This window comes from Pusillimonas noertemannii, from assembly GCF_003096595.1.
In the GTDB taxonomy this organism is placed as follows: Bacteria; Pseudomonadota; Gammaproteobacteria; order Burkholderiales; family Burkholderiaceae_B; genus Pusillimonas; species Pusillimonas noertemannii.
In genome coordinates this window covers 236,078-348,866 of the sequence record NZ_QEKO01000002.1, presented here as the reverse complement: position 1 = coordinate 348,866, position 112,789 = coordinate 236,078, and the positions used below count along the sequence as shown (strand labels likewise).

At 59.5% G+C, this 112,789-nt stretch carries 122 protein-coding genes, 1 tRNA gene and 2 pseudogenes (2 of these 125 cut by a window edge); 76 read left to right on the top strand and 49 right to left on the bottom strand.

Annotated elements, in window-relative coordinates; all coding sequences use genetic code 11:
- On the bottom strand, positions 1-716 hold the 5' portion of the coding sequence (locus tag C7440_RS08750) for a metal ABC transporter substrate-binding protein (protein WP_116518239.1). It extends 289 nt beyond the left edge of the window; the window shows 716 of its 1,005 coding nt (coding positions 1-716); it begins with the start codon at positions 714-716; the stop codon falls past the left edge of the window.
- A 270-nt stretch (positions 717-986) separates the two neighbouring features.
- Here C7440_RS08750 and C7440_RS08745 point away from each other — a divergent pair, with 270 nt between their 5' ends.
- From C7440_RS08745 to C7440_RS08730, 4 genes are all read left to right on the top strand, one after another.
- The gene (locus C7440_RS08745) at positions 987-2,945 is read left to right on the top strand and encodes a TonB-dependent receptor (RefSeq protein WP_207775397.1); all 1,959 of its coding nucleotides are present in this window, start codon (positions 987-989) and stop codon (positions 2,943-2,945) included.
- Positions 2,946-2,947: 2 nt separating this feature from the next.
- The gene (locus C7440_RS08740) at positions 2,948-3,583 is read left to right on the top strand and encodes a MotA/TolQ/ExbB proton channel family protein (protein ID WP_116518238.1); all 636 of its coding nucleotides are present in this window, start codon (positions 2,948-2,950) and stop codon (positions 3,581-3,583) included.
- A complete protein-coding gene (locus C7440_RS08735) occupies positions 3,580-3,936 on the top strand; it encodes a DUF2149 domain-containing protein (RefSeq protein WP_116518237.1) in 357 nt (118 codons plus the stop codon). Before C7440_RS08740 ends, C7440_RS08735 begins: the two co-directional genes overlap by 4 nt.
- Before the next feature lie 118 nt (positions 3,937-4,054).
- The gene (locus C7440_RS08730; protein ID WP_165832507.1) at positions 4,055-7,891 is read left to right on the top strand and encodes a cobaltochelatase subunit CobN; all 3,837 of its coding nucleotides are present in this window, start codon (positions 4,055-4,057) and stop codon (positions 7,889-7,891) included.
- Between the two features lie 60 nt (positions 7,892-7,951).
- Here C7440_RS08730 and C7440_RS08725 read toward each other — a convergent pair whose 3' ends face one another.
- A complete protein-coding gene (locus tag C7440_RS08725) occupies positions 7,952-8,683 on the bottom strand; it encodes a spermine/spermidine synthase domain-containing protein (RefSeq protein ID WP_116518235.1) in 732 nt (243 codons plus the stop codon).
- A gap of 64 nt (positions 8,684-8,747) precedes the next feature.
- Here C7440_RS08725 and C7440_RS08720 point away from each other — a divergent pair, with 64 nt between their 5' ends.
- Positions 8,748-9,680: a TIGR03571 family LLM class oxidoreductase gene (locus C7440_RS08720; protein WP_116518234.1), complete on the top strand. Its 933-nt coding sequence runs from the start codon at positions 8,748-8,750 to the stop codon at positions 9,678-9,680.
- A gap of 45 nt (positions 9,681-9,725) precedes the next feature.
- On the opposite strand, the gene C7440_RS08715 is transcribed toward C7440_RS08720, so the two are convergent.
- A complete protein-coding gene (locus C7440_RS08715) occupies positions 9,726-11,132 on the bottom strand; it encodes a DUF2130 domain-containing protein (protein WP_116518233.1) in 1,407 nt (468 codons plus the stop codon).
- A gap of 263 nt (positions 11,133-11,395) precedes the next feature.
- On the opposite strand from C7440_RS08715, the gene C7440_RS08710 reads away from it, so the two are divergent.
- From C7440_RS08710 to C7440_RS08700, 3 genes are all read left to right on the top strand, one after another.
- A complete protein-coding gene (locus C7440_RS08710) occupies positions 11,396-12,406 on the top strand; it encodes an META domain-containing protein (protein WP_165832506.1) in 1,011 nt (336 codons plus the stop codon).
- A 75-nt stretch (positions 12,407-12,481) separates the two neighbouring features.
- On the top strand, positions 12,482-13,915 hold the full coding sequence (gene cls, locus C7440_RS08705; RefSeq protein WP_116518231.1) for a cardiolipin synthase: 1,434 nt from the start codon (positions 12,482-12,484) through the stop codon (positions 13,913-13,915).
- Positions 13,916-14,051: 136 nt separating this feature from the next.
- Positions 14,052-15,200, top strand: coding sequence for a Fic family protein (locus C7440_RS08700; RefSeq protein WP_116518230.1), 1,149 nt, complete (start codon positions 14,052-14,054; stop codon positions 15,198-15,200).
- Positions 15,201-15,310: 110 nt separating this feature from the next.
- Here C7440_RS08700 and C7440_RS08695 read toward each other — a convergent pair whose 3' ends face one another.
- Together C7440_RS08695 and C7440_RS08690 are read right to left on the bottom strand one after the other, a co-directional pair.
- On the bottom strand, positions 15,311-16,177 hold the full coding sequence (locus C7440_RS08695; protein WP_116518229.1) for an SDR family oxidoreductase: 867 nt from the start codon (positions 16,175-16,177) through the stop codon (positions 15,311-15,313).
- Positions 16,178-16,204: 27 nt separating this feature from the next.
- The gene (locus C7440_RS08690) at positions 16,205-16,864 is read right to left on the bottom strand and encodes an O-methyltransferase (protein WP_116518228.1); all 660 of its coding nucleotides are present in this window, start codon (positions 16,862-16,864) and stop codon (positions 16,205-16,207) included.
- A 418-nt stretch (positions 16,865-17,282) separates the two neighbouring features.
- On the opposite strand from C7440_RS08690, the gene C7440_RS08685 reads away from it, so the two are divergent.
- Complete coding sequence (locus tag C7440_RS08685; protein ID WP_371743469.1) at positions 17,283-17,987, top strand: TetR/AcrR family transcriptional regulator; 705 nt, start codon at positions 17,283-17,285, stop codon at positions 17,985-17,987.
- A 168-nt stretch (positions 17,988-18,155) separates the two neighbouring features.
- Entirely contained in the window at positions 18,156-18,290 is a 135-nt protein-coding gene (locus tag C7440_RS20185; RefSeq protein ID WP_257215328.1) for a hypothetical protein, read from the top strand.
- 65 nt (positions 18,291-18,355) lie between these two features.
- Here the strand turns inward: C7440_RS20185 and C7440_RS08680 are convergent, their stop codons facing one another.
- Positions 18,356-18,754, bottom strand: coding sequence for an integrase core domain-containing protein (locus C7440_RS08680; RefSeq protein ID WP_243410872.1), 399 nt, complete (start codon positions 18,752-18,754; stop codon positions 18,356-18,358).
- A gap of 31 nt (positions 18,755-18,785) precedes the next feature.
- Between C7440_RS08680 and C7440_RS08675 the strand changes: the two are divergent.
- A pseudogene (locus C7440_RS08675) lies at positions 18,786-18,866 on the top strand (transposase); the annotation flags it as partial.
- 113 nt (positions 18,867-18,979) lie between these two features.
- Here C7440_RS08675 and C7440_RS08670 read toward each other — a convergent pair.
- The 8 genes from C7440_RS08670 to C7440_RS08635 form a co-directional block, all read right to left on the bottom strand.
- Positions 18,980-19,264 carry a helix-turn-helix transcriptional regulator gene (locus C7440_RS08670; protein WP_116518226.1) on the bottom strand — a complete coding sequence of 95 codons (285 nt, stop codon included), beginning with the start codon at positions 19,262-19,264 and terminating at the stop codon, positions 18,980-18,982.
- A gap of 134 nt (positions 19,265-19,398) precedes the next feature.
- Positions 19,399-19,776, bottom strand: a complete 378-nt coding sequence (locus tag C7440_RS08665) for a hypothetical protein (protein ID WP_116518225.1) — start codon at positions 19,774-19,776, stop codon at positions 19,399-19,401.
- Complete coding sequence (locus tag C7440_RS08660; RefSeq protein ID WP_116518224.1) at positions 19,766-20,182, bottom strand: hypothetical protein; 417 nt, start codon at positions 20,180-20,182, stop codon at positions 19,766-19,768. The genes C7440_RS08665 and C7440_RS08660 overlap by 11 nt, the downstream gene beginning before the upstream one ends.
- The gene (locus tag C7440_RS08655; RefSeq protein WP_116518223.1) at positions 20,182-20,478 is read right to left on the bottom strand and encodes a hypothetical protein; all 297 of its coding nucleotides are present in this window, start codon (positions 20,476-20,478) and stop codon (positions 20,182-20,184) included. Before C7440_RS08655 ends, C7440_RS08660 begins: the two co-directional genes overlap by 1 nt.
- Positions 20,479-20,482: 4 nt before the next feature.
- A complete protein-coding gene (locus tag C7440_RS08650) occupies positions 20,483-20,908 on the bottom strand; it encodes a hypothetical protein (protein ID WP_116518222.1) in 426 nt (141 codons plus the stop codon).
- Entirely contained in the window at positions 20,905-21,255 is a 351-nt protein-coding gene (locus tag C7440_RS08645) for a hypothetical protein (protein WP_116518221.1), read from the bottom strand. Before C7440_RS08645 ends, C7440_RS08650 begins: the two co-directional genes overlap by 4 nt.
- Entirely contained in the window at positions 21,252-21,542 is a 291-nt protein-coding gene (locus C7440_RS08640; protein WP_116518220.1) for a hypothetical protein, read from the bottom strand. Before C7440_RS08640 ends, C7440_RS08645 begins: the two co-directional genes overlap by 4 nt.
- Positions 21,539-21,934 (bottom strand): ASCH domain-containing protein, encoded by a 396-nt coding sequence (locus tag C7440_RS08635; RefSeq protein WP_116518219.1) that lies wholly within the window; start codon positions 21,932-21,934, stop codon positions 21,539-21,541. Before C7440_RS08635 ends, C7440_RS08640 begins: the two co-directional genes overlap by 4 nt.
- A gap of 61 nt (positions 21,935-21,995) precedes the next feature.
- Between C7440_RS08635 and C7440_RS08630 the strand changes: the two genes are divergently transcribed.
- Entirely contained in the window at positions 21,996-22,145 is a 150-nt protein-coding gene (locus C7440_RS08630; RefSeq protein ID WP_165832491.1) for a hypothetical protein, read from the top strand.
- 96 nt (positions 22,146-22,241) lie between these two features.
- Here C7440_RS08630 and C7440_RS08625 read toward each other — a convergent pair whose 3' ends face one another.
- From C7440_RS08625 to C7440_RS08530, 20 genes and pseudogenes are all read right to left on the bottom strand, one after another.
- Positions 22,242-23,564, bottom strand: coding sequence for a hypothetical protein (locus tag C7440_RS08625; RefSeq protein WP_116518217.1), 1,323 nt, complete (start codon positions 23,562-23,564; stop codon positions 22,242-22,244).
- A 1-nt stretch (position 23,565) separates the two neighbouring features.
- Entirely contained in the window at positions 23,566-23,919 is a 354-nt protein-coding gene (locus C7440_RS08620) for a hypothetical protein (protein WP_133244279.1), read from the bottom strand.
- Positions 23,920-23,996: 77 nt separating this feature from the next.
- Positions 23,997-24,392, bottom strand: coding sequence for a nucleoside triphosphate pyrophosphohydrolase family protein (locus C7440_RS08615; RefSeq protein WP_116518215.1), 396 nt, complete (start codon positions 24,390-24,392; stop codon positions 23,997-23,999).
- Complete coding sequence (locus C7440_RS08610; protein ID WP_116518214.1) at positions 24,389-24,880, bottom strand: hypothetical protein; 492 nt, start codon at positions 24,878-24,880, stop codon at positions 24,389-24,391. The genes C7440_RS08615 and C7440_RS08610 overlap by 4 nt, the downstream gene beginning before the upstream one ends.
- 62 nt (positions 24,881-24,942) lie before the next feature.
- Positions 24,943-26,142 (bottom strand): hypothetical protein, encoded by a 1,200-nt coding sequence (locus C7440_RS08605; protein WP_116518213.1) that lies wholly within the window; start codon positions 26,140-26,142, stop codon positions 24,943-24,945.
- Positions 26,139-26,981, bottom strand: a complete 843-nt coding sequence (locus tag C7440_RS08600) for a DNA adenine methylase (protein WP_116518212.1) — start codon at positions 26,979-26,981, stop codon at positions 26,139-26,141. The genes C7440_RS08605 and C7440_RS08600 overlap by 4 nt, the downstream gene beginning before the upstream one ends.
- Positions 26,982-27,212, bottom strand: coding sequence for a DUF7220 family protein (locus C7440_RS08595; protein WP_116518211.1), 231 nt, complete (start codon positions 27,210-27,212; stop codon positions 26,982-26,984). It lies immediately after the preceding gene.
- A complete protein-coding gene (locus C7440_RS08590) occupies positions 27,209-29,122 on the bottom strand; it encodes a DNA cytosine methyltransferase (protein ID WP_116518210.1) in 1,914 nt (637 codons plus the stop codon). The genes C7440_RS08595 and C7440_RS08590 overlap by 4 nt, the downstream gene beginning before the upstream one ends.
- Entirely contained in the window at positions 29,085-29,531 is a 447-nt protein-coding gene (locus C7440_RS08585; protein WP_133244278.1) for a hypothetical protein, read from the bottom strand. The genes C7440_RS08590 and C7440_RS08585 overlap by 38 nt, the downstream gene beginning before the upstream one ends.
- Positions 29,528-29,737 (bottom strand): DNA translocase FtsK, encoded by a 210-nt coding sequence (locus C7440_RS20090; RefSeq protein ID WP_279305859.1) that lies wholly within the window; start codon positions 29,735-29,737, stop codon positions 29,528-29,530. Before C7440_RS20090 ends, C7440_RS08585 begins: the two co-directional genes overlap by 4 nt.
- A gap of 33 nt (positions 29,738-29,770) precedes the next feature.
- Positions 29,771-30,664: pseudogene (locus C7440_RS08580) on the bottom strand (recombination-associated protein RdgC); the annotation flags it as partial.
- 3 nt (positions 30,665-30,667) lie between these two features.
- On the bottom strand, positions 30,668-30,868 hold the full coding sequence (locus tag C7440_RS08575) for a hypothetical protein (protein ID WP_116518207.1): 201 nt from the start codon (positions 30,866-30,868) through the stop codon (positions 30,668-30,670).
- Entirely contained in the window at positions 30,865-31,569 is a 705-nt protein-coding gene (locus C7440_RS08570; RefSeq protein ID WP_116518206.1) for a DNA polymerase III subunit beta family protein, read from the bottom strand. The genes C7440_RS08575 and C7440_RS08570 overlap by 4 nt, the downstream gene beginning before the upstream one ends.
- Before the next feature lie 96 nt (positions 31,570-31,665).
- Positions 31,666-32,181: a single-stranded DNA-binding protein gene (gene ssb, locus C7440_RS08565; protein WP_116518205.1), complete on the bottom strand. Its 516-nt coding sequence runs from the start codon at positions 32,179-32,181 to the stop codon at positions 31,666-31,668.
- Positions 32,182-32,194: 13 nt separating this feature from the next.
- Positions 32,195-32,494 carry a KTSC domain-containing protein gene (locus tag C7440_RS08560; protein WP_116518204.1) on the bottom strand — a complete coding sequence of 100 codons (300 nt, stop codon included), beginning with the start codon at positions 32,492-32,494 and terminating at the stop codon, positions 32,195-32,197.
- Positions 32,495-32,552: 58 nt separating this feature from the next.
- A complete protein-coding gene (locus C7440_RS08555) occupies positions 32,553-34,223 on the bottom strand; it encodes a YqaJ viral recombinase family protein (RefSeq protein ID WP_116518203.1) in 1,671 nt (556 codons plus the stop codon).
- A 9-nt stretch (positions 34,224-34,232) separates the two neighbouring features.
- On the bottom strand, positions 34,233-35,105 hold the full coding sequence (locus C7440_RS08550; protein ID WP_116518202.1) for a RecT family recombinase: 873 nt from the start codon (positions 35,103-35,105) through the stop codon (positions 34,233-34,235).
- 245 nt (positions 35,106-35,350) lie between these two features.
- Positions 35,351-35,611 carry a hypothetical protein gene (locus C7440_RS08540; RefSeq protein WP_116518200.1) on the bottom strand — a complete coding sequence of 87 codons (261 nt, stop codon included), beginning with the start codon at positions 35,609-35,611 and terminating at the stop codon, positions 35,351-35,353.
- 721 nt (positions 35,612-36,332) lie between these two features.
- A complete protein-coding gene (locus tag C7440_RS08535; RefSeq protein WP_116518199.1) occupies positions 36,333-37,049 on the bottom strand; it encodes a hypothetical protein in 717 nt (238 codons plus the stop codon).
- Between the two features lie 59 nt (positions 37,050-37,108).
- Entirely contained in the window at positions 37,109-37,576 is a 468-nt protein-coding gene (locus C7440_RS08530; protein WP_207775396.1) for an SPFH domain-containing protein, read from the bottom strand.
- A 1,072-nt stretch (positions 37,577-38,648) separates the two neighbouring features.
- Between C7440_RS08530 and C7440_RS08520 the strand changes: the two genes are divergently transcribed.
- Entirely contained in the window at positions 38,649-38,888 is a 240-nt protein-coding gene (locus C7440_RS08520; RefSeq protein ID WP_165832505.1) for an Arc family DNA-binding protein, read from the top strand.
- Here C7440_RS08520 and C7440_RS08515 read toward each other — a convergent pair.
- The 3 genes from C7440_RS08515 to C7440_RS08505 are packed head-to-tail and all read right to left on the bottom strand — an operon-like array spanning position 38,862 to position 41,272.
- On the bottom strand, positions 38,862-39,896 hold the full coding sequence (locus C7440_RS08515; protein WP_116518196.1) for a hypothetical protein: 1,035 nt from the start codon (positions 39,894-39,896) through the stop codon (positions 38,862-38,864). The genes C7440_RS08520 and C7440_RS08515 overlap by 27 nt on opposite strands.
- A gap of 3 nt (positions 39,897-39,899) precedes the next feature.
- Positions 39,900-40,586, bottom strand: a complete 687-nt coding sequence (locus C7440_RS08510; protein ID WP_207775395.1) for a lysozyme inhibitor LprI family protein — start codon at positions 40,584-40,586, stop codon at positions 39,900-39,902.
- Between the two features lie 11 nt (positions 40,587-40,597).
- Positions 40,598-41,272, bottom strand: a complete 675-nt coding sequence (locus C7440_RS08505) for a LexA family transcriptional regulator (protein ID WP_116518195.1) — start codon at positions 41,270-41,272, stop codon at positions 40,598-40,600.
- Between the two features lie 106 nt (positions 41,273-41,378).
- On the opposite strand from C7440_RS08505, the gene C7440_RS08500 reads away from it, so the two are divergent.
- Positions 41,379-41,612, top strand: coding sequence for a transcriptional regulator (locus tag C7440_RS08500; RefSeq protein ID WP_116518194.1), 234 nt, complete (start codon positions 41,379-41,381; stop codon positions 41,610-41,612).
- 99 nt (positions 41,613-41,711) lie between these two features.
- Here the strand turns inward: C7440_RS08500 and C7440_RS19845 are convergent, their stop codons facing one another.
- Entirely contained in the window at positions 41,712-41,864 is a 153-nt protein-coding gene (locus tag C7440_RS19845; protein ID WP_165832504.1) for a hypothetical protein, read from the bottom strand.
- Between the two features lie 80 nt (positions 41,865-41,944).
- On the opposite strand from C7440_RS19845, the gene C7440_RS08495 reads away from it, so the two are divergent.
- The 56 genes from C7440_RS08495 (at position 41,945) to C7440_RS08220 (ending at position 96,344) form a co-directional block, all read left to right on the top strand.
- On the top strand, positions 41,945-42,322 hold the full coding sequence (locus C7440_RS08495; protein WP_116518193.1) for a hypothetical protein: 378 nt from the start codon (positions 41,945-41,947) through the stop codon (positions 42,320-42,322).
- Positions 42,322-42,780, top strand: coding sequence for a DUF1367 family protein (locus tag C7440_RS08490; protein ID WP_116518192.1), 459 nt, complete (start codon positions 42,322-42,324; stop codon positions 42,778-42,780). The genes C7440_RS08495 and C7440_RS08490 overlap by 1 nt, the downstream gene beginning before the upstream one ends.
- Entirely contained in the window at positions 42,777-43,139 is a 363-nt protein-coding gene (locus C7440_RS08485; RefSeq protein WP_116518191.1) for a Ref family recombination enhancement nuclease, read from the top strand. Before C7440_RS08490 ends, C7440_RS08485 begins: the two co-directional genes overlap by 4 nt.
- Positions 43,136-43,408 carry a hypothetical protein gene (locus tag C7440_RS08480; RefSeq protein ID WP_116518190.1) on the top strand — a complete coding sequence of 91 codons (273 nt, stop codon included), beginning with the start codon at positions 43,136-43,138 and terminating at the stop codon, positions 43,406-43,408. Before C7440_RS08485 ends, C7440_RS08480 begins: the two co-directional genes overlap by 4 nt.
- Positions 43,405-44,286, top strand: coding sequence for a hypothetical protein (locus tag C7440_RS08475; protein WP_116518189.1), 882 nt, complete (start codon positions 43,405-43,407; stop codon positions 44,284-44,286). The genes C7440_RS08480 and C7440_RS08475 overlap by 4 nt, the downstream gene beginning before the upstream one ends.
- A 38-nt stretch (positions 44,287-44,324) precedes the next feature.
- On the top strand, positions 44,325-45,563 hold the full coding sequence (locus tag C7440_RS08470) for a DNA-methyltransferase (protein ID WP_207775394.1): 1,239 nt from the start codon (positions 44,325-44,327) through the stop codon (positions 45,561-45,563).
- Positions 45,564-45,629: 66 nt separating this feature from the next.
- Entirely contained in the window at positions 45,630-46,307 is a 678-nt protein-coding gene (locus C7440_RS08465; protein ID WP_243410871.1) for a phage antirepressor KilAC domain-containing protein, read from the top strand.
- The gene (locus tag C7440_RS19965) at positions 46,308-47,240 is read left to right on the top strand and encodes a DNA-binding protein (RefSeq protein ID WP_180064385.1); all 933 of its coding nucleotides are present in this window, start codon (positions 46,308-46,310) and stop codon (positions 47,238-47,240) included. It begins immediately after the preceding gene.
- Complete coding sequence (locus C7440_RS08455; RefSeq protein ID WP_116518186.1) at positions 47,230-47,883, top strand: DUF6475 domain-containing protein; 654 nt, start codon at positions 47,230-47,232, stop codon at positions 47,881-47,883. Before C7440_RS19965 ends, C7440_RS08455 begins: the two co-directional genes overlap by 11 nt.
- A complete protein-coding gene (locus C7440_RS08450; RefSeq protein WP_116518185.1) occupies positions 47,880-48,074 on the top strand; it encodes a hypothetical protein in 195 nt (64 codons plus the stop codon). Before C7440_RS08455 ends, C7440_RS08450 begins: the two co-directional genes overlap by 4 nt.
- A complete protein-coding gene (locus tag C7440_RS08445) occupies positions 48,055-48,342 on the top strand; it encodes a hypothetical protein (RefSeq protein WP_133244277.1) in 288 nt (95 codons plus the stop codon). Before C7440_RS08450 ends, C7440_RS08445 begins: the two co-directional genes overlap by 20 nt.
- The gene (locus C7440_RS08440; protein WP_243410870.1) at positions 48,339-48,809 is read left to right on the top strand and encodes a hypothetical protein; all 471 of its coding nucleotides are present in this window, start codon (positions 48,339-48,341) and stop codon (positions 48,807-48,809) included. Before C7440_RS08445 ends, C7440_RS08440 begins: the two co-directional genes overlap by 4 nt.
- Positions 48,810-49,076: 267 nt before the next feature.
- Positions 49,077-49,667, top strand: coding sequence for a helix-turn-helix domain-containing protein (locus C7440_RS08435; protein WP_165832503.1), 591 nt, complete (start codon positions 49,077-49,079; stop codon positions 49,665-49,667).
- Positions 49,657-50,553 (top strand): hypothetical protein, encoded by an 897-nt coding sequence (locus C7440_RS08430; RefSeq protein WP_116518182.1) that lies wholly within the window; start codon positions 49,657-49,659, stop codon positions 50,551-50,553. The genes C7440_RS08435 and C7440_RS08430 overlap by 11 nt, the downstream gene beginning before the upstream one ends.
- Complete coding sequence (locus C7440_RS08425) at positions 50,543-52,063, top strand: hypothetical protein (protein ID WP_207775392.1); 1,521 nt, start codon at positions 50,543-50,545, stop codon at positions 52,061-52,063. Before C7440_RS08430 ends, C7440_RS08425 begins: the two co-directional genes overlap by 11 nt.
- A gap of 72 nt (positions 52,064-52,135) precedes the next feature.
- Entirely contained in the window at positions 52,136-52,957 is an 822-nt protein-coding gene (locus tag C7440_RS08420; protein WP_116518181.1) for a hypothetical protein, read from the top strand.
- A 4-nt stretch (positions 52,958-52,961) separates the two neighbouring features.
- Entirely contained in the window at positions 52,962-53,681 is a 720-nt protein-coding gene (locus C7440_RS08415; protein WP_116518180.1) for a hypothetical protein, read from the top strand.
- Entirely contained in the window at positions 53,678-54,181 is a 504-nt protein-coding gene (locus tag C7440_RS08410; RefSeq protein WP_116518179.1) for a hypothetical protein, read from the top strand. Before C7440_RS08415 ends, C7440_RS08410 begins: the two co-directional genes overlap by 4 nt.
- 7 nt (positions 54,182-54,188) lie before the next feature.
- Entirely contained in the window at positions 54,189-54,524 is a 336-nt protein-coding gene (locus C7440_RS08405; protein WP_116518178.1) for a hypothetical protein, read from the top strand.
- Between the two features lie 41 nt (positions 54,525-54,565).
- Positions 54,566-55,564, top strand: coding sequence for a hypothetical protein (locus C7440_RS08400; RefSeq protein WP_116518177.1), 999 nt, complete (start codon positions 54,566-54,568; stop codon positions 55,562-55,564).
- 41 nt (positions 55,565-55,605) lie between these two features.
- Positions 55,606-56,115: a hypothetical protein gene (locus tag C7440_RS08395; RefSeq protein ID WP_116518176.1), complete on the top strand. Its 510-nt coding sequence runs from the start codon at positions 55,606-55,608 to the stop codon at positions 56,113-56,115.
- 118 nt (positions 56,116-56,233) lie between these two features.
- Positions 56,234-57,919: a hypothetical protein gene (locus tag C7440_RS08390; RefSeq protein WP_116518175.1), complete on the top strand. Its 1,686-nt coding sequence runs from the start codon at positions 56,234-56,236 to the stop codon at positions 57,917-57,919.
- Between the two features lie 27 nt (positions 57,920-57,946).
- Positions 57,947-58,462, top strand: a complete 516-nt coding sequence (locus tag C7440_RS08385; RefSeq protein ID WP_116518174.1) for a hypothetical protein — start codon at positions 57,947-57,949, stop codon at positions 58,460-58,462.
- A 3-nt stretch (positions 58,463-58,465) separates the two neighbouring features.
- Positions 58,466-60,310: a hypothetical protein gene (locus C7440_RS08380; protein ID WP_116518173.1), complete on the top strand. Its 1,845-nt coding sequence runs from the start codon at positions 58,466-58,468 to the stop codon at positions 60,308-60,310.
- A gap of 15 nt (positions 60,311-60,325) precedes the next feature.
- Complete coding sequence (locus C7440_RS08375) at positions 60,326-61,009, top strand: hypothetical protein (RefSeq protein WP_116518172.1); 684 nt, start codon at positions 60,326-60,328, stop codon at positions 61,007-61,009.
- Between the two features lie 72 nt (positions 61,010-61,081).
- Complete coding sequence (locus C7440_RS08370; protein WP_116518171.1) at positions 61,082-61,864, top strand: hypothetical protein; 783 nt, start codon at positions 61,082-61,084, stop codon at positions 61,862-61,864.
- Between the two features lie 132 nt (positions 61,865-61,996).
- On the top strand, positions 61,997-62,752 hold the full coding sequence (locus C7440_RS08365) for a hypothetical protein (RefSeq protein WP_116518170.1): 756 nt from the start codon (positions 61,997-61,999) through the stop codon (positions 62,750-62,752).
- Positions 62,753-62,759: 7 nt separating this feature from the next.
- A complete protein-coding gene (locus C7440_RS08360; protein ID WP_116518169.1) occupies positions 62,760-62,984 on the top strand; it encodes a hypothetical protein in 225 nt (74 codons plus the stop codon).
- Between the two features lie 117 nt (positions 62,985-63,101).
- Positions 63,102-63,602, top strand: coding sequence for a hypothetical protein (locus C7440_RS08355; protein WP_116518168.1), 501 nt, complete (start codon positions 63,102-63,104; stop codon positions 63,600-63,602).
- Positions 63,602-63,970, top strand: coding sequence for a hypothetical protein (locus tag C7440_RS08350; protein WP_116518167.1), 369 nt, complete (start codon positions 63,602-63,604; stop codon positions 63,968-63,970). Before C7440_RS08355 ends, C7440_RS08350 begins: the two co-directional genes overlap by 1 nt.
- 3 nt (positions 63,971-63,973) lie before the next feature.
- Entirely contained in the window at positions 63,974-64,870 is an 897-nt protein-coding gene (locus C7440_RS08345; RefSeq protein WP_116518166.1) for a hypothetical protein, read from the top strand.
- A gap of 3 nt (positions 64,871-64,873) precedes the next feature.
- Positions 64,874-65,470, top strand: coding sequence for a hypothetical protein (locus tag C7440_RS08340; RefSeq protein WP_116518165.1), 597 nt, complete (start codon positions 64,874-64,876; stop codon positions 65,468-65,470).
- A 7-nt stretch (positions 65,471-65,477) separates the two neighbouring features.
- Positions 65,478-65,960: a defense against restriction DarA-related protein gene (locus C7440_RS08335; protein WP_116518164.1), complete on the top strand. Its 483-nt coding sequence runs from the start codon at positions 65,478-65,480 to the stop codon at positions 65,958-65,960.
- Positions 65,961-66,009: 49 nt separating this feature from the next.
- Entirely contained in the window at positions 66,010-70,671 is a 4,662-nt protein-coding gene (locus C7440_RS08330; protein ID WP_116518163.1) for a defense against restriction DarA-related protein, read from the top strand.
- A gap of 4 nt (positions 70,672-70,675) precedes the next feature.
- The gene (locus C7440_RS08325; protein WP_116518162.1) at positions 70,676-77,284 is read left to right on the top strand and encodes an N-6 DNA methylase; all 6,609 of its coding nucleotides are present in this window, start codon (positions 70,676-70,678) and stop codon (positions 77,282-77,284) included.
- Positions 77,285-77,295: 11 nt separating this feature from the next.
- On the top strand, positions 77,296-77,730 hold the full coding sequence (locus C7440_RS08320) for a hypothetical protein (RefSeq protein ID WP_116518161.1): 435 nt from the start codon (positions 77,296-77,298) through the stop codon (positions 77,728-77,730).
- A 183-nt stretch (positions 77,731-77,913) separates the two neighbouring features.
- A complete protein-coding gene (locus C7440_RS08315; protein ID WP_116518160.1) occupies positions 77,914-79,419 on the top strand; it encodes a hypothetical protein in 1,506 nt (501 codons plus the stop codon).
- Positions 79,416-80,321 (top strand): hypothetical protein, encoded by a 906-nt coding sequence (locus tag C7440_RS08310; protein ID WP_116518159.1) that lies wholly within the window; start codon positions 79,416-79,418, stop codon positions 80,319-80,321. The genes C7440_RS08315 and C7440_RS08310 overlap by 4 nt, the downstream gene beginning before the upstream one ends.
- A gap of 321 nt (positions 80,322-80,642) precedes the next feature.
- Entirely contained in the window at positions 80,643-82,988 is a 2,346-nt protein-coding gene (locus C7440_RS08305) for a VgrG-related protein (protein WP_135238884.1), read from the top strand.
- 54 nt (positions 82,989-83,042) lie between these two features.
- Positions 83,043-83,333: a hypothetical protein gene (locus C7440_RS08300; protein ID WP_116518157.1), complete on the top strand. Its 291-nt coding sequence runs from the start codon at positions 83,043-83,045 to the stop codon at positions 83,331-83,333.
- A 1-nt stretch (position 83,334) separates the two neighbouring features.
- The gene (locus C7440_RS08295) at positions 83,335-84,828 is read left to right on the top strand and encodes a hypothetical protein (RefSeq protein ID WP_116518156.1); all 1,494 of its coding nucleotides are present in this window, start codon (positions 83,335-83,337) and stop codon (positions 84,826-84,828) included.
- A 21-nt stretch (positions 84,829-84,849) separates the two neighbouring features.
- Entirely contained in the window at positions 84,850-85,269 is a 420-nt protein-coding gene (locus C7440_RS08290; RefSeq protein ID WP_116518155.1) for a hypothetical protein, read from the top strand.
- A gap of 2 nt (positions 85,270-85,271) precedes the next feature.
- Positions 85,272-87,008 carry a hypothetical protein gene (locus C7440_RS08285; RefSeq protein ID WP_116518154.1) on the top strand — a complete coding sequence of 579 codons (1,737 nt, stop codon included), beginning with the start codon at positions 85,272-85,274 and terminating at the stop codon, positions 87,006-87,008.
- Positions 87,009-87,012: 4 nt separating this feature from the next.
- Entirely contained in the window at positions 87,013-87,393 is a 381-nt protein-coding gene (locus tag C7440_RS08280; RefSeq protein WP_165832502.1) for a phage tail protein, read from the top strand.
- A gap of 9 nt (positions 87,394-87,402) precedes the next feature.
- A complete protein-coding gene (locus tag C7440_RS08275; RefSeq protein ID WP_116518152.1) occupies positions 87,403-89,976 on the top strand; it encodes a glycoside hydrolase family 78 protein in 2,574 nt (857 codons plus the stop codon).
- Position 89,977: 1 nt separating this feature from the next.
- On the top strand, positions 89,978-90,379 hold the full coding sequence (avd, locus tag C7440_RS08270) for a diversity-generating retroelement protein Avd (RefSeq protein WP_116518151.1): 402 nt from the start codon (positions 89,978-89,980) through the stop codon (positions 90,377-90,379).
- A gap of 301 nt (positions 90,380-90,680) precedes the next feature.
- Entirely contained in the window at positions 90,681-91,745 is a 1,065-nt protein-coding gene (locus C7440_RS08260) for a reverse transcriptase/maturase family protein (protein ID WP_207775391.1), read from the top strand.
- Positions 91,742-92,359, top strand: coding sequence for a hypothetical protein (locus tag C7440_RS08255; protein WP_116518148.1), 618 nt, complete (start codon positions 91,742-91,744; stop codon positions 92,357-92,359). The genes C7440_RS08260 and C7440_RS08255 overlap by 4 nt, the downstream gene beginning before the upstream one ends.
- A 2-nt stretch (positions 92,360-92,361) precedes the next feature.
- Positions 92,362-92,742: a hypothetical protein gene (locus tag C7440_RS08250; protein WP_133244276.1), complete on the top strand. Its 381-nt coding sequence runs from the start codon at positions 92,362-92,364 to the stop codon at positions 92,740-92,742.
- Positions 92,743-92,755: 13 nt separating this feature from the next.
- Entirely contained in the window at positions 92,756-93,409 is a 654-nt protein-coding gene (locus C7440_RS08245; RefSeq protein WP_116518146.1) for a DUF7338 family protein, read from the top strand.
- Positions 93,409-93,774, top strand: coding sequence for a putative holin (locus C7440_RS08240; protein ID WP_116518145.1), 366 nt, complete (start codon positions 93,409-93,411; stop codon positions 93,772-93,774). The genes C7440_RS08245 and C7440_RS08240 overlap by 1 nt, the downstream gene beginning before the upstream one ends.
- 12 nt (positions 93,775-93,786) lie before the next feature.
- Positions 93,787-94,086, top strand: coding sequence for a phage holin family protein (locus C7440_RS08235; protein WP_116518144.1), 300 nt, complete (start codon positions 93,787-93,789; stop codon positions 94,084-94,086).
- Entirely contained in the window at positions 94,055-94,576 is a 522-nt protein-coding gene (locus C7440_RS08230; protein WP_116518143.1) for an N-acetylmuramoyl-L-alanine amidase, read from the top strand. The genes C7440_RS08235 and C7440_RS08230 overlap by 32 nt, the downstream gene beginning before the upstream one ends.
- Positions 94,569-95,006 carry a hypothetical protein gene (locus tag C7440_RS08225; RefSeq protein ID WP_116518142.1) on the top strand — a complete coding sequence of 146 codons (438 nt, stop codon included), beginning with the start codon at positions 94,569-94,571 and terminating at the stop codon, positions 95,004-95,006. Before C7440_RS08230 ends, C7440_RS08225 begins: the two co-directional genes overlap by 8 nt.
- A complete protein-coding gene (gene lysC, locus C7440_RS19735) occupies positions 94,972-95,172 on the top strand; it encodes an Rz1-like lysis system protein LysC (protein ID WP_133244274.1) in 201 nt (66 codons plus the stop codon). The genes C7440_RS08225 and lysC overlap by 35 nt, the downstream gene beginning before the upstream one ends.
- 11 nt (positions 95,173-95,183) lie before the next feature.
- Positions 95,184-96,344, top strand: coding sequence for a winged helix-turn-helix domain-containing protein (locus C7440_RS08220; protein ID WP_116518141.1), 1,161 nt, complete (start codon positions 95,184-95,186; stop codon positions 96,342-96,344).
- A gap of 53 nt (positions 96,345-96,397) precedes the next feature.
- Here C7440_RS08220 and C7440_RS08215 read toward each other — a convergent pair whose 3' ends face one another.
- The 3 genes from C7440_RS08215 to C7440_RS19840 form a co-directional block, all read right to left on the bottom strand.
- A complete protein-coding gene (locus tag C7440_RS08215; RefSeq protein WP_116518140.1) occupies positions 96,398-96,886 on the bottom strand; it encodes a hypothetical protein in 489 nt (162 codons plus the stop codon).
- Between the two features lie 9 nt (positions 96,887-96,895).
- Positions 96,896-98,086: a tyrosine-type recombinase/integrase gene (locus C7440_RS08210; RefSeq protein ID WP_133244273.1), complete on the bottom strand. Its 1,191-nt coding sequence runs from the start codon at positions 98,084-98,086 to the stop codon at positions 96,896-96,898.
- 111 nt (positions 98,087-98,197) lie between these two features.
- A tRNA-OTHER gene (locus C7440_RS19840) sits at positions 98,198-98,305 on the bottom strand.
- Positions 98,306-98,425: 120 nt separating this feature from the next.
- Here C7440_RS19840 and C7440_RS08205 point away from each other — a divergent pair.
- The 3 genes from C7440_RS08205 to C7440_RS08195 all read left to right on the top strand — a co-directional run bounded on the left by C7440_RS08205 (position 98,426) and on the right by C7440_RS08195 (position 101,521).
- Complete coding sequence (locus C7440_RS08205) at positions 98,426-99,763, top strand: tyrosine-type recombinase/integrase (RefSeq protein ID WP_116518138.1); 1,338 nt, start codon at positions 98,426-98,428, stop codon at positions 99,761-99,763.
- Positions 99,760-99,996, top strand: a complete 237-nt coding sequence (locus C7440_RS08200; RefSeq protein ID WP_116518137.1) for a DNA-binding protein — start codon at positions 99,760-99,762, stop codon at positions 99,994-99,996. Before C7440_RS08205 ends, C7440_RS08200 begins: the two co-directional genes overlap by 4 nt.
- Before the next feature lie 406 nt (positions 99,997-100,402).
- Positions 100,403-101,521: a DNA cytosine methyltransferase gene (locus C7440_RS08195; protein WP_207775390.1), complete on the top strand. Its 1,119-nt coding sequence runs from the start codon at positions 100,403-100,405 to the stop codon at positions 101,519-101,521.
- An 18-nt stretch (positions 101,522-101,539) separates the two neighbouring features.
- On the opposite strand, the gene C7440_RS08190 is transcribed toward C7440_RS08195, so the two are convergent.
- Together C7440_RS08190 and C7440_RS08185 are read right to left on the bottom strand one after the other, a co-directional pair.
- A complete protein-coding gene (locus C7440_RS08190; RefSeq protein ID WP_116518135.1) occupies positions 101,540-102,811 on the bottom strand; it encodes a PP_RS20740 family protein in 1,272 nt (423 codons plus the stop codon).
- Positions 102,808-104,859: an ATP-binding protein gene (locus C7440_RS08185; RefSeq protein ID WP_165832501.1), complete on the bottom strand. Its 2,052-nt coding sequence runs from the start codon at positions 104,857-104,859 to the stop codon at positions 102,808-102,810. The genes C7440_RS08190 and C7440_RS08185 overlap by 4 nt, the downstream gene beginning before the upstream one ends.
- Before the next feature lie 592 nt (positions 104,860-105,451).
- On the opposite strand from C7440_RS08185, the gene C7440_RS08180 reads away from it, so the two are divergent.
- A complete protein-coding gene (locus C7440_RS08180; protein ID WP_116518134.1) occupies positions 105,452-105,742 on the top strand; it encodes an addiction module antidote protein in 291 nt (96 codons plus the stop codon).
- A gap of 460 nt (positions 105,743-106,202) precedes the next feature.
- Positions 106,203-106,739, top strand: coding sequence for a very short patch repair endonuclease (locus tag C7440_RS08175; protein ID WP_243410869.1), 537 nt, complete (start codon positions 106,203-106,205; stop codon positions 106,737-106,739).
- Here the strand turns inward: C7440_RS08175 and C7440_RS08170 are convergent.
- The 4 genes from C7440_RS08170 to C7440_RS08155 all read right to left on the bottom strand — a co-directional run bounded on the left by C7440_RS08170 (position 106,726) and on the right by C7440_RS08155 (position 110,805).
- Complete coding sequence (locus tag C7440_RS08170) at positions 106,726-107,487, bottom strand: GIY-YIG nuclease family protein (protein WP_116518132.1); 762 nt, start codon at positions 107,485-107,487, stop codon at positions 106,726-106,728. The genes C7440_RS08175 and C7440_RS08170 overlap by 14 nt on opposite strands.
- Positions 107,488-107,539: 52 nt before the next feature.
- Positions 107,540-108,190: an Eco29kI family restriction endonuclease gene (locus C7440_RS08165; protein WP_116518131.1), complete on the bottom strand. Its 651-nt coding sequence runs from the start codon at positions 108,188-108,190 to the stop codon at positions 107,540-107,542.
- Entirely contained in the window at positions 108,187-109,398 is a 1,212-nt protein-coding gene (locus C7440_RS08160; RefSeq protein WP_116518130.1) for a DNA cytosine methyltransferase, read from the bottom strand. Before C7440_RS08160 ends, C7440_RS08165 begins: the two co-directional genes overlap by 4 nt.
- Before the next feature lie 186 nt (positions 109,399-109,584).
- On the bottom strand, positions 109,585-110,805 hold the full coding sequence (locus tag C7440_RS08155; protein WP_116518129.1) for a hypothetical protein: 1,221 nt from the start codon (positions 110,803-110,805) through the stop codon (positions 109,585-109,587).
- A 133-nt stretch (positions 110,806-110,938) separates the two neighbouring features.
- On the opposite strand from C7440_RS08155, the gene C7440_RS08150 reads away from it, so the two are divergent.
- Positions 110,939-111,460, top strand: coding sequence for a hypothetical protein (locus C7440_RS08150; protein ID WP_116518128.1), 522 nt, complete (start codon positions 110,939-110,941; stop codon positions 111,458-111,460).
- 22 nt (positions 111,461-111,482) lie between these two features.
- Here the strand turns inward: C7440_RS08150 and C7440_RS20085 are convergent, their stop codons facing one another.
- On the bottom strand, positions 111,483-111,647 hold the full coding sequence (locus tag C7440_RS20085) for a MazG-like family protein (protein WP_279305856.1): 165 nt from the start codon (positions 111,645-111,647) through the stop codon (positions 111,483-111,485).
- A gap of 126 nt (positions 111,648-111,773) precedes the next feature.
- Positions 111,774-112,789 carry the 3' portion of a UvrD-helicase domain-containing protein gene (locus tag C7440_RS08140; RefSeq protein ID WP_207775389.1) on the bottom strand. 877 nt of this gene lie beyond the right edge of the window, so only the last 1,016 of its 1,893 coding nucleotides appear in the window; the start codon falls outside the window, past its right edge — the gene reads right to left on this strand; the stop codon is at positions 111,774-111,776.

Here is a 112,789-nt window from a genome sequence, read left to right as displayed (position 1 = left end):
TATGCACGTCCCAGATAGCCGAAGGCGTCGTGAGAGGTGATCACCGTGCGCTGGCTGGCTGGGATCTGGGCCACTGCGGCCTTAAGCTCGGTTTCCAGTGCTTGAAGCTTCTCATCATAGGACTTGGCATTGGCTTGATAGCTGGGGCAACCCGTCGCATCGGCGGCGCAAAAGGCCTTTGCAATGTTGTGCACGTAAACCTGCGCATTACGCACAGACTGCCATGCATGCGGGTCATATTCGCCATGGTGGTGGGCACGCTCCTTCGCATGGTCGTGATCGTGCAAGCCGGCGTGCTCCTGCGCATGATGATGGTCGTGGTCGTCATGATCGTGGCCTTCGTGGCTGTGGTGTTCATCCCCGGCATTGCGCAGCAGCTCGACGTCTTGGGTAAGCGCAATCACTGGCGCCGTACTGTTGGAAGCCTGGACGAGGCGCTCGACAAAACCTTCGAAATGCAGGCCGTTTGCCAGTACCACATCCGCCCGACCCACGGCGACGGCGTCAGCCGGTTTGGGTTCATACGAATGAGTGTCGCCGTTCGGGCCGACCAGTGTGGTCAGCGCGATCCGTTCACCCCCCACGTTCCTGGCGAAATCGCTGATGATGGAAAACGTGGAGACGACTTGCAGTTCGCGGGCGTTGGCCGGTGGCCACGCCAGTAAAGCCAGCGTGGCGACACTGGCCATAGCAGCGCGCTTCGTTGATATGGACATGAGATGCCTTTCTCGGACACGGGGTAATAAAGCCATTAAATGTTATGTTATAACATAACACTTTGAATAAAGATTGAGGGGCATCACATGGAAACGCAAGCCGCCAAACTGCGTCGGAACATGCGTATCGAGAGGCGGGTGGGAGCGTTGGCCGCCGCACTATGCGCGGCTTTTGGGGCGCAGGCCGCAGAGACGGACACGAAGGTGACAGCGGGTAGCCTGGCTGCCGCGCCGCAATCAAACGCTGCCGTTTCCAGTCAGGCTCGACCGGTGGAATTGAATCCGATCGTGATCACGGCAACACGCAACACCCAGCGCCGCGACGAGGTTGCGTCCTCAATGGAGGTCGTCGAAGGCCACGTCCTGGACGAGACGGTTGGCAATACCTTCCTCGACCAACTCAAGAAAAACGCCAGTGTGGACGTCATCCAGTATCCGAACGGTCTGGCCGGCGTCGGCCTGCGCGGCATGCGGCCGAACTTCGAGTTCACCATCAATCCGCGCACCTTGATACTGATCGACGGGCGGCCGTCGGGCTCGACCAGCTTCACCACGCTGTCGCCGGAAAGCATCGAGCGCGTCGAGGTGCTCAAGGGGCCGGCCTCGTCCCTGTATGGCGCGTCGGCCATTGGCGGCGTGGTCAACATCATCACGCGCCGTTCCACCGGCCCCATCGGCGGCAGTGTCAGCCTGGGCCATGGCTCGTTCGATACCCGCCAGGCCGACGTGGCACTGGGCGGCTCTTTGTCCGACAGGACGGATTTTGATCTGGCTGTGGGTTATGTGAACCAGCATGACGACTTTCGCACGGGGGCCGGCGACACGCGGCCCAACAGCGATTTTCGCCGTGTGTCAGGCAAGGCGCGACTGGGCAGCGACCTGACCGATATGGCCAGGGTGGACGTTACCCTGGACTGGGCGGACTTGAACAACAATGCGCCCGGCCCGCTCAGCTACGATCCGCCCAACGCATCGGCCAATGAAACCAGCCGTTTCGGCGGCGACGTCAGGCTCATGCTGACGCCCCGGGATCATGAGATCACAGCGGTAGCCTACGCTTCCCGGGAAACCTACAACTACATCACCGTGCCCGCGCAGGCGCCGCGCTATCGTTCCAGCCGCACCGAGTCGAGCTACGTGGGCCTGCAGCTTCAAGACGTCTGGAGCCTGAATGAACGGATGACGCTGACCTATGGCCTGGACTGGCAGCGCGTCGAAGCCGACCGTTTTTCCTTCAATGCGGCGGGCGAGAGTCTGGCGCCCTACAGCCCCAACGAGCGGCGCGAAAGCCGGGGAATTTTCGCCGAATGGGGCAGCAAGTGGCTGGACGAGCGCCTGATCCTGACCCTGGGCGGCAGGGTGGACTGGATCGAGGCCAGCACGCTTGTCACGCCTTACAAGGACACCTTCACTCCGGGTTCCTCCAGTTTCACGAGCTTCAACCCGCGGGGCGGCGTGGTCTACAAGCTGAACGATAACTGGCGCGTGCACGGTTCGGCCGGCACGGCCTTCGCGCCACCGCAAGGCAATGAGCTGGCGGGCGAGAACGTAGAGTATGCGGGCATCCAGCGGCGGGTCAGCATCGGCAATGCGGGCCTGAATCCCGAGCGCAGCAAAAGCTGGGATCTAGGGGTGGGTTATGCCGACAGCTACCTGGACGTGGACTTGACCTATTTCCAGGCGAACATCAGTGACCGCATCCGCTCGGTCATTGTCAGTGAAACACCGACCGAACGCATCAGCAGCTACGAGAACGCCGACGACTCGCGTATGCGCGGCATCGAGGCCAGGCTTGCGCTGGATGCCGGCCGGCTGTTCGGCCTGCCTGCTGGCCGGGTTGGCCTGTCCACCAGCCTGACGCGGCTGATACAAGCCGAGGATTTTGACGCCAGCGGGCCGGTGCCGATACGCAATGTGGCCAAGTGGAAGGGCAATGTGTCCGTTACGGTCAGCGATGGCCGGGCATGGTGGGCCACGCTAACGGCGCGCCATGTGGGCGTGCGCTACGACAACGACAACAGCCAGGGCCGCATCTATACAGGCGGCCAGGGCGGGCTGTTCGAGAACGAGCCCTTTACGGTGGTGGATTTCAGCGCCCGCTGGAAGCTCACGCGCAATGACACGCTGCGTTTCGACGTTTCCAATCTGTTCGATCGCGACTACTACGAGAAGGCTGATTACACCATGCCGGGCCGCGCCTTCTATCTGCGCTACACAAGGACGCTGTAATCATGATGTTGAAGCTCATACTGGAGCAGGTTTCCCAATTGATGTTCCAGCCGGTGCTGGCTTTGTTGGTGGCGCTGGTGATATGGACGCTGGTGGCACTGGGCATGTTTTTGCGCAGCTTCGTGGGCCGGCGGCGCGGGCGAAGGCCGGCGGTCGGCCGGTTTGCGCAGCTGATCGACGAGGCGGCCGGCGACGCGATGAATCTGCCCGCCGGCGCCGGGGCGGGGCCGGCAGCCGAGGCCGGGGCGGCGCCCGACCTGGACCTGCGCATCGAGAAACTGCTGGCGCAAGCCGAGCATGACAGCCTGCGCAGTCTGAACAGCGTGCGCTTCGCGGTGCGTGCCGGTCCCTCACTGGGCTTGATGGGGACGCTCATTCCGATGGCGGCGGGGCTGAGCGGCCTGGCACGCGGCGATTTGCCCGCCTTGGCCGAGCACATGGTGGTGGCCTTCTCCGCGACGATTGTCGGCATCGCGATCGGCGTCGTCGCGCACGTGATCGCGATGGTGCGCGAAGGCTGGCTGCGCCAGGATTTGGACGACATCCGCCTGCATGCCGAACGCGTGCTGCGAAGATATGAGGCCGCTGCCGCGAAACAGCCGGCCAGCCCGGCCGCAGTGGCACGGGAGGGCGCATGAGACCGCGCCTGCGCTTTTCCCGCTCAAGGCTGGACACGAGCCGCCACGACGACCCCTTGTCCGGCGTGGCCAATCTTTTCGATGCCAGCCTGGCTTTCATCGTGGCGATGGCGCTGGCGCTGTTTTCAGTGATGGGTTCGACCGATATGCTCAGCGCCGACGCCAATTGGACACTGACGCGCATGACCACCGACGGCGAACTGGAGGTCGTCAGCAAGACGCAGCAGCAGATCAAGGTCGAGCGCGTGTCCGACCGCAAGCTGTCGGGGCAGGGCGAGCGCCTGGGCACGGCCTACCGCCTGCCGGACGGGCAGGTCGTATATGTGCCGGAACAAGAGAATGGGAAGCCCTGACATGATCCATGATCTGAACCTCCACGGCGCACATGAACGAAGCGGTCGCCAGATCCAACGGCGGATGCGAGATGGATGCATATGGGCCTGCCTGCTGTGTTTGTTATGCCTTTGGCCCATGGAGGCGAATGCGGCTCAGGCCTCCCGCCCGCGTATTGCCGTCATTTCCATAGAGCTGGCGCAGCAGCCCACCTTGATGCGCGAGGCGGCGGCACGCCAGGCGCCCACCATGCAAATCGACCTGTTCGGCTTGGGAGGTGGACATTTGCCTTCGGTGAACGAGGCGGATCTGTCCGGCTACGACCTCGTCGTGGTCGAAGGCATAGGCCCAAGGCTGGCGCAATATCGCGCGCGCCTGGACGAAGCCGCGCGGCATACCAAGGTGCTGGTGCTGAACGGGCATGAATGGGTGAGCGGCAACGTGGACCCGGCCTCGGTGCCGGACGCCATCAAATACTGGCGCAACGCCACCGCGGACAACTATACCTACCTGTTCGACTACCTGGGCGTGCGGCTGCTGGACCTGGACAGGCCGGTTGCTGCGCCGGTCGAGTACCCTGACCACGCCTATTATCATCCCGGCCATCCCGAGGGCTTCACTGATCTGCAAACCTATCTGGGCTGGATGGGGCGGCGCCATGTCGACGCCGCCGAACGCCCACGCGTGGGCATCGTGTTCTACCGCAGCCTGGCGCTGGGCGGCAACACCGCCGTAATCGATGCGCTGATCGAGGAAACAGAGCGCCAGGGCGGTCTGCCCATTGCGCTCTGGCGCAGCGGCAGCCGCGATTCCCTGCGCGGCCTGCACGGCCGGGATGGCCATCCCGCGGTCGACGCCTTGATTCTGTGCGCCAGCCAGATCGACTATGCCGACCATCGTGCAGGGGTAGAGGAAGCCAAGGCGCTTGGCGTGGCCGTGCTCAATTGCACGACCGACTACAGCCGCAGTCCGCAAGAGTGGCGTGCCGACCTGGGCGGCTTTGCGCCCGATCGCAGCGGCCAGCTCGCCATGAGCGAAGCCAGCGGCATCGTCGAGCCCATGATGGTCGGCGCCCGTGTGGTGCATGGCGACGGCGCCGTACGGCATGAGGCGCTGCCGGGGCAGGTGGCCTGGCGCGTGGAGCGGGCCGTGGCTTGGGCGCGATTGCATCGCATGCCCAACGCCGGAAAACGCCTAGTGATCACCTATCACAGCGAAGCGGCTGATCGGGCCGACGTCGGCAGCGATCCCGACACGTATCTGGACGCCCAGGCCAGCCTAGCGGCGTTATTGCGCCGGCTCAGGGACGAAGGCTATGACGTGGGAGACGGCCCCTTGCCCGATGCTCAAGAGTTGGCACGGCGCATGGCGCTCGATGGCACGAATGTCAGCGCGGGCATGTGGGGCGCTACCGGCCATCGGGGCGAAGACGATGCACAAGCGGCAAATGCGCAGGCCGAATTGGAGAGGCGCCTGAAAGAGGGCAACGCTGTAGCTGTTCCCGAGGCGCAGTACCTGGAATGGTATGCGCAGTTGCCAACGGCCTTGCGCGAGCAGACCGAAGCGCACTGGGGACCGCCGCCGGGCAGATTGATGGTGCGCGTCGATGAATCGGGCGCGCGTTCCATCGTCATCCCCTTGCTGCGTTTCGGCAAGGTGGCGCTGGCACCGCACCCAGTTTGGGGGTATCTGCAGGATGCGGATGCCTTGTCTTCCACGGGCGCCTTGCCGCCGCACCACCAGTACATCGCCTTCTATCTATGGATGGCCCGGGGTTGGCACGCCGACGCCTATGTGCCGTTCTTCACCCAGCTATCGCTCATGCCAGGCAAGCAGCAGGGGCCCGCGCGGGATGATTGGATAGGCACTTTGATCGGGGGTTTGCCGCATATACAGCCCACGCCCTTGCAGGCCAACGGCGGCATCGGCAACAAGCGGCGTGCTCACGCGGTGACATTGGGCTTCATGCCGCCGTTGAGGCAGAGCGGCTTGTCGCCGGCATTGACGGACTTGCGTAATGACTTGGCCCGGACGGCGGATGGGACGATATCCGCTGCGGACCAGGAAGCGGCCCGGCAGGCCGTGCGCAAAGCCGCCGTAGCCTATGGGCGGGCGCTGGACCTCGATCCCGCCTCGGCGCCGTGGCCGAAGCTGGAAGCCGCGCTGGGCGCTTATCTGGGCGAAGTGGCTGACGCCGTCATGCCGGTCGGGGGCCATGTGCTGGGCCAGGCGCCCGACGAGGGTACGACCGCGGGCATGGTGCACGCCATGCTGGCTGGCGACGATGCCGATGCGCCGGACGAAGAAACCGTGCGCGCGGTGTTGCGCGGCGATTTTGCCCGGGTGGCGCCCGGCCAGCTGGCGCGCATTCGTGACTACGCGGCCCGTATCGCTGCCGCACCGCGCGAAATGGCCGCGGTAATGCAAGCCCTGTCGGGTGGCTACATCGAACCCGGCCCCATGGCCGACGCCGTGCGCAACCCGCATGCTCTGCCACCGGGACGCAATCCATATGCGCTGGCTACGCGCCGCCTGCCGACGCCCGAATCCTGGGAGATCGGCGCCAGGCTGGCCGACGAGCTGATCGATACCCACCGCCAGGAGCACGGCGTCATGCCGCGCAAGGTGGCCTTCGTGCTGTGGTCGGGCGAATCCACGCAGAACGAGGCGGCTATAGAAGCCCAGGTTTTGCGCCTGCTGGGCGCCAGGCCTGTGTGGAATCCGCGCGGCGAAGTCGTCGATGTGACACTGGATGACCGGGCAACATTGGGCCGGCCCCGAGTGGACGTGCTGGTGACGACCTCGGGCACCTACCGCGACCACTTCCGCGACAAGATCGCCATGCTGGCCAAGGCCGCTCGGCTGGCTGCGCAGGCGCGCGAAGACGACAACCCCGTCTTTCTATACAGCCAGTCGGAAGCCCAGCGCCTGAGCGCCGAGGGCATGGACGCCGACACCGCCGCGCAACGGTCGCAGCGGCGCATTTACTCGACGGCGCCGGGCGCGTATTCGCCTTCGACTCAGTTCGCCATCCACGCCGGCGCAGAATGGGATGACGCCCGCCTGTCCCGGCTTTACACGGATCGGCTGGGCCATGCCTATGGCGAAAACGATGACGGCGCGGCGGACGCCGTAGGCTTCGTCGCCCAGTTGTCGTCCGTCGAGGCCGCCGTCTTCAGTCGCAGCTCGAACGCCTATGGCTTGCTGGACACCAGCATGCCCGCCGCCTACCTGGGCGGCATCGGCATGGCGGTGCGCGAGCATACGGGGCGACAGGTGAGCAACTACGTGGCCGACCTGAAAGCCTCGCAAACCGGCAAAGCGCACCTGGAGCCCCTGGCACGCACCTTCGGCCGGGAGCTGCAGTCGCGCTACTTCAACCCAGAGTGGATACGCGCCATGCAGAAAAGTGGCTACAACGGCGCACGCTACATGGCCGACTTGCCAGCCCACATGCTGCTGTGGGATGTGACCACGCCGCAGCTCGTCGCCGACGCCGACTGGGCCGAGGTTAAGGAAGTGTATGTCGAAGACAAGTACGGCCTGGATTTGGACGCTTACTTCGAACAGCACAACCCCCATGCGCGCCAGCATCTGCTGGAAACCTTGCTGGACGCCATAGATCGCGGCGCCTGGCAAGCCAATGAGGCCGACCGTGCGCAACTGGAGCAGGCACTGGCCGAGAGCGTAGCCCGGCACGGGTCGGACTGCGCGTTGCCATCATGCCAGGCCACGAAACTTGTGAGTATGGACCAGCCGGCGCCTGCCTCTGCCACGGCGCCTGTCGTCGCACCGCCGGGTGCTGCCGCCGAACCGGCTGCTGAACCGTCGCCGACGGCAGCGAATGTGGAGGGCTACGCTCTAGAGCCGCGTGTCGCCACGCCGGTTCAACCGGTGCAAAAAGGGGTTTGGCTCTGGCTGTTGGCCATGGCAGTGTTTGTCGCGGGGGGATGGGTGCGTCGTCCGCGTTGGTAGCAGCTGGGCTTGGCTGCTTTGGGGAATTGATGAGGCGAGGCGCCGCTAAGCGCCCGGGTTTTACTGCGGCTCGGTGCCGTGGCTCATCCAGCTGTGCAGGCCGTTGACCCAGGTTTCGGCGGGTAGCCCCAACGTGGCCTGTATATTGGCAGCGCGTGCATAGAGCGCATCAAAGTCGACCGAAGGCGACTGCTTGAAGGCGATGGCCACCATGTTGCCATCGTGGACTTCGGGCAGCCACGCCACGGCCTCGAACGCGTTTTCGATCATTTGAAGATGCTGCAGGTGTTCGGGCCAGTCGCAGTACAGGTTGATGGTCATCATGCCTTGCGGGCTGAGGCAATTGGCACAGGCGGCATAAAATGCCTCGGTGCTTAATAGCGGCCCTTTCGCCTGGGCGTCGTACAAGTCAACCTGCAGCACGTCGATCGAACGACGACGCGAAAAATCCTGTACGTAGTCCAGGGCGTCCATGTTCAATACGGTAAGGCGTTCATCGTCGGCAGGCAGGTTGAAGTGGCTGCGACAAATGTCGATGACCCGCGAATCAAGTTCCACGGCGGTCACCTTGGCCGACGGCAGGCGCTTGCGGCAGAACTTGGTCAGCGCGGCCGCGCCCAGGCCAAGCTGCACAACATGCGTGGCGTGGTCGCGAAACAGCAGCCACATCATCATTTGCTGCACGTATTCCAGTTCAATGTCGTCGGGCTGCGCAATGCGCATGGCGCCCTGTACGGCCAAGGTGCCAAAGTGCAAGGTACGTACGCCATCGCTTTCCAGAACGTTCAGCATGATTCAATAAGGGTAGTAAATAGCATGGGCATTATCGCCAATTCCAAACAGTGGGGTATGTAAGGTGTCTGGATTTAATATTGCCTACCAGAAGGTTTTCCGGCCGAATCAGCTAACCCTGGGGCTGATGACCCCGCTGGCCCGCCAGGGAAGCATGGCCCGTATTGACGAGGCTTTCCGGCAGGCCGCGCTGGCCGACAAGCTGAACTTCGCCGCGTTGTGGACGCGCGATGTGCCGTTGATGATTCCCCAGGGTAGCGACAATTCCACCAGCGCGCTCGATGACCCCTTTCTATGGCTGGCCGGCCTTGCCGGCGCCACCACACACATCGCGCTGGGCGCCGCCGCCATTGTGTTGCCCTTGCGGCATCCCTTGCACGTGGCCAAGGCTGCGTTAAGCCTCGACCGCCTCAGCGCGGGGCGCTTTATCTTGGGCGTGGGTTCCGGCGATAGGCCGGCCGAGTTCGCCTCGTTCGACCAAGACCTTGAGGCGCGCCGCGAAGCCTTTCGCGAACGTTGGCAGGTGGTGCGTGCTGCCTTGTCGCCCCTGCCACAAGAACGCGGGCCTTTGCTGGAGTCGACTGAAGGCTACGAGCTCATGGCGGTGCCGCAACGCCAGATTCCCATGATTGTGGTCGGGTCGGCCCGCCAATCGGTGCAGTGGATTGCCGCGCACGGCGATGCCTGGGCCACCTATCATCGCCCCGAAGCCCGGCAGCAGAGCCGTATCAGCTTGTGGCGCGGCGCACTGCAGCAAAGCGCCCAGGGCGCCGACAAGCCCTTCATACAATCGATGCAACTAGAGTTGCTTGAATCGCTTTCGGCCCAGCCTGAACCGCTGGAACTGGGCATGCGCACCGGCCGAGAGGCCCTGATCGATTACCTGCTGCGCCTGAAAGAACTTGGCGTGGGGCATGTGCTGTTCAACCTGTCCGGCGGCCGGCCTGTGGAAGAGGTGGTTCAAGAGTTGGGAGAAGAGGTGATTCCTCGGCTTTGACGCCATGATCTGCAGTAGTTCCGATCAGATCGGAACTAGCAGGTGTTAATCAACCGAATCTTCGGAAATTTCTATCTCGGCAAACTTGGCCTTCATGGTGGGGTTGCCGTGTGTCAGCTTTTTAATAGTTACGTCTTGCGCCTTGTTGTTGGCCAAGCGTAGGTTGCGGTCTGCGCTTAACAAGGCGTCTTTGGTTTTTTGCAGGTGGTCGATAGATTTGTCGATCTCGTCGATGGCCTTTGTAAACTGCTTGGAGGCCAGTTCGTAGTTTCGTTCGAACCCGGTCTTGAAAGCTTCCAGCTTGCTTTCAAAATTGGTGATATCAATGTTCTGGGCCTTGACCAACGCCAGTTCATTCTTGTATTGCAACGAGTTCATCGCAGCATTGCGCAGCAAGGTGATCATGGGAATAAAAAACTGCGGACGCACCACGTACATCTTGGGGTAGCGGTACGACACATCGACAATACCCGTGTTGTACAGTTCGCTGTCGGCTTCCAGAAGCGACACCAGCACGGCGTATTCACAGCCCTTGGCCTGGCGGTCTTTGTCCAGTTCCCTGAAGAAATCCTCGTTCCGTTTCTTGGTGGCCGTGGTGTCGGCCTCGTTCTTCATCTCGAACATGATCGACACGATCTCGGTGCCTTGATCATCGTGATCGCGGAAGATATAGTCGCCCTTGCTGCCGCCGCTGGCATCGTTGTCTTTCTCGAAGTAGGCACGCGCAAACGCGGTGGCACGCAGGCGATTGAATTCGGTTTCGCAATGCTGTTCCAGCGTTTCGCCCACCATCTTGGTAGACAACCGCGCCTTCATGTCGCGAAGCCGCTCGATCTGATCGTCGCGATCTTTCAGTTGCGCTTCGTACCTGTCCTTCAGCGATTTTTCGGCAAGTTGCTTTTCCAGTTTGGCGGTTTCCAGGCCGTTCTTCAGCTCGTCGCGCTCCTTCTCGGCCGCGTTAACGGCCTGGGTAATGGCCAGTTGCCTTGCCGTGCCGTCAGCGGCGATCTTGGCTTTCAGTTCATTGATTTCCACTTCTTTGGCAGTAGCAACCTTATGCAGTTCGCTTTGCAGTGTAGATTCTGCCAACTTGGACGCGGCCAGCTGCTGATGTCGGGCGTGTTCCAGTTCGTTGGCCAGTGCGTCGCGCTCTTTTTCTACAGCGCTTAAGGCTTCGGCCAGGGCCAGCTTGCGGGCCACCTCGCTGGCGTCCAGCTTGGCCTTCAGTTCCTGAATTTCGGCGTCTTTGGCCGACGCAGCCTTTTGCAGTTCGCCCGCGACCTTGGCTTGGGCAAGCTCCACCGCATTGCGCTTGTCTTGCTCGGCCAACTCAAGTCGCTCGTGCAACTGTTTTTCGAAATCGCTGTCGCGTACCTGCTTCAGAATGTCTGCGTATCCGGCTTCATCGATCTTGAATGCCTTGTTGCAGTGTGGACAAATGATTTCGTGCATATCTAATTATCAGTGCTAGTGACGGGTGGTAAGGGTGTGCAGCACCTATCGCCTCTCGGCCTCAATGAACTGCCCCGACAAACAGGCGGGCTGCCGGTGTGGCCGGGGGCGCTGCGCGCGCCCGCCTGGAACACATAATTGGGCACCTGCGCCGCATACTGTGCCCCGTTTTCAGAATGCTGTGTATAAACACAGCATTCTATCAAAAGTCCTCGTTTCGGATCATACTGGTTTCCCACAAACTAAACCGTAGGAAAGCACCCATGTTTCTCAAGAGCTTATTCAATAGTTCTCTGCAACTTCCTGCGTCCGTAATGGTGGCTCTATGCCTCTCTACGCCGGCAGTCGGTGCGGCGCAATCGCAAGCGCCCCAAGGCGTGCGTGTTACGGAAATCTCGCAGGACAGTCATCCCTTCACCACTTGGCATTGCGCGCGCCAGCCCATTCAGGTGCGCATGGTCGGTCAGTTCATGGAAGTCGTGGTCGGGGGCAGCAGCCAGATTCTGCGACAGGCCGTCTCGGCCTCGGGTGCCCGCTACGTGGCGCCCAACGACCCCGGCACCGAGTTCTGGAGTAAAGGCGGCCAAGCCAACGTTACATGGTCGGGAACCGAACTTCCGGTTTGCGTGGAAGACGGCACGCTTATGGTGCCCATGCGCGCCAGCGGTAACGAATCTTTCTGGGCAGTCGATTATGATCGTTGGAGCGTAACCCTAAGCGAGCCAGGGAAGCCGCCCCGCAGTTTCGATGTAAAGGGGCAAAGCCCGCAGGGCGATGGGTGGCGCATACAGGCCGAATCAGGCCAGGCCAATCTTTATCTTGATATCAACCCCCAGCTGTGCGTAGACAATATGTCGGGGCAGCCGCGTCCCTATACAGTGAGTATGACCTTAAATGAACAAACTATGCAGGGCTGCGGGGGCGACCCGGCGCGTCTGCTGCAAGGCGTACGCTGGCAGTTGAAAGCCATCGACGGCAAAGCAGTGACGACACAAGCCTCGCTCGAATTTCTTGCCGATAACCGTGTGGCGGGTTCCAACGGATGCAACCGTATTATGGGCAGCTATGCGCTTAGTGGCGAAGGCCTGAGCTTTTCAAAGCTGGCAAGTACGCGCATGGCCTGCGAACCTGCCGTCATGACGCTGGCCGACACAGTCGACCAGTATTTGTCTGGCGTACGCGGTTTTGCCTTTGACGATCAGGGTGCGCTTGTGCTCAAGACCGAGAAGGGCGAATTGCTGTGGCAGGCTATCGACACGGCAACAAAAAGCTAAGCGCAAGAGCGGCCGGTAGCACTCATCTTATCTGCCACGGGCAAGCGCCCCAGCGCGCACACCCGTGGCGAGGCTATGCATCGTTACAACAAGGGTATTGTCATGTGGCTGTTAGCCCACTTTCTAATCATTATTGGCCTTTCCATCCGTGTTTTGCTGCGGCCACGGCGCGACCCGGCATCACGTATTGCATGGATTCTGTTCATCGCCGCCCTACCTTATGTCGGTGCGCTGGCCTACTTGATGCTGGGCGAGGTTCGCTTGTCCCGAAGTGCAAACCCTCGTGGCGCGACGAAGGATCGATCCCTCGTTTTTCAACCGCAACAGAAGCAAGCCGGCATAGCTACGGTCGCTGCGCCTGGCTTTTCCATAGGCGAATCTCTTAGTGGATTCACTGCAGTAGGCGGAAACACAGGGGAACTGCTTGATGATTCGAACGCGACTATTGAGGCGATGGTCAGGGATATCGACGCGGCAACCGAGCACGTTCACCTTCTTTTCTATATCTGGCTTGCCGATAACAACGGACGGAAGGTGGCTGAAGCCATGGCGCGCGCGGCGCAGCGCGGTGTTGCCTGCCGCGTGATTGTCGATGATCTCGGGTCACGAGACTTTATCCGTAGCGAGTATTGGTCAAACATGAGTCGTGCAGGAGTGAGCCTGGCACGGGCCCAAGCCATTGGCAACGTCTTGGTGCGTATTTTGAAGGGGCGAGTCGACGTTCGTAATCACCGTAAAGTCGTGGTGATCGATAACTACATTACCTATTGCGGCAGCCAAAACTGCGCGGACCCCGAGTTTGCCGTCAAACCCAAGTATGCACCGTGGGTTGATGCCGTAGTTCGTTTTGAAGGCCCGATTGCAAGTCAAAACCAGCACCTATTCCTAGAGGATTGGTTCCTTACCACTCAAGAAGACTTGCGTCAGTTGTTGCAACACCCCGTGAGGCAGTCTGGAGAAGGCTTCCGGGCCCAGGTCATTGCGACCGGCCCCGAGAACCATTATTCGGCAATGCCAGAGCTCTTTGCCACATTGATGTTTAGTGCCCGACGCGAACTGGTAATTACCACGCCCTATTATGTTCCCGATGCGACCATGCAAGCCGCGCTATGCGCCAGTGCCCGGCGCGGCATTGCAACGACGATTGTTTTGCCGGCCAGAAATGACAGCTGGTTCGTGGGCGCTGCCAGTCGTAGCTGTTATGCCGAATTATTGGAAGCGGGCGTGTGTATTTACGAATATGTGGGTGGCTTGTTGCATGCCAAGACCCTGACCGTTGACGGCGAGATAACCCTGATCGGCTCTGCAAATATGGACAGGCGCAGTTTTGAGCTTAACTTCGAAAACAACATCCTGTTCCAAGACTCTGTGCTGACGCAGGCCATTCGTTGTAGGCAAGAGGATTACATTGGTCAGTCTACACAGATTAACGCTGCGGATGTGGCCGCATGGACTCGGCTTTACAGGCTTCGCAATAATGCAATGGCTATGCTTAGTCCGATACTGTAGCGATGTTACGTATCTGAACTTTTTCGGTGCGGGCCTTGGTTCGGTTAGCAGTTCGTATTAAAGCTCTCTTTCAAACCTTTGATTCACATTAAGCATTGCTTTAATATGGTTGTTGTGTATTAAAGCGAGCGTTAGAATGAAACGGATGACAGGGACATACGCGACTTCCACCACGCTGGGCGAAGCAGTGCGCGCCTTTGTGCCGCATCCATTACCGCCCGTCGATCCCCCTTTAGAGATAGTGTCGTTTACCGAGTTGAATCGACAGGCGGAATTGGCGCTGGCCAGGTTGTCTGGCGTATCTGGGCTCGTGCCATCGGTGGATTGGCTGCTTTATAGCGCCGTACGAAAGGAGGCCTTGCTGACTTCGCAGCTGGAGGGTACCCAGGCCACCCTGACAGATCTGTTTGACGAGGAAGCGGGCTTCAAAGTCAGCAACGTGGATGACGTAGCTGAGGTCACCAACTATTTGCAGGCCTTTCGGTTGGTACAGGGGCAGCTGCGTGATTCCAAGGGGCTCCCCATCAGTGTGCGCCTTCTGTGCGATGCGCATCGATTGCTGCTTGGTGGTGCACGGGGTGCGGGTAAGCAGCCAGGGGAACTGAGACAATCGCAGAATTGGATTGGTGGTGCCCGGCCGGGTAATGCTGTCTTTGTGCCGCCACCGCCTGAGCGAGTGCCAGAACTGTTGTCAAATCTCGAGCGATTTATCCACGACGAATCAGCTGACCTTCCTCCTTTGGTCAAAGTCGCACTGGTTCACGTGCAGTTCGAGACTATCCATCCATTTCTGGATGGGAATGGGCGCATCGGCCGCCTGCTGATCTCGGCGTTGCTGGAGTATTGGAATTTGCTTCCTGAGCCGTTGCTGTACCTTAGTGGCTACCTGAAGCGCTACCAGCTCGAATATTACCGACGTCTGTCGGTAATCCGTACCGAAGGTGACTGGGAGGCATGGGTGTCGTTCTTTCTCGAAGGCGTTGCTGTGGCTGCCGCAGAAGCCGAGCAAAATATCATCGCGATTGCGAGCCTGGTTGCTGCTGACCGGCGCAAGCTGCTTCAGTCGCCTAAGTCCAGTCCCGCTAGCTATCGACTGTTCGAACAGTTGCCCATGATGCCGCGCTTTACCGTGGAGCGTGCGCGTCAGCAACTCGACACCACCTTTCCAACAGCGAACTCAGCGGTGCAGGTCTTGGAGAGTCTGGGCATTGTGGTTGAAATGACTGGTCAGAAGAAGAACCGCAGCTACAGCTATCAAGCCTACGTGGATCTACTGGTGCAGTAATAATTGAGAAGAGCCAAGTTAAGCGACGGGACTTTCCACTTCCAGTCAGGATAGGACTAAGGGCCAGCGGTTCCTGAGACATGGACACACTCGGAATTGAGCATAACGAATCAGCCGGTATAGTAGCCGGGCCGATCCAGATCAACAAGCAAGCTCGAACCTTGGGGCTTCCAGCCGAGCAGTTCGCGCGTACGGGCACTGGACACCGACATGGTTGCGCCGGCAAAGTGGGCGAACCAGCCGAAGTGCTCGGGTTCGCACAGTTCGACCGGCAGGTCCAGGCGGCTACCGATGACTTCGGCGATTGCTTTGAAAGGGACCGCTTCATCCGCGACGGCGTGATAGACCGATTCGGTGACGCCCTGTTCGAGTGCAAGACGAAAGACACGTGCGGCATCCAGCCGGTACACGCCGGCCCAGCAGTTCTGGCCGTCGCCCAGGTAGGCGGATATGCCCGTCTGTTTCGCCATGCGGATCAGGATCGGCACGAAGCCGTGATCGCCCAGGCCGTGCACCGACGGAGCCAGGCGCACCGTCGCCGCGCGCACGCCGCGCTCGGTCCATGCGCGTGCGGTGACCTCGGATTTGCGTGGGGAGGCCGGGTTGGGCAGATCCGATTCCGTGGCCCCGCGCGGCAGACCCAGCAGGCCGGATGTTACGAGCAACGGGCGGTTCGAGCCCTTCAGCGCGGCGCCCAGTGCATCGATGACACGGCGGTCCTGTTCGCAGTTCTCGATGAATTTGGAGTAGTCGCTGCCCCATGCGGTGTGGATTACCGCATCTGCTGCGCAAGCGGCTGCCTGCAGAGCGTCCAGATCATCGAGTGTGGCGTGGACGGCTTTCGCTCCGCTGGCAGTAAGTGAGGCCGCCTTGTCAGCGGAACGAGCCAGGCCCGTGACTTGATGTCCGGCAGCGAGCAAATCTTCAACCACGGCCGAGCCCACCCAACCCGTGGCACCAGTGACAAATATGTGCATTGCAAAATCTCCTGTTTGGATGTTGATTCAGGCCAGCCGGATCGATAGTTCCACGTCCTCGCCGAACGGCACGGACAGGTAGCCGTTTTCGGGGGAGCGCACGCGCGCCAGGTACTCCGGGCTGCAGTCGGCGTTGTCGGCGACGATCAGTGCGCCGGGCCGCAGATGGTTCTCGACCAGATCGAGCACTTCGCAATAGATCGACTTGGCGCCATCGAGCAGCAACAGGTCGACGGACTCGGGAAGACCGGTGGTCAGCGTTTTCAGGGCGTCGCCTTCGCGGATTTCGATCAGGTCGTCCACACCGCCTTCGACAAGATGTCGGCGAGCTTTGGCGACCTTGGACGGCTCGAACTCGCTGCTGATCAGGCGGCCACCACCGTTGTCGCGCAGCGCCGCCGCCAGGTACAGGGTCGAGAGTCCGAACGAGGTGCCGAACTCGATGATGTTGCGTGCGTCCATGCTGCGTGCCAGTTGATACAGCAGCACGCCGGTCTCGCGCGAAACCGGCAGCCACAGCTCCTTGGCGCGGCTGTAGAAGTCGATGTATTCGGTCTTGCTGCGCATCATGCGCTCGCTTTCCTCGTGGGCAAGGCCAGCCATTGCCGGGCTGGTGGCCTGATCGGCCTGCTCGAACAGGCGATCCAGCAATGAAGCCAGCGGTTCGTTGATCAATGTTGAGGTCATGGAGTTTTCCAGTTCTAGATTGAGGGGATAGGGCCTTACGATAAGGTGGTAAAAATACGATTAATTCATCGCGTTTATGAAATAATATGATGAATTAGTCATGTTCTCAATTCGCATTTGAGTTCGCGTTTCATCCACGCGGGGTCGAGGCGCGACTCGTTGTCTTTCCCTTGAAAACACGGTGGTTTTGTTGATCCATTCGAGTCCCCAGAAGCTCAGGGGTCGCCGAAGATTCAGGTTTTTCATCAGGAAAACGGAAGCTTCGTTGCAGCGCAGAGGGGTCATTTAACCGGCCTACTTATGAGGAGTTCACCTAAGGGAGATATCGGAGACCGACAATATTTGCGTGCCCCGGTGACCACAGCGGCCAGGCAAACTATCAATCAAGAGTTGAGGCAATAGCCCATGCCGCGCTAATATGCGAATAATTCATCGCATTGAAGAGCGCGGTAATCAGATCGTGTTTCCGTGCTCCGGGCCCTTGCATCGCCACACCACTATGACTACCCGCCGCCGTCCCCAGATTGCCTCGCGCAAACAACCCCAACAGGCGCGCTCGACCGAACTGGTCGCCGCCATCCTGGAAGCCGCCACCCAGGTTTTGGCCCAGGAAGGCGTCACCCGATTCACCACGGCGCGCGTCGCCGAGAAGGCCGGCGTCAGCGTCGGGTCGATCTATCAGTATTTCCCCAACAAGGCCTCGATCCTGTTCCGTCTCCAGGTCGATGAGTGGATGCAGACGACCCGCATGTTGCGAAACATCCTTGAAGATGCCGGCACGCCGCATCTGGAGCGCCTACGTGCCCTCGTGCATGCCTTCCTTCGCTCCGAGTGCGAAGAAGCCGAGGTTCGCGGTGCGCTCAATGACGCGGCCCCGCTCTATCGCGACAGCCCGGAGGCGCGCAAGGCCCGGGCCGAAGGCGATCAGATGATCGATGCCTTCATGGTGCAGGCTTTGCCAAAGGCGTCCGCTGCTTCACGCGAGCTTGCGGGCGATCTAATTTTCACGACGCTTAGCACCGTGGGCAGCAGCTTTTCACAGACACGGCGGACCAAGGCCGAGATCAAAGCCTACGCCGATGCGATGGCCAACATGTTCTGCGCCTACCTTCAGGCGCTTTGACAAGATGGACTGCTGCGACCTTGATGGACAACCGAAGTGCCGGATGCAACCGGCGCCAGAGAGTTGATGCGTTAATCAAGACTTGGATGGCGCGATCGACCGGCTTCCTAAGACACCCCTTTGCCGCGCACCGTCAAGACTCAGGCATATTTCTTGTAATACTTCGCCATGGTCGACACTGACCAAGCGCATGCAAACAGCACGGGTGTAAAAATCCAGTACACCGGCATCCGAAGCGGTGCGACCAGCCAGATCAGCGCCGTCAGCGGTATCAGCGCGAAGACCGACCAGCTTTTTGCCTAGTGGATAGCGCGTCGCTGATTCATGGCCTCCGCAAGCTTGTAATGACCCAGCGGAATCTGCCCAGTTCATGTGGCTAATGCAAAGGCCTCAGCCGGGGTTTTCATATTCAACGCCTGGTGTGGGCGCCGGTGGTTGTAAAAGTATATCCAGTCGCCGATCACGCGGCTGGCATGCTGCAAGGTTTCAAAGCGCTGCCGATGGGCACATTGCTCTTTAAGCGTTCTGATGACACGTTCGACCATGCCGTTTTGCTGTGGGCGATGCGGCGTGATGAACTCCTGGCGTAATCGGTAGCTGCGAACCATCGCGGTATGGCTACGACTGGTAAAAACGAGCCCGTTATCCGACCGAAGCAGGAACGGCTCTGCACACGGCCCAGCGTTCCGAAGCGAGCGATTAAAGCATGTTCCAGGGCGCTGCCAGCCCTTGAGGTGAAAGATGCGCTGGACGGTGTTCTTGTTCATGCCCAGCAACGCCGTGACGGTGCGGTAGCCAAACGATGGCACTGAAGGGTTCCATACCAAGATGGAAATGCTCTCACGCAGAGCGTACGGATTCAGAAATTTTGAGAATTAGCGCCTAAGGGTCTTGGCCCTGCGCGGTAGGAGTGGTGCCCGGGGCCGGCACCCCAAGCCGCATGAATAAAGGCTTTGCAGAGGTTTGGGGACGTTTTGTGACACCCCGCGTTTTTAGTCTGCATTCCTTGGCCTGCCGCCGCGCTTCGACCTGCCGCCCTGATGGGAGTCGATCCAGGCCATTATATCGCTACGCTTCCAGCGCGGCTTGCTGCGCCGGTCGCCAGGGCCGGTAAGGCGAATGGCTCCGGGGAAGCCCGGCGTGATGGCGTACTGCGAGGTAACGTACTTGGCGGTGCATTTCAGGATCGCCGCAACGTCTTCGGCGTCCAGCAGGGCGTCGGGAGCCATGCGGGCGGCAATTTCTCTCGCAAGGCTTTGCACGTCTTCAACTTGCATTGCAAGACTCCATGAATTGAAAAGCGCCCGGGCGGGCGCTTGGTGTGTCTGTGTGTTGGCGTAGGCCCCATGTCCAGTAGAGTCGATCAGACCCCGTGGCCGGCCCCGCCTTTTCCTTCTTCGGCGGCATCCGGTCAGGCCACCTCGTATTCATGCATGTAGCCGCCGGCAATCCGCTTGAATACCGCTTCCGTAGCTATCCGCAGGCCGGTCTTGCCGAACTCAACCCCGTCCGGCGTCACGAACCGCCGCAGGTAGAAAACCCGCTTTGGGTACTTCTTGTGCGGGTATCCGGGTATGTCGGTGCGCAGGCCTGGCTGGAACACGTCCACCACATCGAGAATCATCTTCCCTTCGCCGTGAGCGAACGGTTCGCCGTATTCATCCTCTTGGTGGCCCGGCTTCCAGCTTTGGATGGTGTTCAGGCCGTCATCTGTCATGACTTCAACCTCGCAGCGAACAAACGGATAGGCGACTTCGAAGGTGCTGCCGGGCGTGATGCTATTTTCCATTGGCGCACTCCATTTCCTTAATGTCCTCGGGCGTGACTGTCTGTTCAGTGGCGTTTGTCACGGTGAAAAACCCAACCGTGACATTGGCATCAAGCCAGTTTGACACCAGGGCGCGTAGTTCCTCTGCCTTTTCGTCAGGCAGGTCGGTTAGGAAATCTTCCGCGTATTCCCCGCCTTCGTCGCAGGCCCGGCACTGTATGTCTTCGAGCAGTGTATCGACGTTGAAAAAACTGGATGGCTTTGGGGATTTGGATACCGCGAGCCAGTACACGCGCCCGACTACCAAGCCTCCCTCGTCGCTTGCCATGCTATCCAGGGCATCGCCAATACCCCCGTGGTGATAATCTTCGCCGTTCAGGCTATAGCAGTCTGGCGCGACCAGCGCTGCTTTCGTTGTTTGTTCCATTACATTTTCCTGCTGAATGTGCGGTTGTATCCCGCTGCCTTGTCCAGTTCTCGCATGAGCCGGTCGGCCAGCGCGGCGTCTTTGCTGTTGCTGTCGCGGATTCGAATGTGGTAATTCCCGGCGCTGGTGCGGTGCGGGTAGAAAACCAGCCGAACGCCTGGCTCCACATAGGTGAATGCCTCGTAGTCGGCCCGGCTCCATTCCAGCGCGCCCTTGCGCGGGGAAAGGGTTGCGCGGGCCAGCTCGAATTCTTCGCGGTACAGCCTCGGATAGTGTTTTTTGTTGCTGTCCGCCATGTCGCTACTTCCTGGCCAGCGATTCGCGGGCCTTCATCCAGACGTAGCGCCAGCGGTCGTAGCTGATTTCAGCCGGCACCTTGTGATAGGTGTTGTCGTAGGCTTCCCGGCATGCGGCCTCGGCGTCTGACTCTTCGCCGCAGTACCGGCATTGCTCTTCACCGTTTGGCCCATGGGGGCCGGTTGAGCAGCCCTGCCCGGTGGCTGCGCATTCTTCGGCAGGCGGTTGCTTTTCGCCTTCCAGTTCGGCCAGCTTTCGGCCCATGTTCCAGAATCGCGCCAGCCAGTGCGTGCCGCTGGGCGGCTGGTTGACATTGAGCCGTCCGAAGGCGATTGCGCCGTCCACGGCGGCCAGAACCACCTCGGTGCGGGCGTTCATGGCGTCGGCATCGCTGCGCATTACGTGCAGCGTTTGGGGATTGTTTTTCATGCTGTTCCTTGTTTTCTTGGTTGCGTCAACAGGGCTTCGGGGAATTCCGGCCGCAGCGATTTTTCAACTCGCTCGGATATTTGCGCCAGTTCGGTAGTGCTCAAGCCCTCTTCATCCATTTCTTCGGCGTATGTGACGATGGTGGCAATGTCCGCCAGGGTGTGTCTGTGGATGATGCACAGCCCCAGCGGCATGAGCAGGCGCTGCATTTCAATAATGACGGCGGCCATATCGTCGGGTCGGATGCTGTCCACCAGAGATTCAAGGCATTTGAGGGTGTCTTGAATCTCCTTGTTCGCGCGCAGGGCATTCCCGATTTGGTGTTTCAGAAAATTGGTGTTGATCATTTTTCTTTCTCCGGCGGCGCTATCCGGCCCAGTTCCGGGGAATCGACCACCTCCCCGATTTTGTTTACATATCTATCCAGTTGCTTGACGGCCTGGCGGACATAGATCGGAACATTCCGGGCCTTGTCATGGGCTTCGACCATGCGGCGCTTGGCGGCGTCGTCAATGTCACCGATAGCGGGCGCTATGGATTTAACCGTTGCCACCAACTCGTCCGGTGATTGACCTATCTCGCAGCGCACCCAGCCAAGCAGGCGTCGGAGGTGGTTTCTGTCTGAATTTTTCATCCGTTTGTTTCCATTCCGTGCGTTGGCGCACTGCCAGGCGCTTCAAAAATGCTTAGGCGGCCACGCATTGGCGTGAATGGAAGCGGCTTTGCATCAGCCAGTTCAAACCCGTACTTGCCGAAGAACCAGGGCGATTCGCTGTCATCCACGCACCCAGTAACGGTGGCCTGCCCGACGATCCCGCCGCGCTCAAGGGCGTCAAACGCCGGGATCGTGATGCCAAGCTGTTCGGCCAGGTCTCGGGCGTCTTCATATTCGGCGCGTGTCATGCCCTGGGCGGCGTGAATAAGCAGCGGGCCACGGTAGGTAGTCCGCCATGATCGGTTTTCGATTGGCTTGTGGCCGTGGACAATCAGCCAGGCCCAGGGCTGGCGTATGGAAAGGGCTTTCATGGTTTACCTCGATGGCGCTATGATGATCCCCCTACTTCGGGGGATTGCTATGTGGAAATGCATGCACTGCGGGCTTGAAGTGATGTTCCAGGCCGTAGAGCCGGAAGTGGACAATGACGGCTGCCATTTCATCTGCCCCGGATGCGAGGGCAGAAACCCGCTAGCCAACGTCTCGGGAAACGACAGCATCGTGCTGGCACAGCCCGATTGACAGGCTACTTTAGGAGTATCGCCAGGGCGATTAGTGCGCCGGCTACGGCAATGGCTCCCGGCAAAGAAAGGGCATTCGCCCAGGCGATAGCTTCGCTCATGATTTCTCCAGTAGCTCGTTGGCGCGTCTCAAGTCCGCGAAGGTTATGCCGGCGGTTTCCCCTGGTGCGTGGCTGAACATTTCATCAAGCGTCATGGAATCCCAGCAGCCGACGCCATCCCACTGCTTGAATTCTTCCGAGAAAGGCCGCAGCGCGGATTTCAGGGAGTCAGTGCCGCTGTCTGGCGCTGTTCCTGGCGCGCGACCAGCGAACAGCGGAACCCATGCGCCAGACCGCTTGCGCACTTCTTCAATGCTTGAGTTGTGCAGCGGCCCCTCATACCCGCCGTCAGATCGCGGGCGGTACCAGAACATCGGATCAGCCGGGCTGTCGTTCCAGCATTCAGGGTCTGCGCAGCGTGGGCCGCCGTGGTTGCCGTCGCACTTGTGCTTTTTCTCGGCAATCGCCAGTGTCAGTGCGTTGACGTGCCTAGCCAGGGTGGCGGCCAACTCTTCCAGAGATTCCGGCGCGGCAATGCCTTGCGCGGCCATAGCGCGGCGCAACCTTTCGATATTCACGCCTTCTGAAAAATCGCTGGTGCGGCAAATCGACTGCCCGTTTTGGTGCAGCATCATGGCAAGGTTCGCCACGTCAACGGGATCGCCCTTTGCGACGTGATCGGAAAGCATGGATGACAGGGTGTTGGCGTCGCATTGTTGCCAGCCGCCGCGCCCATCGGCGCGCTTCTTTGCCAGTTTGGACTTCATTGCCTGGGCGAAGGCTTGCACGGCAACATCATCGGGGTGCTCGTCGCGGCGCTCTTCGCCCACCTCTTCCTGTGGATCTGATGCGATGGCATGGGTGTAGTTCAATTCCGCCTGAACACGTAGCTGAAAGTCCGCCCATGCCGCTTTTGCATGCGCCGGGCCAATGTCTCGCTGTTCCGCCCAATGCTTGGCCGCGTCAAGTATCCGCTCTTGGCTGTCCACAATATCGCCATCAGGCGCGCCGCGCCGGGCGGCGTCAAGGGTTCGTTCGTGCAGGTTCTGGTGAGGCTCATACGAAACACCTAGCGCCGCGCGAATCTCCCGCAGCTCCTGTCGGGCGGATTCAAGCATGTCGCGGGCTGCTTGAAGCTCCCGTGCATCCGATTCCTGGGGAGTGATCGGGGGCGCATATGCTGTTGCGGACTCACGTAGCCTTTTCACGAACTCGCCAGCGACCTTGATACGCGCCTCTTCGCGCTCCGGCTCCATCATGTATTTGTAATGGCGCTGCGCCGCCTCAATTACCGTGCGCCAAGCGACATTGACGCCGAATCGGATGCCGCCCACTTGCGCGGGCGCAGACAGGCGCAGTTCCTTGTTATCGGTTGGCATATCAATCTCCTTTCTGGTCGGCTTCCAGATAAATCACGATGCCGGCGATGTAGTTGATCGCGCCCAGCAGTTCCTTCACGCGCGCCTGGTGGGTCGGAAGATCAAGGCCCTCGGCCACTTTCTTGCATGCCTGATAGGCCATGCCTCGTTCCGAACCCAGCAGGCGGGATATGGACTGCATGCGCTGGCTTTCGAACGGATCGCCCTTGGCGTGGCGCTCGGCACCTTTGCCGCCCTGGGCCTGCAGCAAGGCGGCGTCCAGCACGTCGCGCAGGCTGTTGTAGTTCGGGTCTGCGCGGGCAATGTCCACGGGGTCGGCGGCCTTCGCCTCGGCTCGGGATAAAACTTGATTCATGGCTTTCTCTGCCTTCTGCAAATACGCGCGTTGCGCGCGCTGGGTTATGGTGGTCTGGTTGAATGGAAACCGCATGATCAGTAGGACTTGCCGCCGACCTTGGCGCGATTCTCGGGCTTGTGGTCAGCGCGCTGCTGGTTGTAGGCCAGCTTTTCAGCAATGGCCCCGGCAATGTCCAGTTCGTAGGCCCCGGCCAGATCGAAGATGCGAATAACGGCGTCGGCCAGTTCAACCTCTCGCATGGGGCGGTGCGGCAAGTGGTCATCCATGAGGCCCTTGCGGTCGCCTTCCATGGCCTCGGACAGTTCCGATACGGACAGCATCAGCTTGTTGCTGAAACAGTACGGGTTGTCAGTGAGTGGCTTCCCGTCGCGGTCTTGCCACCATCCGGCATCCACCGATGCGGTGTGGCAAACCTCTTTCAGGATTTGGCCGGCGGATATTGTGATGGCGTGAAATTTGCTTTTGCTCATGGCTTTAGTAGTTCCTTGGTGAAATCGACCGCCCAAACCAGCGGGTCATCCTCGGGTTCGCTCTCGAATAGGGAGCCGGTGGGCGGTATTTTGGGTTCGGGTGAAATGAGGTCTTCCCCGTATCCGTCTTCCTTGGCGACGGCGCTCAAAGTCATGGCGCGGATTCGGGTCGGGTACAGAATGAGGCGGCTGGCCCACTTCGGCATGGTCGAAGATGGCTTCCAGAATCGGTACTTGCCCTCCCGGGAAAGCTCGCCATCGGGGCCGTGCGGATCGTCCAGAAAATCGGCGCGGTACGCGATGCCCTCCCGGGTGGTTACGCCCTCATGCATGGGGGTGTAGGTTTCTTTCACCCAAATGGGCTGGCCCACCTGGCCGAACGGGCATTTAAGTGCCGGCGGCGCGGCGGGATGAATCAGGCTGGTGCGGTCGCCGTCGATGATGGAGCGCACTATGTCGCCCGGCAGGCGGATTGAATATTCTTTCATTGGGATGGGTGAAAAAATGCGGTGAGCAACGGGCTATCGCCCGTTGCATCACAACGCAAGTTTCAAGACACAAAACGCTTCGCGAGGCGAGCGCCGACGGCCGTGTTCGAGTTGGACGCGGGGTTGCCGAGGTGCAGGCACCACAGCCCCGCAGTGGACGCGCTCGTCCAAGTCCCGCCCACAAGCGAGAAAAACTCGCCTGTGCTTTCGCGGTAGTAGTGGATGCTCGGTGTCGCCGCCTGCGACTGGTAATCGACGCTCTTGCTGGCAATGAACAGGTCGCCGATATGCTCGCCTTCGGCAAACTCGGTTGCGTAGTATTCGTCGTACGGGGGCGTGTGGCCGGTATTGATCCATGCCCTGGGGTTGGCCGGATCGGCAACATGCACAACCCCGTCAACCAGTTTCAGCCCGCCAAGCCATTGCCAGACATTGCCCCAAAGCCCAGTAATGCCACGGTACGAGGCCTGGGTTACGTCGCTGGCGTCCACTTTGGCCTTGCTGCTTTCATCAATCCGCCCGCGCCCGGTAGTGCTTATGGAGTCCATGGAGGCGTTTTCAATGAGATACAGCCACTGGATGGCCGCAAGCTGGTAGGCGATCCATTGCATCCAGCCATCTTCACCAACCGTATCATTGCGCGACACGGCGCATGCGTGGAACTTGTTCAGGCTCAAGCCCACGGCTGGCACGGTGTCAGGCAATGAGGCCAGCTTCTTGTCGCACAGGCTGGCCTGATATTTCCCGACATAAAAGCCCTTGTCCGGCTGGCCGGCGGTCTTGAAGGCAGAGTGAGGGGCAAATCCGGGCTGCTCCGTTTCGCTGATGAACCATGCCTGGCTGCCAGCGTAGGGGCCGGTCGCAAGGCGGGCGCGCTTGACGTAGAAACGCGGCACCACAACCATGTGTTGCCCGTCAATCTGAACGTCCTTGATTTGCCCGAATACCGGGTGCGCGTCGAAAAACGCCTTGCCCGGGTTGTCTGCCTTGTTGCCGTTGGCGTCGATGCGCTGCCATTCGTAGCCTTTGCCGGCCTTCACCAGGGCCACGCCCAGGATGGTGCTGGGCGTTCCGTTGACCTCTGCCGCATGCAGAATATCCAGCGGCGCGCAGTACGTGAAACGAAGGTTCAGGCGGCCATCGGTGTTCTTGATTTCAAGCGATGATCCGCAGTACCCGGCCTGGGCGGCTTCGGCCATCAGTTCGATGAAGGTGGAAACCTTGTTCTTGATGCTGTCAACCGGGGTAGCTGTGTTGCTCATGCAATTCTCCTAAATAAGTCGTGCTGATTTAGCCCGCTTGCGCAGGCGTCGTTAAGCCAGATAACCTCTGTGCGCTCTCGCGCGCCGTCCGCGAACGCCTTGCGGGCAATTCGCTTCCAGCCTGGGTAGAGGTCTTTGTCGTACAGGTCACATGGGTAGCCAGAAAGAACCACCATGCCCTTGACCGAATGAAGCAGTGCCGCCAACTCGCGGTGCTGCTCGTCCGTCATTTCGTATCGGTACTGCGATACATCGTCCGATGCGCCGTTGGTGCGTGTGCTGTGTGGATATGGCGGATCAACGTAATGCAGCGTGAAATCCGCGTCATGCTGCTTGATGATCGCCAGGGCGTCGCGGTTTTCAATAGTCACGCCCCGGAGCCTGTCAACGATGGCCTTGGCCGCGTCCGGGTAGTTCGCCCAGTCATGCGCTGGCGTGGTGTAGGAGCGTGAGCTATTGGCCCGAAACCCAGTTGATTGTTTGCTGATGGCGGATGATCCGAAGCCCATAAATGAGCGGACTACGGTGCGCCTTGCCTGCTCAATGCTGCTCGAGCTCGGCTCGTAAGACAGGGAAAATTCATCCCGAGAAAACGGCGTCAGTTCCAGCTTGGCGCGCAGTTCGTCGCCGTTGTCGCGCATGACTCTGAATAAATTGACGACTTCGCCATCAAGGTCGTTGTAGACCTCCGCGTATGACCTTGATTTCTTTAAAAGCACGGAACCGCCGCCGCCAAACGCTTCCGTGTAGACCTTGTGGTCAGGGAAATGGCCGATGATCCAGGGAGCCAGCCGCCACTTCCCGCCGTGGTATCGAAGTATTGGGCGGGTTGCCGTCATCTACCCCCCCCCACGTCGCAGCCCGAAGCGGTTGAATGCCCGCCGCAGGCAGTACGAGCGCGCCAGTGATATGGCGGTGTAGAACGTTCCCATCAGCAGGTTTTGCTCAAGGGATATATCCCATCCGAACAGGGGGAAGATGGCGAAATTCGCAACCACGTTGATGGTGTATCCCACCAGCACATTGAAAATCGCCTCGATGGCGCTGCCTTTCTTGGATTGCCCGCTCATGCTACCAACCTCATTGGCTCGTTTGTCTTCCAGTTCGCTTCAATGAGCGCCCGGGCCGGGTGCGGGCTTACGCTGTTGCCAACCATCTTGACCTGGGCCGACTTCGAGAACTTGCGCCCGTCATGGCCGTGAGTGATGATGTAGTCGGGGTGGAAGCCCTGGGCCGCGTAGAGTTCTCGCGGCTCAAGCATGCGCAGCTTTATATCGACAATCACATAGGGCGTACCCTTGATGTACACCGTGACAAGCGCCAGCCTGTCGCGGGTAGTGATTGTGTCGATAGGGTCGCGCAAGTCTCCCCATTGGCCGCCTTCGCTGTAATACCGGATCAGGAAGGCGGCCACGCGCAGCGCGCCGGCTTCGTCATCTTTAGACAGCACGCATTCAGTGAGGGCCGTTTTTCCGCCGCCACCTGCCACTACGGTCGGAGCCGGATCATCCAGCTTTTGCCCGGTGCTATTCCCAAACTGCCTGGTAAGGAAGGCGGTTACTGTGGCGTGATGCTGGCCGCCGGCGCTGATGGTGTGCAGCGGTTCGTCAACGTCTCTGGCGTCGCAATTGCCGCGAAGGTGGGCAAGGTGTGCCGTGACAAGCTGCTGCTGGCTGCCCGTGTTCGTGACGGTCGTCATTGGGCGCTCTGCCGAATGTCCTGGCGTATTGTTGAACCCGCCGTTCATCTGCGCAAGGAAAGCGGTAGCGACTGCCTGGCCCCCGCTTCCTGTTGCTGTGATGGTGTTGAGCGGGCCTTGAATGTCCTTTACGCCAGATCCCCAGCGCTGTACGCCGCCGGGCTTTCCATCGCCGTGCGCGGCCTGGATCAGGATCGGCATTGCCACGGCATGCTTTGTTCCGCCCGCCACGACAGTTCCCAGCGGCTTTTGCATGTCCAGTGAGCGCGGGGCCTGTCCGTCGCGTTCGCCGTAGCCGGTCTGAACCAGTACCGGCGTTCCAAGCATGAGTTCGCCGCGATTCGCCCCGGTTACAGTTTTCAGTGGCGCGTCGATGTTGTGAACCCTGACTTGGCCCTGGTGCGTCACGGGAACGATGAAGGGCTTGGCGTTGTTGATGACGTACCGCTCGACGCCACGGGCGACGCGGCGCATGGTGGCTTCCGCCAATGGCCTTTTTCGGTTGAAGATGGACTTGCCTTCAATAGACCAGTCGATGCACTCGGCTGCAGAACGCCATTTCAATTGCCCGCGCTTGGGATTCTCGAAGTGGGTAGCCAAGGGCCATTCAATCGGCATGCCGTCGCACCGCGCCATGAGGAACAGCCGGTCGCGCGTGGTCGGAGCGCCATAGTCGGCGGCCACAAGACGCCGCCATTCGACCGTGTAGCCCATATTTCGCAGCACGGACACGAACCTCTTCCACGTCTGCCCGGCCTTTTTGGGGTCGGGGATCAGGAATTGCTGGTCAAGTGGAACGCGCTCGCCTTTTTCTGCCACGGTGCCGTCCAGCTTCAATACCCGTCCGGTGGCCTTGTCGCGCTTCGCCACCAGCGAACCCCAGTTCAGGATTTGCTTGACGTTTTCGAGGCTGATGATGCGGGGGCGGACTTGTCCGGCCCAGCGCGCGCCAACCCAGGCCAGCGCCCGTATCTTGCGGTCTCGGGGCTGTCCGCCCTTGGCCTGGCTGTGGTGGGTGCAGTCTGGCGAAAGGTGCAGCCAGCCTACCGGCATGCCTCCCGTGGCTTCGTGCGGGCAAACCTCGAAAACGTCCGCCTTGTAGTGCTTGGCCTGGGGGTGATTGACCTCATGCATGCTGATTGCATCGGGGTCGTGGTTGACGGCCACATGAACATGCTGCCCGGTGGCCAGTTCATAAGCGCTACTCCAGCCGCCGCCGCCGGCGAACAGGTCAACCGTGATTTCACTGGCTATTGGTAGCAGGAATTGCTTTTTTTGCATCTTCATATCCTTGCCGCATGGCGGCGTGTGCGGCCAGTTCGGCCACGTAGAGCGTTTCCACGTCCAGCCTGCCCAGCACGGCGTCAATCGTGTTGACCGCAACGCGGATCGGCGCTATGTGGTGTGGCTTTGGGGTGTGGCCGGCGGTCACTAACTCGCCGATTTGGTTCATTGCCCGCGCGCCGCCAGCGATCAGGGCGAACTCGCGCGAAAACGCGGGCTTGCCCTCCAAGGCAATGCCCACCAGATTGATGTTTTCGGCGAGGTTGTCGTAAGCATCGAGGTCTGGCCCGGCGGCCAGCCTTACGATGCTTGTGTGGATGATCAGGGCTATGTCGTCGCGTAGCTTGGTGATCGGGATTCTGGCGATGCGCGGGGTGTATTTCTTATCCCTGCGCTTTTTCTTCATGCCGGCGCGTTCGCCCAAAGGATTTCACGGTGGCCGTTCGGTTCCATTGCAGAAACGATGCCGTCCCTCTCCATTCGCTCAAGGTGCCGGGCTGCCTGGTTGTATCCGATAGCCAAGTGCCGTTGAATGGCAGAAATGGACGCAACCTTGTTTTCCAGAACGACATTGACGGCCAACTGATAGGGTTCATCGTCAGGGTCGCCGATGCTTTCGCTTGTAACGGTGGCCGCTGGCGTGTCGGTAGCCTTTTCGCCGCCCAGCGCTTCAACGAGGGATGCAATCAGGCGGGCCAGTTCGCCGGTCATGAGCGTAAAGTCGGAATCGAACTGTTCGACTTCGTTCTGTGCCGCGCTGTCCTGATTCTCGCGCAGCACGTCCAGGGGCGTCACGCGCTTAATGTCCAGCCCCTCGGTCAGCACGAACGAAACTCGGTCGGCCCAGGTCAGCGCCAGGCGCGTGCATTGCTTTCCGGCCTGTACGTGCTTGCGTACATCGTCAATTTCAATGCTTTGGCGCACATAGCGCACGGCGGCGCGGCTTTCGCTGGTGGAGCTAAGTTCGCTGTCTTGGTCAATGCTGAAATTGGCGGGCGCTTCGTCGTCAATCAGCCAGTTCGTCATAGCGGCGGCGGGCGATTGTTCGACGTAAAGCGGTGTCACGGGGAAGGGATCAATGGCCTTTGCCAGCATGCCCAACACTTCGTCGCTTTTGGTCGAAGAGGATGCGTCAATGACAAGCCAGCGGTTTTTCGTGTCGATCCAGGCGCGCGTGTCGCGGTACGAACTGAAAGCCTTGGGTAGCAGTTCGTCAGTGACTTGCTCCTTGATTTCCTTCATCTGCTTGCGGCCAGGCTTGTATCCCTGCTGCTCTTCGATTTCCTGGGCCTTGGCCTTGGCAACCTGATTGACCACCGATGCTGGCAACAGCTTTTGCTCCGCCCGCAGGCTGATCAGAAGCTGGCCGTCCAGGGCATGCACGAAACCCTCGCCGTCGCGCGGCTGAACCCAGCCGGTGCTTTGCATTTCGCTCGCGCCAATGGGCTTGTGGGCGGCTTTTTCGAGCCGTTCGGCCAGTTCGTCGGCGGATAGCGTCCAGTTGGACAGGCGGAATACTTTCAGATTTTTGAACCACATGGGTTAATCCTCATTAACAATTTTGTTGAGTTTGTCGAGTTGCGCGTTGCTGATGAACATGTCTTCGCCGTACCGCTCGTACTTGGCCTTCATGTCCGCAACGAAGGTTTCTTCCCAGTCGCTGCCGGCGGCCATGCGCGCGTCTTCAAGCAGTTCCTCGAAGTCGTCAATATCGGGGAAGTGGTCAATTACCTTGCTGCTCATGCCGGAACCTCTTCGGCTGTGGGCGAGTCGGCGGCCTCTTTGGGGGCGTCGTCTTCGTCTTCGTCGCCTTTCGCCGGGTACGCCCAGGAAAGGTCGGGAAGGCCCGGCCCGCGTTCGGTTTTCATGGGCATCACAAGGCCCAAGATATTGAGGTCGCTTAGCATGTCACCAAAATGGATGACGGCTGCCGCGTTCCCGTTGTGCAGTAAGGTGGCTGCGGGTAAATTGGGGTGGTGAAGCTCCTTTGCAATCGCGAACATTTCCTGCAGGTAGCGCGAATTGAACATGGCGACCTCGCCCGTCACGCCATCTTTCGTTGTTTTCTTAACGAGGGCGCGCCAGTTGGGGAAGTTCCCTTCAATCGGCTTGAATTGGGCCTGAAATTCATTCACTGGCGGCAGGCCGGCGCTCCACTTTTCCCCGTGCTTTTCGAGTTCGATTGACTTGGCTTGCGCCGGACGCTTGCCAGCCGTCAGCATCGTCACAATTTCCTTTGGGATGATGAAGCGCACGTCTCCCTGAATGTCGTTCTTCGCCTTGTGCTGGGCGGCCATGATCCGATGGCCGTCTGTTGACACGCAAGTGGTTGAGTCCTTGGTGGCTTCAATGCAGACGCCGCATAGGTAGTAGCGAATATCGAAGGCCGGAACAATGCGCGAAACGGCTTTGAGCGCCTTCGCGTCAAGCTGAATTTTTGTCATTGACTTTTTCCATGAAAATGGACGCCGTAGCGTCCATGGTGTGAGTGTGAAGAGGGGCGCAAGGCACCGCTTGGCGGCTGTCTTGGCCTTGCGCCCTCAATCAAAAGGGATGTCGTCATCCATATCAGCAAGGCTTGTTGCTGGCGCGCTGGGCGCTGCTGGGCGCTGCTGTGCTGGTCTGCCGCCTTGCCGGCTGGCGGGCTGCTGGCGTTGCTGGCTGCCTCCGTACCCGCCGCTGTTGCCGCCGCTAAACCCGTTGTCGTCGCCGGAATCGCCACGACCGCCCAGCATTTGCATCTGGTCGGCCACAATGTCCGTGCTGTAGCGATCCTGGCCGGTCTCCTTGTCCTGCCACTTTCGGGTTTTCAGGCGGCCCTCGATGTATACCGAGCGGCCCTTGCGCAGGTATTCGCCGGCGATTTCGGCCAGGCGGTTATAGAAGACGACCCGGTGCCATTCGGTTTCTTCGCGACGCTCGCCGCTGGCCTTGTCCTTCCATTGGCTGGTGGTGGCGATTGACACATTGCAGATGGCCGCGCCATCCGGGCTATAGCGAACCTCGGGGTCTCGCCCGAGGTTGCCTACGAGAATGACTTTATTGACTGATGCCATGGCTCATTCCCGCTTATGCAGCTTCGGGGGCGGGATCGGCATACAGATCCGTCACGTTCTCGTAGGGGAACGCTTCGACGTTGCGCTTGATGTTCTGGCCGAAGTACGACCCCTTGGACTCAGCCTGCTTGAAGGCTTCGAACTGCGCCGCGTCGAAGTTCGCGTAGTGGTAAACGCTGCTGATGCCCCGCTTGTTGGCGGGGAATTTGACCGCCAGCGTATTCGTCTCCGGGTCATGCCCGATGGCCGCGATTTGCGACGATTCGACCGAATCCATAATGATGGGGGTGCGGGGTTTGATGTTGGTATCCATTGTTGGCCTCTTGAGGGTTCGCAGGCGGCCAGGCCGCCCGCATGGTTGATGATGGCCGTCAGGCCATTTCGTGATGCTCGACGCGGACGCTTTCGATATGGTTGATCAGGGCTACGCAGATGCGGTCGAAGTCGCTTTCGTGGTACAGAACCGCGCCGCGCTCTCGCCCTGCCGGCTCGAATCCGATGCCTTCCAGAAAGCCCGCCGTCATGGTGAAACCCAGCCGCCCGCAAATGTTGCCGATCCGAAGATCAGGGGCGTCATGGTATTCATGCTGTGCTGCGGGCGCTGGTGCTGGCCGATAGGCCTGGCGAACCGGCGCGGCCTGACTCTGTGCCGGGGCTGGTGCCGCTGCTGGCTGGGCGACAGGGGCCGGCGCGGCTGCCAAGCGCGCTTTCTCGGCTTCTTCTTCGCGGATTTTGGCGCGATCCCGCTCAATCCTTTCTTCCTCCATTTTCTTGTGGTGGGAAATCCGGGCGTTGATCACCAGCACCAAGTCAGCGTTTTCCTTCATGACAAGCTGCTGGGCGTCGGTGAATAGGAACGAATATTCGTCAGCTTCCGTGCGGAGCGTTTCGAGGTTTTCGTCAATCTTGTCAGCGATCATGCTGGCTTCGATCTTCGCCGCCGCCACGGTGCTGTCTGCCGCGTCCTGCAGGGTGGCGATGGTTCGCTTACCCTTCATGGCCGTGGCAATGTCGCAGGAAACCTCGGGCATGCGCACCGTTCCGAGCCGCTTATTCAGCGCCGCGATATGGTCGGCAAAAGCCTTCTTGCCAGCGGCCAGAATCTCGTTCCGGCGGTTCTCCTTCATGGCCTTCACAAGCCGATCCAGTTCCAGTCGAGTGCTGCGCGTCTCTTCGCCGATGGCGTCCAGGGTGCGGAACAGTTCGTCAATGCTGGTGGTTTGGGCGAGCGCATGGCGTTTTGCAGCCGCGAGCCGGTCTTCAACGTCCTTGCACCACTTGACCGTCTTTTCGGCGTCGGCAAAGTGCTGGTCGGTAACGAGGTCGCGGTTGATTGCCCCGATGACGCTTAGGGCATGCTCTCGAAACGCCTGAAGGTTGCTGTCCGTCACCATGCCAGTGACTTCGATTCGAAGCGCCGGCAGGTTTTCAGGGGAGCGGCCAACGGCCTGGGGCTTTTCGTCCACAACTTCGTACGTGGCAAGGTCATTCTCAAACTGCGCCCAGCCCGCCAGCAGCAGGGCGGCGCGGCCATCGACCGGCGTGTACTCCATCCAGACGAATTTCTCGCGGGTGCCGTCCGATACCACGAAAATGGCCTTTTCAGCCTTGCTGACAAGCAGTTGCTGTTCAAGCTGCCAGAAGTACTCCGGCGGAAGGTTGCGCTCTCGCACGGCCTGGGCCAGTGTCTCGTTCCACATTTTGTGCTCGAAAATGACTTCCCCGAGCATGGTGATTCCGTCGAACGACGCCAGAATCCGTTCTTCGTCGTCGGTGGCGGTCGTCGGGAAAAGCTCTTCCCCAATCATTTCTTCGACAATCACACGGGCCGCCGCTTCGTATTCGTGGCCTTTGTCGAAGAGGTTGCGCTGAACCCAGTCGCTGTATTCGCGTTCAGCGCCTGTCGCCTTCATGCGCAGCAATTCATTGCGCATCATCTTTGTGGTGGCCGACATCATTACCGGGGCTTCGCTGGCGGTGAGGCACTTGAAGCGCAGGGCCAGCCATTCCGGCGAGCCTTGAATTACGTTATGGACTTTCATGTGGTTTCCTTATGCCGTGACGGCTTCCATGTTCTGAATGGTGCGAAGTTGCTGGGCGCTTAGCGTGTACTTCGACCGGATATTGGCAATAAGCTGCTCCGTTTTGAGCCGCCCCGAGTCGATTGCCTCTTGCCACTTGGCCTTGTTCTCTTCAATGCTCTGGTCGGAATATGGCGGCAGTTCCTTGCTGGCCGGCTCTTCGTGCGTGGCGGTTTCAGCCGGCCCCATGTCGCGCATTTGATAGCCGTCAATCGGTTCAAGTTCGTCGTTGGTGTGGACGCCGAGGATCACGTCAGGCGCGTAGCGGCGCGCCCACTTGCGCACAGCCAGGTAGGTAATCTGCTGCTGCGGGTCGGTGGCCCACTGGGTTGAGAATCGCGGGTAGGCCTGGGTCATCATGACTTTGATTTCGCGCGGAACGGCCTCGCCACGGATCAGGCAACTGCAAATAACACCGAGGCCGATTTCATCGGATGGCTTCCAGCCGGCCACGTAGTATTTCCCGCCCTTGTCCGATTTGCGCTCTTCGACCCGGCCTAGAATCTTGTCCCAGTCGCCGATGAAGGTGAACTCGGGGCGAGTCTCGATGGGCGCGCGCGCGATTACAACGGCGTTCACAAGCTGGGCCTCGTAACCCAGTGTGCCGCCCTGGGTCAGGTGGGTCTTTTGGGCCACGGCAAACGGGTTCATTTGCCATTGCATCGCCTGGATGGTGACGGCGGCGCAGTCTGCTGGGTTGCCCTGCAGGTGGCGCGGCACGGTGGCGCTGCCTTTTGCCATCATGTCGGCAAAAGCCATTACCTTGTCGAATGAATTGGGGTCGAGGATCAGCGCGCTGGTGCTTGACTGCGCCTGGTCGGGGAGTGTTTGAAGTTCAGACATTTCTCATTTCCTTGTGGTGTCACTATTCGCAGTTGTCGAACTGGTGAGCGTTTGAAAATTCAGGGTTGTGATCCGGGTCGGCCCCGTTGAGCCAATCCCGGTACTGCCCGGAGCGCCGCTCTTGATGGATGGCTTTGCAGGACTTTGAACAGAATCGGCCCCAGCCGCGCCGGCGGTCGGCTACGCGGGCCTCGAATGGCGATTGGCATGCCTTGCACTTCACGGTTACGGTTTTGCCGGCCATGTCAGAATCCAGCCGCCGCGCCGACGAACATGAAGAAAGCGCCAGCGCCGATGAATGCCGCCGTGTACCCGATGGCCGGTAGCAGGGGGATTTTGTCGCTGTTGGGGGCGTATCCGCCCTTGCCCTCGAAGCGATATTCCTGCGAAGGCTTCAAGCGCCTGTTCGGGCTGTAGGGGTGCCGGGTCGATTCGCGCTTGAACATCAGCGGGGCCGAATCATATGCAGCGGCAATTTCGTTGGTGGTTTTGATTGCGGTTTTCATAGGACGCGCTCCATGTGATCGGCCCGGCGGAGTGCCGGCCTTTCGATTTGGGGGTTTTTTGAGGGGAATTTGAAGATGGACGCCGGGCGCTACCCGTATGGCGTCGGCGCGAGGCCAGTGGCTTATCATCGCGTTTGTCCTTGGCTGGCCCGATTACAAGTCGGGTGCCTGACGCTTTCCTGCGACCATCACATAGGCGGGCTGGGCGCTGCCCCAGCTATACGAGAGACATGGTTGTATTCGGGCTTCGGGGGCGTGGCCTTGGCGTGCCCCTTGTCATCCGACCTCTTTCTATCAGGCCCATGCGTTCGTGCGTGTCTCTAGGGAGCGACCCAGCTTTCCACGCCGCCGCCTATGTGATGGCCCTGCCGAAGCAGGGCCTGCTGTATTTGCTCGTCATTACACGTTAGACAGGCTCAAGCATGGGCCTCGGCTGCCCGCCGTAAGGGATTCGGCTTTAACCATGTCCGGCATGGGCCTGTGCGCGTTCAGGCTCGCGTTATTGTGTTGCCCGTCTTCCCAGGCTGCCCACCAGATCAAGCACCCAATCCCTCGGAATGCCCAGGCTTTCCCTCACATGAGGCACCCACGCGAAACGGATTGTTGGGCCGGGTGGAAATCAGAGGCCCGTAACTCTCTGGCTGCCGGTGATAGTGAAGCGCGCTCCGCCGGCTGTTGCGTCCGCCCCTATCTTTCGACCCCGGCGGCTAGGGAACTGCCCTTAATCGTCGTATTTCTCCTGTGCCGCGTATTCAACCTCGTCGGCATCCATGTCAACCGTCAATCGCGTTCGGCCAACATACATAGCCATGAGAATTGAATCGAATCGCGAAATAACGGTCGGCCTGGATGATGGGGTCACATGACCATCCCGGAATTTGAGCGAGTACACCTCACCCTCTTTGTTGAATGACAGGGCTATGTCGGCGCTGTATTTGTTGCTTTCGCGCGTGTAGATTCCGAAAGAGGCACTGCCAACCTTCGGGTTTCTATCCAAGTAGAGGTGGCGGTACCCGTGGTCGGATTCTTCGTACAGGGCGTAGAAGGCCTCACCCTCTTCATAGGTCAGGCTTTCGCGCGCCATTTTCAAGAGTTCCGACATGCTCACCATGGCCGGAACTTCGGGCAGTGCCGATTTTGCGGCTTCGGCCAGGGCTGCGTTCACGGTCTCGAAGTTTGCGCCGTGAACTGCCCCTTTCAGCGCTTCATTCAGGACGTGCTGGAATTTCACAACGTCATCCAGGCCCAGGCCGTGTGGCATGTGCTCCTTAAATTGCGCTTCAAGCGCTTCCGAAAATTCGCTTCGGTAGCCGGTCGCGGTGCGTATGGCGTTGGTGATCGCCTCGGTTACGTGCTTGTTCAGGATCGGGGCGAGGTTTTCAGGGGCCAGCGCATTGGACACTGCCGCCGAAAGATCGAGGTTGATTTTGATTTCCATGATTTTTCCTGTTTGGTTGGGGGTGGCGATTGCCGCACTGGGCGCGGCGTGTGGGTGGACTATTTCAGGCGGCTCGCCTCAAGGATAGGCAAGCCGGCTTCGGTGGGAACGTAGATAATCTGCGCGCCCTGGCGTTGCGCCTCTTTCAGCCCCTCGATGTAGAGGTAGCGAAGGTAGCCTTCCGGGCCGCCAAGGCCATCAGCAACGATACGGTTGGCTTCGGCGACACCGTGGGCGCGGGCAATCTCGGCGTCTGCGAGCAGTTGAGCGGAGTCCTTGATGGCCTGCGCCTCGCGCACCTTGATTTGCCTGTTTGCTTCGGCCTCGGCCATTTGCGCCTGACCGCTCATTGAGCGTTGCCAGACATTCACATAGGGGTAGGAAATAACCGCCGCTATGGCAAGAGCCAGCGCGGCAATGCCGAGTGACTTGCTTACCCCATCGGCCTCGCCTTCCGAGGAAATGCGAATCAGCGCTATGCCTATGCAGGCCAGGGCCAGAAGTCCAAAAACAATCAAAGCAGCCATATTTTTCTCACGTAAAAGTTGGTTGTTTAGCGCGCCTGCGCTTCAGTAAGCACCCATTGCGGGCGCTTACCAAAGCGGCCTGTTGCCAGGCCCTTTTCTTCGGGTTCGGCGGAATATTTCATCCGTTTGAGATTCCCGACGACTCGGATCAAACAGCCCGTGAGGGTTGGCCCCTTCGTGGCTGACGCATTACCCGCCATGCTTTCCAATTGGCGTTCCAATTCCCCCGAATTCGATGGAATTGAAATCGGCAGATCGCTTTGCAGTACAGCGCTCGGAACACCGAGCCTGCGCGGTTCTCTGTTTTTTCGTGGGATTTGCTTCTGCCCCCACGTAGTCGGGCAGGCCGCGCGTTCCCTTGCGGGCATCGCGGCGATTCATCGAGCGGGTTGTTAAAGAGCGTTCTAAGTCTCTTGTTAATAGACTTGATGAAACGAAGTATAGGTATCGTGGACGCATAAGTCAACAAAATCGGTACAGATAAATCTATCGGGGGTGGATTTATTTGTAACAAACTAGGTTTTGGGGTCAAAAAGCCCCTTTAAAGGGGCTTCGTCTACTTGGGCGGGGCGGCCCTACTGGCTATTACAGTGCTCAAGGGCGCGCCGGGCGTCCTGGGTGAGGTCTGCAACAAGGGATGCAAGGTTCTCTTGCAGGGATGGGCTAAGTTGGCGGAATGGTGCAAAGCCGGGGCCGGACAGGGAGGCAGTGAGGGCTTCGAGCTGCAAAAGCTTGTTGATCCCGGACTGGTAGGACGAAAGGCTTAGCTTGATGTGGGGCATTGCTTCTGACTTCTTCTGCGGGGGCGGGCGGGTTGCTGCATCTGTGCTGGGGAGCGTAGCTTGGTCATACGTCACGATGCTTCACCTTCTTTCATAACGCGGGCCGCTGTACGCAGGGTTGCTTCTAGGACTGATGTTGTTGCCACTGGTAACTTCCTTTGTTGAATAATGTCACACTGACATCGACCTGAATTATGCCACTTTGTAAGATTTTGGGGCCAAAATGCCACCATTCTTTTCATGCTTACAAATTGGTATCCTTCGGGCAATCAGCGGAGGATAGGCGCGTAGTGACACCAGAAAGCAAGTACGAGAAGTTCAATTTGCGTATGCCGCATGGCATGCGGGCAAGGCTTGCCAAGGCCGGGGAAAAGAATGGCCGCTCAATGAATGGTGAAATCGTCGCGCGCTTGGATAGCAGCTTTGATACCGCTCAAAGCCAAGAGGAACTAATCAAAACAATCCAATGTCTGCGCGCCGCCGTGGAGTCTCTAACCATAGAGCTATCGGCGTTCAGGGAAAGGCGATAGCCTGGAAAGCAGCAGGTTGCGCGCCGCCCGGCACTCAATGAAGGCCCTGGCATGGCCGCCCCGGTCGGGGTGGTGAAGCATGGCCGCCTTGGCAAAGGCTTTCTTGACCGCGCCAGTCGTTACCGGCCAGGCTTCCACGCCAAGCACGCCCATCGCCCACTGAATATCGCCCGCCGGCAGATCCAGCACCGGCTCACTGAACCGCCCGCCCGGCCTGAATAGGGCCTTGGCCCGGGCGCGCGCGATGGGTTCGTGTACGAAATGGGCTTTCAGCGTCTGGTGGTAGTACCGGCCCGTTTCCTCAAAGACGGCCCGTTCGATCATGGCCGTGTAGATGACGCCCGCCTGCCAGCCGCGCCGCATGTGTTCGCCCGTGCAGTACGCGAACCGATCAACAAAAATGGTCTGTGGGGTCTTCCTGACGACGCGGTGCCGCTTCCAGTTGGGGGCGGTGGAAATATATTTTTCGTTGTGATCCGCGTAGACGAATTCAGGAACTATTGCCTCGGCATCCAGGCCTGGCGGCGCGCAAAACGCCGCCTCTGCCTCTTTTCTTCGCAGGTAGGCCCTGGCATACCCTGACACGTCCGGCGCGACCCCCGTCTCTTCCTGGCGCTTGTGCAGGTCGGCCAAACCCAGACCATCCACCTCAAAAACTGGCGGCAGGCCCATCAGGTAGTGAATCCGGGTTTCCCAAGCGACAAGAAAGTGACGCCCGGATGATCGGCGAAGGCTGGAAACGAGCATGCCGGGCTGGCGGGCCATTTCCCGCAGCCGTTCATTGAAGTGGTGGTTGTCGCCGTCGCCTATGCGAATGTCAAACTGGCTGTGCCGGCGCAGTAGGCCATGGGCGTCCGGTTCGATCCCTGAAAACAGGGGCGGTCTGCGCACGTCATGGCCGGGGTAAATATCCCAAACCGCCCATAGGTATTGGGAGGGAACCGGAAGAGCGCCCGCCGCCGGGGTGCTGCCCTGTATCGGCGTGGCCGAAAAGAACAGCTCTTCCATGCATTACCTCATGGCCTCAAGTTCGTCCGCCCTGGCCGCCGTCATGGTCGCCACGCAATCAGCGGCCTCAAGCCCGGCCATCTGCCCGCCGTCCTCATTGGGGGCGCACTGGCTGTCACGGTCTTTGATCCATTGGCGCTGGGCTGTCCGTAGCGCGTTCTTGTCGTTGACGGCCATTGCCGCCTTGTAGGCCGCATTCAGGCGGGTGTCCTGGCGCTGGGCTTCGGCGTTGGCGCAGTCGATCATTTCGCCGGTCGATTCGGCGGCCTCGATGCAGGCCTCGTAGCCGTTGGCCGCCGCGCTGGCGGGGGCGCTTTGCGCGGTCAGCTTGCCATACCGGGCCTGCAGCGTGTCAGCACCCACAAGCTGGATGGCAAACTCGCCCGATGATCGGTTGATCCACTCCACCGTGTACCCGTTCTCGACAACCCCATCGCTGCGCCGCACGTCCGCCAGGCAGGCGCGTATCGCCGGGTCGGCGTAGACCTGGGCCACGGCGTCAACCGATATGGCCCGGATGCCGCCGGCCCTGGCCGCAATCAGCGGGTTTTCGCGGATATTGCGATTGATGGTGTTGACCACCAGGCCGGTTACTTGGCTGTCTCCGCATTCGGGCGGGGCCTCTTGCGCCAGCGCGCCGGCAGAAAAGGTCATGATGATGGCTGCCAGAAGGGTTTTTGTAGTGTTCATGCTCTTGCTTTTTATTGAACGCGCTTCCCGCGCATTGCATAGACGATCATCCCCAGGACTTCAAGCGATTCAGCCTGGGCCGGTTCGATTTCAAAAGAGCCGTGCAATTCGTTGTCCGACTTTGCTGTGATGCTCATTGTTATCGGGTTGCGCACGATCCGCTTGACGAAGACTTGGCCCTGCAGGCGGAAGGCGTAAACCGCGTTGCCCTTCATGTCATTGACACCGCGATCCACCACAAGCAGGTTTCCCGCGCTGAACGTAGGCTCCATGCTTGAATCGGCGTGAGGCAATAGTGACAGGTTCGCCAGGCTGGTTATGTGGGGCATTTCCGAGCGGATGAACGACCGGGTGAAGCGGATTCGTTCCGCGACAAGCTCAATGCCCGGGTCGTCAGTGCCGTACCCCAGTTCGAAGGCGGCGTTTCGCACGGGTAGGTAGATTTCATTCTGCTTGGCCTCTTCGGCATCAAGCCTTGCCTGCCATAGCTCAAGCGGTAGGCCCGGCAAGGGTTCCGGGTAGCCCGTCACGCTGATGATTTTTATCAGGTTATCGAAGCTGGGTTCATGGCGCTCGCGCTCCCAGGCGGAAATGTTCTGCTTGGAGATCCCGAGCGCGTCTCCTAATTGTGGCTGTGTCAGCCCGGCGAACTCCCGAGCATTACGCACCCAGTCACTAATTTCCATCCATTGACCCCTTTTTACTTATGGTTTTCGAGTGTAGAGAAAATCTATACGCGACAGGTCTATATTTAGTTGACCAAATGCGTCCAGAAAACGTATACTCTGCGTCATGGATACGAAAACCGTTCACCCACTTGAGACTGCCGCCGGCCTCTTCGGATCAGAAGCCGCCCTCGCGCGCGCCCTGGGCCTGACTCGCGGCGCGCTGAATCAGTGGAAGCAGGAGGGTCGAGAAGTCCCGGCGAAGTACGCGCCCCGGATCGAGCAAATGACCGGGGTGCCGTGTGAGCTTCTTTGCCCGAGCGTGGACTGGTCGATTGTTCGCGGCAAGAAGGCCGCATAACCACAAAAGCGAGACTGCACATGAGCACCACCCCCAAGCCCGATGAAGCCGAACAGCCCGTGGATAAGCGAATCCCCATTGGCCCAACGGACGTATAGATCAATGAACTGTCGAGCAGCCGGATACCAATCGAAAGAACCACGACACCACCAGTTCGTCGCTGGGGAAGGCGCATTGCTCCCAGGCTTTATCGACAGCCAGTTCCAGCAGGGCCGCATATTCGGACTGGGCGGACTGATTAGCAGTAAGCATGTTTATCTCCGGTTTTTAGTACGTGTTTTTATTTTTGCCCTTTATTACCTCTCAACACCACACAACAAAATTGAGGCGACATGAGCAACCAAATTTCACTACCAACAATCGTTACCCCAAACGAGGTCGCGCGCGAGAAAACCCTGGGCGGCGCAATCGAACTTTGCGCCAAGGCTGGCGGGTATTCCCTGGACAAGACCTTACAGGCCGAATTGAAAGTTGATAAGGCGCAGTTCTCACGGTGGACAAATGGAACCGAGGGGATTATCTGGCCGAAATTTGAATTGCTCATGGACACCTGCGGCAATGATGCGCCGCTGTTGTGGATGCTCCACCGTCGCGGCTATGACGTATCCAGCCTGCGCCGCCTGGAAACCGAGACCGAAAAAGAAAACCGCCTGCTGCGGGAAGAAAACCTTGCGCTTCGCCGCGTACTTGCTGCGGGCGTGTCGGCGTAATGGAAGTCCTGTTGCTCAAGACCCCGCAAGGCTCGTTTGTGCCGCTCGATGAAGAGCAGGCCGATGCGTGCCGCCGGTTCAAGGTCGGGTCAACGATCCGCGCCGAGGTGGCGTCTATGCGCAACTCGAAGTTTCACCGCAAGTTCTTCGCCATGTTGGACATTGGGTTCGACGCCTGGGAACCGCCCGAGGCGGAACACCGTGGCCTGCCGGTTCAGAAAAACCGCAACCGTTTCCGCAAGGACTGCATCATCGCCGCCGGCTTCTACGACGCGGTGGCGAACATCAATGGCGACGTGCGCGCCGAAGCTCAAAGCATCAAGTTTTCCCGCATGGAGCAGGAAGACTTCGAAAAACTGTATTCAGCCGTGGCAAACGTCCTGCTGCAAAAAGTGCTGACCAACTACACGCGGCAAGACTTGGATGATGTTGTCGCTCAAATCGTGGGGTTTGTATGAAGGGGCGCAGCGTCAACGCGGAAGAGAAACGGTTTCACGACATGCTGGCCAGCCATATCGGCTGCATTGCCTGCTCGAAGGATGGAATTTTCACTTCCTGGGTGTCGATCCACCACATTGACGGGCGCGTGAAGAAAAACGCGCACTGGTGGGTTCTGCCCCTGTGCGGCCCGCACCATCAGGACGCCGGAATACCGGGCGTCATCGCCGTTCATCCCTGGAAGGCCCGCTTCGAGAAGAAATACGGCTTCCAGTTGAGCTTGGTGGCCGAGTGCATCCAGATTCTGCTGGATCGTGGCTGCGCGGTACCGCATGCCGCCCTGGTTGCCAACGGCATGGCCGAAGAGGTGGCGGCATGAGCATAGAGACCCACGCCCTCACATTCATAGATCCCGATTGCGGGAAGCCGTCATTTCACGTCAACCGTATTCCGGTTGTCGGAGAGCTTGTGCTGGCGGAAAACTTCGAATGGCTGGACGGCGTGCCGGCCATGCCGGGGGAAAAGTTTGTTTGCGGTGGATGCGGTCGCGGGTTTGTGTCCAATGTGTACGGATACGTGGATTACCGCCTCACCTTTGAGGAAAACTACCAGCCGCGCGTAGGCCCCGATGAAGAGGTGGCCGCGTGAACTGGAAGCATGATGATCTGGCGAACGACCTGGCCCAATTTGTCCGGGGCAAATCAGACCGCATTGTATGGACTGATATGCAGCTTGGCCCATCGGGTTCACCCCGGCCTGACGTGTATTCAGTGCCAATGTCGTACGCAAGGTTCCAGCCCATTGCCTACGAGTGCAAGGTTTCCTTGTCGGATTTTCGCGCTGACGTGACAAAAGGCAAGTGGTTGGATTACCTGCGTTTTGCCTGCGCCGTCATCTTCGCCGTACCCGAGGGCCTTATCAAAAAGTCCGATCTTCCAGATGGCTGCGGCCTGATCGTGCGCGGGCCGAACGGCTGGCGGACGGTCAAGGGGCCAACCATGCGCCCACTGGAAAACCTGCCGCGCGACGCCTGGGTGAAGCTGATCATTGATGGCGTCAGGCGTGAGGCTGAACGAAATAAGCCGAAAGAGGTAAGCATCTGGCAGGCCCTGTATGCCATGAATGACCGACTGGGCAAGCAGGTTGCAGAAGCCGTCAGAGACCGCGCCCATGCGGATATGGAGTACGAGCACGCCACCGAAATGCTGCGCCAGGCCGCCCGTGACGCGGATGCCGAATACCGGGATCGCATTCAAAAAGCCAAAGATCGGGCGAACGAGGATATGTCGCGCATTGACTCCGCCCGTGGCGAACTGGCCGAAGCGCTTGGCCTGCCTAGATCCGCCAGCGCGTACGAAATCGCAAGCGCCGCCCATCGTGCTGCAGCCGCGCTTGATCGCGATGAAGTGATCCGTGGCCTTCGGCAGAATTTTCGGGAAATCGAGCGCGCCGTCGAGAGCGCAAATGCACCGATGCCGGCCATAGCCCGGGCGGGCGGCGAGAGCAAGCCGGGGGCGCAACCATGAGGCCGTACAGGTTAGAGCGCGGCCACTGCCTGGATCTGTTGAAGACCCTGCCCGATGAAAGCGTCGATAGCGTTGTCACCGACCCCCCTTACGAGCTTGGCTTTATGGGCAAGGGGTGGGATAGCAGCGGCATCGCCTACAACGTCGAGGTTTGGCGCGAAAGCCTGCGCGTGCTGAAACCCGGCGGCCACTTGCTTGCGTTCAGCGGAACGCGCACGTATCACCGCATGGCGTGCGCTATTGAAGACGCTGGGTTCGAGATTCGCGACCAAATCGGCTGGCTGTACGGCTCCGGCTTCCCCAAGTCGCGCAACATCGCCGAACAGGACATGTCGGGCGAGGATTCCGCGCAATGGGCTGGATGGGGAACAGCGCTCAAGCCAGCGCAAGAGCCGATATGCGTGGCACGCAAGCCCCTTGATGGAACCGTGGCTGGCAATGTTCTTGAGCACGGCACGGGGGCGCTGAATATTGACGCTTGCCGCGTGCCGGCGGAAGCAATGCGCCCGAACACAGGAAGCGGCGGCCTTCCGCGTCGTCATGAGGATGAATGCCGGGGGCGTGGCACCGTTACGCAGCCGCATAGCCTGGGCCGCTGGCCGGCGAACATCATCCATGACGGCAGCGAAGAGGTGCTTGAGGCTTTCGCCCAATACGGCGAGCGCGGGGCGAGCGCCCCCGTCAAGGGAACCGAGGCGAGCGCCGCCAGCACCGGACTGATTACTGGCGAGCGTGCGCGCGTTGCCGGGGCGTTTCATGGCGATACCGGCACTGCGGCCCGTTTCTTCTACAGCGCCAAGGCCAGCCGCGCGGACAGGAATGAGGGGTGCGACGGTATCCAAGACCGCGAAGGCGGCATGAACAGCAACACCAGCGGGCAGCACATTACCCGCCGTGACGGATGGAAGCCAGCGCCCGTCAAGAACAATCACCCCACCGTCAAGCCCACCAGCCTTATGCGCTACCTGTGCAGGCTCGTAACGCCGCCCGGCGGCACGGTGCTGGACATTTTCACGGGAAGCGGATCGACCGGCAAGGCCGCCGTTCTGGAAGGCTTTGAATTCATCGGCTTCGATCTGGATAGCGACGACCAGGGCAGACCGCTTGGGTATCTGGATATAGCGCGCGCCCGGATCGAGTACGCCTACCTGCAGCGCAGCCTGTTGGATGCGGAGGGTCAGCCGCAGCCCCAGCTTGATCTGTTCTCAAACGAATACCAAAAAGATGGCCCGGCGTCAGTAGCTGCTGACCCGGGCCGGTTCATTGAAATTTCATAAGGACTCGCAATGAATACGTCAATTGTAACGCAGCCCCACGCAAAAGCGCCAGTCTTTATTCCAGGCATGGCCCCCACCATGAGCAGTCGAGAGATTGCCGAATTGGTTGGGTCTCGCCATGACAAGGTGAAGCAATCCATAGAGCGCCTGGCCGAGCGTGGCCTGATCGTTCAACCCCCAGTGGGGGACGAACACGATACCGATTCAATGGGCCGCCCGCGCGCGACGCGCGTGTACCTGATCGGTAAGCGCGACAGCTATGTGATTGTGGCCCAGCTTTCCCCGGAGTTCACCGCCCGGCTGGTTGACCGCTGGCAGGAACTGGAAAGCCAAGTGCGCGTTCCTGGCACGTTTGCCGAGGCCCTGCGCCTGGCAGCCGAGCAGGCCGAGCGCATAGAGCAGCAACAGGCCGCCCTGACCGCCGCAGCGCCCAAGGTTGAGTTCGTAGACCGCTACGCGACCGCCAACGGTAGCAAGGGCTTCCGTGAGGTCTGCAAGCTGCTGGGGGCGAAAGAAGGCCATTTCCGGCTGTTCCTGATCGAAGAGAAGGTTGCGTACCGTCTGGCCGGCGTCCTGACCCCGTATCAGAACCATATTGACGCCGGGCGCTTCGAGGTCAAGACCGGCATTTCCAACGCAAACGAACACGCTTTCAATCAAATGCGCTTCACGCCCAAGGGCGTTACCTGGGCCGCTGGTGAGTGGGCGAAATACCGTCTTCGGCGGCAGGAAGAGGCGGCATAAATGCGTGATTACTCAAAGGTTAGCCCGAAGTTCTGGATCGGCGCGACAGGCAAACGCATGCGCGCGGCTGGGATGGAGGCGCAGATTGTTGCCATGTACCTGCTGACCAGTCCGCACGCGAACATGCTGGGCCTGTATTACTGCCCGGAAATGTTCATTGCGCACGAAACCGGGCTAGGCATGGAAGGGGCATCAAAGGGGCTTCGTAGCGCCATCGAAGCGGGGTTTTGTGAGTATGACGAGGCTTCGGAGGTGGTGTGGGTGATCGAAATGGCGTCATACCAGATTGCCGACTCACTCAAGCCCGCCGACTTGCGGGTAAAGGGCGTGCATAACGAATACATGTCATTGCCCTCAAACCCTTATCTGGCGCGGTTCTTCGAGAAATACAAGGACGCTTTTTGCATGACAGAAAGCCGTGAATTGATCAATCCGCCGCAAGCCCCTTCTAAGCCCCTTGCAAGCCAGGAACAGGAACAGGAGCAGAAGAAAGAACAGGAGCAGGAACAAAGAGAGGCCGCCGAAGCCGGGGGGAATCCCAGCAACCCGGAGGGCCTGCCTGCTGAAAACGACCCGCCTGCTGCTGCGCAGCCGGCCCCCCGCGCTTCATCCCCCAGGGGATCGCGACTGCCTTCCGACTGGAAGCTTCCCAAGCTGTGGGGCGAGTGGGCGCTTGAAGACCAACCCGACTGGGATGCTGACCGCGTTCGCCTGGAGGCCGACAAATTCCGCGACTACTGGGTGCCAAAGACCGGCAAGGACGCCACAAAGCTTGACTGGCTGGGTACGTGGCGCAACTGGGTGCGCCGGGCCGCAGAGAGCCGCCCAGCGCGAGGCCGGGCCGGTACAGGCGGGTCAAGCGCGTTCGACCAGAGCATGAAAGCCGCCGAAGAGGCAAAGAAGATGATTTTTGGAGAGAGCCATGCAGCCTAAAGACTACGACGATTTTGTGATGATCCTGGGCGCTACGGCTGAACTGCTTGCGCCTACCCGCCCGCTGTCGAACATCGCTATCGGCATGTGGTGGAACGTCATGAAGCCCTACGACCTGCCGGCGGTGCGCCAGGCGTTCGACCGCCACATGCACAACCCGGACTCGGGCCAGTTCATGCCGAAGCCGGCGGACATTTTGAAGATGATGACCGGCTCCACCCAGGATTCCGCGCTGGCGGCGTGGTCGAAGGTGGACAAGGCCGTGCGCCAGGTCGGAACGTGGGAGAGCGTGGCGTTCGATGACGCCCTGATCCATCGCGTGCTGGAAGACATGGGCGGCTGGACGATGCTGGGCATGAAGACGGATCACGACTGGCCGTTCGTTGCGAAAGAGTTTGAGAACCGTTATCGCGGCTACCGCATCCGCAACGAGACCCCGGAGTACCCGCCTGTGCTGATCGGCTTGGCCCAGGCGCAAAACGCGCAAGAGAACCGGGAAAGCCAGGCCCCTGTGCTGATTGGCGACGCGACCACGGCAGCGCGCGTGATGCAGGGCGGTACCGCACAGCCGCGCTTGGGCTTTGAGCGGGCGAGCGCGGGCGACGTAGCGCTGCTGGCCGCACCAGAGCAGAGGGCGGCATGACATGCGAACTGACCGGATATGTCTACAACAAGGCTTGCGTCCATTGCATGGTGCGCAAGATCAAGAATTTGCGATCAACCACGGCCCCGCGCTTCGCCAAGCAGAAGCAGCTCGAAACCTTCGAGTGGATGGGGGCGCATATGGCCGGCCTGGTCAAGGAGGAATTGAGAAATGAACTGCAAACCGGGTGATATGGCCGTGGTGGTGAGGATCGGGGAATGCCCGACGCCCGTTCATGAGGCTGTCATGCGCGCTGTGATCGGTCGGATCGTCACGGTGGTTTCTCTGTACGACCGCCAGGGCGCGGCAACGTGGGCCATCAAAGAGCCGTTCTGGCTGAACATTCGCGGGGTCGGCAAAACCCTGGTGACTGGCATTGACGACAGCGTGCTGCAGCCCATTCGCGGCGACAAAGCCCCGCGCGCAACGGAATCGCCGAAAACCTTGGAGGCCGCATGAGCACGAACGCCGAACTGCTGGCGCAATCGCGCTATGCCAAGGCCGGGGCGCGCCAGAACCTGCAACTGACGCCCGAGCAGTACGCCAAGCATCAGAAGCTGGTACGCCAGGACAACGCCCGCAAGCGCTTCCAGGCGCTGGGCCGCCTACCCAAGGATCGGATGAACAAGACCGAGGCCGCGTACTCCCAGGTGCTTGAGGCCCGCAAGCTGGCGGGCGAGATTCTGGACTGGAAGTTTCACCCCATGAACGTGCGGCTGGCCGCCGGGGTGTTCTACGAGGTGGACTTTCTCGTACTGACGGCTGATCTGCAGGTACAGATTCACGAAACCAAGGGCGGATACACCACGGACAAGGGGCAGATGAAGATCCGCCTGTGCGCCGAGGCCCTGCCCTGGTTCGCCATGTTTAAGGTCAAGAAGCTTTCCGCCAAAGACGGCGGGGGCTGGAACATCGAGGGGTATTGAATGGACGCGCTACTGGTGGTGGTCTCTGTGGTTGGTTGCAGCGCCTTTGCTGTGTGGTTGCCGTTCGTGCTGTGCCGCGCGGTGTCGAAAGTTTGGAGGAAGCGATGATGTTTAACCTGTATGCCGCTTGGTATCTGGAAGCCTGCGCCGTGTACGGTGCTTACTCGCTGGGCGTGTTGTCCGCAATGTTTGGGGGTGGTCATGATTCGAAATAGGCTCACAACCGCCCGCCGGCAGCCCGCCGGCAAGATCGAGCAGGCGACCATCGTGAAAACCATCGGCCAGCGTATGCGTCAGGCCCGGGAACTGTGCAACCTTTCCCAGGTGGAGGCGGCCCGCCGCTTCGGGTACTCGAACCCGTCCAAGTTGAGCAAAATCGAGGGAGCGACAGACACCAACAGCGTGCCGCTCTGGATCATCGTGCGCGCGGCCAGCCTGTACGAGGTGAGCATTGACTTCCTGTTCGGGGCATCCGATGACTGGGAGACGGGGGCGCGCATGACGCAAGAGCGCGAAGTGTCGCAATGGATGTTCAACGCCTGGGAGGCAGCACGCCGCCGCGACATGGAAATCCTGCGTCTGATCCACAACAAGGTACAGGCCATGGACGAATCGGTGGCGGCCATGGTTGCGTCGGGCATGGAGGCGCAAGCGGCCTTGACCCGATTCCATGAACTGAACCCCGGGTTCATCGACATGCGCGCCGGCAGTCGCTTGGAGGGGGCCATTACCCGCGTGAAGGATGCAGCGGACTCCGCCCGGGCCAAGATGAAGCGGTTTCGCTGTGAGGCATCCATAGCCGCCACGGAAACCAATCAGTTGAAACTCTTTGCGCAGCAGAACCACCATGGCAGCTAAACCGAAGCTTTCCCCCGAAGAGTGGGGGCAAATCCGCGATACGTGGGAGGCAGACCCACGGGATGGCTACACATGGCTGGTGCGGGAGTTGGACTTGCCGGTATCTGCCCCGGCGGTTCGCAAGACGGCGGTACGGGATAGCTGGGCTAAGAAAGGGGCCGCCCAGGCTCCCAGCGCCCCGCCAGCGCCCGAAAAGGCCCCGGCCAAGGGGAAGGTATCCCCCAAGGTATCGAAGGTTTCTAAGGTTTCTCAATCGAAACCGGAAACCGTGAGGGAAACCATCGAAACCATTCCGCAGAATAGTCCTGCGCCTGAACAAGAACCGACCCAGCCGAATCCGGTAGGACGGCCCACCCTTTATCAGGACGCATATGCCGAGCAGGTTTACAAGCTATGCCTGCTCGGCGCTACCGATGAAGAACTGGCTGATTTCTTTGGGATAGCGGTATCGACGCTGAACAATTGGAAGCTGGCGCACCCTGATTTTGTGGAGGCCCTAAAAGCCGGGAAGTTGAAGGCCGATTCCGAGGTAGCCAACAGCCTGTACAAGCGGGCGCTGGGTTACTCGCATCCCGAGGATGACATTCGGACGGTTTCGGTGGGCGACGGCATGAGTGAGATTGTCATCACGCCGACGACCAAGCATTACCCGCCCGAAACCACGGCGGCCATTTTTTGGCTGAAAAACCGTCAGCCCAAGCAGTGGAAGGACAAGGTAGAGATTAAGGAAGAAATCAACGTCAACATTTTCCCGCCCAAGGAAGAGCTTGACGCGATTTATGCGAAGACGCTGAAAGAGGCGGAAGACGTTGAGTTCAGGGTTGTTGAGGGGCGCATGGAGCGCTTGGGTATCAAGTTTGATGGCGATGTAGAGGATGGCGACTAAGCGGTTATTGCTACCAGAAGACCCGCGCTGGACGCTTTTTTGTGAACGCTACTCCGGCAGTGCCGAGCGGTTCGCGATTGAAGTTCAGGGCATCCAGGCGTCATCCCAGCAGCGCCAGCTATACGGGAGCGTGTCGAAATCGCGCTCGCGCACCTCGGTTGCTTCCGGCCACGGCACGGGCAAGACCACCTCCATTGCAAACATCGTGCTCTGGCACATGCTCTGTTACCCCATGTCCGTCACGCTGCTGACGGCGAACGACATGGATCAGTTGAAGGCCACGCTCTGGAAGGAAATCGGCGTGGCCGTCGAGCGCATCCGGCGCGGCCCTCATGGCTGGATTGCCGAGCATGTCGAGGTCATGGCCGACGCTACGGCGCGCATCAAGGGGTTTGAGCAGGTATGGTTTGCCGAATCCAAGACCGCCAACGCCAAGACGGCGAACAAGATGGCGGGCCGGCACGGTGAATGGCTGCTGATCATAGGCGACGAAGCCAGCACCCTGCCCGACGAAGTGCTGACCACGCTGTCGGGGGCGCTGACCGAACAGCACAACCGCATGCTGCTGACCAGCCAGTTCACGCGCAATGCCGGGTTCTTCTGGCGCACACAGAACGAATTGTCCATTGCCAACGGTGGCGAATGGAACAACATGACGTTCAGCTCGTTCGATTCGCCGTTCGTGAGCGACGCCTCATTGCTTGAGTTGTGGGGTTCCTACGATGACGACGAACGGCGGGTACGCCTGCTGGGCCTGTCGCCCGAAGATTCCAGCAAGCACATGATGAGTCGTAAGGTTGCCGAGAAAATGTACCGGCGGGGGCGGATCATCGAAGACAGTGAGCCGTGGGGCTGGCTGGCGACGGGCGACATTGCATCAGGGGAAGGTCTGCGCGACAAGTCGGCCAACGTCATCATCCGGGTTATCGGCTATGGCGACATAGGCCCCGAGGCCCGGCGCGTCGAGGTGGTGAAAATCCCGCTCATGACGAACCGGATACGCTCCAACGTGTTCGCCAACTACATGATGGACGAAGCCAGCGACCTACCGGGCGTGACGCATGTGGTGGACTCCGGCGGCCTGGGTATCAACGTGTGCCAAGACCTCGAAGACGCCAACAAGGTCGTTCACCGCGTCAACTGGGGCAATCCCTGCTTCCAGAAGAAGAACAAGGATCGCTACCTGAACCTGCGCGCCCAGGCCATGCACCACGCCGCTCGGGCCGCCAAAGAGGGCCGGCTGTCCGTCCTGACGCAAGACCACAAGATCACGCTGATCAACCAGTCGTCGCGCATTCCCAAGACATTCACCGACAAGGCGCGTATCCGCGTGCCGCCCAAGCATTCGACCGAATGGGAAGGCCTGGCCTCCCCCGACTTGTGGGATGCCATCTGCTTCGCGTTCCTTGAGAACGTCAGCTACATCGTGAGCGATGGCAATGCCGGCGGCGCGGAAGCGTTGGCCGATGACGTGGCGGCCAAGGCCGGGGATGCCTTCGCGGACGTGTAGGTGGGAAATTTGAAGGTTTCCATGGTTTCCCGGCGGGCGATCATTGCCGTATAGATTGCAAAGGAGTCCGCCATGGGAGCGACTACGCCCGTTATTTCGTACAACCTCAAGGAACGGGGCCGCAAGTATCGCGGCAAAGAACGCCATTTCAACATCAAGGCCATCGTGGATGCTGTCAACAGCCCCGAGGCGCAGGAACGTGTCGCGAACCGGGATATGACCGGCTTTTTCGGTCACTGGCCCCGCATCCGCTTTGGCATGAACCCAGCCGAGGGCGGCATTGCCGAGGGCAAGGTACACGCCGTCGAGCCGGCCATTGTCACCACACTGCTGCGCGCGCACCCTGACGGCACGATTGAGCACCAGGCGGAATTCCTTGATACCGCTACAGGCCAGATTGCCGCACGCATGTACAACAGCAAGGTGGGCGGCTTTTCGTCGGCCATTGACCCGAGGCGGCCGGAATTCTTCGGCTTCGACTATGTGAACGAGCCGAACTACTCCACCAATCGCGGCTATGCGCTGGACGATGTGAACGGCATGACGTACGACGATGTTGTCCTGGCCGAGCAGAACGAACAGAACGCGGCCATGCTCATGCTGCTGGACAGCGCAAACCATGCCCGCGATATGGCGCTGGAATCGCTGGAACGCCTGCAGATCGAAAACGAGCAGTTGCTGTCCATCCTGTCATCGCGCGGCCAGGACGTTTCCGTGCTGGACAGTGCGGCGATCTCGCCCGTGGCCGTGTCAATTTCCGGTATCGACCGCATGAAGCGCGACGCGGCGGCCTTCATGGGGGCGGAGAAACTGCCCGAGTTCATCGAGCCGCAACAGGAATCCCAGCCGGATAACCCGCTCTACCACCGCCTGCTTGGCAAATTCTTGAGGTAATCGCATGTTTGAGCCGGTCAAGGCGGCGTTTGGCGAGTTCATGGGCGGCTACTACCGCTCATTGGCTCCGACCACAAAGCCGATGCACGAATACGTCAATCGCGGGCTGGACAAAAGCATTGCCTGGGCACCATCGCGCATGGTGGACGCCATCGAGGACATGCTTGCAAGCTGGCAGCGCAACGACACCGACAGCGCCCCCACCAGGCCGGCCAAGATGCCGGTTGTGTTCGTGGCTATGGCCCGCGACTTGTCCGCGCCGTCGCGTGACTTCACTACCCAGGTGGCCGACGAATTGAGCGTCATCATCCCGGGCGACCCGAAAGAGCGCCATTTCAAGCTGCGCACCCTATCGGGCGAGATACGTACGCAAGTGGCGTTCTGCGCCGAAGACGAGCCTACAGTCAAGTCGCTGGCGGCCCAGTTCGGCCTGTGGCTTGACTCGCCCGTCAATCGGCGCTTCTACGCCGGCTACACGTTCGCAGGGATTGCCAAGCGCTGGCCGGTTCAGATTGAAGACCCGGGCATGGTGGCTATGGGCATCCAGACCGACAGCAAGAACAAGAACATTCTGGCCGTGGACGTGACGCTGCGCGTGACGGTGCCGCTTTTCAGCGCCCCCAAGGATGGCGAACCGAACGATGGCAAGGGAACCGGCCCGGACGACCCAAGTGGATACCCGCTGGTTGTGGCCGTCGATACCTACCCTGGGGAATTGGCATGATCCTGATCCAGTCAACCGTGTCCGGGTACGGCGGCAAGCCGGTATCCCTGTTTTCGGCCTACGACCCGGACGCCGAAGTGCTGGCCGTATCCGTTGAGGCGGATTACCGGCGGGAACGGCGCGAAAACTGCGTTGTGCTGACCAATGACCTGACCGTGCCGCGCGATGGCCTGTTCACCGAAGACGACATGCAGGACGGCATCAACGCCTTCTTTTCCCTGAAAACCGGCATTGCCTCGGACGGCAAAAGCCCGCGCCTGACGTTCGGCGCGCGCGCTGGGCGCTCTGACCCGTCATCGGTGATCGAAAAGGACGGCGTTGATATGAATGGCTTTCGCTACCGAATATCGGACGCTGTGACGTGCAGCCAAGTGGCCGCCGTCATGACCTGCTGGTATGCGTACAAGCGCGCCGGCACCCTGCAAAGCATGTTCGCCATGGTCGATTCCCTGAACGGCATTGGCGACCGCCTGAACGCGGGCGAAGTGATTACCTTCTAGGGCGGCCATGATTGACCAAGACACCAACGCCGCCAAGAACTTCTATCGCATGGTGCGCGATTTCGCCCAGCGTACGAAGCCCTGGGAACAGGCGATTTTCTACGAGACCAAGCCCGACGAAGTTTGGGATTTGTCGCTGGTGTCGCAGCGCGTGTATGGCCGCCGTGATGAATTCATGGTTATTGCCGCCGCCGCTGGCCTGGATGCATTCGACCGGCCATTGGCCCAGCAGCGCCTGACCCTTCCCAATGAGGGGCAGCTATACGCGCTCAAGCGCCGAGCCGGGTTCGAGACGCGCGGCGATTACCGGGAAGACGGTAAGCCCACATGGATGAATGACTGATGGCGACCAATCAAAACGGGGGGCGCTCCGCTGGCTCATGGATGGGCAAGCTGTACGGCTCCGCTACCGAGGCCAAAGAGGCAGCCGCGTTCGACAAGGCCCGCCGGGCTGTCGCTCAAAATATCCTGAACCCGAAAGAGGTTGTGGGCGAATACGACGCCGGGCGCGTGCTCATGACCACGCTGGGGGGCGAAGTCCGACCGATCAGCGCCGATGACCTGGCCGTATTCCGGCAGAACATACGCACGGTGCAGCGCCATTTCAAGGGCGGAATACGCGCGCGCCAGGTGCTGGATATGTCGCTTCCTGTTGACCGGGAGCGCGCCCAGCGCGAGATACGCATGGCCGTGCCAGCATCCGCCAGCAATGGCCGGGTGCGCTTCGTGACGAATGCCGGGCCGGACTCTAACGTGTCGCGCCACCACGTCGCCGTCGAGTTCATGAGTTACGGGGCGGCGGCATCGGCGGGGGCGAAGAATCCCAAGCAGGCCGCCAACTGGCTACGCAAGCAACCGCTCAAGTTCGATTGCGACTGTGGCAGGCACACGTACTGGTTTCGCTACATTTCGACCATTGGCAGCTTCAACGCTGGCCGGGCCGAAACCGGCTTCCCGAAGATCCGCAACCCGAACCTTCACGGCGTCGGGTGCAAGCACGTCCTGCGCGTCATGGCTGAAATCGAGTCGTCGGGTACGGTGCTGCTGTTCCTGACCCGCCTGCTTGAGCGTGCGCGCAACAGCGACGAAAACAAGGCCGTGCTGCGACAGACCCAAAAGGAGGCCGAAGAGGCCGCCAAAAAGGGGCGCGTGCGCGACATCAAGACCACGGAAGACAGGCGCAAGGCCGCCGCCATCGCGCGCGAGCGCCGGGCCTTGCAGGACGCCATAAGCAAGGCACCAAAGCCAAAGAAGCTAACGGCGGCCACAAGGCGAGCAAAGCCATCGGCGGCAGGATTCAACGCAGCGCAGATTGCCCTATTTAAGTCTATGGGATTGTCAGACGAACAAATAGCCTTGGCCGCAGCGGCAGGCAGCAAGTGAGGTAAAGGATGCTTACTAATGTACCGCAGGGCGTCAGCAGAATGGCGCGCAATGTCATCATCAACCACCCCAATACATTCAATTGCCAGGTGTTCAGAAAGAGGGTGACACGCCCCGGCCCCGAGTCGGGCGGCATGCCGACCATGGGCGGGCTGGCCGTCATGAGTTCGGACGATGAAGAGCAGGTCAAATGGGAATTCATTGGAAATGGCTACACGATGCAGGCAGAGCAGTTCAATCCGTCCGTCATGATGGACAGAATGGATGCGAACAACAACTCGGGCGATGAATTCCGGTTTCTGATTGAGCCAGCAGAAGCGCCTGGCATGCCAAATTCGTTCGAGGTTAAGAAGAATGATGTTGCCTTGATCATGCTTGGTGAAGGGGTGCGGGTTGCCTATGAGGTGGTGCAGGTCGAGACCACCATCAACATCCCCCCTTATGTTATGCGCTATGTCATGAATCGACGCGGAGACATGGACACTTTCAGTGCGCTCGATTTCGAGCCAGGCCCAGGCGCAGAGCCGCCCTCGGGCGAACCTGCCCCATAGTCCTATCAATATCGGAAAAAGCCAACTTCCCGCGCCAGTCACGCGGGAAACAATTGCAGTCAGTCGGAATTGTTCCGGCGTCTTCTGCATTTGAACTTTTCCGATAAGGATAGAAAACATGACTAAGCGAGTGCATCAGGATTACTTCAAGCGCGAAACCGCCGAAGTATCCCAATTTGTTGCAGACCTCAAAGACAACTCCGCCCCCAGCGGTGTGTTCGATTCCGCCGCCGCCGAGGATTTCATTACCGAATCCGCCAGCCGTGGCGACTCGAAGATGCCCGAAAAGCTGGCGACTGTGCTGGATGAAGTCGGCGGCGAAGGCAAGATCAAGGTTACGCGCGCGATTCTCGACGGCATCAGCGCCTTCGAGGGCCAGCACGGCACCGAACCCTCCGCTGACGTGATCGAACAGGCCATCCATTCGGCCTACGCCACCACCGACGATGCCCGCCGCCGGTTCCATCTGGACTCGGCAAGCTCCGACCACCACGACCAGATTTCGCTGCAGCCGAACCGGGCTGTTATCGCGATCCTGTCGGCCATTGGCGAGGCTATCCCCTTCGCCCACTACCTGCCGGCTGATATTGGCTCGAACGAGGCCATTCTGGCGATCATGACGCATGACGCTGGATCGACTCACGGGGCGTACGCGGAAGGCGCAATCATGGACGGCACCCACTCGGGCGACTCCTACATTTCATCGTCTCGCGTCCACAAATGCACCATTGCTGTGGATGGCGAAGGCGAACCCACCGGCGCTATCACCGGCAAGCTGACCACCGTTCAGGATTCCGACGAAACCTGCGCGCCCGCATCGCCCGGCGTCAAGCTGCTGCGCGGTCGCTCCATCGTCTACGTCAACGGCCTGGTGGTTGGCAAAGAAGTCGATTCGTCCGGCACCGGCAATTCGACCGTTTCCGGCACCACCGTCATTGAAGGCACCACCTACCTGATTGGCGGCTCCATCAATACGGATACCGGCGCTATCGCCCTCACGTCCACCCCCGCGCTGCCTGTGTCGGTTCCTGTCCACGTTGAGGGCTTTATCGACTACGAGCGCGACCCGAGCGTTACGCCCCGCATCATTTCGTCCGTCAAGACCTTCCGCCTGAACGCCAAGCCGTGGCGCGTCATTACCCAGCAAACCATCGACAGCCGTACGCAGATGGCTAACGAACTGGGCCTTGACCCGTACAGCGAAAGCGTTATCGCCATTCAAGCGCAGTTCGGTAACGAGCGCCACTACGAAACCCTGTTGAAGGCCAAGCGCCTGGCGCAGAACAACCAAGTCGATTTCGATTTCGACTGGGACGGCCAAAAGCAGGAAAAGACCCTTGCGCAGATTTGGGGCGACTTCGCTTCGATCCTGGCTGTCGTTTCCCAGCAAATGGCTATCGACACCATGAACCACGGCATCACGCACATTTATGTCGGCAAGAACATCGCCGCTCAATTCATGTCGCTGCCGCGCGAACTGTTTGTGCCGTCTGGCGTGGTCGAGCGCCCGGGAATCTTCCGTGTCGGCACGCTGTTTGGTCGCTACGAGGTGTACTACACGCCCAAGGTTGTTGTTGAGGGCGACACCACCGCGCAAATCCTGTGCATCGGACGCGCTACGGACGTTACCCGTAACCCGTTCGTGCTGGGTGACGCCGTGCCGCCTACCGTGGTTCCGCTGGCCGTCAATCAAGACCTCAAGACCGGCGCTGGCTTCTACGCCCGCAACTTCACCAGCGTCAACCCGCACGGCCCATCGGCTCGCGGCGCGGCCATGATCAACGTGAAGAACCTGCGCCACTAACCCGCAAAGAGAAAGGAGAACCCAATCATGACCAGCAAAGTTCAATTGGGCGCTCCTTCCCTTACCGGGAAGGACGCCAACGATGTGGTAGCCGAGGCCTTTGCCGACGCGACGTATCCCGGCAAGTTCGAAATCGTCAACCTGATGCCCCGCAACGTGACATTCCCCGAGGTTGGGGGCCTGTTCCTGCGCAACGTGGCAAGCCGAAAGCCGGACGTGAAGGCTGTCGTGACCATCGCGGATCACGACCAGTTGCAGCGCCTGGCGTCGAGCGTCGAGCAGATTGCGGAACTGAACAAGTACGCCGTTGCCCTGACCATCGAATCGCTGGAAGCGCCCAAGGCTGCACCTGTCGTTGCTGAACCGCCTGCCGCCCCCGTAGCGCCCGCTGCGGATGCGCCCAAGACGGATGAAGGCGGCGAGAACAAGGCCGAAGGCACTGGCGAGGCTCCCAAGGCCGATGATCAGGAGGCCGCCAAGGCTGCTGAATCGAAACCCGCCGGCAAGACCACCAAGGCCGCTGCCGCAAAGAAAGGGGAATAATCCATGAGTACCGCCTTCGTACGTCAGTTGGGGGCGGAATCCGGGGTGCAGCTTAATCCGCTGCGCGATAACTCCGAAATTCCGTCTCAAGACAATTCGGATCAAGTATTCGGAATCATGATGCGCGCCACCCGTGGCCGTATCGACAAGCCTTTTGCGGTTGATCGCGGCAACGTCTTCAAGCGCCTGGGCCGTGGTGAGCCTGTTCGCGTTTCGGCGCTGAACAAGGCTTGGATTCAAGTGGTTGAGGCCGTGAACAACGGCGCATATCAGGCCATCGTGCAGCGCCTGTCCACCGAAAACGCCAAGATCAAGTATCTGGTGGCCTCGGTTGGTGCTGGCGCTGTCCTGACTGCAACTGTTGCCGCCGGCGCGGTGACGGCGATTGAAGTGACCGAGGGCGGCTCCGGCTACCTGGCCGTGCCGACAATCACTGTGGGCGGCCCGGGAACTGGCGCGCAAGTGTCCGTTACCGTGGAAGACGGCACTATCGTGTCCGCCTCTGTGGTTGCCCCAGGCTCCGGCTACACCGTTGCGCCCGAACTGGGCGTTTCGTCGGAGTACAGCTTCGCCGCCCAGGATGAACTGCCCGATGGCCCGTTCTTCTTCGCCCTGAAACACCTCGAATGCTTCAATGATGGCATCAAGGTTCAGTTCCGCGCCGAAGAAAAGACCGAAGGCGGTATGCCCGTCGAGAATGGCCGCATTTCCCTGCGCGTCCTTGACCGTGACGATGTGGCCCTGTTCGAGTTCGAGGGTTCGCTTGACCCGGACGCCAAGGATGACTACGGCAACACCGCCTATCTGCCTGACCTGATTTCTGGCCAGACCGATGCGGTGGAGTTCTTCGTGGGCGCGATCCGCACCGTTCAGCCCGATAGCGCGGCCTATGGCTACGATTCCAACTTCTTCCCGAAGTGGGCATCTTCGCCGGTTCTGGTCTGCTTCGAGGAAGGCGGCACGGGCTACACCACCCAGGACTACATGCGTGCGCGCGAGTTGCTGCAATACACGCCGTTCAACTACGCCTACATCAGTTCCGGCATGACCGAAGCCCCGGCCCTGCTGGCGCAAAAGGCGCAACTGGCGTTCGACACGAACCGCCAGCTTCGTTTTGACGTGCCGGGCAACCTGAACCCCGAGGCGGCGGTTGCTTTTGTCGAGCAGTTGAACATGGGGGCCAGCCTGACGGCGCACCTGATGCATGCCTTTTGGGCGCCGCTCAAGTCCGACGACCCGACCGGCGTGAACGGCAAGGACTTCTACGGCTCCGCCACCCTGAATATCGCCTACGCATGCGGTCGAAATGCGCAGACCGATACCAAGGGCTTCGCGCCGAAGAACTACCCGATTGCCGGACGCGAATGGCCCATCCGTCGCACGCGCGTTACGCAGACGTACACGCCGCGCGATCAGGAATTGAACGCCCTGGCTCGCGCCAAGATCAACCCGGTTATGTGGGAGGTCTATACCGGCGGCGGTCGCTACGTGTTCCGCGATTCGCTTACGTGCGCCCTGGTGGACAACAGCCTCAAGAAGCTGATTTCCGTTGCTGACATGTCTACGAGCATTGACGATGCCGTGACACGCTTCAACAAGGACACGCTACAGCTTCCCATGAGCGTTGCCGTCAAGCGCATGCGCGACTACCTGAAAGTGCTGTTCGATGGTGCTACGTCCGCCGGCTGGCTTGTGGCCTCCGACGACCCGGCCATGGGCGGCATGTCGTACCGCTTCGATGTTCGCCCGAACGAGCAGCGCCCCTATGACCGTATGGACGTGTCGTATTGGCTGCGGTATGACGGCGTGGCTCGCCAAATCTTCACCACCCAAACCCTCAATCGTTAAAAAGGAAGCAAAGAAATGAGTATCAACGAACTTTTGCGGGGGGCCATGATGCGGCCCGCTAAACCTGCGGTGGTGTTGGATGACACCAAGAAAAACGATGGCCCCACGCTGTCCGGGGCTGACAGCTACGCGGCCAAGGACATTACGCTGCGCGCCGTCGCTACCGTTCACCAGTGGGTCGAAACCGACGATCTGGACGAAGGCGAAACGATGGCCGACCGCCTGTTGGCCTTGCTTGTCGGCATTGCCGATGAAAACAAGGACGGCGAGTTGTCCGAAGACGAATACGGCGTGCTGGAAATTGCCGTAAACGCCGTGGGCGACTATCTGGAAAAACAGGGCGTGGCCGAAGATGACATTGACGCGCTTCTGAATGACTGGGAAGGCGACGTTGCCGACCGTGTGCGCGATCTGGTGGCTACCACGCTGCCCGAGGGCGAAGACGCGGCCAGCGATGACATTGACAGCTTCGTGTTTGGCGACGACGAGCAAGAGGCAGTGCTTGACGCCACCTACAAGAAGACGTTCGCCATTCGCAAGGGCAAGAAAACCCGTATCCGCAAGCGCGTGGCCGGCACCATTCGGCTGTCCGCAAAGCAGAAGATGGGGCTGCGCAAGGCTCGCATGAAGAGCCATAACGCGGGGGCCATGATGCGCCGGGCGAAGTCCATGCGACTGCGCCGCAAGATGGGCATCTAAGCCCTTGCAGGCAGTGTAGACCGGGGTGTCCTGCATATCGTAGGACGCCCCTTTTATTTTGGAGTTCGCACCGTGAGCATAGTAGCCAGCCTGACCCCCGCGCTTTCGTCGCTATGGGATGGCCTGAATCCCCACCTCATTGCATCGTTCTATCAGGTAGACCGGCAAGGCAAGCGCATTGACAGCGCCATTACCGTCAAGGCTCCGCTGGTCGAGGCTGAAATGGAAATCAGCCTGAACTGGCAAAGCCCGTTTGAGCAGTCCGGCCCCGAGAGCAAAGCGCCGGCCTTGCTGGCAATGCTGCAATCGGGAACGCTGCAGCCGTTCGTTGACGCGGTACTGGGAAAGCCCAAGGAGGGCGAGCAGGCCAGCGGCGCACAGAAGGCGTCCGCCGACTTCCTGAAACAGTTTGAGGGCCGCACGGGCATTACCAAGCTGAACAGCACCCAGGTATTTACCGGAATGCCGCCAGTGAAATTCTCGGTTCAGGCGCTGTTCCGGGCCTGGCGCGATGCCGCTACCGAGGTCGAAGCGCCGTTCGAACAGTTGATGCAATGGTCGCTGCCTGAAAAGCTGTCCACGGACGGTACGGTGTTGCCGCGCCTGGTGGAGTCGGCCAAGGGCGAAACCGGATCTATCGAAGCGCTTTTGCCGTCGCTGTCGCCGGTCATGATTGCCCTGCAATACAAGGGTCGAACCTTCGCGCCACTGGTGATTGAGTCCATCGGCATGCCGCTGTCGTCGCCCATTGATGCAGACGGGAACTTTGTCGAGCTGCTGGTGCCGATGACGATATGTTCGCTGACGGCCCTGGACAAGGAAGACTGGGCGAACGTGCGCAAGGTGGCAATGTAAGGCAGGAAAAGCGCCCCCAGTGCGCGGCGTGCGCGCGGCCATGATGGGGGTGTCGCGGCTATAGGTAGCTCCCGAACCCGGTCATTGCCCGCCCGGGGTGTCGCGACTTTCTAGCGGGCGCATGGGGCAATCATGTCACACCTGAATTTCCCGGTACTGCGCACCAAGCGCCTTACCATTCAATTGAAAGAGCTATCCCTTGGCGAATCAATCGCCGTGGCCGGAATGCCGGTACACCTGAATGAGGCCATTGCAACCGCGTTCCTGCGGACTGCGGCGTCATCGGTCAAGGGCGAGCAAGACCCGGCCAAGTGGACGGTACAAGAGCGCACCTTTGCGGTCTGCCACTATCTCGCGTGCGTGCGCGATGACGGCCCCGACTTCTCCCTGGGTGACAACAGCAAGTATTCCGACTACTTCGATGGCGAGTCCGACATTTCCCAGGCCGTGCGCCTGGTGCCGGTTGGCGAAATCGGGGGCGACGCCTGGAACGTGCGCCACCTGACCGGCGGCATGGCCGAGTCGATAGAGCGCATTGCCGGCCTGGTGGACGGGATCGGCGGGCGCTTGCACTGGATGCTGGGGCAGATGGCCGCCCAGCTTGTGCGAGACGGCGAAGAAACGCCCTTGCCCGAGGATGGTGAAGGCGAGTTCGATGACTGGCTGGCTACGCGCATGAAGATCATGGCGGGATTCCCGTCAAGCGAATTCGAGTTGATGGTGTACGCCTTCGGCGAGGGGCGCGACAAGCTGCACCACCTGTTCCGCATGCACTACGACGATTCGGGCCTGCTTGCCATGCCAAAGGAGGGGGCTGCAGCCGGACTGCCGCCCGCCCGATTTCCGGTACGTTCCGGCCTCGCGAGCATCGTGCTCCAGTTGGTCTGAATCCCTGGTGGAACTGGCCGCCAGTCTGACCCTGTACGCGAACACGCCCATTACCGAGGCCATGACGATGACGCCATCCATGGCAAAGGCATTCTTTGACGGCAAGCCATTCTCTGACTGGAAGCGCGCCAGGGAGGCCGACGCCAAGCTACAGGCGGCCATCGTCAACCGTCTCAATGACGTGATACGCGGCCTGGGAACGGTTGCCAAGGCGGCGGGCGGTAGGCGGTAGCGTCAATCCGCCTAGATCGCCCTGAATCTGGAAAATCAACGGGGTTCCGGCCCGCCCCGTTGACTACAGTTTGAGCACCAACACCTATTCCGTATTCAATCACCAAGGGCGGCCACCATGACGGTATCCAACGCTAATTACTTGAAGCAGTTCCATGACGCCGGCCAGGCGCTGGGCGCGAAGGTAATCAACTCCGACTTCACCCTCGAAATCGAGGGTTTCGAGCAGAACTATTTGCTGTGCAAGCAGGCCCCGTGGCCCGAGCTTTCGCCGTCCGGTGAAATCGAGGTGCCTACCCCGCTTGGCGCGGCGGCCTGGGAAGCCCAACAGCTTAGGGTTAACCATCAGGGCCAAGTCGCCTTCATGGAGACCGTGGCCGGCTCTATCGATCAGATGCTTGTCGATATTATCGCTGGCGGAGGCAAGTTCAATGCCAAGGTCTACGAGGGTACGCCTCAAAAATACCTGAACATGAAGCGCATCGTGGATTGCTTCATGGTCATGGACAACCCCGACCGTGACTGGGAGAACCGTTCGCAGGTTCTGCTTTTCAACGGCACGATGTTCTACCACTACTTCGGCGAGAAAGAAGCCGGTAATTCGAGCGATTATCGGTAATGGCAACGCTGGACGAACTGGCCGCCCGTTTCTCTGAAAAGGAGCGGGAGGCTGGGAACATTCTCGGGGATGAAGCTGTCAAGGCCCAGGCGCTGGCGGCAACGCTCTTCTATTACGGGTACGGATACTTGACTTCCGCCCCCGAGACTGTTGACGGCGAGACGGAAATCAGCGATTCAGAATGGGCGCTTATCCGCCCACTGTTCCTGCTGTACGTCGAGCGCGAGACCGCCTTGCAGCTTGAGGCGTCGCGCGGGCTGGGCCTGGACGTGTTCGGGCGCTCCGCTTCCGAGATTGCGGCGGACATAAACGCCATGGAAGCGGAAATGCCGCGCCGAGCGTTCTATCAGCCCATCATCACGGTGTAGGCCATGCTGGTCTACCTCGAAAACGGCAATCAGGTACGCGGCGACATTATCAAGTCCGCCGTGGCCCGCTCCGACATGGCCCCGGTGCCGTTCACGTTTGAGGCCGATATTCGGGCGGACGAAGAAATGCGCGCGCACCTGGCCGAGGGCAAGACCATGACGGTAGGCCGCGACGGTGATACGGTGCGTATCATCAAGGCGCAGCGCGTCGTAGGCCGTGAGGCCCAGGGCCAGCACGATAGCGGCGCAATCCGCGTCACGGCGCTGCTGGATGCCTGCCATCAGGCCTCGTTTGTTCGCCAGCGCGCCATCATCAAAGAAAACTGCACCCTGCTGGAAGCGTACCGGGCCTGTGGCGCGGCCGTGAAAGGCATCGAGAACGATTTTCAAATCCCGCGCTTCTATTGCCCGGTGGGCCAGACCCCTACGTTTCAGGTTGCCCGCGTCCTGCAAGAGGAAGGCGGCACGCTTCGATGGAAATCCGGGCGTCTACGCTTCTATCGGCTGCCCGACCTGATCAAGCAAGCGCCCGTTACCGCAATCCCTGACAACGCCATTGAAGATGTGGACAGCGGCTTTCTTGAGCGCCATCTTGTGCCGTGGTTCTTTTCGACCAATGACGCGGGGGCGGCTGTGTTCGGCAACCGCGACAAGCCCAGACTGGCCGCGTACGCGCCATTCAAGAACGCGCTTCGACTGCGCAACATGACACGCTGCCTGGTGCTCAAGAAAACCGCCAAGCTGGGATTTTCTGCCCAAATCAACGCCGGCGACGTGGTGAGCGTGGCCTCTGAAAAGCCGCTTGTCGTCATCACGGCGGCGCATGTGTTCGAGAACAACGTGGACGGCGACGGTAGCAACCAGTATTCCCGGCTATGGCTGGGAAGCGTGGAGGAATGAGCGGTGGAAATAGGCCTGATGCCGGGCCGATACCCGGCGATTGTTCGCTCGTACGATGCCGACCGGCGCACCTGCCGGGTTGAGATACCGGGCCTGACGGACGGCGGCGACGTGCTGCCCGAGGCTGAAATCGAGTATTCCATCGGCGACAAGTCGCGGGCCGGCGCAAACACCACCGAAATCGAAATCACCCCGGGCGATCCTATATGGGTGGCCTTCATTGGCGGCGATCCGCGCTATCCGATCATCACGGGATACCGCAACCCGCAGGCGGGAAACTCTACAGGCTGGCGGCGCTGGCACCATGCAAACATGGAGTTGTTGGCCGAAACGCTCATGCGGATGATTGCGGGGGGCGACTTCCTGATCAAGTCCGGCACGCATGTCATTGTGCAAGCGCCCAGCGCCACCATTGACGCTGCCGATACCCACGTAAAGGGGAACATGCTGGTTGATGGGGCCATCGTCGGCAAGGGCGGCATGGCCGTATCCGGCGGCTCCGGGGTCTCTGTCGAGGGGAATATCGGCGTCAAGGGCAATGTCAACGCAACGGGCGACATTCTCGCAGACGGGGCAAATAGCAATCACCATAGCCATTGAGGGAACCATGAAGAACATTCTATTTTCGTTTGAAGACATGTCCACCAAGGACAAGGCCGCCAAGCAGGCCATCAAGTATTTCGCGCGCGCCGGGGCCAATGTCATCGCCCAGGACGTGTCGGCCAGCCCGAAGCGCTCTTCCGGCGTGAGCTACCGCGAAATGACGCTGACCATGAGCGATTCTCAAAAGGTCGTGTTTCGCATCAAACAGTCTGGCGACATATTCCAAGTGCTGGTGAATGGTTCGGTGCTGCCGATCCGCAATCAGGACGATCATGTGGCGGCCATTGGCGAAATCGTCAAGTCGCTGGATGCCGGACGCTCCAAGTTCCAGAAGAAGCTGGCGCGCGCGCTGGTCAAGCTGCCGCCCAGCGTACGTACTGCCGCGCCACGCATGGAGGTGGCCTTGACGCAAAAGCGCGACGACCTGAAAGAGGCCATCGCGGCGGTGCGCGGTGAAATCGCCGCATTGAACGCGCAGCCCGCATAGGCGGAAAACGTACCCCTTTCCTGCGGGTGCAGGGCCATACGATTCTGCTATGGCTACGACACCCGCAGACTCCCAATTCCTGACCATCGAGAGCGCCTCAAATGAAGGCGCTTTCGGCGTTAACCGGCTGCCTGAGCCGACCGACGCACAAAAGAAGCCGGGCAACTACAAGATGGGCCGGTTCACGCTCTACGGCCTGCCTATCGTCATCGAACAGCCGCGCAACTCATACCGTACCGGCGTGTCGGATGCCGGCAAGCGCTGGGTAAGCCGCATGGCCGCCCATTACGGGTATGTGGGCGGAACCAAGGGCGCTGATGGCGATGCCGTGGACGTGTTTGTGGGCTACTACCCGCAGTCCGAAATGGTCTATGTCATCAACCAGTATTGGGATGGCCGGTTCGATGAACACAAGGTCATGCTTGCCTTCCCCGATGAAGAGGCTGCGCGCAATGCGTACCTGGGTAGCTATGACAAAGGCTGGAAGGGCCTGAAAAGCCTTATCCCTTGCTCAATTTCTCAATTCAAGTGGTGGCTCAAGAATTCCGACTTGAGCCGCCCGCTATCGGCTGACCAATTGCCTTTCGAAGGACTAGAAGACATGAACCGCAAACTTCAATGGGATGACAACGCCGCCCCCCTGGGCGTGACTCTGGATCGCGTTCTGTATGACGTGCGCCGCAATGACGCGGGCGGGCTGTTGCTTGACTCCGTAACCGTGGCCGAGATTATGGACGATGCCGATAGCGTCATGACCCTGGACGCGCTTGTGGTGCCGTTCCAGCGCCTTGAGCGCCAGATGAACATCATTCGCAGCGTCATGGAGCGCGCCGGCCAGACCGTGAAGCCTTCGGCCTTGCAGATTACCGAGCCGTTCAAGCAGCGCGGCACGGCCAACGTGGCCGCCGTGTTCGAGCTTTCGGACGGCCAAACCGTGTCCGTGTTTTTCCATAACCCGGACGTAACGCCCACGCGCATTGCCCCGACCGATGAACTGGTGTCGTGGAAGTGGATGCTGAACAAAAAGGACATAACGATTGTCGTTGCCCCCGAGCGCGGCAATGATCTGAATGTCCGGGAAGTGGCGCGGCGCATCATGAAGCTGGCCGAAAAGAACAGCGCGGCCTTCGCGCGCGCGAACGCCCGACGGGCCGACCGCATGCAGTCCATCGAGGGATTGAAAACCGAAATCGCCCAGCTTGAAACGGAGCTGACCCAGGCGCAGCGGGAATTGGAAGTGGCGAAGATCGCCGCCGAAAGCCGCCCCGTCCGGTCTGCCCGCGTCGTGTGGGAGGAATCGGTTCTTGAGGCCATTGAAAGCGGCTGGAGCATGAGCCGTTCGGATGCGCAGGGCGCAATTGAGGTCAATCCCGATGCCGTGGATGCTGAATGGGTCAAGCAGAGCAGCCCGCAGGATGCTGCGCGCGCCGTCATGGGGGCAGACCCGGAACCGGCGGCGGCCCCGGCAATCGACTGGTCTAAGGCCAGCGAAATCGACACGCAAGAGAAATTGCAAGCGCTTGGCGTGGCGCGCATTGACGAAGTGGGCGCGGAGAACGTGTACGTCGAAAAAGACGGCGTGCCGTACTTCTTTAAGCCTGGCAATGCATCAAGGTATGCGGTTGGTGAGCATGATTTCAGCAACGACCAGACGTTCGCGCCCATCGAAGAGCCGCACTACTCGGTGCAAATACTGGGCATGCTGGTTACGGCGCACGGCTGGACGCGAGAAAACGAACTGTCGGTTCAGAAGGACGTTGGGGGCGCTACCGCCGGCGGCGAACTGAATCCGGGCGGATCGCGCATTGTCTTTGGCGTGTTCAATTCCGGCAATCAGCGGTATCTATCCCTGGAATCAGGCATGGAGACCGTATTCGATATGGATTGCCGCGATAAGGATGCAGCAGAGGCGGCGAAAGAGTTCAACGCGAAAACCGAGGCGTGGGCCAAAGAATCGGCTGCGGCTCCGGGTACGCTGAAACTTGATCAGCCCGAAACGCCGGTCAAAACGGATCTGTCGTATCGGGCCGTGGACGGAATGTTCACGATGTTCTACGCGAACACGAAAGCCGGGGAAGATGCCTGGCGCGAGCTTGCAGAGCAGACGGATGGAACCGCAAAGGTTCTCACGCAACACGCCGAAGAGACGGCGAATCGGATGCGCGCGGCTGGCTACACTGTATCCGAAGACACCACCAGCGTTGCCGATATTGACCCGGATGCCTTGCTTGCCGAACTGGCAGAAGCGGCCGGGGAAAAGACCGAGGAAACGCCAGCGGACACGCCCGAGAATGAGCACCAGGCGCTTATTGATGCCTACATCAAGGCATGGGGCAAAGAGGCCGAGCGTATAAACGCCCTGGTGGCTTCGGTAGATATTGAGGCGATTGCGGATTCAGAGCAGGCCAAGGCCGAAGAGCGCCGCTTGGGCGATGCCGTAAACCCGAGGGGCGAAGACGGCTACATATTCCGGGCGCGCGATGCACTTGAGGCCGCCGGCATCAAGTCATGGGATTCCCGCCTGTCTATCTTGCACGATACCCCTGAATACGCCGCCAACAGCGCCGCCAACCAGGCGTATCGCGAATTGGTTGACCGCCTTCGTGCAATTGCGAAGGAAAAGCTACAGGAAGCGGGCGCGGCGGAACTCGCCGCATTGCCTGATGACGCGCCGCTGGCCGGTGCCGCCATTGCCATATATCGAAAGCATGGTATTGAGGTGGGCGGGCGTAGCGAATGGATTATGCGCCTTGTTAATGCCATTGACGGCAAGGATGCGGATTACCTGCGCCGAATTCTTGCCAGTGTTGGTAGCGACAGAAACAAGGCCAGCGCAGAGGTATTTGCCCGATCAACCGGCATCAAGCTTGGCAAGACCCAAAAAGAGCGCGCCCGCCAGATTGACGAATGGGCAGGAATATCGCCTGAACAGCGCGCAGAGATTCAAGCCAACAAGGATGCCGAGCGCAAGGCGAGCCGAGACCTTGAAAATGTGAAGGACGGATGGGCGTTCCTGAACAGCGTGAAGGTGCAAACAGATTCCGGCATCGTTACTGGCCAGAAGTTCGTCATTGATGCGTTTGCGGAAGGCTATCAAGAAATCGGCACAAGCAAGCGTGGCGCTGCGACCACGTACGGCATGAAAAATGGCAACGCCTTGCGCACCGTTACGCGCGCCAAGGCCTTCAATGCGTTTTTCCGCGATGCCGCTATCTTTGGTGGCCTACGCCAGGCGCTGGAAGCCGTGGGCGCTGACATTTCCGCCCCGGTTGACGAAGACGCCGAAAAGGCGGCGTCTGTTGATGCCGCCTACCAGTTCGAGAACGCCTCAAAGGAGTTCAAGGCCTGGCTAAGCGCCTCGGTGGATGAATCCGACTATTCGCCATTCCAATCCGCACGGGTCATGGATGAAGCCGCCAAACGCCACGGCGCAAGCGTCGAATGGGGATTCTTTGGCGGAACCGTCCTTGACGATGTGGGCCATGCCGTGGCCCAGCTTCAAGTCGCGCTCGATGTGGTGGAGAACAATGCGCCGATCAATGCCGCCGAGGGCAATGCCGAACAGGCGGCGCTTGAGGAAGACGTTGCCGCAAGCATTCGTGAAGCCATGGACATTCTGGCCGAATTCGCCGTTGACGAAGGCGAGATAGGCCAGACCTTCGCGTCCGATGGCGAACCGTTGGAAGAAATCGTAGAGCATACGCCAGATGCTGCGCTGGATTCGGCGGGCGAACAGTCGTATGTCGGCAAAATCCGTAAGGGCGGCAACGTCATCGGTCGAATCGACATGGGCGGCGACGGCAAGGCCATGGTGTTCGTGGGCGAGGATGGCGGCGACCGCGTGAAGACGCCGAGCGGCATCACGGCCATGTATTCCGATGACGATGCGCCCAGCATGATCGACTGGCTCATTGCCATGATCGAAACGCCAGCAGACCCCAACATTGGCCGCGAGTGGGATTCAACGTATGGCCGCCAGCGTATTGCGCAGCGCATTCAGCACCCCACGGGAGACATGTATGAGGTTGAGACCCTTGGGGGAGACGGCAGCGGCGAGGTTCGCCGGTATCGCGTGGACGATATAGAAGACACGATCAAGACGGACGAATACCGACTGACGCCTGAATATGCGGCAGAGCAGGCGGAGGCCGAAGAGACCCGACGCCTTCGCGCAGAAAGAGACGCCAGAGCAGCCGAGCAAGCCGATAAGGTCAACGCAGAGATTGCCGAATTCACCAGCGGCATGACGCCCGCGAACGCCGAGAGGACAAGGCTGGCGCTCGTAGCGCAGGTAAAGAGTGCCGGGGCTGTCATTACGCGCAAATCGCTGGTGGATAGCCGCGTAGCTGACGGCTACAAGGTCGTTTCCCATGATGGCCGCCGACGCTTGGAGGCGGAAGACGGGCGATACCTCGAAGAGCGGCAAACCACGAAGACCGGCATGGACTATGCCGCGTTTCTGATCGCGCGCGCAGAGGCCCAGGCAGAACCCCAGGCGGAAGCATCGGGAGAGGGTCAGGCGAAAACGTTCCTTCAAGCTGTGATTGAAGGAAAAACGGACGCTTTGGACGGCGACGTACCTGCGAAGCTTGAGGCCATTCGCAATGAAAACGCCGGTAATCAGGAAATGGAGGCCCTTTGGGCTGACGCTACCCGCGCTTACATCGCACAGATGACCAAAGCGGCCAGCGCCGCCCTTTCTGGAGCCTAACCAAATGACGCAACATGCCGGCGACCTCACAGCCGAAGAAGTAATGCAGGAGCCGCCGGCAATCGGTGAAATTATCCAGGCGGCAACGCTGGCGCTTTCTGGCGTTGCCCTGGACAAGGTAAGCGGAATGCCCTCCATCGAGACCTTGCGCCTCGCTGGCGAGCTTTCCGGCCTGCTGCGCAGCATGGGCCAGCTTGGCGATGAACCGTCAGACCTGATGGAGAAATTGAAGCTGGCCGTTCGCATGCGTGAAATCGTGCAGAAGCTGAACGGCGCTACCGCTGCGCCCCTTGAGCATGGTCAGCCGTCAGAACCCGTCACAGCCCAGGAAGAGCCGCCGGCCATTGTAAATGAGCCGGACGCGCCGCCCGCAACCCTGTTCGAGTTCAACCCCGACATCAAGGCTTCCCAGCGCAAGCGCGCGAACCGGGACGCCATGGATTTGCTTTCGCAGATCGAAATGGGGGCCATTGCCGAAGTCACGGACGAACACCGCCGGATTCTCGCCCAGTATTCGGGCAATGGCGGTGGCATGACAGGCGCTGATGGCAAGGTGGGGAGCCAGTACGAGTATTACACCCCGAAGCCCCTGGCCGTTGGCGTTTGGTCGTTGCTGGCTGAAATGGGATTCGAGGGCGGCAAGGTTCTTGACCCGAGCGCCGGCACGGGCATATTCGGCGCTACGGCCCCGGATGGCGCGGTAATTGATGCCGTCGAACTGGATCAGACCTCCGGGCGGATCAACCAGCTTATCAACGCCAAAAACAACGTCACAATCAGCGCATTCGAGTCCGTGGCCGCCAACACGCCGGACGAAATCTACGACGCCGTGGTAACGAACGTGCCGTTTGGCGACGTGGCCGCGCGCGGCAAGGAACGATTCAAGGACGAACGCTATCAGCATGAATCGCTGGAAGGCTACTTCATCCTTCGTTCGCTGGAAAAGCTGCGCCCCCGTGGGCTGGCCGCCTTCATTTGCTCCAAGGGCTTTGTGTCCAATCGTGGGGCCAAAGAATCGAAGCTGCGGTTTGCCGCGTCGCTCAAAGCCGAATTCATGGGCGCGTACCGCCTGCCCAATAAGATGTTCGAGGCCGGCGGCGCTGACGTGGTAACGGACGTGCTGGTGTTTCGCAAGTTCGACCATGACACCATCGACAAGATTGCTGAATTGCAGCAGCAGAACCCGGATGCCCTGCGTTCTGCCAACGTCCTATGGGAACCGTTCCTTGAGGGCAAGTACTTCCAAGACGAAGGCCGCCGGTTCATCCTGGGCGAGACCGCCATCGGTACGGGCCGCTGGGGCGAGGTCGAGCGCGTCGTCAATGATGACTCCATCGGCAACATATCGCGCCTGCTTCGCCGCTTCGGTGAATCCCGCATCAACTGGGAAGCGCTGGGGGCCGCTGAAACGCGGGCCATCACGTACACCAACGGCGACACCGTTACGTCCGCCGGGGTGACATACCAGTACCGCGACGGTACGTTTGTGGCGGTCAAGGCCCCCGAGGGCGACGCCGCCCAGGCCGATACCCTGCTTCGCGTATCGACCGCCCTGGACGCGCTTGGTTCGCGCACGGGCTGGGCCGAGTCCAGCGCATTGGTTGACGGCCTGGCGGCCCGATCCGATTACGACAGCATCCCGCCATGGCTGAATTCCGCCGTGCGCGCCATTCGTTCGCAGTTCCCCGAGGCCGAGCGGGATCAGGCGTACAGCGTCATTCGTACCGCCCTGGCCCTGCAAGAAGCGCTGCAGAGCCATTCCAGCGAAGAGCCGTTCGCCTACGCAGAATCCTACCCGGGCCTGACCGCCGACATTAAGGTGGCCGCGCGCGCCGCCCGCAAGCTTCCCAAGTCGCTACCGTCCAACATCAAGGACGCGCTCAAGCTGCTATCCCCGGGCGTCGTGTATACCGTGCGCAGCGATGAATTCACGCCGCGCTGGACGGGAACCGCGCCCGCCCAGGTGGAGGCCACGCCGCTCACGCCTACCCAGCAGTACGAGCGGGCCAAATACGAGCAGGCCGACGAAAACGGCTTCATCCCGCTGGCCGTGCTGCGCGAAACCATGGGGGCGGACTTCGACCCGTTCGTCAGTGATGACTGGTGCGTGTCCGCTGACGGCCAGGGCGCAATGTCGGCAGACGACTACTACGCCGGCAACTATGCCGAGTTCCTTGCGCGCACGAATGCCGAAATACTCGCGGTTGAAGATGAAGCCCTGCGCGCCAAGCTGGTAGCCCAGCGCCAGGCCGCCGAGGGCCGGCTGGTCAAGACGGACGTGGGCGAGTTGAGTTTCAACCTGTCATCGCCCTACATCGAGATTGCGCGCAAGGTGGAATTCCTGCGCAAGTACGTTGACCCGGGCTTTTCCCTGCTGGTGGGCGGCGCTGACGGCCCCGAGGTGCGGTTCGACCAGACGCAAAGCAAGCTGGCGCGCAACAGCGAACAGCTACGCAATATGCGCCGGTTTGCCGACTACATCAAGAACGGCACGCTTAGCACCCGCACCACCCAGGCCGAAAAGGAAGACGACCCCGAGGTGGAGCGTAGCCGCGTAGAACGCCTGCGCGAACTGATTTCATCGAGCAACCAGCAGTTTGACGCCTGGGCGCGCGCGAACCCGGCCATCCAGGCGGAACTGAACAGCCGCTTTGCAGATCCCGAGAACCTGTACTTCCGCCAGCCGGACGATGAAAGCCCGCTGGAAATCCCGGGTCTGAACCCAGCATTCCAGCCGCACGGCTATCAGAACGCGGCCATCCGCCAGTACGCGCGCCGCATGTCCGGCATCCTTGGCTTCGACGTGGGCCTGGGCAAGACCTTCACGGCCCTGACCGCCGTTCAGCACATTCACGCCATCGGCGTAAAGCGCAAGACGTTCTTTGTGGTGCCAAACGCCACGCTGACGAACTGGCGCAAGGAAACGATGGCCTGCTATTCCGACACGTCCGATTGCCTTTTTGTGGGCATGGACGTAGCCGAGGATGGCACGGCCACCGTCAATTCGTCCAACTACGTGCGCGACCTGAACGCCATCCTGAACAACGAGCATCGCAAGATTTACATGACGCTGGAAGCGTTCAGCATGATCCCGCTGCGCGAGGAAACCCGCGAGTCCTATGCGCAGTACCTGACCACTGTTGATGAATCGTTCGACGCGAGCAGCATTACCAGCAAGTCGGAATCCGTCAAGACCGAGGGCAAGCTTGAAAAGGCCGTCCAGGGCGCGGGCAAGGGATCGGCTGCGGTGCCGTTCTTCGAAGACATGGGCGTGGACTCCATCGTCATTGACGAAGCCCACTCCTACAAGAATTCCAAGACCACCACCGACTTTCAGGGCGCGAAATACCTGTCCGCTCCCACGGTCTCGAACCGTGGCATGGACGCCCAAATCAAGACGTGGTACATACGCGGCCAAAGCAAGCTGAATGATGGCGTGCTGGCCCTGACGGCCACGCCGATCACCAATAGCCCGCTGGAAATCTATTCCATGCTGACGCTGGCCGTTGGCGAGGCCGAGGTAAACCGCCGGATGGGCGGCGTGCGCGGCGCGGATGCCTTCATGGAGGCGTTCTGCGACATTTCCGAAGAAACCACCACGTCGCTGGCCGGCGTCGAGCGCATGAACCGCGTGTTCCGTGGCCTGAACAATACGGCCCTGCTGCGCAACGTCCTGGGCGAAGTTGCGACTATCCGCTCCGCCGTGGAAGTGGGCTTGAAGGTGCCTGGCATTGACCCGGTGCCGGTGCCGGTTTCGCTGTCCGAGCCGCCCATCATGGCCGAGCTTCGCCGCCTGCAGGCGGTTTACTCTGCCGCGTCCGCCATGCAGCGGGAAAAGGACGTGCTGCCCGAGGAAGAGGCCGCCGTCCACGCCGAAATGGAGCGCACGGGCGAAACGCTGGAACTGCTGGCGCACCCGTTCAACTTCATCAACAAGGTCACAAAGCTGATCGCTGACCCCGAGCTTGCCGACCAGTCCACCGTGTTCCTGATCACGGACGCGACCAAGGCCAAAAAGGCGGTAGAGCAGTTCAACAAGCGCGCGGTACGCGAAGAGCGCAGCCGGCGCACCCCGCTTCTGAAAGACGAAAACATCGTGAAGCGGGTCATCAAGAAGTCTGGCGACAACGATTACGAGGTTTTGACGGTCAAGGTGGCGGCGCAGATTGACGACGACCGGATCGTAATCGACACGGAAACGTACTCTACGCAGCTCGAATTCATCAAGATTGCCGACAAGCTGGGCTTGAGCCTGGATGCCACGATCCCGCCGAAGATCGCCGCGTTCTTGGAGAATTTCCAGCGCGAACAGGCCACCCCGAGCGCGGGCGGCGCGGCCAAGCAGCTTGTTTTCTGCGACATGCTGGGCCTGCACAATAAGCTGAAACTGCTGTTGACGACGCGGGCCGGCGTGAGCGCCAGCGCCATTTCGATCATCAACGGCGAGGCCGTACGCGACCCGGCGGACATGCAGGACATTCAGGACGGTTTCAACGCGAACGGCGAAGACAACCGCTATCGCGTCATCATCGCCAACAAAAAGGCCGAGGTGGGCATCAACCTGCAAAAAGGAACGCAGGCCATCCACCACCTGACGGTAGGCTGGACGCCCGACAGCATCCACCAGCGCAACGGGCGCGGCGCGCGCCAGGGCAACGTGGTTGACGCGGTGCGGGCCTACTTCTATGACGCCATCGGCACCTTTGACCAGTACAAGCGGCAAATTGTCAGCAAAAAATCTGACTGGATCGGTGAACTCATGTCCGGCACGGGCAACAAGGTTCAGGTATCCGCCGGCATGTCGCGCCAGGACATTGAAATGCTGGCCGAGGCCGCCGGGAGCGAAGAAGGCATGCGCCGCGTGCAAGAGCGGATCGCCACGCGCGAAGCCGAAGAGCGCCGCCGGGCCGCACAGGAAGCGCTGGCATCGAACGTGCAGAACATGATTGCCCAGCGCGCCATCGTGGATCGTTACCCCAACGTGGGTAGCTTCCTGGCTGAACGTGTGGCCGACGCGGCAGAAACCTACCTGCTGGTGACAAAGGCCGAGGCGCGCCTTGCTGCTGCCGAGAAAGCCGAGGATGAAGGCCGCATTTCTCGGGCGCAAGTCGCCCTGAACAAGGCCAAGGCCGCTTACGAAAAGCTGGCCGAACCTATCCGGGCAAGCATCCGTATCGACGGTAGCGGCTCATACGACACGCTGGAAAAAGCCCTTTCCCAAAGTAGCTGGATGCTGCGCACGCGCGGCTCGTACGAGGTGAAGGGCATCGACCGCGAGCAGGTCATCAGTTCCGTATCGAACGTCGCCAACGGCAACAGGTACTACGGCCTCAAGTTTGAAGTGGTCGAGGATGGCCCGGTCTCGCAAGACTGGGAAATCGAAATATCGACAGCCGAGCAACTCGCCAAGCAATCCGAAGAAAAGGCGGCCAAGCTGTGCGGCCCGGCGGGCGTCAAGGATGATCGCATCGAGCAGGTCAAGGGCGGGCAGGCGCGCGTGGTGCGCGGGCAGATTGTCGGTGCCGGTGATTTCGTGCTTGATCGCCTGGATAACCTTTGGATCATGGAGTCTTCTGACAAGGCGTATCGCCTGGACGTGGAAGGCGGCCGGAAATACACGGCCAATGCCGACATTCTGCTGACCGGCAACATTGTTGCCAAAGAGCATGCCGACTATCGCGCGTGCGTGGCCCGGGCGGCCAAGGAAGACGACGCGCTGATTGCCCGCATGGGCGGCGCGCTGACCTCTGGCGCGCAAGGGTATTTCTCGTTCAATACCGATGTGCGCGATGCCCTGCAGGCCAGGCCGAAGATGAAGGCCGAGGCGCGCACCATCCGCTTTGCCGAGCCGATGTTCCCGCACTTGTACCGTGGTGAAACGCAGGGCGATCCGTTGCTTGATCGGATCACCACCGAACAGCGCGGGATTGTTGAGATTCAGGACAACTACGCCATCTTCGAGGCCGACGCGGTAGAGTCTGATGGCGGCTACGTGGGTTCGCCGCAGCTTGCTTCGGATTTGGTGGCCTACGCCATCCGCCATGGCGTTCAGGTTTCCTATGTCGCCGCTTCGGAGATCCTTGGAGTTCGCGATTCGTCCAAGCACATTGCCAATGCCCTGGACAGGGTGATAGGCGCGCCATCCGCCGAGGCCTTCAATGCGGCGCTGGAAGCCGTCGATACCGTCGAGGCAATAGACGCGCTGGCGGAAGACTTCCTTGCGCGCCACTACAAGGCCATGCAAATCGGCCCGAATGAGGCGTGGTTCACGCTTGCGCCATGGCAGTTTTCGGCCATGATGCGCCGGCGCGAGGCGCAGCTTACCCCGCCTGAACCGGAAGTTGTGCCAGAGCCGCAGGAACCGGCGGCCCAGCCCAGCGGGGGCGACCCTAACGAGCTGGTGGCGATTATCGGTGACACCAAGGCATTCAAGGACACCATCAAGAGCGTTGCCCTTTCCATGGGGATCAAGGCTATATTCCGAGGGAAATACCCCAACCGTTCGCTGCCATCCGCGCCGCAAAACTCTTGGGTTGTTCCCCGCAAGGTCTATGATCGCCTGCTTGATACTCATGCAGATGGCGTTCGTCGCAACAGCATCACAATCGCATAAGGGCCGCCATCATGAAATTTGTCAATTACCTTCCCCAGCCAGGCATTGCCGACCGGCTGGAAGCCTATCGAACCGAATACCGCCAGCGCTATACGGAGCCAAGCCATTCGCAATTCATCACGGCGCTGGTTGACCGCGACGTGAGAAAGGAGCCGGGCGGATACTTGCGCTTCGGCCCCTACTGGTGGGCGCTGAAATCCATCTTGATCGACCGGGGCTATCTGTATGGCCCCGAGGTTGACGGCCTGCTGGCATCGGCCTACAGCGTTCGCAAATTGAGCGGGCAGATTGACGGCGACCTGACCATTGCGGCTGCGTTCGAGTTCCGCGCCCTGTACGACGCAACCATGTTTGCCGGTACGCGCGAGTTCGACCTGTTCGGCGCGGGGGAATTCTATGTGCTGGATGACTCGGAGACTGAAAACAGCCTGATCCAGCCCATCTAATTTCGTCGGGCTGTTGACCATAGGGCCGCCTTTTTGGCGGCCATTGGCCGTTGCTGTCCACGTTCGGAAAAAGAGCGCGATCGACATATAGGGCGGGCCATACGATGAAAGCCATTGTTTCGAGAATGGCGCATCATGTCCGAGAAAAACCCCGCCCTGAAAAAGCCAGGCCTCCTATCCCGTATGACGGGTATAGGCGCGAAGCGCTGGGCGGCATCCAACATTGCGCCGGCCCAAGAAATCAACCAGGCCGACACCTTTTTGTACGGCGCTGGCACCACCACCGTTGCTTCCCTGCTGGGTTCCGGCAAAAAGCTGGCCAGAACCCGGCAGTCCATTTATCACAAATGGGCCTACATGGAGAGCGACCCGATTTGCTCTACCGCCATGTCGCTGCTTGTCACTACCGCCCTGGGCGGGCATGAGACCAGCGGGCAACTGGTGTTCGTGGAAAAGACCCCGGATGCCGAAAAGAACAAGCGCGTCGCGAACGTGGTTGACGAAATCTCGCGCGACATTGGCCCGCTTCTGAACAAGGTGGCGTTCCAGACCGCCTACACGGGCGCATCGTTTGGGGATAGCTACGCGCGTATCTACGCCGACCAGAGCGGCATTGTTGACCTGTACATAGATGAACTGGTGCGACCGCAGCTTGTGCAGCCGTTCGAGCGCGGTAGCCGCACCGTGGGCTATGCCGTCTACATCGGGGAGCGAAACTTCGAGCGCCTGGACGTATCGCAGCTTGCGCGCCTGCGCATGCCGCGCACCCAATGGGTTCCCCAGCATGGCGTCTATGAAAAGTCGATCAGGATAGCGCTCAAGGAAGATGATATTGACGCGCTTCCGATCATGCCGTCCATGGCCGGCGGATCGCTGCTGTACAGCGCAGAAGAGGCCTACGACAACCTTTCAGCTTCGCTTATGGGCCTGGTTGGTCAGCGCTGGATGGATTCAATTGACGAACAAATGTACGGCGTCAACATGGATTCCATGACCAAAGAGCAACAGGAAATGTTCATCAAGTCCGTCACGGGCATGTTGCGCAAGTCCAAGGAGCTATCGGAGACCGCCGTAAAGAATGGCCGCCCGGTAATGGAGCGTATCCGGCACCTGATACCCGTTTTTGGTGAAAAGCAACTGATCAACGTGAGCGGCCAGACACAAACGGGCCGGACGAACAATATCAGCATCGAAGACGTGATGCTGCATGCACGATTGCTTGCCGGAGCGCTTGGCGTTGACCTGTCCATGCTGGGATTTGCCGATCAGCTTGCCGGCGGCCTGGGCGATGGCGGATTCTTCCGCGTGTCCGCAGCGGCGGCGGAGCGCGCGCGCATTATCCGCGTGGCCCTGTCGGAATTCTTCAACCAGATCATTGATATTCACACCTATCGCCGCTACGGCGTGGTGTTCCCCGCCGGGGAGCGCCCCTGGACGATCAACTTCTACGGTTCCATTTCGGCCCTTGAGGCAGAAAAGCAGCGCACGCGCGCGGACGCCATGAACTCCGGCATGATGCTGGCCCAGGCCCTTCAAACCATGAAAGAACTGGGCGCAAGCGAACAGATCATGGAATCGTTCCTATCCCGAACCATGATGGTCGATGACGACCAGGCCAAGCTGTTTGCCAGCATCGTCAATGCGAAGCCGCCCGAAGACGGGGGGCATGATTCAGGGGGGCGGTTTTGAGCCTCTACAACAACGTCGCTGAAAGCCTGTCGTCAAAGGGCCTGCTTGGCTCAATAAAGAGCGGCATCAGTTCCGCCGTTGGCAGTGCGTCATCCAGTGTCGCGTCCGCGCTTGGCGGCGGCAAGCTTGCTACAGCCGTCACGAAGTACGGCGCGAACATGGCGAACACTGCCGCGCAGAACATGATCAACAAGCATATCTCGCCGCAAATGGCGAAGATGATCAATACCGGCGGCGGCATGCTGGGCGACGTGTTGAGTGGCGACTTTGAGGGCGCAGCCGTGCGCCTGTTGGATTCCGGTCTGCTGTCGAAGTACTTCCCGGGCATGGGCGGCATTGCCTCGCAGGCGGCCTATTGGGGTACGCCCACGCCGCTCATGGGCGGTATCAGCCCGAGCGAAGCGAAGCGCATTCACGACGAGTCGCGCGCCACCGAGTTTGCGCGCAAGAACCTGTTTCTGATTGAAATTGACAGCCCGCTGCAGGGCGACGTGTCCAGCCGGTTCAACCTGTTCGTTACCGATGTTGAGTACACGCCCATGATCCTGTCGGGCGACAAGCGCAAGCTGGGCGCGGCCTACACCGACTCTGTGAACTCAAGCGACCCCATTGAACTACGCATCACGACGATGGATGACAAGAGTGGGTTCATCAAGCGGTGGTTCATGGCGCATGCCGGCGCAGCCGTGGCCCGAGACGGCACGATAGGCCCGCCGGCCAGCTATGCGGTTGGCGTCAAGATCGTTCACGCCTTCGTCACCTCTGGAAGCAACCAGGGCGGGTATGAAGACGTTGGCCTGTTTCGCCCGGCCAACATTGACGTAAGCCTTTCGAGGCGGGAAGACGGGCTTGAAGAAGTCCAAATGACGTTTACCCAGCTCGACACCTTCATGAGAAAGTAAATGCTCAAGCACGATGACGATGGGTTCCTGACTGGAGACCCCATAGACCTGACCAGGGCTATTGATATTTGGGGTGAGATACAGGCCGATGTGGCGGCTATCCGCCAGATTCTGTCCGCCCCGAGGTCTGAAAAGGCGGAGCGCCCGGGCCAGCGCGCCAGCGCGCCAGCGCGCCGCGAAGTAGCCACGCCATCCGCAAGGGGAACCGTCATTCCGGCGGCGGCCCGGTTCGGCAATGGCCGCCAGAAAGGCAATAGCCCGACCGCCAGGGCATCCAATGAGATTGCCCAGCCGCGCGCGCGCGCCGTGCCAGAAGCGGCCATGAAGGCGGCTATTGCGCGATCAGCCGCCCAGGCCGTTCGCCCGACCGCCAGGCGCGACGCCTCCGGGCGATTCGTCGCCGGCGCTGGAAAGCAGCCTGGGGGCGACAACAATCACGGCAACAATCCGCCGCGAGACCCCGGCGAATCAACGGCGGTAACTGGACTGGTCAAGCGGTTGAGTGCTGCGGTATCGGGATCGGCTGGTGGGATTGAAGAGGCCGACCCGACCGTCAAGGCATTCAATGAGATTGCCCAGCCGCTTAGCCAGGGCTACAGCGCCCTCAAGGGCCTGGGCGGCGACAAGAGCGAAAAGAAAAAGGAGCGCTGGTATCGGCGCATATTCGGTGAACTGCGCTCGTTCCGAAAGGAAGAGACGGCGTTTTCCAAGGCAACAAACAAGACGCTCAAGGAAATCGAGAAGAAGCCGGACGAAGGCGGTGGCGGCGGTGGCGGCGGCCTCTTTGGTGGCCTGTTCGCCAAGGGTGGAATAGCCTCCGGCGCGGCCATGCTGTTGAAGAAAATCCCTGTCCTGGGCGGCCTGATTGCCAGCGCCGGCAACATTTTCGACATATTCAGCAGCGAAAGCGACGATTCATTGAGCCGTGGTGAAAAGGACGTAAAGACCGGCAAGGGTGTTGGCGGACTGGCCGGAACGCTGGGCGGCATGTGGGCCGGCGCAAAGCTTGGCGCTGCCGTGGGCGCGCTAGGCGGGCCTATCGGCGCGGCCATTGGCGGCGTGGTGGGCGGCGCGGCGGGCATGTTCTTTGGCGACAAGGCCGGGCAGGTCGTCGGCGAAACCGTGGGCGGCTGGGTGGCCGATCTTCGCAGTGCCGACATTGGGGGCATGATTTCCCAAAAGTGGGAAGCCGCGACCACATGGATCTCCAATGGCTGGGATACCGGCATGGCGAGTTTCACCAGTAAGTGGAACGAGGTGTCTGACGGATTCAGCGCGAAATGGGGCGACCTGACCAAGGGGATGCAATCGAAGTGGGAGGGCTTGGTTGGCGACCTCAAGGGGCTGTGGGGGAACGTCACGAAGGCCGCTGGCGAGGCGTTCAATTGGGTCAAGGACAAGGGAGACCAAGCGAACGCCTACATCAAGGACGTGACTGGTGTTGACGTAAAGGAAACGGCCAAGGCTGCCGTAGCCAGCACCAAGGAAGTGGCGGCCAGCGCCATAGCGTCAGTCAAGAGCGCCGGCAATGCCGCAAACGATTACGTCAAGGAAAAGACCGGCATTGACGTGAAGGCCGGGGCCGGGCGTGCCGTTGATGCCGCCAGGGAAGGCGCGGCCTGGGTGGGCGACAAGGCCACCTCGGCCAAGGATTGGGTACTGGGCAAAACGTCCAAGCTGTTCGAGTCCGGCAAGGGCGGCGCGGCCACCGTATCGACCGGCAAGGGGGATTTTGGGGGCGCGTCCTACGGCACTTATCAGCTTGCATCCAAGACCGGCACGTTGCAAAAATTCCTTGATTCGACCCAGTACGGCGAACAGTTCAAGGGCATGACGCCCGGCACAAAGGAGTTCAATGCAAAGTGGAAGCAGGTAGCCAAGGACGATCCAGCATTCGGCGATGCACAGCACAATTTCATCAAGCAGACGCACTTTGACCCGCAAATGGAAAAGCTGCAAAAGTCCGGCATTGACCTGTCCGGGCGCGGCGCGGCGGTAAAGGATTCCATTTGGAGCACGTCCGTACAGTTCGGCGGCAAAACAAGCCTGATCGAAAAGGCGCTCAAGGGCCGCGACACTGAAAAAATGTCCGATGCTGAAATCGTGTCGGCCATTCAGGACTACAAGATTCAGAACAACGACAAGCTGTTCGCCAGTTCGTCGGCTGCCGTCAGGAAAGGCACGCTAAATCGGGCCTCACAGGAAAAGGAAAAGCTGCTGGCACTGGCCCAGGCCGACGCCGCGCCAGAAGCGGGCGATCAGCCGCGCTATATCGCCAATCAGCACAGGGGTTCGTCAACAATTGTGCCAGTCGTTGCCCCCGGGGCCGACAAGATGATCGGAGACCCAAGGCTACTGGCCAACAATGGGCCTGATCCCGAGGATTACTACGGCAACGGCCTGAATAATCGCTCGCCCGCCGCGTCGCCCGCTGCGTCGCCCGTGCTGATGGCCGCAGCGCCAGCGCATACGGTATCTGCGCCGGCTGTCACCCCGCCATCGGTTCCGGCCCCGCCGGCCATTGCCGAAGCGCCCAAGGTTCCCGTGCCGCTGGGGAGCGGTGATAACGGCAAGCCCCCCCAGGTCAACGTGCCGCCGCCGGACGCCGGCCAGGACGTTCGAGACCGCCGCATTGCCCACATTGTCACGGGCGGCTATTCGTCCTGATAACGCGGAAAAACCAGCCCTTTTTGCCAGCTATCGACCCATACGATGGCTGGCATGGCAACCATTACCGGCACTGAAATCCACGCGATGGTCGAGCACTGGCTCCAAATCCAAGTCAATGGCTACTTGGGTTCGGACTACGGGCAAGACCTTAAAGCGCTGCTGCAACTTCCGCTCGCGGATGGTGCGGCTGATGCGTTTCTGGCGAAGATGCGCGAAGACATTCCTGCGCTTCAAGCGCTGCCGGCTGGTGCGCTCAACCTTTATTCCGTTGAAACGCCTCCCGACAGGCAAGACCTGATTATCGAGATAGCGGGCCGGACTTTTGAAGTTACTGGGGTCTGACATGCTGACGAAACAAGACTTACAGCAGGTAATCCAAGATTCGATCAATGAGTACCCGAATCTCGCGCCGTTGTACCAGGCGGGCGACCCGCGCATATTGCAGCACCTGAATGCGATGGCGACGATGCTGTCCATGCTGTCGGCGCAGGTCGAAACATCAATGGCGGAGCCGTACGAGAAAACGCGCGACTCTACCGTTCTGGCCGATTCCGCCATGCGCGGGATCATCCCCAAGGGAACGCCCAGCCGCGTGCGCGTGCGCGTCATCAACAAGGGTGCGGAGCCGTTCCAGATCGACAGCGGGCGAACCGTGCTGGATTCTGCTGGCCGCCCGTACCGGATCGAAACGTCCGCCCATTCCCTGCCCGGCGAGGAAGTGACCTTCGAGGCGTCACAGGTCTACCAAACGGCCATCAAACACCGGGTATTCGGTTCCGTTCCGTTCTACTCAATTCAGGTTCCGCCTGCCGAGGATGATTCGCACTTGTGCGGTATTGCCGTGGCTGATTCCGCCGGGCAATTCGAGCACCGAAACCGATACGTAAATTGCTGGGCAGACGAACGCATCTACCACGTAGAGGCCGACGACCGCCAGCGCGTGTATGTCCGGTTCGGGTACGAGGGTGTTGTGGGCGTTCAGCCTGCCGATGGCAAGGAATTCACGATCACGGTATTCAGAACGTCCGGCGCAATTGACGTGGCTGCCGGATCGCCGTTCTCGTTCGAATATATCCGCTCGCCCCTTGAGGCCAATATCGAATTGCAGATGGATGCCATGCTCGTAGTCGGGCAAAACCCGATGGACATGGCGACCCTGCGAGACCTGGCGCGCTACCCGTCCACGTATGACGATTCCGCCGTGTTCCTGGGCGAGTTCGATTTGCTGGTGCGCAAGGCGTACCCAAGCCTGCGGTTCCTGTCCGTATGGAACGAAGCCGCCGAGGAAGCGGCGCGCGGCCCTTCGTGGGACAACATCAATACTCTGTTTGTGGCCTGCCTATCCCAGGGCGGCGAAGAGGCCGTGGTGCAAGAGGCGGCGGTAGGCCAGCCAGACCCGGCACCAGAGACCGTGGCCGAGGCCGACTTGACGGCTACGCAGAAGGCCATACGCGCAACGATTCTTGCCGCCGATGACAGCTACAAGGTGCGCTTCTTTACCGCCGTGCGCTCCAAGATCGCCATGCAGGTAAGCGCGGTCGTGTCCACGTCCTACGTGTCCAGCGACATTCAGCGCGCCATGCGTGACGTGCTGCTCAAGGAGTTCGGCGAGGAATCCGCAGCGTCGCGCCGTGGCTCCAACAAGCCACTGTACCAGCGCGTGTACGCACTGCTGAAAAGCCAGATTCCGGCGCTGTCCGATGGGCAAGCAGACCTCAAGGTGTCGATTTCAGAGCTGGATAAGCCGCGCCCCGAGATATGGCGATTCGTGGCCGAAGACAGCCTCACCGTTTCCGTGACAACGGCAAATATCACCACCCCGTCATGGGGCGGTTAACCCTAAATCTAGGAGTGCGTAATGGCGCTTAATCTCAAATTTTCAGCCGCTTTGCGGGCCGCGCAGCAAGACCAGATCACGGCCAGGCTTGGGGCCAATGCAGTTGTTCGCGTCTACAGCGGAGAACAGCCGGCCAGCCCGGACACAGCGATTACCGATCAAGTATTGCTGTCTTCGATTGCTTGCAGCGCCACATTCGCGCCGCCAGCGGTTGGCAGCACCTTGACGGTCAACCCGCTGGAAATCGGCGTAGGCACCACCCAGGCGGGAGACGGTACGGATGCTACGTGGTTCCGTATCGTGACGGCGGGCGGGGTTGCGCATATCGACGGCTCTGTCGGTATTTCAGGCTGCGACATGAACCTGAATAACACCAACATCGCCAAGGGCCAGACCATCGCCATCGCGACGATGACGTTCACCAACGGTAACGGGAACTGATCGTGCATGAGGGCTACGTCGCCGCCAAGCATCGGCCCGCCCTGGCCGGAATAACCGCGCAAGCGGTTGTATCTGGCGTCGTTGCCACTCGTTCGCACGACACGCACAGCACCGACAGGCGGGTAAAGCTGCCGGCCCCGTTCGGATCGTTCAGGGTTGGCGAATATGTCAGCGGATCGACGCTAAACGGCATCGTTCGACAGCCTGTTGTCGGTTCGGTTGCGGTATCCACCGACGCCGCTACGGTTGAGGCCGCCGGGGTGCTTCTGATCGACGCTGATGCGCTGATCGGCGGCCCGCGCGCAAGCGTGTCCGTATCCGGCAAGCTGGTTATTGATGGTGAGCTGCGCCGCACGTCAGACCGTCAGGTTATGGACGCCCGGGGCGAGGCGGCTATTGATGGCGCGGCCATCATCGAGCAAAAGAAAACCGGCGCGCTGGCCTTTGGCAAGGTGACTTGGCCCATCGGCAAGTTCGGCTTTCAGAATGCCGAAGCGCCCGGGCTTGAACCGCTGCGCCGAAGTGCGGCCGCAAATCCGGTTGAAGACGATCTTCGCCGTCTGTTCTGCGACCTCTACGACAAGCTGTTCGCTGACAAGGTGTTTGACGCGAACGTGCTGGGCGCTGCGCACCTCGGGTCACTCGATCTTGTGCGCCGGTCGATCAATTCCGATGGCCTGGTGCTGATGCAGGGCGACCGGGAATCATCGGCTACGAGGTATCTGTACCGCGCCTGGAAGGCCGGCGACGGCCAGGGACGGGGCCTGCATTTCCTGCGCACGTACCTGCAAGTGCTGTTTCCCAATGCCTGCGAGGTCAACCAGCTTTGGCAGGATCGCGAATACCCGTACTCCAAAGCGCTGTACGCGCCTAAACCCATCTTCGCCTGGTGGCTGTATCAGGTCGGGGAGCCTGGCTTAAAGCTGGATGGCACATGGGGCCTTGGCCGGCGCATTGAGGGCGCGGAAGAAACCAGAAAGGGCCGAATGCCCGACACGTCCGGCATGGTGTTGACCAGCCGCGTAGAGATTGCCCTGGATTTCAGCGTCAACGTGCGTTCGGTGGCGAACCTGATGCAGATCATCCGTTCGGTGGTTCCTGCGCGGATTGTGCCTGTATTCAAGTTCATGCTGAACGCCGCGTTCAGGCTGGAAACGCAGTTCTATGGCGACCTCAAGATGCGCAAGGACGTGCTGCAGCGCTATCCGTGGCCGGGGCGCGTCATCACGCAAGAGCCTTCCGGCAAGTGGAAGCTTGGCACTGACGGCGATTATACGAAGCTGCCGGCCCCGTTCGGGTCGTTCCGGCTGGGTGAGCGCGTCGGCGGTAAGTCAAGCTGGCGGCTCAAGCCTGGGCGCATGTCCGGCAACCTGTCGATGATCAAGAACGTGACGATCAACGTCGCCCGCCGGGAAACGCTGCCGCCCGATCCGGTTCCGCAATACGTTGATGCCCCCAAGCCAATCAAGATGACGCGCCGCCCGCGCCGCCTGGATGGTTCGTGGGCGCTTGGCGCAGTCAATCGCGTGGGCCGATTCCGCCTGGATGGCCGGCACACGCTGCGGGTTCGGAAAATGAGCGAATCCCCGCGCATTGGGCAATTCAAAATCATTCCAAATCGCCCGCCCATTCTTTTGCCGCCGCCGCAATCGCGGCTTTCTCTATCTGGCAACTGGAAGCTGGGAGGCCCGCGAAACATGGGTTTTGAAATGTTCATCACCAAAGTAAATAAGGATTGATGCTGTGTCAGAAGCCATCACTCTAAACGCTTACCGCAGACGGCTTGCCGCGCATAACGCCGGCCTGATGGTCATGAAGCCAATTGCCTTCATGGCTTTTGGCGACGGCGGCCACAACGCAGACATGACGGCCAAATCGCCGGATGAAGAGGCGACCGCGCTTTTTCACGAAGTCCTGCGCAAGCCCCTGGCCGCCGTCACTCAAGAAGACTTCTATTCGGTCACTGGAAAGGGCCTTGTCGATGGCGATGAACTGATCGGCGTCGCCGTTTCGGAGGCGGCGCTTGTCGATGCCGATGGAAACCTTTGCGGCATCAAGACGTTTGCCCCCAAGCACAAAGAAGACGGCGAGCAGTACGGAATCAATCTCACCTTGCGATATTAAGGAGCTTAAATGCTAACCCACGAAAAAATCACGCCTATTCCAAATGACGAACCCGATGCGGTTCCCGCTCTTTGGAATACCCGCTACGCTGAAATTGACGAAAACTTTGCGGGCCTTGATGGTCGGCAAGAGGGCGTTGAAAGCGAACTCGAAACGGCACGCGGTAGTGAGCCTACCCTCGGCGCGCGCGTAACCAAGATCGCCGAAGCCCTCGGCATGATGGAGTCCGAATTCGGTAGCATTTCCGGCACCAGCGCGGTATCCGTTCAGCGGGCTGTGTCGCTCGATTGGCTGTACCGTGATAACCGCATTGCGCTGGAACTGTGGGGGCCGGGCTTCACGCTGATCAACTTCGAGGGCGCGGCCATCACGCAAGGCGTTTCCGGCGACGACTCCGTAGACGTTGAATCGACCGCCGGTATTTCCGTGGGCGATTACTACGTGCTGCACGATGAATCGGGTTCGGTTCTGATCCGCGTCCAGGCCATCCTGTCGGAGTTCCGCTTGCGGCTGCACTCCAACCTGCCGCGAAACTTCGAAGGCGGCACCATTTCGCGCTGTTCGATGAATATCATTCCGTCGATCCGCGCGGAGGCGGATGTTGGCAATATCTGGCTGTCCAAGCCCGTCAATATCGGAAGCGATGCAGAGGGCGGCGCGGTCGTCATTCGCCGTACGCTGAACTCTGGCCTGGCGCGCCTGTACTTCCGTGACAGCCTGAATCCCAACTGGGTTGAGCGCAAGTGGTCGATGCGTCGCCAGGGCGGCGATATTCCCGCCGGCTTCGCTGATTACGAATACGCCCTGCCTATGCGCGGCGACGGCTACCTGCGCGTGGACGTGGAAGGCGAACCGATGGTTCTGCAGCACATCGTTTCCATGTCGGCGGCTACCGGCCTGGGCGGCTTTGCCAATCCCGAAATGCGTCCGACGATGCCCGTTATCACCGCGCCCGGCAATGGGGCGACGGGGATCATGGAGCGGCCCACGCTCGCCATCATCGACTACACCAGCCCGGGCGGCACCCAGCAGGCCGGCATTCAGTTCCAAGTCTCCACGACCTCGAACTTCCTGGCCGTTCTCCATGATTCCGGCACCCAGGCCGCCGGCCTGTCGTACTCGATGCCTGCCGCCGTCCTGCAGCTTGACACCACGTACTACGTCCGCGCTCGCGTCATGGATTCGTCCGGCCTTTGGTCTGACTGGAGCGCTGCCACCAGCTTTACCACTGATTCGTCTTTCTCCTATGTTTCGGCTCCTACTCTCGTATCCCCCGCCAACAATGCAACCGAAGTGGGCGAAACCCCCACGCTTCAAACCGGCTCATTCTCAACGGTTGGCGGCGAAGACACGCACGCGGCCAGCCAGTGGCAAATCCGCGCAGCGGGCGGCACATGGGCTACCCCTGTTTGGGATTCTGGTGAAGACGCGGTAAACCTGCTTTCCCGGGTTGTTCCCGCGAACGAATTGGAAGCCGGCGGCACGGTCTACTTCATTCGCGCCCGCCACAAAGGCACGGCGCGCGGCTGGTCGGAGTATTCCGCCGAAGTGAAGATCACCACCAAGGCGGCGTTCGCCAACGTCTCCGGCGTGGTGCTGCTGACAACGGGCGGAAACGGCGGGGCCTGGGGCTACGTCGATGAAGACGGCAATACCGTTGCTGCGCCTGGCGCTTCTTTCTTCAACTCTCACCCGATTTGGGGCGGTATCCAAGAAGTTCTGATCGACGGTCAGACGATGATGAAGATACCGAAGTTCTATATCCGCAAGGCTGTGATTTCTGGCGGTGCGAACAACGGCAAAACGGCATGGTGGATCTCTGACCAAGCCCTGGAAGGCTACACGCTGCACCCCGCGTTCCGCCATTACGGCACTGATATTGACCAGTTCTATGTAGGCAAGTATCAGGCCAGCATGACCGGCGGCAAGCTGGATTCCAAGCCTGGCGTACTGCCGACTGTCAGCCGCACCTTGACTCAGTTCCAGGCTGACGCGCAAGCGCGCAACGTGTCGGGCGTCTCTGGCTTTGGCCTGTGGAACGTCTACATGTGGAGCGCCATCCAGTGGCTGTACTTGGTCGAAAACGCCACGATGGACAGCCAGACGAAGACCGGGCAAGGCCGCGTCAACACCAGCAGCGCCGCCAACGTGGACGCCGCTGACGTAATGCAGGCGACCTATCGGGGCATTACTGGCCTGTGGGGCAACGTTTGGGGCTGGATGGATGGCTTGAAGCTGGTAAACGGCGTGGTTCACCTGTGGGATCGCGACGGCAACCGCTCATGGATTCCCACCGGACAGAATCCGCCGAACATGACGGGCGCAACCTACCCGACTACGTTCATGGACGCCTCGGGCGAAGGGTTCGACTTGGATGATGTGTTCATCGCCAAGACAGGCCCCACCACCAACACCGACGCCACGGCACCGGACTACCAATACTTCAACAGCGCCGGCGAGTTTTTCTCGCTTGTGGGCGGGAATTGGGCGAACGCGTCCCCTGCGGGGCTGTGGTGCCTGAACCTCAGCAACCCCGCGTCCTACTCGAGCACGAGCCTCGGCGCTCGCCTCGCGAAGGTGTGATGTGTCTAGCCCCTTGAGTCACGAAGGGGCGGGCGAAAGCCCGCTCCAATCCAAATCTCACAAGCAGCCAACGCCGCATGAAGCACTGTTGGCAAAGCTTGAGGAATTGGAAACGTACACGCATAAGGCATTGCAGCAATATCCACGGATAGAGCGGCATTTGCTGTGTTCGCAGATTCAAGCGTCGATGAACATCATTCAGCGCCTGACGATTGTGGGATGGAAGCGGTATCACAAAAAAACCACGTTGCAGGATTTGGACGTAGAGGTGGAAGTCTTGCGCAAATGGCTCACCAAGAGCCTGCGCTTGGAATACATCAACCCGCACAAGTATGCAACGTGGATGAATCACGTCAATGAAGTTGGCCGCATGGTTGGTGGCTGGCTTAGATCGGCGGGATAGCGGTATGGGCAATCGCTTGATAGTGCGAGTTTTTCTCGATTGTGGGCGGGAATTGGACGAACGCGTCCAATGCGGGGCTGTGGTGCCTGAACCTCAACAACCCCGCGTCCAACTCGAACACGAACATCGGCGCTCGCCTCGCGAACGATTTTCACGGTCAGAAGCTTGCGGCTCACGGGCCGCATTCCAGTACCTATCCTTCGGAGCGGTTGTCCAGACGCGCCGCCATCGGCGCGACGAAGATAAAAAGTCACCAGCGGCAAGTACCGGGATACCAGCGGGAACGTGGCTGGTGGCACCTATGCAACACAAGTATCACCAAGGTTCACCAGTGGCAAAGACGTACAACAATCTGTACAGCAGTGTGATTGATTTCGATAATCTTTGGAAGGCGTATTTATCGGCCCGAATGGGCAAGAGGTATCACCGCGAGGTCTCGCAGTTCAGCGCAAACCTTGAAGAGCGGTTGATCAATATCCACAACCACCTGATCTGGAAGTCATGGCAACCCGGCATCGCGCGCGAGTTTCGCGTCATGGAGCCGAAGCAGCGGAACATTCAGGCCCCGCCGTTTAAGGATCGGATTGTTCATCATGCCCTGTTCAGCGTGGTGGAGCCGCTATTCGAAAAACGGTTCATCAACCATAGCTACGCCTGCCGCCACGACAAGGGCGCACAGCGCGCCGTCTTTGCTTTGCAAAAGATGCTGCGCGAGGCCCAGCGCCGGTACGAGCATCCGTACGTCATCAAGGCGGACATAAGCAAGTATTTCGCCAGCATTGATCATGCGATTCTGTTCCGCGCCATCGAGAAAGTTATCTCATGCCGCGACACGCTGAATCTGTGGCGAACGATCACGGCGGCCTACGGCCACGATGACGGCGTGGGCCTGCCTGTTGGCGCGCTCACAAGTCAGCTTTCAGCCAACATCATGCTGGATCAGCTCGACCATACCGTGACGGATTACGCCGGCATCGGCATGTACGTGCGCTACATGGACGATTTCATCATCGTTGCGCCCAACAAGCGGGCCGCCGAAATGATCCTGATTTTTGTGGCCGATGAAGTCGAAGCGCTCAACCTGCGCCTGAACCCGAAGACCAGCTACTTCCCGGCTTCGCGCGGCGTCGATTTCGCCGGCTATCGAACCTGGTCTACGCACATGTTGCCGCGCAAGCGAAACATCAAAAAGGCGCGTATCGCGTTCCGCAAGCTTGCGAAGCAATACCGCGCCGGCATCGTCGGTCTCGACTATATCCAACCCCGCGTAGCCAGTTTCTTGGCCTACGCAAAGCATTGCCAGGCCGCCGATACGGTTGCCGGCGTCCTTTCTGACTTTACCCTCACCCGGAGCTATGCACCATGAACGCTATCACCATTCAAAATCACGTCCTGCTTGCCAATGGTGAGCAGATTCAGGAACTGCCCAAGCTGGCGAAAGACGCCGTAGTCCGCGTGTGGACGGTTCCGACCGACTATTCAGCATCCGGCTACTTCGTGGACGTTCAGCCCAAGGGCGGCGTGCCAACCATTCCCGCCTGCGACTCGGCGCAAACCCAGTTTGTCGCAATGCTGGAACTGGAAGCCAGCGATGAAGCCATCATCAGCCAGTCCAAGGGCGAACGCTTGGCCCAGGCCAATCAGGCGGCGGAGCGCTTCCTTGCGCTGCTGTCCAAGAGCTACCCCCAGGGCGAGGTGTCCAGTTGGCCCCAGCAGGTCAAGGAAGCCGAAGACCTTATCAACAACCCCACCACGGCAAGCACGCCGCTGATTGATGCGCTTGCCGCGTCGCGCAGCGTGGGCCGCGAAGACCTGGCGACCCGCATCCTGCAGAAGACCGAGCAGTACGCCGTCGCCTCGGGCGGAATCATCGGCATCCGCCAGCGCGTCGAAGACCTGCTTGATGCAGCCGAAACGCATGACGATGTTCTGGCCGTGCCTTCCTTCGAGGCGCTGTTTGATGAACAGATGGGAGCGTAGTCATGAGGCAGGTAGCGGCTTGGATGCTCATTTGGCTGGCCTGCCTGCTGGTCTCTCTGTGGTCTCTGGCCGCAATACCGCTGTCGGCGGTATTCGGTTCGGGCCTGCGGGGCTGGCGTCTGGCTGTTGGCTTTGATCAGCTTGGCAACGTGGCCGCCGGCGGCGACGAAGACGAGGTTTTCTCTTCGCGCTGCTGGCGAATGCGAGACAAGGCCATTTACGGGCGACTGGTCAAATTCATTGACTGGCTGTTTTTCGTGCTGGACGGGCAAACCAATCACTGTTTGAACGCATGGGTCGAAGAACAGAAAAAGTGCCAGATTCGGCACTCGAAGGGGGCCAATAATACCAACACCCGGCGCAAAAGGCGCGCCAAAAAGTAAGGCTCAAAAAATCATGTCTCGCGCACTCTTTGCCTCATTCATTCGCTTCATCCCTTGCTACCTGTTCTTGGTGCTGATGAAGGCCCTGACGTTCATCGTCGGCCCAATCATCGCGCTCCCGTGCTTTGTTGTCATGGCCGAAGAGAATGCTACGACCGGCTACCCAAGCCAGTTCCCGGGCAAGATGCGCGAGTTCCTGATTCCGCTGTTCCGCCTTTTTTCCACGCATGACGATTGCGCCGATGCGTGGTGGTACAGCGGCAAGTATCGGGGCATCAAGCGCTTTGCATCATTCACCCAGGCCGACTACGACAGCAAGTCGTGGTTTCGCTACGTCTGCCGCGTTGCATGGCTCTGGCGCAACCCGGCCTACGGCTTTGCCCGCCTTGTTGGGTTCGATCAAACCGGCGTCAAGAAGGTCATCAGGCACCGCGACGAAGACGACAAGTGGGATAGCGGCTATCCCTGCCTTAGCTGGTGGACTGCCGTAAACGGGCGTGGCCGCGTGGCATGGCTCTTTCAGTGGCAATGGTATTTCTACGGCCAGCGATGCCTTGAGGTGGTTCTCGGCTGGAAAATCCCGTGGGATGGCGACCCCCAAAACAAGGCCATGTTGGCCGCACGAATTTCACCGTTCAAGCAATACGCAAAAAAGGAGCCGTCCTAATGTCCGAGCCAATCTCAACAAGCATCGCGGCAGGCATTGTTGCGGCAACGGTAGGGGCGACCGCTTGGTTCACCAGGCTTGACCCTCTGGCTGTTATCGGGGCGTTTGCCGGGTCTGTCACTTTCGCCCTGACGGCGAAGGACACCGATATATGGCGGCGCTTGGCTTACATGCTGGTGTCGCTGGTAGTTGGGTACGCGGCTGTGCCGGACGTTGCCGCGCTTTCTCCTTTGAAGAACCCGCTCTTCATTGCCTACATCGTATCGGCTCTGGTGGTGCATACCACGCTCACCGTTATCGACCGAATCAAGACAATGGACGTGGCGGCCACCTGGGCGGCCATCATCGCCGCCTTCAAAAAGTAAGGGGCGGCAAGCATGGACATGATCATCGCGCTCATTGCCATCACGGCGAATGTTCTGACGCTAATCAGGCTGATCAGTTACCGGCGAGGGGGATCACGCTATAAGTTCGGCGCGTCCTTGCTTGCCTACCTGCTGCTTGTCGCGTCCGGCGTATACCTGCTGGCGCTGGCCTTCAATCTCACATCAACGTCAATTTGGGCGGCACTTGTTTCGCTGGTTGTATCAGCGCTGGTCTGGCGCGCGCGGGGCAACTGCGCGGCCATAGTAAGGAAATGCACTCATGAGCACTATCGTCATCACGGCGGGGCATAGCAACGTAGATCCCGGCGCAACAAACGGCGTCGTTACCGAGGCCCACATTGTCACGGATTTTCGCAACATGGTTGCCCACTATCTTCGGCAGGCCGCCGCCGATATTCGCACCGATGGCGAGGGAAATGAAAACCTGTCGCTGAACGCTGCAATCAAGCTGATCAAGCCCCGGCACATCGCGGTCGAATTCCACTGCAACGCATTCACGAACCCGTCAGCGACCGGCGTGGAGACCTTGAGCCAAGACAAGGACAAGGCGTTGGGGGCCAAACTGTGCGAGGCCGTGGCGAATGTTCTAGGCATCGTCAACCGTGGCGCGAAAGGGGAAGGTTCTGGCCAGCACTCGCGGCTTGGCTACGTTCGCGCCGGGGGCATCATCCTTGAGCTTTTCTTCATCAGCAACCCGGATGACCTGCGCCGATACCTTGACAAGAAATGGCTTGTCGCGCGCGAAGTCGCCAACGTCCTGATGGTGGCCGCCGATGCTTAGCAAAATCACTGGCTGGAAGGCCTACGCCGCCGGCGGCTTGGTGATTGCCGCGCTGGCTGGCCTGTCATGGCTCCTATGGGGCCAAGTGTCCGACGCGCGCAAGCGTGCGGAGACGGCAGAGACCCGCGTAACCGAACTGGCCGGCAAGCTGACGGGCTTTCAGAAGGCCATTGACGAAATGAGCCGCCGCCAATCGGAAACCGAGGCGACTGTGGCCGCCCGCATGGCGGAAGATAACGACATGCAGCGTCAATTGTCGGCCCTGCGCATTGATTTGAACGAGGTAATGAATAATGATCCGCAATCTTCCGCGTGGGCTGATATGCCTATTCCTGACGCTCTTATTGGTAGGCTGTGGGGCAACCCGCACCATAGCACCGGAGCCGCCGAAGATCGTGCGGGAGACGCCGCCGGCGGCGCTGATCGCTGACCGGCCCGAGCCTGTATTGGAAGGCAACAAGAACCGTAATCTGCTTATTCTGAACGCCGAATTGCGTTGCGTGGTGCGGCAGTCCAATGCCGACAAGGCCGCGCTACGTGACTGGGCCGCCCAACGCGTGTACGCGCCGGACGAAGAGCGTAACCGTTGCGATTGAGTGGGGCTGTAATGATTGACGTAGAGTTGAAAAAGTGGGCCACGCCCAGGCAGGCCGAGTATATCGACGCCGTGATCAAGCACGGAAGCAACAACAAGGCCGCCAAGGCCATGGGGATCAGCCGCCGAACCATCGACAAGGGCATGGATCGTGTCCGAACCATGGCCGCCATACACGGCTATTCGCCCGCCCACGACATGACCCGGGCCGTACCGGATACGCATATCGCAAAGGGCGTCAGCACCTATTACAACAAGGATGGCAAAGTCACCGGGCAATGGGTGAAGTCCAGCCTTGACGACGAAAAACTGCAGGCCGCCAAGCGCGCCGCCATGGAAGCGCTGGCCGAAGAGCTACCGCGCGTTCGCCCCGTGGCCGGGCCTAAGCGTACCCTGGTGGCCGACCTGTGCAACCTGTACACGCTGACGGACAGCCACGTAGGCATGCTGGCCTGGCACAAGGAGGGTGGCGACGACTGGGATATGAAGATCGCCGAGCGCACGCTGACCGAATGCTTTGAGCACATGGTTATGCATAGCCCGCCGGCGGCGTCCTGCGTTGTGAACCAACTGGGCGACTTCCTGCACTGGGATGGGATCGCGCCCGTCACGCCCACCAGCGGCCATATCGTTGACGCCGATGGCCGGTTCTCGAAAATGGTGGCCGTGGCTATCCGCATACTGCGCCGCGTGGTGGATTTTGCCCTGTCCAGGCATGAGCATGTCATCGTCCTGCTGGCCGAGGGGAATCACGACATGGCCTCAAGCGTCTGGTTGCGGCACATGTTCAAGGCCATCTACGAGAACGAGCCGCGTATCACCGTCATTGATTCCGAGTTGCCGTATTACACGTACCAGCACGGCGAAACGATGCTGGCCTTCCACCACGGCCACCTTCGCAAGAACGACCAGCTACCCCTGTTGTTTGCCGCCCAGTTCCCGAAGATATGGGGCGGCACCCGCAAGCGCTACGCCCACACCGGACACCGGCACCACGTCGAAGAGCGCGAGCATAGCGGGATGATCGTTCACCAGCATGCGACGCTGGCCGCGCGCGACGCCTACGCGGCCCGGGGCGGCTGGCTGGCCGAGCGCCAGGTAACGGCCATGACCTACCATTCAAAGTTCGGGGAAGTGGCGCGCACCACTGTTACGCCCGAAATGATGGCCTGAAACGAAAAAAGCCCACGGGCCTATGCCGTGGGCTTTTGGAGCGTCGGTTCAATCTATATGCATCCGAGGGTCTTTGCGCGCCGAAGCGCCTCATGAAAATGCGCTCCAGATTCAGCCACCTGTTCCCACGACAGCAACCACGGGTTTGCTGATTCATAGTCCGCGCCACTATTCCCGTACCGGGCAACCAGCGTACCGGGCAAATCCCCCTGGGCGGCGTAGTACAGGTCGTAGTTGCCGTGGAAGCCGAGCACGATGCAGTCGCCGGATTGCCCTGCGTACCTGGCGCGCGGGAAAAAATCCGTTTCATAGGACAAATCAAGCTTGTCCGGCGTATCCCCAAGCTTGGCCTTGATCCCAGTGACCATAGCCCCATCAAATATCAACGAAAACTCGCCCCTTGCGTAGCGGTCTCGGAAGTACGTTCTGGCAATATCCCTGACTTCGGCCAGGGTCGAATTCCTCACGGGCCGACCGAGTGCAAAATTATTGATAGAGGCGAGTATGTCAGCCTGCATTTCATCCATTGGTATTTCAGTCATTTCAATGCCTTATGCGTGAATCGCGAGCCGTTCAGGAAGCAGCGATGCGGCCTGTTCGGCGTCGTCGTTGTAGTAGGTGTCGCGCAGCAGCCGCAGGTCTTTTGTGCCGATGGCGTGAGACAGGGCCAGCACGTCGAGGAACTTAGAAAGGCGGGTAGCGGCCTCATGCTTGGTGTCGTGGTAGTGCAGGTTCTCGATAGAGGTCTTGTCGCGCGCCTTGCGCCAGTTCGCGTCGCGCTGCCTGTCGTTGAGGCCAACTATATATGGCGGGTACGAAAACCCAAGTTCCGGGCGGGGCTTTTGATCCGCCGGCATGGTTTTCAGAAGCAGGTCTAGCAGCTCGATTGCCCTGGCCGTCAGGGGAACGTTGCGCGCTGCCGTGGTGGTGTTCCTGCCGCTTCTGGCCCCCTTTCTTCCGCCTTTTTCAATGGCCCGGACGTGGACGGTGCGCTTCTTCTTTTGGTAGTCCTCAGGCCTAAGCCGCAGTATCTCGCCCGAGCGCATTCCCGTTTCAAGGGCGAGCAAAAATGTTGCCCCAACCCGGGCCGTGATGGTTTCAAGCTTCGGATCTGCATCAACCCCGGTCGTGATTCGGATTTCCTTGATCTGATCTGCCGTGAGAAGCGGTTTATTGCGCCGGCTGGGGTTGTCTTCCGGGCGGTTCGCCCCGTGACAGGGATTCTCTTTTATCCACTTGCGCGTCTTGATGGCGTAGGCGAAAGCGCCGCTCATGAGGTTCAGTTCGCGGTTCACTGTAGAGCCAGATATTGGCTCTCCGGTTTGCTCGTTCGGAATATCCAGCCGCCGGACAATCCATTCGTCAATGTCATGGGTAATGACCTCGGGCAGGGGCTTTTTGCACAATATCCTGTCTTCCAGCCACTTCATGATCCGAAGCTTGTTCCAGCGCCCGCCGTCTTCCTTTTCGGCTATGGGCATGTAGGCCTCGAAGAGGTCGCCGACCGTTATTGACTTGCTGGACGTGAGCGTGCCTATGAGCTTTTTCTTCTCCATTCCTTCCGCCCACGCCTGCGCTTCGCGCTTGGTGTCGAAAGTCTTGGTTTTTTTCCCTCCGCCTGGCAGGCGTACCACGGCGCGCGTCGATGATCCGCGCTGTTCATATGATGCCATTTTGACGGCCCCTGTAGTGATCTTGGGGACAAGTATAGGGGACAGCCTGGGGACATTCAAATATTCCACATAGGAAGATTTCTACCGTTTTCGGCTTATTGCGTCCCCAAGAATGACAGCCGTAAGAAACAGAAAACCCCTATAAATCAATCGCTTATAGGGGTTTCGCTGTTTTTGAAATGGTGCCCGGGGCCGGAATCGAACCGGCACGCCTTGCGGCGGGGGATTTTGAGAATGCCAAAATTTGAGATGATAAAACCCGCTGGAACCCGCTAAGCCGCGCCAGGCTTGGTTTTCCGGAGGGTCGGGTCAATTTAGCATTACGCTGTAGTTGGACGATTTAGGGTGAGTTTCGCTCTCTCTTGGCTCCTATTTGGTTCCTAGAAATCGTCATTTACAGGAGGCGTTATGGCTATTTTGAAGCTAACCAAAACCGTTGTGGAAACCGCTGCAGCGGCTGGCAAGGATTACGAACTGCGTGACACGCTCGTTCCTGGCTTTGTCTGCAAAGTCACCACCAAGGGCAAGAAGATATTTGCCCTTCAGTATCGCACAAATGCGGGTGAGCGTCGCAAGCCGACCATCGGCCGCTTTGGGGAGTTGACCGTTGACCAGGCGCGCGAAATTGCACGGGACTGGCTTGCCGATATTCGCAAGGGGCACGATCCCAGTGCGGCAAAAGTCGCGGCCCGCCGAGCGTTGACGGTCAAGGAATTGTGCAAGCAGTTTATCGAGGAGTATTCGACGCCTCGCAACAAGCCAAGCACGGTCCAGACCTACCAAGACCATATCAATCGCTACATCATTCCGACTTTGGGCCGCATCAAGGTGCCTGATCTGACACGCGCCGATGTGAGCGAGATGATGCGCGCCTATTCGCGCATCCCTTCCACGATCAACCGGGCTTTTGCATGCCTGCGCAAGATGCTTAACATGGCGGAGGTCTGGGGTTATCGTCCGGATGGCTCGAATCCTTGCCGTCATATACCGATGTACCCAGAGAAGGGGAAGACCCGCTTTATCACCGATGAGGAGCTGGTACGCATCTACGCATATCTGGATCGTGCGGATCAGGAGGGTCTGGAGCATCCGCTACTGACCTTGGGCATACGTCTGCAGTTCTCCTTCGCAGCACGTATGTCTGAGATCAGGCTGTTGGAATGGGCATGGGTAGACCTTGAAAATCGCCGCGTCGAGTGGCCGGACAGCAAGACGGGGAAAATTTCCAAACCCATGAGCGAAGATGCATATCAGCTTCTGTCCTCGGCGCCGCGCATTAAAGGATCGCCTTATGTCTGCCCGAGTGTCTTTCGTGGTGATCAGCCGATGTCCGAGGGCACCTATAAGAACGGGTGGGTGCGAATTCTCGAGCGTGCGGGGGTTCCCCATGTTGGCACGCACGGCATCCGACATCGAGCAGCTACCGACATCGCCAACTCAGGTGTGTCCGTCAAAATCGGGATGGCGTTGACGGCGCATAAAACAGCTGCCATGTTCATGCGGTACGTGCATGCTGAAGATAACCCTGTGCGGGAGGCCGCTGAGCGCGTGGCGCACTTGCGTAAGGAGCTGGTTGGAGCAAGTCTAGAGGGAGTTGCATCACAGATTGTGCCAGTCCCAACTGATCAGGCAAGAGAACGCACTAGCTTGGGGAAGTACCAACCTTATCGACATCGTCGGGTGCTGGACCGCGCGATTCCGCCCGGGACCAAGCACGCAGAAATGTCGAAGGAGGAGCAGTCATGACAGTTGCAAGAACTAAGACGGAAGAACAGTTGGTTGAGCGCTACGGTATCCTTTTATCTCTCGATGAACTGTCAGATGTTCTCAAACGTAGTCGGGATGGGGTGCGCGTAGCGATGTTAGGCAACTCGGAATTTGCTCGGATATGGGGGCCACTTAAGAGAAAGATTGGACGGCGTGTATATTTTCGTGCAAGCGATGTCGCCCGCCTGATTGACGAATGTGAGGAATGTTGACCCGTCAAGTTTTGGGTAGGAAGGCCTGCCAGCAAGGTGTCGGTGCAGTCCGTGGAGGGAGTACCCGCTTTATGAGGATCGATTGGCGGCGCTCTGCCTACACGATAGTGATCATTGCCATGAGCTGTCGGAAAAACATGCAAAATGGTATCCTACAAGATACTATGCTAAATGAAAGCTTCTCTGGCTATCAGCGATAGATCCGTTTGCGGGGTGGTTGGCTGGCGCCATCGCTTCTTCTGGGCGTACTAGGTACCCATTCAGGCTAAACTCGCGTAGATTACTTTGTGGCATTGTCAGTGTCCCGTTCGTTTATGCCAGAAGATGGCGAGATAAGTCAAATGTATAGAGACGCAATTATTCCAACGCTCTTAATATGTACCGTAGCAGCACTGGAGGCCGCGTAGTGGACACCACTACTTTCATCGCGGGCCAAGTTGCTAAAACGGGCTCGAAGCATAGGGCTGCTAATTCAAAGTTGGCAATAGAGCGGGACACCCACCCAGCCTTGCCGCAAGTCGTTAGTTTGTTTTCGGGGGCGGGAGGGCTGGACTGGGGCTTTCACCAGGAAGGTTTTCATGTCGCACTTGCTATAGATATTTCGGAAGCTGCAATACGGACTCACAAGAGGAACTTTCCAATGACACGCAGCGTTGCGGCTGATTTAATCCAGCTTCAGCCAGTTGGGACTCTTGAGCTTGTCCGTGAGTCTGTGCCTGTAGGTGCACGAATTGGCGTGATTGGTGGACCTCCTTGTCAAGGCTTTTCAAGAGCGAACACGGCTTCTTCTGCTGATGACCCGCGAAATGAGCTGCCGAAACTATATCTCGATATTGTTGAAAGACTGCAGCAAGAATATACCGTTGAGTTTGTAGTTTTTGAGAATGTGCTTGGCATCCGGGATAGAAAGCATGCCGCAAAGTATAAGGAACTGGTCGAGGGGCTGAGAACCCTCGATTTTGATGTCACAGAAAAAGAATTGTGCTCCTTGGATTTCGGGGTGCCTCAGAACCGGCGTCGGATAATTCTTTCTGCTATGCGCGATGGACAAGGATATGCAGCTGTTCGGCCTGTCAGGAAAGCAGGAAAGAAAACGGTCCGGGAGGCGATAGAAGGGTTGCCCGCTCCTAAGTATTTTGATAGAAAATTGACTGCAGTGGATATCCCAGTCCACGCTAACCACTGGACGATGCGCCCCAAGTCATTGAAATTTTCGAACCCGGGGGCTTCATTTTCTGATGGGCGTAGCTTTAAGCGATTGGAGTGGGACCAGCCAAGCCCGACGGTGGCTTATGGGCATCGGGAAATTCATGTCCACCCGAACGGAACAAGACGCTTAAGTATTTATGAGGCCATGTTGCTGCAAGGGTTTCCTAAGAGCTTTGTGCTTGAGGGGAATCTTTCTGAGCAAGTGGAGCAAGTCTCTAATGCTGTTCCACCGCCGTTGGGAAAAAGTATCGCCAGCGCGGTTAAAAGAGCTCTAAAAGTCGGAAAGAACTGTAAAGCTGATGTCCTTGAGAATTGATGGTATATCTATCAATAATCAGACTCCTATAATCAATGGGCGTTTATCGTGGGTGGCCAACCATTTATGCCATTCATCGATATCATAATTGGATCCCTGAAGTAATTTTTGTGTTCCTGCTATCGCAGCTTCACGGAGATCATCCTCCTTCTCCAGAGCGTCATCAATATCGCAAAGCCTCATAGCTCGTTGAGCCACCCGGACCGCACGAGCGGGCTCTAAATTTGGTATGACGGCCGCGCCCCCGACGCTCGGAGGATATACGCGCGGCCCGTCCGGAATAATCCGGAAGGCTAAGGCAAGCATATCTGGTTCGTCCTTGTGAACGCGATAGGCGTAAACACTGGCCAACTCCACGTTGGCTGGTAAATTTGGTTGGCCAGAGAAAAACTGGAGCAAAAACTTGCCCAGGCCGACACTGTAGAGTTTGAGAAAGCGTGTGTCATGATTACGCCATGTGGTGTTAAGCTCAGTGGCGAGCTTTAATTCTTCGGCATCAAGGCATTCAGCCAATGCCGCCCCAAATCCACTCTGGGAAACTCCCAAGTTCTGGTTGATCGCACTTTGAAAGTTAATTCCGGGTTGTCCAAGTAGATCAGGATCGACCCGAGTTGTTAAAAATAGAAGCCATGGTTTCTGCGCTGGCATCTGATGACAAAGCAAAGCCTGCAGAGCGTCAAAAGTGCTGTGGTTTCGGCCAGCAGGGGCATATGCAAGATGATCACACGCGTCAATATTAATGACGTCGAAGGTTGCACGGGTTCGCAGCTGCGATGCGGCGTGCGAATGGTTCAACGCGATATCTTCCAGCCGATCCGGGTGAATGATTGCCTCCGAGGTAATGTGCCCTGCTTGGCGAAGGGCAGACTCGGTCATTACCCAGGGGGCGTTTCCCGTCGTGGTCGTGTCGGTATTGCCACTTTCCTCTTCTCCCACAGTTGCTGAATTGAATCCAAAATACTCAATTCTGACATTAAATGGCGTGCAGGCCTCTATGAGAACTTTGACATCGAGTAAATCCTGCCCGGGAAGAGTGAAATATCTTAATACCTGCGGAGGCCCTCCGGAAGATATCCTCTCGCGTATAAGCCTTTCGGTTAGCGTGGCCCATTGGCGATCCCGGACAATCTGTTTCACGGGATGGTGCCACGGCGCAAAGTTACGTTTGCGCTCTGTGAAATGGATCAGATCATTGGTGACAGGGTCCTGAGTACCATACACCGCTAGGATGTCTTCTTCCTGAACGTCGCCATCGCCATTTCCCGTATTGGTTTGATTATTGCCGGTCATTTACCAGGAGCTTCCAAGAAAATTTGAAGAATGGCCTGGACAAGCGCTTGTTGCTCCTCATAAGAACGGTCGTCAAGTGCACCGTAGGCGGCGAGAACACGCAACAAAGCTTGAGCCTTAATATCTCGATCCGAACGGTCAGGAGCCCGTGCCGACACAGACAATATTGGTATATCCGCGCGATTCAGAGCCATGTGCCCCTGGGATCGGGCAGACTCCGCATCATCGCTAGTTTCCGCGATGGTTATATCGGGAGGTAACTCGTCACCCTTCTTCTCCGACCAAACCCCTTCCGACTGCTGAGTAATGGTGTCCCGCTTCTCGTGTGCCGCCTGTTCGAGTTTTTCTGCGCGGGCTTTTTTTCCGAGATCCTTTGCTTTATTTGTAAGCTGCCTGATAGCGCGATGGAGCCAGAGGGCGACGAATTGAACATGCGGGTGGGAGAAATTGAAGGACTCACGATCTATATTTAGCGCCGCATCCAGACCCTTTGTGATGAAAAGCTCTGAAGTGATCTGACGAAGTCTGGTTTGTTCTGAGACTTGGTACTTGAAAAACGTCTGGTCAAAAAGTGCACCTGCAGCGCCTCGGATACGTATGAGAACACCATTGTTCTCCTTTGGAATTACCATGCCATTCCAAAGTAAATATCCTTCGAGCCCGAAGGACCCGCCCCGCAAGGCGGGATCTACCTTATCTAAATTGGGCGCATATCGCCCCACAAAAAGAACGAGCTTGCCGAATCCCCTGGATGTGGACCTGACAAAATTGAAACGGATGGGGCGCTTTAACTCCACTCCGTCAATGGTCACTTTGAACGATCCTGCTTTCGTTAACTTCCCGTCTTCCAATTCAGGATGTCCTGAAACCTGCTCACGAACGGCGTCGCGAACCGTCTTGGAGCCCGACAAGGTAAGCTCCATGGCCTGGCCTCTGGTTTCGTTTGATATCCAATACAGGCCTATGCCAGAGTCTTCGGTTAAGTCGAAAGGATGTTTGTCAACGTATCCTACCGGAACAGATAATGCGAGAGTCCAGAGCGTCTCTAGATACAGATCAAGTGTTTTGACAAGGTCGGGGCGTTCGGTTTTCTTAGACTCATTTTCAATAGCATCAATCAGCCGATTCATCCGCTGATCAGCGGGCACGTCGGAATCCCACGGCAATACTGGATCACGAGACAGGACCGCTGGCTGATCCTCCTTTTGTGAGAGATCGCCGATCCAGCCGACGTGGAATTTTGGTTCCACAACGCTGATGCTGGTTGCCGTATCCAGGTCGCCGGACTGTTCAGCTTCTTGCTTGTCATCAAGCGCGCGCCATCTATCCGCGCTGCGAAGCATGTCACGCACTCTGGGTTTGATGTCATCAAGAATGATATCTGTGCCGTGCGCGTCAGTGTCAGCGGAAAATTCACGTGTTATGAGTACATCACCACTAACATACTGGTCGTCATCATCGCGATCTGCATTGTCCCAATCATCTTCGGAGTATGCCCGCAAGCGGACTTCAGCTATAAGCCGATAATTGTTCCCTTGGACTTTGGTGATGATGCGAAAGCGCCGTGCCAATTGGCTTACGGAAAAAAGACCGATGCCAATCTTCCCAATTAACAAGCGCCCGCCAGGCGTGCGGTCAGAGTCCTCTGGAGATGTCACGCCGAGTTTTTTACCGTCATCTTGTCGTTTTGCGCTTCCACCGATGGAGTGGACAAGCCGGGATAACGTTTCGTATGACATTCCCATGCCATCGTCTCTTACGTAAATACGTGAAAAACGAGGAGCGTCTGTCAGGACCGTGACTTCATTGGCGTCGGCATCCCAGGCATTGGAAATTAGTTCACGCAGCGCTGACGATGGTTGGCGATAAATGCCGTCTGTCACACGTGCTATTACCCTATCGCTCGTCTTCAGTCGGGTATGGACAACGTGTCCTTCGTTTGACTCATCGCCAAGCCAGGTTTTCAACTCATCGGTTTCATCTATGAGGGGAATCTCTGCAGAACCCGCTCCGGAAGATGACTCAGGCGCAGAATTATCGTTGTTCATAGGCTTTGGGAAATTACTCTGGAGGAATGTTCATAGTAACCGGCCCTGTTTCAGCGCCCTCTTCGCCTCCGGGGACAACCAGCATGCGCATAAATACATGCGTTGGCCTACTGGGTCAGCTCGGAATCAAAATGTTAACAGAAGTTTCTGTTATTGGGCAAAGCACCACACCGACAAGAGAGCGCAGGGGGGATATCGAGTTGGTAAGGGCTTGCAGATAGTCTTTGGCACCACAGGATGACCTGACTTGGCGAGGGATTGGCCACACGTCGTCTGACTGTCTCCTGGGTAGGAATAGCCGTCGATAGCGTTGCGTGGTATCGTTTAGGATACCATTGCCAAAGTAACGGGCAAGCTGCTGGGAGTGGGGGTTTCGTTCAATGTAGGCTTGGCCGAGATGAATAACCCGGGCACTTTGGCGCTTGCGGAAACGGGGCTACCAAGGTACGCCCTGGATTAATCACGATTCAAGCAGTGGCTGCCAACGGTTGAGATTGGCGGCATGGCGCAAATATTGTTGCGATGAGTAACCCAGAGATATCGTGGAAGCCAAACTAGCCCATCTGCGTGATTCGTTGGACGAAGGCCTGCTATGAATGCAAAAGATAAAAGCTATGAACAAACTACCATCGCTGCTATGCGCGATCCAGAGGAGGCCGCTGCTTATTTGCAGTCGATAATTGAGCTGGACGATTCTGCCGCCTTGCTTTTAGCTCTGCGCCAAGTTGCCAAGGCGCATGGTATGGCGGAGGTTGCCCGCCGGGCAGGATTAGGCGAGAAGACTTTATTTCGTGCATTGTCTGACCGGGGAAATCCGACGCTTGCCACCGTGCATAAAGTGCTTCACGCAGTGGGGTTGCGACTTAACGTGTCAGCTATTTAGATATAGAAAGAGACGTCAGTGATGGAGGTAAAGACAACGGCGGAAGTCGCTATTTGAGCGTCATGACATCGGATTAACTGGCCGAGGCTTTGCCCATCCTCACCAAGGATGCTAGATTGCGGCGGACGCCTTTCTCCGTTAGTTCGGCCTCGCTAACGAGGGCTCCATTGATTCCCCCCACAAGCCACCGCGAAATACACTGCCACTGTACATATGTCCCGAAGAGGGGCGTTCCCAACAAAAGCAAAAAAGCTATTCCTTGTTTCGTTTGGTTTGCAGGAACTAATGGCTATTCCTTGCCGCTTGGACGTTTGCCCTACTTGCTGGGTGCGAGTCGATTAGAGCCATATATTTCTGCCAATGCAGGTTTTTGCGCATCTGCTGCCTATTGTGGTGCAGTGGACCCAGCTTGACGTTGGCACGAGCATGCGTTCGACATCTTTGGTGTTAACGACAGAGTATGATTGAGAACCTGGCTGATCGGCCAGCAGTAAAGTCTCCTAAGCTGCTCTTAATAGGTGGCGCAAGCGCCTGTTCACAAAAAGCGAGTGTGATTTCGATGACTGATACGATCAGCGTTTCAGAACGAAGCCGGGTCATGGCGTTAATCAAATCTAAGAACACTGGCCCGGAAATGTTGATTCGGCGACTTGTGCACGGTGCCGGCTACCGCTATCGCTTGCACGGAGCTAAGCTTCCGGGCAAGCCGGACCTGGTGTTTTCCGGCCGACGCAAGGTGATCTTTGTGCATGGGTGCTTTTGGCATTGGCACGCTCATTGCGTGTTGTCACGGATGCCGAAATCTAATGAGGATTTTTGGGCGGCCAAGCTGGAGGGGAACAGGGCTCGGGATTCTGCCAATTGCCGTCGGCTGCATGAAATGGGCTGGGACACGATGGTGATTTGGGAGTGCGAGCTACGGGATTTGAATGCGGTTTTGCAACGAATCACCCGTTTTCTTGACCCGCCGGCCCAGTCCCCGCTTATCCCTCAATAATCTCACCGTGAAGGTACGGTTTGTTCTCCTTATAGACAAGGACATAGCCGGGTAAGGCGGTGATTTGCCAGTTAGCTCCCAATGCTCCTTTTATTTGACGTAGCCACTCGCGAACCGTTTTGGTGGCTTCAGTGAGCACAATCTGACATGCCACCAAGTCTGCGTGTGCTCTTCGTGAGCGGCCCCCAGTGCTTTGGTATCGGATCGTATAAGTGAGTTCGGTCTTTAGGAACTTTAGAAAGTCCGCCGCAGTGATCGGAAAAGACTCAAAGTGATGAGTGATCGCTACATCCAGGTCAATAGGGTGGAGTTTGTCAAAGTGATGGTCTTTTAGATCCGATTGATCACGCTTTTGACCGGGATCGTTGGAACCGAAGCCACTGTTGTTCCATGCTGGGTGAGGGCCGTCCGCGCGATAGTGTTTGAGGAGCATGTCCTCCAAATCCATTGCGGTAAATACATAAACCCTGATGGCCTTAAAAGTCACGGTCCCGGGTGGCAGGTTGCGCCGCGATTGGACTTTGCGCGCATGGCGCAGCAGCCGTTTCTTCAAGCCCGCACCAGCGTCAGTCTTCCCGATGTAGACTAGCTCATTGTTGAAAAATAGCTGATAAACTCCCTGGGCCTCGGGTACGCCTTGCACGGTTTCGTCATTCAACGCGCCGGGCGTCATCTTCGAAAAGAGCAACACCAGACGCTCCAGCAGAGCGGACGGCAGATCGAACTCGAAATCCTCGAAGTAACTCATCGGCGAACAGCTTGGTGATGGGGTGTCGCGTCAGCCACGGAGCAGCTAGGCGTCATGCTCCCTCGGCCTCGATGAATTGGCCCGACAAACAGGCGGGTGGCGTCCGCAGATAGGTGGCTGCGTCCTGTCCGATTTGGGCCTGCGTCTCGGGGCGCTCCGCCAGGTTCATGGCCCAGGAACGGCCGGGATGCAGAACGTCCCAGCGTGGCCGCATGCCGGCGTGCCTACCCTTGCCGGGATTGTGGTTGCCGAAGCCGTCAATGAGGGAGTTCCAGACGGGGGTGAAGCGCGCAATGATAAGCGATTCGCCCAAAGGTATCCAGATATCGTCCACCACCAAGAAGCGGCAATGAAAGTCCTTGATGTCCAGGTTCTCGGCGGCCTTGACGCTGTCGGCGTGTTCCTTCAATCGTTTATGCAGGACTTTGCCGGCGGCCAGTTCCAGGCCGGCGCCCATGCGTGCGCCGGCCGGCACCGCCTTGCCGACGTAGATCGGCCAAAGAAACTTGTCGTTCTGGTTGAGCCGCGCCAGGGGTTGATAGGCCTCGAAGTCGCCGGTGTAGTAGATGGCGTAGATTCCCGCGCCCTCGAAGGAGGCAACCTCGCCCAGCGGATGTATCTCCTTGGTGAGCAGCGCCTCGGCGACGCTTGCGCCCAGGTTCTTCTTGTCCAGCGGATTGAATGGAATTACCTTGGCTGTCACGCGCTCATCCTTCGATTATTTTTTTGTATTTTTTCAAGGGTCCGCAACTCGGCCAGCGCCAGTTGCTCCGCAACGCTGGAGGCCACGCGCTGCGCGAGCAGGACCGGAACGGCGTTGCCCAACTGGCGCATGGTCTCGGTCCAACTGCCGTGAAAGCGGAATCCGTCGGGGAACGTCTGGATGCGGGCGCTTTCACGCACCGTGAAGTACCGGACCATGCCATCGTCGCCAACCAGCATGTTCTCGCCGCCGGGCACCCCATGATCGCCGGCCTTCAACGTCTTGGCTGGCAGGTCCAAGGGGCTGCCGGTGTGGCCGGGGTAGCTGCGCGCACCCGCCTGGAACACATGATTGGGCACCCGCGCCGCCGCGCGAGAGCGCGGGTCGGGCAATCCCTGGATGGCGTCCCGGACCGTGCGCCAGGCGAGCGTGTCAAAAAGCACTGTCTGGCGCAGCTTGGCCACCCGGTTTGCCAGTTTTTGGGGAACGGGCGGCATGCGCATGCCGTGCCGCTTCCAGTAGGCGCCGGTTATCCATTGGTCGCGCAGCAGCGCGTCATAGCTGTGTGTGGGCGCCGGAAAGGCCCATTCAATGCCCAGATCGTCCCGAAAGCCGATGATGAAGACCCGCTCGCGTTTCTGGGGGACGCCGTAATCGGCCGCGTTGACCAGCGTGGGCACCACGTTGTAGGTGAGTCCACGGCCCTTGCGCCTGCCCGACGTTTTTTCAATCTGGAGGCGGGCGAGGTGCTCGGACCAGTCCTCGTTTTTCAGCGGGGGAACCTCGGGGAACTCCAGTTGGAGCTGAATGTAGCTGAAGTAATTGGCGAAGGAGACGCGCGTCAGCCCCTTGACGTTCTCGACGATGAAGGCCTTGGGTTTGAGTTGCCGGATGATCTCCACCGTCGCCGGGAACATGTCGCGGTTGTCGGCATGGGCCTTGTGCTTGCCGCCGATGGAAAAGGGCTGGCACGGGGGGCCGCCGGCCAGCAGGTCAATGCCCGGTGGAACGGAGCTCCAATCGAAGGTCCGCACGTCGCCCTCGTGCAGCACCCAGTTGGCCAGCAGGGGGTAACCGCGATTTTGATTCTCGCGCACGGTGTCGCAGGCCCATTTGTCCCATTCGACCACTGCGAGATGGTTGAAACCCGCGATTTCGCAGCCCATGGCCAGCCCGCCCGCGCCAGCGAATAGCTCCACCGATTTCATACCGCGCCCTCCCATCACCAAAATACTGTATATAAAAACAGTATTCTATCAAATCCCTCGCCGCCGAAACACACTTGTTTCCCTTCGGCGCACCCGTATCAACCCGATAGTATAGTCAGGCCCGGGGCAAATCCATCCAAAAGCTTCAAATGACCTCCGCGCGGGCCGGCAGGCGAGGCTGCTGAATCAGTATCGGCGGCGATTGATTGACCACCAATCCCACTCGTCGCCGTTTGGCGGGTCGTGCGTGAACGAATCACCGGACGGTGGATCGAGATCGATTAGGCCGGATAGATCGCTTTGGAGCGGGTCGAGCTTATCGATTTGCTCGTCAACCCATCGCAGCCAGGTGTCCGCCTTCTCCCGCTGTGGCGGGGAGAGCTCGTCCAACCGGGCCGAGACCGCCGTTTGGAACGCGCGCAGACGTTGCGCCCGCTCCCATTGCCCGGCGGCCCGGACAAGCCGCGCGCGCAGGCGACGCTGGTGCGCCACGCGTCGCTCCTCCTCGCGTCGGCGGGCGGCACGCTCCTCCTCGGCTTTTCGTCGGCGCTCGCACTCCTCGCGATGGGCCTTGATGGCCGCGGCGGCGGGCGCCAGACCGGCAAGAACCTCATGCAGCTTGTTATCAAGCGAGCCGTGCTCGGTGTCGTTCCAGTTTTTTCTGACCGAACCGGTGAGCCAGGGGCCGTCTATGCCGAGGGTCAGGATTCCGGTCGGACGCCATTCGAATTGTTTTCTCAAGGCGAACAAAGCGTCCAGATCTGGCTCCCATGGGCGGGGCCCGCGCGCTCGGGTGGGCCGGGAAGGCGGCGGTAGCTCGTGGCGTTTTAGTTTTTCATGGAGTTGGATGTGCAGGGTCTCGCCGTCCACCTCCACATCCGTCGGGCCATTCTCCGTGATCCGCCACACATGTCTTCTGGTCTCCGAGGCCTTGATCAGCGCGTCCATGAGCCGCGCGGCCCGGTCGAGCGAACCCGGCGAGACCCTGATGTCCAGCGCGCGTCCCGAAGGCGGTGATAGATGTCCCTGGTCGCTTTTGGCCCTGCCCACCGCCTTTAAGGTTTGCGCGACGAGCGGGTGTGGCGAGTCGAGACGGGTCGGCACGATGATCGGCTCGCCCTTCTCCGGCTTGAGCTTGCGTTGATTGTGGGGGTCGTTGGTCGAGGCGAGCTGGAAGCGGATGACTTCGTAGTATTCGTCCTTCAGCTTGGGTAGCGGCGGCCTGCGGGGACGGTCGCGCTCGGCCTTGGCCCAGTATCCCCGTCCGGGAAGAGGGATGCCCGCCCGGCGGCAGGATTTGGCCAAGGCGACGTCGGAGACGCCGATGGTCTCGGCCAACCGTGTGAGCGGGGTTTCCCAGACCATGTCATACAGCTCCCGTCGAGGAAAAGTGGTGGTCTTATGCATAAGCCTCCAGTCGGTGGACGGTTATGATGATCGCGTATGCCCTAGTTTATATGCCGCGTGGCATGCGGAAGACGGGATCGGCATCCATGGGCAACGGGAGTGCCTATCTAATTAATCGAATCGGGAGTGGGCAATGCTGGGAACCATTGAATTGACGGCTGAGGAAGCGGCACTGCTGCGGGACATCAACTTTAGCTGGCGCTTACATGACGAATTGCGTCTGGCTTGTGAGCGGGCCGGGGAGCTGACGCCAATGTTGCTGCGGCGCGAGGCCATCCCCGCGAACCGTCTTCGCTATTTTGACGATCCCGAGTACAACGGCGGGAAAAAATCGAGGATGGAGGTCTTCATCGGCAATGGCACGTCGGGCGCCGAGATATTTAGCCACGGGAATTTCCTGAGGCATCTTCGCTACTTCATCCATGGGGCCGATCTGCCCGATCAAGTCAAGGCGGAGATGGCGGAAGCGGTCGGGGAGCCGGCCCACTTTTACAGCGGCGAGCTGGAGCCCATCACGCGGATGGCGCGCCGGCTTGCGCGCTCAACGGGCAGGGGTTCGGCCTGCGCGGACGATTTTTTCCAGTTGATGAGCGATATAGGAGTTGGCCCGCATCATGCGGAGTCGATACGGAAAACGGTGAAAACAGTTCGGTGATGCCAGGCAACGGCTTGGGGCACTACAGATAAGGTGTCGAGTCGCCGGCTGGATACTTCCTGCCGTTGGCTTGAATCTTGTGTGTGACCGCCTCGTTGAGATCGACGCCCAACACGCTGCATAGCCGCACGAGATACAACACCACATCGACTAGCTCATCGCGAACGGCCCTGGAGGTGGCGAACACTGCCTGTTGGTTAATTGATGATGTTGGCGCAGGGGCGCATGACGTCAAGTCGAAGCTGATCGGTCTTGAAGACAAAGGCGTGGGGATGATTAGAGGTTATTCAAGGGATAGAGTTTTCCCGTATTTCTAGGGAATCTCCAATAAAATCTCGTGATCCTCCAACCATCCGCTGTCAACGACATGAGCCCGCACGGCGGCGGGATCCGTAGAGTATGCGATAAGGGCCAAGCTGGACTGCGCGCGACTGCATGTCACATAAAATAGCCGTCGTGTGCGATCAATGGAGGTTTCCCTCCCCTCCCGGACGTTTTTAATGTCGGCGGGTGTGGGCGCTTTGGCTCCTAGCAACTTGTCGTAACCAAACAAGAATCCGCGAGCCTCCTCGTCATCCATGAGCACCATGACACGCTCGAACTCCAGCCCCTTCACCCCTTGGTGGGTATCGTACGGCGCCTTATGCGCGACATAGGCGGCATATGGCGCAATCTCCGAGAACCCACAGTCAAGGAACGTGATGAGTGCTGCGATTTGATCACTGACGGGATCCGCCTGGTTGTCGTCGGGACTTGCCGCCGATTCAGCCAGTTTGGCGGCCAGGGCCGTCTTGAGCCCATCAGGCATTTCAAAGAGATCGGTTTTAGCGATGTTCTCGACGATCTCGGCGCAAGTGGGTTCGTCATCAGCCCAAAGACCCATTAGGCTGTCGATGGCGGCTTGAGCTGCGCGAAGTTGCGCCATGGGTTTGTCGTTGCTCTTGAGGCTGTCCTTGGTGAGCAACGGCGAGTTCTCTCGCATCAGCTTGGCGGTCGCGAACTTGTTGTTCTTTTGCTGTGCCATGACGAGTGGCAGGACGAGGTGTGTGAAAAAGCGGGTAGGCCCAAAGCTGCCGTCGAGAAAACCCGTCCTAAAATCGTCAACGGAAGCCAGTGCTTCGAACATCTGCATAAAGCCCATCCTTCGGGCCGCCATGTGATGCTCAAGGGTCAGGATTTTGCATTTACTGACATCGGACCAGTCCGGGTCGCCGGTCACTCCCATCATATGGCCCCGGATTCGCTGCTCAAGCGCGGGCTTGTCCGGCGTATCGATTGGAAAAATGAACAGCCGCGCCCAGCCCTCGGGACTATCGTCGCGTGGTTCCT

Excerpts from the sequence above, each read along its gene's own strand:
- C7440_RS08700 (WP_116518230.1), top strand. The coding sequence starts at position 14,052 with ATGAAACGGATGACAGGGACATACGCGACTTCCACCACGCTGGGCGAA.
- C7440_RS08725 (WP_116518235.1), bottom strand. The coding sequence starts at position 8,683 with ATGCTGAACGTTCTGGAAAGCGATGGCGTACGTACCTTGCACTTTGGC.
- C7440_RS08685 (WP_371743469.1), top strand. The coding sequence starts at position 17,283 with ATGCGAATAATTCATCGCATTGAAGAGCGCGGTAATCAGATCGTGTTT.
- C7440_RS08235 (WP_116518144.1), top strand. The coding sequence starts at position 93,787 with ATGGACATGATCATCGCGCTCATTGCCATCACGGCGAATGTTCTGACG.
- C7440_RS08415 (WP_116518180.1), top strand. The coding sequence starts at position 52,962 with ATGTTTGAGCCGGTCAAGGCGGCGTTTGGCGAGTTCATGGGCGGCTAC.
- C7440_RS08330 (WP_116518163.1), top strand. The coding sequence starts at position 66,010 with ATGGCTACGACACCCGCAGACTCCCAATTCCTGACCATCGAGAGCGCC.
- C7440_RS08555 (WP_116518203.1), bottom strand. The coding sequence starts at position 34,223 with ATGAAAGTCCATAACGTAATTCAAGGCTCGCCGGAATGGCTGGCCCTG.
- C7440_RS08585 (WP_133244278.1), bottom strand. The coding sequence starts at position 29,531 with ATGAAGAAAAAGCGCAGGGATAAGAAATACACCCCGCGCATCGCCAGA.
- C7440_RS08605 (WP_116518213.1), bottom strand. The coding sequence starts at position 26,142 with ATGAGCAACACAGCTACCCCGGTTGACAGCATCAAGAACAAGGTTTCC.
- C7440_RS08155 (WP_116518129.1), bottom strand. The coding sequence starts at position 110,805 with ATGCATAAGACCACCACTTTTCCTCGACGGGAGCTGTATGACATGGTC.
- C7440_RS08365 (WP_116518170.1), top strand. The coding sequence starts at position 61,997 with ATGTCACACCTGAATTTCCCGGTACTGCGCACCAAGCGCCTTACCATT.
- C7440_RS08390 (WP_116518175.1), top strand. The coding sequence starts at position 56,234 with ATGACTAAGCGAGTGCATCAGGATTACTTCAAGCGCGAAACCGCCGAA.
- C7440_RS08410 (WP_116518179.1), top strand. The coding sequence starts at position 53,678 with ATGATCCTGATCCAGTCAACCGTGTCCGGGTACGGCGGCAAGCCGGTA.
- C7440_RS08615 (WP_116518215.1), bottom strand. The coding sequence starts at position 24,392 with ATGAGCAAAAGCAAATTTCACGCCATCACAATATCCGCCGGCCAAATC.
- C7440_RS19965 (WP_180064385.1), top strand. The coding sequence starts at position 46,308 with ATGCGTGATTACTCAAAGGTTAGCCCGAAGTTCTGGATCGGCGCGACA.
- C7440_RS08395 (WP_116518176.1), top strand. The coding sequence starts at position 55,606 with ATGGCGCGCAATGTCATCATCAACCACCCCAATACATTCAATTGCCAG.
- C7440_RS08640 (WP_116518220.1), bottom strand. The coding sequence starts at position 21,542 with ATGAAAAATTCAGACAGAAACCACCTCCGACGCCTGCTTGGCTGGGTG.
- C7440_RS08535 (WP_116518199.1), bottom strand. The coding sequence starts at position 37,049 with ATGGAAATCAAAATCAACCTCGATCTTTCGGCGGCAGTGTCCAATGCG.
- C7440_RS08170 (WP_116518132.1), bottom strand. The coding sequence starts at position 107,487 with ATGAGTTACTTCGAGGATTTCGAGTTCGATCTGCCGTCCGCTCTGCTG.
- C7440_RS08290 (WP_116518155.1), top strand. The coding sequence starts at position 84,850 with ATGGCGCTTAATCTCAAATTTTCAGCCGCTTTGCGGGCCGCGCAGCAA.
- C7440_RS08160 (WP_116518130.1), bottom strand. The coding sequence starts at position 109,398 with ATGAAATCGGTGGAGCTATTCGCTGGCGCGGGCGGGCTGGCCATGGGC.
- C7440_RS08715 (WP_116518233.1), bottom strand. The coding sequence starts at position 11,132 with ATGCACGAAATCATTTGTCCACACTGCAACAAGGCATTCAAGATCGAT.
- C7440_RS08440 (WP_243410870.1), top strand. The coding sequence starts at position 48,339 with ATGAGCACGAACGCCGAACTGCTGGCGCAATCGCGCTATGCCAAGGCC.
- C7440_RS08380 (WP_116518173.1), top strand. The coding sequence starts at position 58,466 with ATGAGTACCGCCTTCGTACGTCAGTTGGGGGCGGAATCCGGGGTGCAG.
- C7440_RS08320 (WP_116518161.1), top strand. The coding sequence starts at position 77,296 with ATGAAATTTGTCAATTACCTTCCCCAGCCAGGCATTGCCGACCGGCTG.
- C7440_RS08455 (WP_116518186.1), top strand. The coding sequence starts at position 47,230 with ATGCAGCCTAAAGACTACGACGATTTTGTGATGATCCTGGGCGCTACG.
- C7440_RS08275 (WP_116518152.1), top strand. The coding sequence starts at position 87,403 with ATGCTAACCCACGAAAAAATCACGCCTATTCCAAATGACGAACCCGAT.
- C7440_RS08350 (WP_116518167.1), top strand. The coding sequence starts at position 63,602 with ATGGCAACGCTGGACGAACTGGCCGCCCGTTTCTCTGAAAAGGAGCGG.
- C7440_RS08185 (WP_165832501.1), bottom strand. The coding sequence starts at position 104,859 with ATGAACAACGATAATTCTGCGCCTGAGTCATCTTCCGGAGCGGGTTCT.
- C7440_RS08485 (WP_116518191.1), top strand. The coding sequence starts at position 42,777 with ATGAAGGGGCGCAGCGTCAACGCGGAAGAGAAACGGTTTCACGACATG.
- C7440_RS08575 (WP_116518207.1), bottom strand. The coding sequence starts at position 30,868 with ATGAGCAGCAAGGTAATTGACCACTTCCCCGATATTGACGACTTCGAG.
- C7440_RS08695 (WP_116518229.1), bottom strand. The coding sequence starts at position 16,177 with ATGCACATATTTGTCACTGGTGCCACGGGTTGGGTGGGCTCGGCCGTG.
- C7440_RS08405 (WP_116518178.1), top strand. The coding sequence starts at position 54,189 with ATGATTGACCAAGACACCAACGCCGCCAAGAACTTCTATCGCATGGTG.
- C7440_RS08385 (WP_116518174.1), top strand. The coding sequence starts at position 57,947 with ATGACCAGCAAAGTTCAATTGGGCGCTCCTTCCCTTACCGGGAAGGAC.
- C7440_RS08250 (WP_133244276.1), top strand. The coding sequence starts at position 92,362 with ATGAGGCAGGTAGCGGCTTGGATGCTCATTTGGCTGGCCTGCCTGCTG.
- C7440_RS08420 (WP_116518181.1), top strand. The coding sequence starts at position 52,136 with ATGGGAGCGACTACGCCCGTTATTTCGTACAACCTCAAGGAACGGGGC.
- C7440_RS08215 (WP_116518140.1), bottom strand. The coding sequence starts at position 96,886 with ATGACTGAAATACCAATGGATGAAATGCAGGCTGACATACTCGCCTCT.
- C7440_RS08480 (WP_116518190.1), top strand. The coding sequence starts at position 43,136 with ATGAGCATAGAGACCCACGCCCTCACATTCATAGATCCCGATTGCGGG.
- C7440_RS08295 (WP_116518156.1), top strand. The coding sequence starts at position 83,335 with ATGCTGACGAAACAAGACTTACAGCAGGTAATCCAAGATTCGATCAAT.
- C7440_RS08230 (WP_116518143.1), top strand. The coding sequence starts at position 94,055 with ATGAGCACTATCGTCATCACGGCGGGGCATAGCAACGTAGATCCCGGC.
- C7440_RS08175 (WP_243410869.1), top strand. The coding sequence starts at position 106,203 with ATGATTGAGAACCTGGCTGATCGGCCAGCAGTAAAGTCTCCTAAGCTG.
- C7440_RS08500 (WP_116518194.1), top strand. The coding sequence starts at position 41,379 with ATGGATACGAAAACCGTTCACCCACTTGAGACTGCCGCCGGCCTCTTC.
- C7440_RS08730 (WP_165832507.1), top strand. The coding sequence starts at position 4,055 with ATGGAGGCGAATGCGGCTCAGGCCTCCCGCCCGCGTATTGCCGTCATT.
- C7440_RS08625 (WP_116518217.1), bottom strand. The coding sequence starts at position 23,564 with ATGCCAACCGATAACAAGGAACTGCGCCTGTCTGCGCCCGCGCAAGTG.
- C7440_RS08680 (WP_243410872.1), bottom strand. The coding sequence starts at position 18,754 with ATGAACAAGAACACCGTCCAGCGCATCTTTCACCTCAAGGGCTGGCAG.
- C7440_RS08450 (WP_116518185.1), top strand. The coding sequence starts at position 47,880 with ATGACATGCGAACTGACCGGATATGTCTACAACAAGGCTTGCGTCCAT.
- C7440_RS08315 (WP_116518160.1), top strand. The coding sequence starts at position 77,914 with ATGACGGGTATAGGCGCGAAGCGCTGGGCGGCATCCAACATTGCGCCG.
- C7440_RS08205 (WP_116518138.1), top strand. The coding sequence starts at position 98,426 with ATGGCTATTTTGAAGCTAACCAAAACCGTTGTGGAAACCGCTGCAGCG.
- C7440_RS08600 (WP_116518212.1), bottom strand. The coding sequence starts at position 26,981 with ATGACGGCAACCCGCCCAATACTTCGATACCACGGCGGGAAGTGGCGG.
- C7440_RS08650 (WP_116518222.1), bottom strand. The coding sequence starts at position 20,908 with ATGAAAAACAATCCCCAAACGCTGCACGTAATGCGCAGCGATGCCGAC.
- C7440_RS08400 (WP_116518177.1), top strand. The coding sequence starts at position 54,566 with ATGGGCAAGCTGTACGGCTCCGCTACCGAGGCCAAAGAGGCAGCCGCG.
- C7440_RS08595 (WP_116518211.1), bottom strand. The coding sequence starts at position 27,212 with ATGAGCGGGCAATCCAAGAAAGGCAGCGCCATCGAGGCGATTTTCAAT.
- C7440_RS08620 (WP_133244279.1), bottom strand. The coding sequence starts at position 23,919 with ATGAATCAAGTTTTATCCCGAGCCGAGGCGAAGGCCGCCGACCCCGTG.
- C7440_RS08515 (WP_116518196.1), bottom strand. The coding sequence starts at position 39,896 with ATGGAAGAGCTGTTCTTTTCGGCCACGCCGATACAGGGCAGCACCCCG.
- C7440_RS08645 (WP_116518221.1), bottom strand. The coding sequence starts at position 21,255 with ATGATCAACACCAATTTTCTGAAACACCAAATCGGGAATGCCCTGCGC.
- C7440_RS08180 (WP_116518134.1), top strand. The coding sequence starts at position 105,452 with ATGAATGCAAAAGATAAAAGCTATGAACAAACTACCATCGCTGCTATG.
- C7440_RS08300 (WP_116518157.1), top strand. The coding sequence starts at position 83,043 with ATGGCAACCATTACCGGCACTGAAATCCACGCGATGGTCGAGCACTGG.
- C7440_RS08655 (WP_116518223.1), bottom strand. The coding sequence starts at position 20,478 with ATGGCGGACAGCAACAAAAAACACTATCCGAGGCTGTACCGCGAAGAA.
- C7440_RS08245 (WP_116518146.1), top strand. The coding sequence starts at position 92,756 with ATGTCTCGCGCACTCTTTGCCTCATTCATTCGCTTCATCCCTTGCTAC.
- C7440_RS08710 (WP_165832506.1), top strand. The coding sequence starts at position 11,396 with ATGTTTCTCAAGAGCTTATTCAATAGTTCTCTGCAACTTCCTGCGTCC.
- C7440_RS08505 (WP_116518195.1), bottom strand. The coding sequence starts at position 41,272 with ATGGAAATTAGTGACTGGGTGCGTAATGCTCGGGAGTTCGCCGGGCTG.
- C7440_RS08670 (WP_116518226.1), bottom strand. The coding sequence starts at position 19,264 with ATGCAAGTTGAAGACGTGCAAAGCCTTGCGAGAGAAATTGCCGCCCGC.
- C7440_RS20185 (WP_257215328.1), top strand. The coding sequence starts at position 18,156 with ATGGTCGACACTGACCAAGCGCATGCAAACAGCACGGGTGTAAAAATC.
- C7440_RS08560 (WP_116518204.1), bottom strand. The coding sequence starts at position 32,494 with ATGGATACCAACATCAAACCCCGCACCCCCATCATTATGGATTCGGTC.
- C7440_RS08740 (WP_116518238.1), top strand. The coding sequence starts at position 2,948 with ATGATGTTGAAGCTCATACTGGAGCAGGTTTCCCAATTGATGTTCCAG.
- C7440_RS08610 (WP_116518214.1), bottom strand. The coding sequence starts at position 24,880 with ATGAAAGAATATTCAATCCGCCTGCCGGGCGACATAGTGCGCTCCATC.
- C7440_RS08190 (WP_116518135.1), bottom strand. The coding sequence starts at position 102,811 with ATGACCGGCAATAATCAAACCAATACGGGAAATGGCGATGGCGACGTT.
- C7440_RS08690 (WP_116518228.1), bottom strand. The coding sequence starts at position 16,864 with ATGACCTCAACATTGATCAACGAACCGCTGGCTTCATTGCTGGATCGC.
- C7440_RS08255 (WP_116518148.1), top strand. The coding sequence starts at position 91,742 with ATGAACGCTATCACCATTCAAAATCACGTCCTGCTTGCCAATGGTGAG.
- C7440_RS08530 (WP_207775396.1), bottom strand. The coding sequence starts at position 37,576 with ATGGCTGCTTTGATTGTTTTTGGACTTCTGGCCCTGGCCTGCATAGGC.
- C7440_RS08630 (WP_165832491.1), top strand. The coding sequence starts at position 21,996 with ATGCACTGCGGGCTTGAAGTGATGTTCCAGGCCGTAGAGCCGGAAGTG.
- C7440_RS08305 (WP_135238884.1), top strand. The coding sequence starts at position 80,643 with ATGAAGGCGGCTATTGCGCGATCAGCCGCCCAGGCCGTTCGCCCGACC.
- C7440_RS08425 (WP_207775392.1), top strand. The coding sequence starts at position 50,543 with ATGGCGACTAAGCGGTTATTGCTACCAGAAGACCCGCGCTGGACGCTT.
- C7440_RS08220 (WP_116518141.1), top strand. The coding sequence starts at position 95,184 with ATGATTGACGTAGAGTTGAAAAAGTGGGCCACGCCCAGGCAGGCCGAG.
- C7440_RS08570 (WP_116518206.1), bottom strand. The coding sequence starts at position 31,569 with ATGACAAAAATTCAGCTTGACGCGAAGGCGCTCAAAGCCGTTTCGCGC.
- C7440_RS08200 (WP_116518137.1), top strand. The coding sequence starts at position 99,760 with ATGACAGTTGCAAGAACTAAGACGGAAGAACAGTTGGTTGAGCGCTAC.
- C7440_RS08490 (WP_116518192.1), top strand. The coding sequence starts at position 42,322 with ATGGAAGTCCTGTTGCTCAAGACCCCGCAAGGCTCGTTTGTGCCGCTC.
- C7440_RS08550 (WP_116518202.1), bottom strand. The coding sequence starts at position 35,105 with ATGTCTGAACTTCAAACACTCCCCGACCAGGCGCAGTCAAGCACCAGC.
- C7440_RS08665 (WP_116518225.1), bottom strand. The coding sequence starts at position 19,776 with ATGGAAAATAGCATCACGCCCGGCAGCACCTTCGAAGTCGCCTATCCG.
- cls (WP_116518231.1), top strand. The coding sequence starts at position 12,482 with ATGCATCGTTACAACAAGGGTATTGTCATGTGGCTGTTAGCCCACTTT.
- C7440_RS08635 (WP_116518219.1), bottom strand. The coding sequence starts at position 21,934 with ATGAAAGCCCTTTCCATACGCCAGCCCTGGGCCTGGCTGATTGTCCAC.
- C7440_RS19845 (WP_165832504.1), bottom strand. The coding sequence starts at position 41,864 with ATGCTTACTGCTAATCAGTCCGCCCAGTCCGAATATGCGGCCCTGCTG.
- C7440_RS08375 (WP_116518172.1), top strand. The coding sequence starts at position 60,326 with ATGAGTATCAACGAACTTTTGCGGGGGGCCATGATGCGGCCCGCTAAA.
- C7440_RS08445 (WP_133244277.1), top strand. The coding sequence starts at position 48,055 with ATGAACTGCAAACCGGGTGATATGGCCGTGGTGGTGAGGATCGGGGAA.
- C7440_RS08495 (WP_116518193.1), top strand. The coding sequence starts at position 41,945 with ATGAGCAACCAAATTTCACTACCAACAATCGTTACCCCAAACGAGGTC.
- C7440_RS08590 (WP_116518210.1), bottom strand. The coding sequence starts at position 29,122 with ATGCAAAAAAAGCAATTCCTGCTACCAATAGCCAGTGAAATCACGGTT.
- C7440_RS08240 (WP_116518145.1), top strand. The coding sequence starts at position 93,409 with ATGTCCGAGCCAATCTCAACAAGCATCGCGGCAGGCATTGTTGCGGCA.
- C7440_RS08510 (WP_207775395.1), bottom strand. The coding sequence starts at position 40,586 with ATGAACACTACAAAAACCCTTCTGGCAGCCATCATCATGACCTTTTCT.
- C7440_RS08660 (WP_116518224.1), bottom strand. The coding sequence starts at position 20,182 with ATGGAACAAACAACGAAAGCAGCGCTGGTCGCGCCAGACTGCTATAGC.
- C7440_RS08465 (WP_243410871.1), top strand. The coding sequence starts at position 45,630 with ATGGCCCCCACCATGAGCAGTCGAGAGATTGCCGAATTGGTTGGGTCT.
- C7440_RS08225 (WP_116518142.1), top strand. The coding sequence starts at position 94,569 with ATGCTTAGCAAAATCACTGGCTGGAAGGCCTACGCCGCCGGCGGCTTG.
- C7440_RS08325 (WP_116518162.1), top strand. The coding sequence starts at position 70,676 with ATGACGCAACATGCCGGCGACCTCACAGCCGAAGAAGTAATGCAGGAG.
- C7440_RS08540 (WP_116518200.1), bottom strand. The coding sequence starts at position 35,611 with ATGAAAACCGCAATCAAAACCACCAACGAAATTGCCGCTGCATATGAT.
- C7440_RS08345 (WP_116518166.1), top strand. The coding sequence starts at position 63,974 with ATGCTGGTCTACCTCGAAAACGGCAATCAGGTACGCGGCGACATTATC.
- C7440_RS08260 (WP_207775391.1), top strand. The coding sequence starts at position 90,681 with ATGCAACACAAGTATCACCAAGGTTCACCAGTGGCAAAGACGTACAAC.
- C7440_RS08335 (WP_116518164.1), top strand. The coding sequence starts at position 65,478 with ATGAAGAACATTCTATTTTCGTTTGAAGACATGTCCACCAAGGACAAG.
- C7440_RS08735 (WP_116518237.1), top strand. The coding sequence starts at position 3,580 with ATGAGACCGCGCCTGCGCTTTTCCCGCTCAAGGCTGGACACGAGCCGC.
- C7440_RS08150 (WP_116518128.1), top strand. The coding sequence starts at position 110,939 with ATGCTGGGAACCATTGAATTGACGGCTGAGGAAGCGGCACTGCTGCGG.
- C7440_RS08430 (WP_116518182.1), top strand. The coding sequence starts at position 49,657 with ATGGCAGCTAAACCGAAGCTTTCCCCCGAAGAGTGGGGGCAAATCCGC.
- ssb (WP_116518205.1), bottom strand. The coding sequence starts at position 32,181 with ATGGCATCAGTCAATAAAGTCATTCTCGTAGGCAACCTCGGGCGAGAC.
- C7440_RS08355 (WP_116518168.1), top strand. The coding sequence starts at position 63,102 with ATGACGGTATCCAACGCTAATTACTTGAAGCAGTTCCATGACGCCGGC.